We start from the raw sequence: 92,029 nt of genomic DNA on the forward strand, positions 1-92,029 counted from the left end.
ACTAGCTGCCATAACGCGTTGTTATCTTTATTTTTCGGTCCAAACCTATTACAATTTTCATATTGAGGCTTTGAATTCCTTTATTTTTTGCATTAAACCCTAATAAATTTTTCAGAGGTAACTAATTATTATGTCGTTTGTTAACTTCAATCGTAATGAACTCCGGCAAATAGCTGGGAGTACATCCTTTTGCTACTATTTCATCTTTGTAAAGACCCGTTTTCTCACCAAGTTTAATACAACGTGCACGATTCTTTTCATCATAAACGCCTATCCAGCCTGCGGTGAAATTCATAGCCCATTGAACTTCCGGTTCTTCCTGCGTAATATTAGCTTCTAATGCAGATAGCAAGTCTGCGGTGTTATCAGGCGGTGTTTGTCCAGTCCATCTCAATCGCCCTTGATAATACCAGAAAGCTCGCCTTTGAAGAGCAGAAGGACTATTTTCCCATGACTCCATCAATGCAATTTTCTTCTTGTCTTTGGTGAGCTGATTAGCCATTAACCAATCCATTAAGTTATTTCGCTCATCATAAGAGTGAGTCTGCATATCCTTATCAAGCTTATTTAGCACGTCTTGTGAAAGAAGTTTTTTGTCCATAATTAAGATTGCCAATAGTCTGGGCAAAAACTCTTCGGTTGACCAAAGTTCCATAGCTAGTTCGTGATCTTTTTTAATGTCCTTCGCGATTTTTCGTAAGTCGCCTAGCTTTGTTTTACTATTGATCTGAAGTAGAATGTTTTCTGCTTTTGACGAGCGTTTTATTTCAGTATCTTTTTTTTCATCCATTTTATACAACTCCTTTATTAAAGCGCTGTTTCATACTATGTCCTTGACGGGTATATCAGCCATCCACCGAGGATAAGTAATAGGGATGGTTGTTAATACAAATTGAGAAATGTTAAAAATTGTTATTCCCCGAAAAAAGAATGCAAATCCCGAGGAGGCACCACAATAACCATAATACTGAAGAAAATCCCAATTAGTATCGACATAAATGGCCCTCCCGCCAAAGCTATTGCCTTCTGGCGTTTATCTAAATTTCCATTCTACATATCCGGCGTAGGACCAATATGTACCTGTAAATGAAGCCTTCCAACTTCAAGTTTTCTTTATTTCCTTCATTTCTGCTTCCTAGAACATGTGACTTTGAAATGAAATACACCAATACCGTGTCCAATTTCATGCATTAATACACTTATCGGGATAGTTATGACTAAAACAGTCAAAATATTAACATGATTAACTCTTTCACTACCAATATCTTCCATAAGTTAAAGTATACACCAAATTTGAATTATTTGTTTTGTCCTTCATACCTCAATTGACATATTGACCCGACTATCAGTTACTTTTTCTTTACATTGTATAAGTTATCCTTTCCTCACCTTCTCAATAAGAAGAGAGAAGATGATTTTTAAACATTTGACTCTGGATAACTTCAATATGGAGACTAAACAGTCCATAGTTCAAGTGGGAATTTTCACAATCTATAATAGGTTATTGTTCCACAATCTGGCCCGTTTGTGGAATACTGTTTTTCGATAAATAAAACCTTTTTACACAACATCCAAAGGATTAAAACGGTGCAACTTTTATAAAATGTACGACTTTGTTTCAATACCACACCTAACGGTCCTTTTTGAATATATTGTTAAATCTTTTTTCCATGTTTGAAAGGTTAGAATTTTTTTCTCAGAATTAGGTTCCTCGGTTTCAAATAAGGCTTCCAAGTTTTGAAGAGTGGTATGTTTGCTGTTTTTATTATACACTTTATCAAATTATCTTTATGCTGGTTTTTGAGATTGCAGGTGAGGGAATGCACTTGAAACCATTTGCTGATTTTATAATTGTTCATAATGTTTTACCTGTTCCCGCAATAGCCGTAACTCATCATGTTTCATTTTAAACTCGGCACTGTCATCTTTTCTTCGGTTGAGTTCCTCATTCAAATTTTTAGCCTCATTATAAAGCTCTAAGTAAACTGTTTCAATGAAGTAAAGCTCGTTGATTATATTGTTCTTACCATTTTATTTCAAAGATTTGTTCAATATTTGGAAAGTAAACATCATCACTTTCAGATATTCCGATAGACCTTGAAACAGGTTTGTTTAATTCTATCGTTTCAGGAATGCGTCTGCTCCACGTATTTCTGCCGATTCCGGTTTCCTTTTCTAAGAAAAGATAAGTTAGTTTTTGTCCTTTGAATTTGTTTTTTATCTCTAGCGCCATTTCTTTGAGCTGCTCGTCACTATAGTTGGAAGGTCTGCCCTTACCACCCCGTCCATTTTGTGATTTAGTCATATCTGTCCTCCTCCATCAATTATGAATCAACCATTGCTTTTTGATTCTTGTATTTGATCAGCTTCATTATTAATTTTGTCAGCCAGTTGGCTAAGCTTACAAAGTGTTCAGGAATCATAAAGTTTTTAGTTTGGTATAGAAGATTGCAGCTGGCCTAAAGTGCCATTTTTTTATTTGCAGATGATTTTATATCAGTACAGGACAATATACATATTTTTCATGTTAAAATGGTATGCGAATTCATTAATCGGTCCGGATGGACATGAAAAGGAGCAAAATCATTGTGAAGATATTATTTCCGTTGCTTGCGGTCCTGGGCGGAATCACCATTGCCATACAAGGACAAATCAATGGTGGGTTAGGAAAAAAAGTGGGGGTCATTGAAGCTTCCTTCATTTCGTTTGGAATCGGGACACTCGCTTTGTTATTTATTGTTTTGTTTGCGGGAAATGGAAATATTTCCGCAATCGGTTCCGTACCCAGATGGCAATTAATAGGAGGGATTTTAGGGGCTATTTATGTCATAGTGATCGTACTGGTCGTCCCTCAGATTGGAGTGGCACCGGCAATGGTCGGGGTTATAGCAGGCCAGATAATTATTGGGGCAGTCATTGATCATTTCGGTCTATTTGGAGGCGTACGCATCCCATTGGATGGGAAAAAAGTGGCAGGAATTTGTTTGCTTTTCGTGTCATTATATTTGTTTAATCATAAATGAAGAAGTTGCACTTTTGTTTGAAACGACGGGTACATATGGGGGAATATTTCTATTCCCCTATAGTTAATGCCTATTATTTGGAGATTGATTATAGCGAACTATATATTTTAACGAAGTAATGCATTATCCTGCTAAAATATATTATTTGAAAGGGGATAGTTTGCTAGGGAAGTTGTCTCAGTAATCAACTTGATATGAATTATTAGAATATTTAGAAATGAATAGTTGAGGGAACCTAAATGAATACTGATTTGAGGTGTTTGTAAAAACTCCTGGAAGTCGGAAGTCCTTTTAGGTGATCATTTCTATTTACCTAGTATCTAGATCGAATTGATTAGCAATTAATTACTATATTGTGAAAAAGTACTCACCGGTTTATTGATTTTTTGATTTATTCGTAATATACTTAAAATTCAACATCTTTAATTCGAGGTATAGTATCCTTGGCGAGGTAAAAAAAGGTGATTTTTTACCTAGTAAACTGCATTAATTGCTTTTTTTAGGTAGAAATTAAGATTTATGCAAACGGTTCGCTAATTGTTTTAGGTGAATTTCTGCAATGAATGCTTCTACTTTTCCTCGCAATCATTATATGTACTATACGGAAGATTAATAGGTGTTAGAAGGATAATCTCTTAAATGGGAATATTCTAAGAAAGATTAAAGATGAGGGGGAATATTTTTTGAAAAAGTCTAAATTTTCAGTGCTAGCTCTTCTTATGGCCATCATGCTTATGCTTGCGGCATGCAACGGCGGTTCGAAGGAAACTTCGAATGAAAAAGAAGGCGGCTCGGGTGACTCATCCGGATCAAAAGTATTAAACGTAAACAATTCGAGTGAACCTGGTTCGCTTCACCCTGCAAATGCACAAGGTACTCATGAATCATGGATCCTTGAACATACGTTTGAGGGATTAACAAAGAAAACGGAAGAAGGCAAAATCGTCCCTGGTTCTGCAGAATCATGGGAAATCAGTGAAGATGGATTAACTTGGACTTTCAAATTGAAAGATGGTTTGAAATGGTCAAATGGAGATCCACTTACAGCCAATGATTTCGAATACGCTTGGAAATATGCTTTGAAACCGGAAACGGCTGCAGATTATGCTTACCAACTTTATTATCTTAAAGGCGGGGAAGCATACAACAGTAAGAAAGGGAAAGAAGAGGATGTAGGGGTTAAAGCGACAGACGAACATACATTAGTCGTTACTTTGGAACAGCCTACACCATATTTCCTTGACTTGACTTCTTTCTATACTTTCTATCCAATCGATAAAAAGGTACAGGAAGAAAATCCAAAATGGGCTTTGGATGCAAAAACTCACGTTTCAAACGGGCCGTTCAAATTAACGGAATGGAAACATAAAGAAAGCCTGAAAATCGAAAAGAATGAAAATTACTACGATAAAGATAAAATCAAATTGGATGCAGTTAACTTTGCTCTAATTGAAGATGAGAATACAGCATGGCAAATGTATCAGAGTGGCGAATTGGATCTCGCTTATCCACTGCCAGTAGATATTCAAGGTCAAATGGTCAATTCTGATGATAAAGAATTCAAAATGGGCAAAGAACTTGCCGTTTACTATTACAACTTTAATACAGAAGTGAAACCTTTCAATAATGCCAAAGTGAGGAAAGCGCTTTCAATGGCTATCGAGCGTCAAAAAATCACCGAAAATGTTGCTCAAGGCGGACAAAAGCCTGCTTTCGGCGTAGTCCCTCCGGGTATTCCTGATGCATCTGGAGATTTCCAGGAAAATACAGGTAACCTATTTAAGGAAGACGTTGCTGAAGCTAAGAAATTGTTAAAAGAAGGACTTGCTGAAGAAGGCATGAAAGAATTACCTGAGTTTTCAATTTTGTATAACACTTTAGATTCACACAAGAAAATTGCTGAAGCGGTTCAAGGAATGTGGCGTGATAACCTGGGTGTTGAAGTGACACTTGAAAATGCAGAATTCCAAGTTAAGCTTGACCGTGAAAAAGCTGGTGACTTTGAAATTTCCCGTGCAGGATGGGTTGGTGACTATGTCGACCCGATGACATTCATGCTTTGGGAAACGGACGGCGCCTATAATGATGCAGGTTGGTCAAACAAAGAATATGATAATTTATTAAAAGAAGCAAAATCTACAATGGATCCAAAAGAACGCATGGATGCTTTGCATAAAGCAGAGAAAGTCATGATTGACGAAATGCCTATCCTTCCGGTTTACTTCTATACAAAACCATATATGGTTAAATCGAATGTTACTGGAGTTTTTGCTCCAATTAACGCTTATCCGAACTTTATTTACGCGGATAAAAAATAATAGAAGGATAATAGAGAAATGGGAGGTATGTCCGATTAAGGACATACCCCATTTTTCAATTGCGAATTTGAATATTTCATGAATTCATTTCCGTTTTCAACTTCTTAGAAAATCGATGATTGGGGTGATTACCATGTTGAGATATACATTAAACCGTTTTAAATGGGCGATTATTACTTTATGGGCTGTTATTACATTAACGTTCATCATAATGCATACGATTCCGGGAAATCCATTTGCAAAAGAAGGGGCCATGCCTCCTGCTGTTTATGAAAACCTTCAAGTCCACTATGGATTGGACAAGCCGTTGTTGACCCAATATGGGAATTATTTATTGGAAGTCGTTCAATTTGATTTTGGTCCTTCTTTGAAATCTTCATCCATTTCCGTGAATGATTACATTATGAAGGGGTTTCCGGTGTCATTGCACTTAGGGGCACAAGCTTTGGTGATTGCCATCTTCTTTGGCCTCATTTTGGGTGTCGTGGCATCACTGAAAAGAAATAAATGGCCCGACTATTTATCAATGATCATTGCCATCGTAGGGATTTCCGTTCCTAACTTTATCCTGGCGACTATTTTAATCAATTATTTTGCAATTAAATGGAATATATTCCCTGTTGCTACATGGGCGACATGGCAGCATACCATTTTACCATCCATTGCCCTTTCCATGATGCCGCTTGCATTCATCGCTAGACTGATGCGGACAAGCATGCTTGAAGTAATGGGGCAGGATTACATTTTGACAGCAAAAGCCAAAGGATTGAAACGGAGCGGTGTCATAATCAAACATGCGATTCGGAATGCGTTATTGCCGATTATCACGGTTCTGGGCATCCTTACGGCTAATATCGTGACAGGAAGCTTCATCATTGAACGTATTTTTGGTATTCCGGGCATGGGAGATATGTTCGTAAAGGGAATATCCAACAGGGACTACCCGGTGATTCTTGGTTCCACAATTGTGTATAGTGCGGTGCTTATTCTATTGATATTCATCGTTGATATAGCCTATACGTTGATTGATCCTAGAATTAAAGTGACGGGGGAGAAGAAATAATGGCAGATAAAGTGCATTTAACCGAAGATATGTTCCAACCCGCCGAAGGCAACTTTAAGGAAGCTGAGAAAATAGCAAGACCTACAGTTTCATATTGGTCTGACGTCTGGCGTCGATTTAAAGAAAATAAGCTGGCCATGACTGGATTTGTTCTTATAATCCTCTTGGTCTTGATGGCGATTTTTGGTCCGTACATTAACGGATATACTTATTATGGACAAGATTTCGAGAAAAAAAATCTTAGCCCAAATAGCGAGCATTGGTTTGGAACGGATTCATCAGGAAGGGATCTATTTACGCGAGCTTGGTACGGTGCAAGGATATCCTTGTTCATTGGATTGATGGCAGCGCTGATCGACTTTTTAATTGGTGTCCTTTATGGCGGGATTTCTGCCATTCGCGGTGGACGCACGGATAATATCATGATGCGTTTCGCTGAGGTGATCTATGCGATTCCATACCTATTGATGGTTATCTTAATGATGGTCGTATTAAAACCTGGTATTCTGCCGATCATCATTGCGATGTCGATTACGGGGTGGATTCCGATGGCGCGACTGGTACGGGGCCAGGTTTTACAACTGAAAGAGAATGAATATATCCATGCTGCAACAATCTCTGGAGCCAATACAAGCTGGACTTTAAGAAAACACATGATTCCAAATACAATGGGACCAATCCTTGTCAATTTAACGTTGACTGTACCTACAGCCATTTTTGCCGAAGCGACACTTAGCTTTTTGGGACTGGGAGTGCCGGCACCTCAGGCAAGCTGGGGAACTCTGACAAGTGATGCACTGGGAAGTATTCTGGTAGGGAATTTCTATCAACTTTTAATCCCGGCAATATTGATTTCATTAACGATGTTCGCTTTCAATGTGGCTGGTGACGGATTGCAGGATGCCTTAGATCCAAAACTACGGAAATAAATGAGCCCTAACATAACGATTTGATATTACTAGAATAGGAGGGACGATGATGGAGAACCTATTAGAAGTCAACGATTTACAAATCACCTTCCATACTTATGCAGGAAAAGTGCAAGCGGTTCGCGGTGTGAATTTTGACGTGAAAAAGGGGGAAGCCGTTGCCATTGTTGGGGAGTCCGGATGCGGCAAAAGTGTTACAGCGAAATCTATCATGAGATTACTGGAAACACCCCCGGCAGAGTATGGAAAAGGGTCGATAAAATTTGGCGGTAAAGACCTTCTTAAAATGAGTGAAAAGGAAATGCAGAGGATTCGCGGGAATGAAATCAGCATGATTTTCCAGGATCCGATGACTTCGCTCAATCCAACGACAAAAATCGGCAGCCAGATCATGGAAGGCATTTTAAAGCATAATAAAAATATGTCCCGAAATGATGCATACGAACGGGCGTTGGAAACACTGAAACTAGTAGGTATTCCACAGCCGGAAAAAAGGATGCAGCAATATCCGCATGAGTTTTCAGGTGGTATGCGCCAAAGGGCAATGATAGCGATGGCCCTTGCTTGTGAACCGAAATTACTGATTGCCGATGAACCTACAACTGCATTGGATGTAACGATACAAGCGCAAATTTTGGAACTGATGAAAGATATCCAACGAAGAATGGATACTTCCATCATTTTAATCACTCATGATTTAGGTGTGGTTGCGGAAACTTGTGAACGGGTTGTCGTCATGTATGCAGGCAAGGTTGTGGAGACGGGTACGGTAGAGGCTATATTTTCAAACCCGCAGCATCCTTATACAAGAGGTTTGCTTAAAACGGTGCCAAGGCTGGATATGGAAAAAACGGCTCCGTTGGTTCCGATTATCGGATCACCACCTGATTTATTGGATCCGCCAAAAGGGTGCCCATTTTACCCAAGATGTGAATCAGCAATGAAAGTGTGCAAAGACCATGATCCGGAGCTTGAAGTAGTGGAAGAAGGTCAGACAGCCGCATGCTGGCTGCACCACCCGATGGCCAAGGCAGCACAGGTACAAGCACCGACTAACGTATAAAGGAGGAGAACCAATGGTTTCACTGAAAAATAAGGCCGTAAAAGAAAAGACAGACAACGAAAATTCTCCTCTTGTTGAAATAAAGAATCTGAAGAAGCATTTTCCCATCGGTTCTCAATCGCTGAAAGCGGTAGATGGTTTGGATCTCAAAATCTATCCAGGGGAAACTGTCGGTCTTGTTGGGGAAAGCGGTTGCGGTAAGTCGACTGCAGGTCGTACAATCACTCGATTATATGAACCGACAGATGGGGAAGTTCTTTTTCAGGGGAAAAATATTTTCGATTACAAACCTGGGGAAATGTCTCATATCCGCCGTGAAATACAAATGATTTTCCAAGATCCTTACGCATCCTTGAACCCAAGGATGAAGGTAGAGGAATTGATTGGGGAACCACTTGCCATTCATGGGATATCAAAAGGTAAAGAGCGAAGAAAACGGGTGGAAGACCTATTAAAGCTGGTTGGTTTAAGTCCGGAACATATCACTCGTTTTCCGCATGAATTCAGTGGCGGACAGCGCCAGCGTATTGGAATTGCAAGGGCATTGGCTTTAAATCCAAAATTCATCGTTTGTGATGAACCGATCTCTGCCTTGGATGTTTCGATACAGGCCCAAGTGGTCAACTTATTAAAAGAACTGCAAAAAGAAATGGGATTGACTTATTTATTCATCGCGCATGATTTATCGATGGTCAAGTATATTTCAGATCGCATTTTAGTCATGTACCTTGGAAGAATGATGGAACTTTCGGACAGTGATTCTTTAACGAAAGATCCGCTACACCCATACACACAGGCCTTGCTATCCGCAGTGCCGATACCAGACCCGACTATCAAACGGGAAAGGATCGTCCTTAAAGGCGATGTGCCAAGCCCGATCAATCCGCCGAGCGGCTGTGTATTTCGGACGCGCTGCCCTAAGGCGATGGAGATATGCTCCAGTGCTGTACCTGAATGGAAAGAACAAAAACCAGGGCATTTCGTTGCTTGTCATTTATATTGGTAAACAAAAAAACCAGTTGCTTTTGCGGCTGGTCTTTTTTTACACATTTATGTAAAATATTTTTAGAATAGAAACGATCATCAAATTATTTATCAGCATGTCAAAATAAAAAACTAGGAATCTGAAAATAAAACATATAAAATGTAATTATATGTAAATATGAAATTCTGTTGAATGTTTCAATTTGTGAGAGAAGGAGGGACTGTTATTGTATTCCACGATAACTAGTGAGATCGTCGATCGTGTCATGATTGTTACTCTTAATCGTCCAGAGAGAATGAATGCTTTCAATGAAAAGATGTGTGAGGAGATGATTCGCGCTTTTAATGAAGCGGATGAAAATGATGACGTAAGAGCCGTCATATTAACTGGCGCTGGGGATGCTTTTTGTGCTGGGATGGATTTGGAAAAAGGTGCAGAAACGTTTATGGATCACACTCCTTTGGTTGAATATCGCGATGCAGGAGGAATGTTGTCATTACGGATTTTTGAGATGAAGAAACCAATGATAGCAGCCATTAATGGAGCGGCAGTCGGGATTGGGATAACAATGACTTTGCCCATGGACATTAGAATTGCTTCAACAGATGCAAAGATGGGTTTTGTATTTGCAAGGCGGGGGATAACGATGGAGGCATGCAGCGGATGGTTCTTGCCTAGACTAGTCGGAATGGGCAAAGCTTCCGAATGGATTTTTACCGGCAGGATGATTACGCCCAGTGAAGCATATGAGGGAAGGCTGGTAAACAAGATCGTCGAGCCAGACGAATTGATGTCTGCAGCAATGGAGATTGCGACAGACATTGCGGAAAATACGTCTTCCGTCTCTGTGACGCTATCCCGGCAGTTAATGTGGTCCATGCTCGGTGCGAACCATCCTGTTGAATCACACAAAATAGAATCGAAAATGATTCATTGGACCGGAAAACAAGCTGATGCACTAGAAGGAATCGAAGCTTTTCTCGAAAAAAGGAAAGCCGATTTCAAAATGAAAAGCAGCACGGATATGCCTCCGTTTTATCCGTGGGGAACGGATCGAACATATGAAGCGGATAAGAAATGAATGAATGGTAAGATCGATATCGAGGGCTTCGGAAGTGCTTGATAATTTTTACTTTTCGGATAAATTAGGGTTTCTTTTCTTAGTGTGTTATACTAGGTTTACCATTTACTAAACTTGTTTCATGTTCCCTATTCCCTGTGAATAGGGTTTTTTTATGATTGTTTTTTTGATCAAAAAAACAGACCCTACAAGTAGGGTCCGTTATATATTGTATTTAAAATTATGCTTTTTGAACGTTAGTAGCTTGGGGTCCACGTTGACCTTGCTCAACTTCAAAAGTAACTTCTTGACCTTCGTCTAATGATTTGAATCCTTCGCTTTGGATAGCTGAGAAATGTACGAATACATCGTCTCCGTTTTCGCGTTCGATGAAGCCAAATCCTTTTTCTGCGTTAAACCATTTTACTTTACCTTGTTCCATTGTTGTTGCCTCCTAGTGTGAATCCACACATTGTGTTACTACCCTTGCTCAATCATTAGACGAAAAGTTTTTCACTTATCAATCTTCCCGAACAAAAATAATTCTTTTTAAATATAACAGATAATGTCGGAATCTGCAAGCTAACAAGGAAAGATTATTAATGTAAACAGAAAATGAACAATTCTTAATACCCTTTTTTGTAATCAAGTAAATTTGTTGAAGGTGTTTTACCATTTAGATAGTCCTTTAAATTCGGGATGAAAATATCCTGAATTAGCCTTTGGTCGTAAAATTCCGTATTTCCGGATGTGTGCGGCGTGATGATTGCATTGTTCAACTCCCATAAAGGGCTATTCTCAGGAAGTGGCTCCGTTTCAAACACATCAAGACCAGCACCTGCAATATCTTTGTCCTTAAGCGCTTGAATCAAATCGTTTTGAATGACGAGGTTTCCCCTCCCTATATTAATGAAAAATGCGGAGCGCTTCATTAACTTGAATTCGTTTTTACCGAACATATTCCTTGTTTCTGGGGTCAATGGTAATGTCACGACAATATAATCACACCTAGGAAGAAGATCAATCAATTGTTTTTGTGTGTACATCTCATCGACGAATTCTTCTGATTTACCGGAATGGCGCATCCCTAATACGGTCATGCCAAAAGCCTTGGCAATTTTTGCGGTTTCCTTTCCGATTTTACCGACACCGATGATTCCGATGGTCTTTTCATGAATTTCCTGCTTCATATGTGCGTGATGCCAGGTCTTTGTCTGCTGTTGCTTAATATATGTATCTACTTTTCTTGTTAAGGCAAGCATGAACGCGAAAATTGTCTCTGAAATGGGATACGCATGAACGCCGTTTGCAGTTGTAATCTGAACATTCTTTTGTTCTAAATTGTCCAGGGGTAAAGCATTCACTCCTGCACTCCATGTCTGGATCCATTTAACATCGCTTGCAGCAATCGATACAGACATTTCCGCTTTCCAGCCTGCGATGACTTCTGCATCGGCAATATGATCCCTCCATTTTTCCGGGGATCTCCCGGTGATAACAGTCCACTCGGGAATCAATTCTTGGATCTTCTGTAATAAGATTTCGTTCAAATTTTGGCTTATTATGAGTTTTCTTTTTGGCATAATTATCCTCCTGGATATTTTTTCTGAATTATACGTAAGTTGCGATAATATTTCAATTGGGAAGGCGATTGCTTACCAATCTTGCTATAATACTAATAATCAATGGAATGGGGTGTAATCATGAACGTGAAAGAGATATATGGACAGCTGCCTGCCCTGGAATCAAAACGATTGATCATGAGGAAAGTCACTATGAATGATGCCGAAGACATGTTCGCTTATGCATCCAACAATGAAGTTTCACGTTACGTCACATGGGAAGCCCATCGTTCCCTAAGTGATACAAAAGATTTTATCCGATTTATCCTTCAAAATTATGAGGATAAGAAAATCGCTCCATGGGGCATAGAACACAAGGAAAGCGGAAAGATGATTGGTACCATTGATTTTGTTTCATGGCAGGTTGACCATCATAGTGCAGAAATCGGATATGTGCTTGCACCAGAATATTGGGGGAGTGGTTTGATGACGGAGGCAGCCCAAAAGATCATCGCCTTTGGCTTCGAAAATATGAACCTAGTTCGAATACAAGCTAGGTGCTTCGTTGAAAATTCAGGTTCAGAGCGAGTCATGCAAAAGGCAGGTATGTCTTTTGAAGGAATCATTAGAAAAGGAATGTTCGTCAAGGGGAAGCATCAGGATCTAAAGCTATATTCCATTATAAAATGATGGCTGCGCAGTCAGCTTATTAAAGGAAAAGTAAAAGGAACAATATACATCGTTTGCAAAAGCGTGAATTTCTGTTGTTGATTATGGTGGAGATTGGGAAGCCGGAAACAAACAATATGTGCAAATATTGAATCAAAAACTATACAAAACGTCTAATGTAAAAATTCGTTTTGAAAAATATAATGAAACTATGAAATCGTGTTGAAATGGAGGGTTTATTTAATGACAGTTATCAATGATGTAGAAACGTTGAAAAATTATATCGGTGGCAAATGGGTGGATTCCACAACTTCAAAACATGAACAAGTGCCTAACCCGGCAACAGGAGAAGCATTGGCAATCGTACCCCTTTCAACAAAGGAAGATGTAAACCAAGCGGTGCAGGTAGCTAAAAAGGCGTATAAAGAATGGAAAAAGGTCGCCGTCCCAAAAAGAGCTCGCTTCTTATTCCGTTACCAGCAATTATTGATAGAACACTGGGATGAGCTTGCAAAGCTTGTCACTTTGGAAAATGGAAAAAGCTATACAGAAGCATATGGTGAGGTTCAACGCGGGATTGAATGCGTGGAGTTCGCAGCAGGTGCGCCTACCTTGATGATGGGAAGTCAGCTTCCTGATATTTCCCCAGGCATTGAATCTGGCATGTATCGTTATCCAATGGGTGTCGTTGCCGGAATTACGCCGTTTAATTTCCCGATGATGGTGCCATGTTGGATGTTCCCTCTGGCAATAGCTTGTGGAAATACGTTCATCTTAAAACCTTCAGAACGAACACCGCTTTTGGCCAACCGTCTCGTGGAATTATTGACAGAAGCCGGTGTTCCGGATGGTGTTGTCAATATTGTCCATGGTGCCCACGATGTCGTGAATGGGATTTTGGAACATGAAGACATTAAAGCGGTATCATTTGTGGGATCCCAGCCTGTCGCAGAGTATGTATACAAAACGGCAGCTGCCAATAAAAAACGTGTCCAGGCTTTATCGGGAGCGAAAAATCATTCGATCGTCATGCCCGATGCAGATTTGGATAATGCGGTAACGAACATAACGAATGCAGCTTTCGGATCTGCAGGCGAGCGCTGCATGGCTGCGTCAGTGGTTGTTGCGGTGGGAGAAGTGGGAGATACGCTCGTTGAGAAATTAAAGGCTGCAGCGGATAACATCAAGATTGGAAATGGAATGGATAAAGACGTTTTCCTGGGGCCCGTAATCCGTGATACTCATAAAAAGAGAACAGAACAATATATTGAAATCGGGGAAAAAGAAGGGGCTGTCCTCCTTCGTGATGGCAGGAATGAAGGCGATCAGGAAAAAGGCTATTACGTTGGACCGACATTATTTGATCATGTAAAAACAAACATGAAAATCTGGAGTGATGAAATTTTTGCTCCTGTCTTATCCATAGTACGAGTTAATACCCTCGAAGAAGCAATTGAATTGACCAATCAATCCGAATTTGCCAATGGTGCCTGCCTCTATACGGATAGTGCAAAAGCCATCCGGGAATTTCGCGAAGAAATTGATGCAGGGATGCTTGGTATTAACCTTGGCGTACCCGCGCCAATGGCATTCTTTCCATTTTCCGGATATAAAAGTTCGTTTTATGGAGACCTTCATGCCAATGGGAAAGACGGCGTGGAATTTTACACGAGAAAGAAAATGTTAACGGCAAGATACTGATAGGAAAAAGGGGGTCGGCGCATATTGTGGTCGGCCTTCCTTTATACATTATTTTAGGAGGAGTGTAGCATATGCAGGTTGAAAAACAGGGTCAGGATCTTAAAGCGATGGATGGTAAATATGTGTGGCATCATATGAAAGGGGCAGAACCCACTCCTGGTGCAATGGTAATTAAAAACGGGCAAGGAGCATGGATTACGGATGTTGATGGGAATCGTTTCCTTGACGGGATGTCGGGTTTATGGTGCGTCAACGTCGGTTATGGCCGCACGGAACTGGCTGAAGCAGCATACGAGCAGCTTAAGGAACTTCCTTATGCCCCTTTAACGAATAGCCACATTCCGGCTATTAAGTTAGCGGAGAAATTAAATGAATGGCTTGGTGGGGATTATGTGATTTTCTTCTCTAACAGCGGTTCAGAAGCTAATGAGGCGGCCTTTAAAATTGCGCGGCAGTATCATCAGCAAAAGGGTGAACATGGACGCTATAAATTCATTTCGCGCTATCGCGGCTATCATGGCAATTCAATGGGAGCCCTGTCAGCTACCGGGCAGGCGCAGCGAAAATATAAATATGAACCTCTCGCCCCAGGGTTTCTTCATGTATCACCGCCAGATACTTACCGAAATCCAGAGGATGAAAGCGGTGAAAAAAGTGCAGCGGAAATTGAACGTGCCATTACATGGGAACTGAGCGAAACGGTGGCTGCAGTCATCATGGAACCAATCATCACCGGGGGCGGAATTTTGATGCCGCCCGATGGATATATGAAACGTGTCAAAGAAATTTGTGAGAAAAATGGTGTCCTTCTCATTTCGGACGAGGTAATTTGCGGGTTTGGCCGTACTGGTAAAAAATTCGGATTTATGAACTATGACGTAAAACCAGACATCGTAACAATGGCTAAAGGAATCACGAGCGCTTATTTGCCATTATCCGCTACAGCCGTCAAACGTGAAATTTATGAAGCGTATATTGGCTCAGATGTTTATGACCGCTTTCGGCATGTAAATACATTTGGCGGCAATCCTGCTGCCTGTGCCGTCGCTTTGAAGAATATTGAAATATATGAAAATGAAAAACTAATTGAACGGTCCAAGGAGTTAGGGCTACACTTTCTGCAAGAGTTTGAAGAAATCAAAGCTCATCCCAATGTTGGGGATGTACGCGGGAAAGGTTTGTTGGTAGGCATTGAACTAGTGGAGGATAAACTGACAAAACAGCCGATCGAACTATCCAAAATCAATAAAGTGATTGCTTCGTGTAAAGAAAAGGGGCTGATCATAGGTAAAAATGGCGATACAGTAGCAGGTTTCAATAATATCCTGACTCTTGCTCCCCCACTTAGTATAACTGAAGAGGATTTTGCATTCATCATAGCGACGGTAAAGCGAACGCTAGCTGAACTATGAAAATGAAAAGAAGAAACTGAATATTCATCAATTTCAGGTATGTGCCTATTGATACACATACCTTGCTTTTTAAATGAAGCTGATTTTAGCGCCGTTCGGAACTTAGAACGGTGCTTTTGTCTATGATCAAGGAGGAATAAGAGGTAAAGGAATCTAGTAGAAATTAAAGGCGATATTTTGGAATCGTTTTCCTTGCTTAGTTATAGCGGATGTTCGAAAATGGAATGATAAGGAGTAGTGATAGAATTTCAATATTATCCGGCAGAAGAGGTGAGGGACATGAATAATGAAGATATAACAAAAAAATTAACATTACATATCCCTGAAATTTTAGGGAGTGGGAATTTTTCAAAGTATGCTGTATTGGTACCGCTTATAGAGAAAGAAGATGGAATTCATGTTCTTTTCGAAGAGCGATCACACAAACTCAGGAGGCAGCCGGGGGATATATGTTTTCCGGGCGGAAAAATAGACAAGCTGGATCAAGATGAACAGGCTGCTGCCCTAAGGGAAACATATGAGGAACTAAATTTGCGAAAAGAAGATATCGAAAACGTCTTTCCAATCGATTATTTGGTATCTCCATTCGGGATGATTGTCTATCCTTATGCAGGATTTGTTCGTAACCATCAACGGATAATACCTAATCCAGCTGAGGTAGAAACCATTTTTACGGTCCCGCTATCCTTTTTCATGGAAAAACCGCCAGAAATTTATCATGTGGAATATAAAGTGGAACCGCATGCAAACTTCCCCCATGATTTAGTCGTTGGAGGGGAGAATTATAAATGGCAGCCAAAACAGATGGAAGAGTATTTTTACTTATATAATGATCGGGTAATCTGGGGGATGACTGCAAAAATCCTTACCCATTTTATTGAAATTCTTCGTTAGACCCTTCTAAAGCACCTTTTTTTTTCGGTCTATTTCTATTAAGCTTTAATTATGGTAAAAGTTAGGTCTTTAATAGAAGCGGGGGGATGAGTGGATGAAGTATAGTTTTGAAGTACTTGAAAAAGAACGGGAAATGGCAATGGCTGCACTAGTCAACTTCAATGAGAACCGCGAATACTATGATGAAACCAAAGATCATGAACTTAAGCTAGCATACTACAAAGATGGTTCCATGGACCGGGAAGGATTGAAGGAGCTTCTCGTGGCAACCCATAAAAACCAGCTGAACTACTCACCGCATCGTCATGTTTACCCATGGGTGGACCTACAGGAAAATGGACAGCTGAAAAGTCTGTATTCCGGTAAAGGGATGGATCCTGTACAAGTAATTGAGGAAGATATCCGTATACTGGAAGTGTTGTCAAGAGGTATTGAATCAACAAATTCTGAGAACATTCTCGTTAATTGTGAACATGTAGTACCTCAATCATGGTTCGATAAAAAAGAACCGATGAGGGGGGATTTGCATCATCTGTTCGCCTGTGAACCAACGTGTAATAGCAGCCGGAGTAACTATCCATACCATGATTTTGAGGATTATATCCCTGAAAGATCGGCTGCCGGTATAAAAGCGGGGTGCGGGAAATCAGACGAAAGTAAATTCGAGCCTGAATACGGAAAAGGGATCGTGGCTAGGGCAACTTTGTATTTTTTACTCAGATATGAGGGAATAATCGATAGCGGCAAAATCGACCTGGCACTGCTTTTGGAATGGCATCGGCTTTTTCCCGTCAGCACTTATGAAAAACATAGAAACGTCGCTATACATGAAATGCAGGGTAATCGTAACCCATATATAGATTTTCCGGAAATGGCAGAGAAATGGAATTAAAGAAGGGCATAAAAAGAGGATTGAAGCTGCAGTACAAGCTTCAATCCTCTTTTAGTATGGATTATAAGAATTTTACGCAAACAGGGAAGGGAACTTGAACATCCTTTTGCAATAATGTTAATTTTCCATCATTTTCATTCCGGGCATATAGTGTCAAGTTTCCTGATTGTTCATTAGAAGCGATAAGAAATTTTCCGCTAGGGTCCAATGAAAAATCACGCGGCCAATTTCCTTCGGTGGAAACAAGCTGCACGAATGCCAGTTTGCCTGTTTCTTGATTGATTTCGTAAACGGCAATACTATCATGTCCGCGGTTTGCGGCATATATGAATCGCCCATCATCAGAAATATGAATGGCGCTTCCTTGGTTATTTTCCTTGAAATCTTCAGGGACGGTCCGTACCGTTTGCAATTCAGAAAAACTACCGGTTTGACTATCGAAGCTCAAAACAAACACTTCTGGTACAAGTTCTGCCATGACATACGCAAATTTACCGTTTGGGTGGAAAGTCAGATGCCGTGGTCCGCTGCCGGGAGCAACAGATAGGCTGCTTACTTCTTCCAAAACCCCATTATGTATTTTATAGGTTATTACTTTATCTATTCCGAGGTCGACAACAGCAATGAACCTTTCATCCGGCGTGAAACCAGCGAAGTGAGTGTGTGCTTTTTCCTGACGTTCTTCATTCGGTCCTTGCCCTTCATGTTGAACAGTTGATGATACAGGCAAAGGTGTCGCATCGTCATGAAGCGGATATGATTCAATCACGCCTTCCCCATAACTGGAAGTGACCAAAACCTGTTTCTTACTGTCGACACTTATATGGCAGGAAGAGCCATTTGGTGTAAGTTGTTTGCCTAAGAAGGTAAGCTCACCTGAATCTTCATGAATCGAATAGGCTGAAACTCCACCCCTGCCCGCTTCTTTTAAAATGGCATAGAGATTCTTTTTGTCCTGGCTGATGGCGACATAAGTCGGATCGGTCAATTCTGCTGCAAGAACCGGTGTGCTGAGCTTTCCTTCTGCTGTATCTAAAGTAAATCGGTAAATACCTTCGCTGTTTCCTTTTGTGTAAGTGCCTATGTATCCAATTATGTTTTGTTGATCATGTTTTGCCATATTTATCTCCTCCAAGAAAGAATTGTGTTTATTTTTTATTTTAACATAGATGATGCGCATATATCCTTTTCCCATTTTATGTTGAGTCGGAACCTTTTTCTTTTAAAATTTTTGGGGTGATAAGAAAAAAATCCCGCCTAGCGGGTTAATTTAAATCGACTGGCTTTGAAGCTTCGATGGGTATATGCCTAAACTCAGAAACGGAAAATAAACCCTGATCCGTCAGTTTGATTTCAGGGATGACTGGTAGCGCCAAGAAGGCAAGTGTAAGAAAAGGGTTGAAATGCCTGTTAGCACCGAGTTTCAATAAGGCTTCATCGATGTGTTTCAATGATTGGACCACATCCATATAATTGCATTCACTCATCAATCCAGCTATTGGAAGGGGAAGGGAAGCTAGTATTTCCCCATTTTGGATTACAGTCAATCCACCCTGCATTTTTTTGATTTCCTTAGCTGCTAGAAGCATATCCTGGTCATTCGTTCCGGCAATGATCAAATTATGTGAATCATGGGCTACTGTCGTGGCAATGGCTCCTGATTTCAACCCGAGCCCTTTGACGATTCCCAGGCCCACTTGTTTGGTCATATGATGCCGTTCAATTACAGCAAGTTTTAGATGATCAACATGTTCGGAGAACTGAAATAGACCATCATGATCAAGTGTGACCGGTTCAATCGAATGCTTTGTAATTAGGCTGTTTGGAGTTATCTCAATAATATTAGCGAACTCATTTTTAAAAGGTATCGCGAAATCATCTCCGGTTATTTCATGAAATTGAACAGAGTGCTTCAACCCGTCGATAATAACCTGTTTCTCATCAGCTGGATAGTTAAGCAATCGATTATTTTGTACCATAAGCTTTCCATCTTTGAAGACCGAATGGAGGATGACTGAATCAAGATCTTCCAGTAGAAGGAAGTCTGCTTTGTATCCAGGTGCAATTGCACCATGTTCCTTTAATCCAAAGCATTCTGCTGCATTAATGGTCGCCATTTGAATGGCGGTAATTGGCGGGATACCTGTTTCAATGGAAAGTCGAACGTTGTGATCGATACTTCCTTCAGAAACTATATCATCTAGGTGCCGGTCATCGGTGACGAATAAACAACGGCGGGAGTTCTTCTCATTAATAACTGGAATCAGGTTAATTAAGTCTTTGGCGACGGTGCCTTCCCTGATCATAAGATACATTCCTTTACGCAGTCTTTCTTTTGCCTCTTCCGCTGTAGTGCATTCATGATCTGTTTTAATGCCTGCACATAGATAAACATCGAGCTGTTGTTCGGATAATCCAGCTGCATGGCCATCGATGCTTTTGCCCAGTCTATTTGCATCGTATATTTTTTGCAGCATATCTTCATCTGTATGTGAAACGGCGGGGAAATTCATGACTTCGGCTAAACCAAGCACTCTCGGGTTTTGATAAAAGGAAATTAAATCTTCACTTCTTAAGACAGCACCAGAATGTTCAAACTCCGTAGCGGGCACACAAGAGGGCATCATGAAGTAAAAGTCAAAAGGAAGTTGATCGGATTGTTCAATCATATATTCCATGCCCTTTTTGCCAGATACATTGGCAATTTCATGAGGATCTGCAACGATGCAGGTCACACCATGCAAAAGGAGGATTTTTGCAAGTTCATAAGGCCTGACCATCGATGATTCTATATGAACATGGCCATCAATGAAGGAAGGGCATACGAATTTTCCAGAAGCATCGATTTCCGAAGTACCCTCATAATGCCCAATTCCAGCAAAGTAACCATCGGCGATCGCAATGTCGCCAGTATAGATATCACCATTGAAAACATCTATGATTTGCCCGTTCTTAATGACACAATCTGCAGGTATTCTTCCTGTTGCAACGTCAATTCTCCTTTTAAGCAATTTTTTTTTCATATTCATAACCCCTTTGGCCATATATAACCGGTTAATATTTCACTTTTTCCGTATTGGTTTCCCATGTTCGGAATGGTAAATCGTGGTCATTAAAAGACAATTGTTTCATTTCAATTGTACGATTTTCCATTGGCAGGGCAAGTTCTCGGTAGATAAAGTGATCATCAAAGCCAATAACTGCAGCGTCTTCTTTAGTGCATGCGTAATAAATGGCTTTTGGACGTGCCCAATAAATAGCACCGATGCACATGGGGCATGGTTCGCAGCTAGTGTAAATTTCACAATCTGTAAGCTGGAAGCTGTCAAGATTCCTGCATGCATCACGAATCGCCTGTACTTCGGCGTGCGCTGTGGGATCGTTGGCCGTTGTCACATTATTACATCCTCTGCCTACGACTTTGCCATCTTTTACGATTATAGCACCAAAAGGACCTCCGTTCTTAGCCAGCACATTTTCATTTGCAAGCCGAACGGCCATTTCCATGAATTTTACATCCACTAAAAAACACCCCTTCATATATTAATAACCGAAAAGTGTTAATGTTACGTTTTTTAACGTAAATATAATAAACAATATACCATATACCTGGGGAAACAGAATATAATTTTCTGAAAATAAAGAAAAATCAATTTATGTTAGAGTATATGACGTGCAATCAAAAGGATTTAAAAGAATTTTTACAAATAATTATAAAACTGATATTGTTAGAAGAAAATCATTAGAATTATGAAGGTGATATGCATGGGGTTTTTGGGAGTTCTATTACCGATATTCGGTATATTTGTTTTAGGTTTCATCGGTCAGAAAAAGTTTAATCTTGATACAAAGTCGATTTCCACGATGGCATTATACTTAATGTCACCTTTTCTCGTGTTCCGGACTTTTTATTCCGCAGAATTTACGATTAATTATTTTTACCTGTTCTTATTCACGATAGTACTTTGCCTTTCTCTCATACTGGTAGTCTACATTATATCTTTTTTTCGCAATTATACAGTCACTGAAACAAGCGGCATGATATTGGCATCGGCATTCATGAATAACGGGAATTACGGTACACCCGTCATTTTCCTGTTATTCGGAGCCGCAGGACTCGATTATGCAATCATCCTTATGGTGGGACAGCAGTTAGTGATGTGCACGATCGGCATTTATTTCGCAGCAAAGGGCAGTCCTGAAGGAAACGGAGTTCAAACAGCAATTAAAGCGGTATGTCGAATGCCAATTGTTTATGGAGCTATCGCAGGAACAGTATTTCAGTTCGTGAACATACCATTAAGCAATTCGGTTATGGAAGCTATTAATCTTGTTGCAAACGCAGCGATCCCAACAATCATGATTACACTGGGAATGCAGCTGGCCAACATTTCCCTGAAAAAAATTGCCTATCGGAAGCTATCAGTTTCGCTACTCCTTAAACTTGCCGTTTCACCGGCAATTGCCTTCCTGTTATCACTTGCCTTGCCAGTGGGTGAAATGGTCAGGCATATCATGATCATCGTAGCTGCCATGCCAACGGCGGCCAACACTACGATGTATGCGCTCCAATTCAACACGGAGCCTGAATTCGTTTCAAGTGCTACGTTCATCAGTACATCATTAAGCCTGATTACGCTTCCCATCATCTTTTTCTTTGTATTATAGAAGATTATGATTCTAATTATGTGGGCAAACTTATTATAAACACGAATCGGACGTTTCCTATCCAATAAACGAGATCCGGCTGGATTATAGGCATTGCCCTTGATGACCAAATCTTGGGATAGGTTCCGTCGCGGTACATGAACTTACGGAAAAAATGATTTCAACAATTTCATTTTAATATTTAAGAGTAGCTTATTAAACTGGCGTTTGGTATTTTAATGCCTGTATTTGATTGGAGGGGTTTTGTGTTCCAGACTAAAATTAAACTGATTAATCCTGGAAAGATTGATGCCATACTAAAGGAAATCGTCCTGAAAACCTATGAAGAAGCACTGGAAGAAAAACTCTTGCTATGCATGGAGTGCGGAGATGTCGATTTTTATATCGCGTATTCAAATAATGAGGAACTTCAAGATGCGATTAATGAAAACTTTGAAATTGATGAATTTGGTGAAATCATGAATATAGATGAACATCAGGAACTTATGGATGATTTATGCGATTATTTCTTGGTCATACATAAGGAAAGTGATTTGTTTGATTTTTTCCCAGCAGGTCCATATACCCACAATGGGGAAATTCATGAATCTGATACGGATATGCTGGCGCCAAGGGGTTTGTATTCAGCACCATTTGAAGATGCGGTAAAGGAATAATGCAAAAAGACAGCAAAAGCTGTCTTTTTTGCATTAATAAAAGTATTCAGCTTTCGGGAAATAAATGTTTTTTTACAAAAAGAGGGAATTTTTTAAGGAGTTATTAGCCAAAATTTAACATTTATATGAGATATAGCAATAATATCATGAAATATGATATCGTTTTTAACAATTTAAAGTTTATATGGTAATTTTAAGAAATATTATATATAATAAAAAATGTGAATATTGAATATATTATTTAAATTACTAGTTTAAAATAACAATAAAAATGGTCGCTTCCCTTACACTATCGAAATATTGGGAAATAATCTTGGAAGAAAGGGTTTATACATAAATATGATCCGAGTTAAGAGAATGCGATAGTATGCTTTTAGAATTCTGATTATTATAAATTTTCAGTTACATAGATTGAATATGGGCGGGGTGCTAATTATGATAGTTTTTGACCGGGTGAATAAGTATTACGGCGATTTCCATGTATTGAAAGAAATTAATCTAACAATCAAGAAAGGGGAAGTGGTAGTGGTCATCGGACCTTCCGGATCAGGAAAAAGTACACTGCTTCGATGCATTAATCGTCTAGAGACCATTTCACAAGGATCCCTTTCAATAAATGGTTTAAATGTAGCGGATAAAAAGACGGACATAAACAAACTCCGTCGGAATATCGGTATGGTTTTCCAGCATTTTCACTTGTATCCCCATAAAACCGTGCTCGAGAATATCATGCTTGCTCCCAGGAAGGTTCTGGGACAATCCGAAGAGGAAGCGAAAAAGATTGCTCAGAAGTATTTGGACAAAGTGGGGATTGGAGATAAAGCAAATTCATTTCCTTCCCAGCTATCAGGTGGACAGCAGCAGCGGGTTGCGATCGCCAGAGGTTTGGCGATGGGCCCCGAAATCATGCTTTTTGATGAACCTACCTCAGCCTTGGATCCGGAAATGATTGGCGAGGTCCTGGATGTAATGAAAGCTCTTGCCCATGAAGGAATGACGATGGTGGTGGTTACGCACGAAATGGGATTTGCCCGTGAAGTGGCGGATCGAATCGTATTCATGGACGAAGGCAGGGTTTTAGAAGAGGCAACACCGGCTGAGTTTTACGCCAATCCTCGTGAAGAGAGGGCTCGTTTATTCCTTAGCCGTATATTAAATCATTAAATAAAAAACAGGGGTGAATTACATGTTGAAGAAAAAGAAATGGTTAAAATTATCTTTGCTATCATTACTGGCCGTCATTTTATTAGCTGGTTGCGGCGGGGGGAATGATTCCGACAAAGCTGAAGAGGGTGGAGGTAAAGGCAAAGAAGAAGATGTTCTCGCACAAGTGAAGGAAAAGGATAAGATCGTTTTTGGGGTGAAAAATGATACAAGGCTATTCGGTTTGAAGAATCCTAGTACTGGAGAGGTAGAAGGATTTGATATTGATATTGCCAAAGCTCTTGCAGCAGAAATCCTTGGTGATGAGAATAAAGTTGAATTTAAAGAAGTGACTTCTAAAACTAGGATGGCCTTATTGAATAATGGTGATATCGACGCAATTGTAGCAACTATGACAATCACGGAAGATCGTAAAAAAGAAGTGGACTTCACTGATGTTTACTTCGACGCCGGACAATCTTTGTTAGTCAAAAAGGGCAGCGATATCAAGGATATTGATAGTTTGAAAGGGAAAAAGGTATTGGCTGTCAAGGGATCTACTTCTTCCATAAATATCCGTGAAAAAGCGCCTGAAGCACAAGTGCTGGAATTTGAAAACTATTCCGAAGCGTTCGCTGCACTTAAATCCGGACAAGGGGATGCATTGACAACGGATGATTCCATCCTTTATGGAATGGCTGATGAAGACCCAAGTTATGAGCTTGTTGGTGGTACATTTACTGAAGAGCCATATGGAATTGCCGTAAAAAAAGGCAATTCTGAATTTGTGGAAGAGTTGAATAAAGCCCTTAAGTCACTAAAAGATTCAGGCAAGTACGATGAAATCCATGATAAATGGATTAAACATTAAACATTTTAGCAAATGTATTTTGGCAGCTGACCTTGAATAACATTTGAATATTTGTCTGTGAGGATGAGCGTTTTGCTCATCCTTACTAGTTAAAGGAGTTGTATGCCGTGCTTGATTTCTCCATTTTAACAGAGAATCTGGATATGTATTTATTAGGCTTTAAAAATACGATCATGTCGAGTTTGGTCGCATTGGTATCGAGTTTGATTCTTGGTGTGCTAATTGCCATCATGCGGATAGCGCCAATAAAGCCACTAAACTGGCTGGGTACCGCCTATGTTGAATTCATTCGGAACATACCGTTATTGATCATTACCTTTTTCTTCTTTCTTGGTCTTAAACTAAGCGGTCTATATGCAGGGACATTAGCCTTGACCATTTACACTTCATCTTTCATAGCTGAGGCAATTCGGGCAGGTATACTCTCCGTGCCTAAGGGTCAAATGGAAGCTGCCCGTTCATCAGGCCTGACATATGGGCAGGCCATGAGGCTCGTCATACTGCCGCAGGCCGTTAAAATAGTCATTCCTCCATTAGGGAACCAATTTATCAATTTAGTAAAGAATTCTTCCATTTTGGCCGTCGTTGCAGGACTCGATCTTATGTACCACGGGGATTTGATTTCTTCAAGGACATTTGTCGTGTTTGATGTGTACATTTTCGTTGCAGCTTTTTACTTAATTCTTACCATTCCTTTAAGCTTTGGCGTTGGTTATTTGGAAAAACGTCTGGCTAAGAGTAATTGAGGGAGGTATAAGATATGGATTTTGCAGGTGCCTATACACCAGATAATCTTAAGTTTTTATTAGAAGGATTTTGGGTAACGCTCCAGGTAGCTTTTATATCCATTATTCTAAGTTTCATTATTGGCGGGCTTGTAGGTATAATCCGATACGCAAAAGTGCCGGTGTTATCACAAATACTAGCTTTGATTGTAGAAACGGTACGTAATTTACCTCTGTTATTAATCATATTTTTTACGTATTTTGCTTTGCCGGAGATTCGGATTAAACTGGAAATCATTCCAGCAGCCATAGTTGCCTTGACAATTTTTGAGTCAGCCATGCTTTCTGAAGTCATTCGAAGTGGACTGAAATCCATTGATAAAGGTCAAATGGAAGCTGCACGTTCATCAGGCTTGAGCTATACACAGGCATTGATACATATTATTCTGCCCCAAGCGCTGCGCCGCATGGTTCCTCCTATTGTCAGTCAATTCATTTCTTTATTAAAGGACACCTCTTTAGCTGTTGTCATCTCTTTACCGGAGCTGACTCATCATGGTCAAATCATATATGGACAAAGTCAAAAGTATTTAATACCGATTTTGATTCTGGTAGCTCTCATGTATTTCATAGTTAATTATAGTCTTTCTTTGGTAGCCCAGAGACTTGAATTAAAACGCACCTAAAAAAACGACTCAGAAATGAGTCGTTTCAGAATGTAGACAAACTCGATGAAAATCGAGTTTGTCTACATTTTTTTTGCTTGTACAAATTTGAACGTTGATTTTCACTTCAGGCACTCGCTTTCCGCGGGCGGTCCGGGAGGGGGGTCTCCCTTGGACTCGCTATTCCCGCAGGAGTCTCGCACACCCGCTCCAATCAACTGGATTGTTTTTTAAAGAATAAACTATAGTTTGGTTTCATTCCTAACTTTGATTAAGAAAATGTTACACTTTGAGTTTTTCATTGTTTAATGAAACCTCATTTAATAGAAGAAATTTGCGACACTCCTGCTGGCTAGCCAAGACCCAACAGACGCTTGCGTCAAGGAGGCTTGGCAGACAGCCGTCGGAAAGGGATCGGACCTCTGGAATCAACTGGAATGTTACTTTAAGAAAAAAACGTAGGCTGGACTCATCCCAAACAAGTTGAAAACTTAGTTATCCTTCATGGATTTATACTGTAACCCTTAATGGATGGAAGAAGATTGCGACACACCTGCCGAATAACTGGATAGCCGATACCCCGGAGATGTTTACTTTAATGCGGCTTTGCAGATAGCCATCGGTAAGGGAGCGAACCTCTGGATTCAACTCGAATATTAATGATGAATAGTACACAAAAAATGAATCTTTTGGTTTTAATAACCGTATATATAAAGGAAGAAAGAAGGTGGAATACATGTCGGAAATTAAAAGAAGTAATAGCAAAGCGATTGTATCATTGATCATGGGGGTATTATCCCTGTTTATTCCAATCATCGGCATCATATTAGGTATTTTAGGGTTAATATTTGCATCGAAAAGTAAACAAGAAATGAACCTTACTGGTGAATCTGGAAATGGTTTAGTGACAGCGGGAAAAGTGTGCAGCATTATAGGAATAATCTTGAATGTTCTCATGATTTTGATTTTCATGGTGTTTTTTTATTTCGTAGTCAATACGGACATATCAACCTATTGAATGTAAGTATTAACTTGACAAACAAAGAAAAGTAATATAAACCTATAAAAAATGGAAATTCATGTTATAATTATTATAAATATCTAAATATTGTATGAAGGGATGATATTTTGACCATTCAAATCTTTGAGTACCCAGCCGTATTCTATTATGAAAAGCACCCGTTGATTATCGACTCTTTTTCCGTTCAAGTTTGTTTCCCGGATTTTAGGCGAAAAGGAATTATTTCTTCCGTTAGCGGTAGGAATCGGTTAGAAGCCTTAGCTTGTGCTCAAGAACTGTTGGAGTCCATGGTCGAACATTTTATACACGATAAAAAAACAATCCCGGATGCAAGCGAAATGGAAAAGGTGAATCTAGATCGGGGAATCAATATATGCGAGGCTGCACCCTTCAGAATTGAAATAGAAAATATCACATATGAAAAATAAAAAAACCTTGCCGGTTAAAGGACAAGGTTTTTTTATTTTGGATTTATTGAATTAACCCGGAATGTCAGACCAGTATATACAAAATATTATTTTTTTGTAAGCTGAAATCGATGGTGATAATAGTGCCACTCATAAAATATAAAAAACCATCATTACCTGTAAAAGGAATGATGGTTTTTAGTTTCGCTTTAAATTTCCCCTTTAATTATTTTTTATTTTTGGATAAAGGATATTGCGTTCTTTATAACGAATATGTATAGTATAGGTAACATAGGTAAAAAGTATCAATAGTTATATATTTTGGAGGTGTACATGTGAAATATTATATAGCATCAGACGAAAAAAATTTGAAGCAAGTAAAATCATTGATCAAGAAATTGGCTTCAAAGGGATTTACTTGTGTGAATGACATGAATTTAATTACGAATGATGAGAAAAACCAAATAACGGACGACATTGGAGAATATGAAAAAAAGGGGATAGAGGAAGCTGATTTCATGCTGATCTTCCTAACGGCAGGAAAAGGTAATCTATATGAGCTTGGCTATGCTTTATCTTTAAATAAGAAAATAATTGTGTATTCCCCTGAGAAAGAAAATTATCATATTAATAAAAAATCAATATTTCATAATCTGCCCGAGGTAACAATCTGCAGCGGGACCTTTTATAAACTGGTTAAATTGATACATACGCTTTCTCCGGAAGGAACTGAAAAAGATTCACTGCCTCTTAACTAAATGTCAAATGTAAAATTTTAAGGATACCCTCTAATAAAATTTCTTTTGAACGAATTGTTTAAAGTATTAAAAATGAGGATAAAGACCATTAAAAAAGGGGGAGGACTGTTTTGGCCATTATTGATATCGACCAATTATTGTTAGCCACTGAAGCGATAGCAGAAGAGTCAGTTCCATTCCATCTTGATACATTTGACATCGATCAACTTTTAGATAATACGGATAATTGGAGTTGGTAAAGAAAAGCATGCCCATAGAGGATATGCTTTTTTTAAAGTGAAAATAGCCTGATTACCTGTATGAAAATAATACAAGAAACCAGGCAGGTTGGGATATTTTAACGATTGAATTAAAGTTAAAACTTGCGTCCTTTTACGAATCCTAAAATCACAAACATTGAAATGGTACCGATAACAAAAATTGCTTTAATGGAATTCACTAGAATTTCATCGTACATTTGTATTACCTCCTTGTATGTAATGACAGTGCGATTATGATTAGCTGTTGATGTATAAATTATAACATAAAGTCAATATCCGATGGTGGAAAATTAAAGACGATATGGGTAATAATGTATAGGTTGTACTGTTAAAATATAAAAAAGATATCCTCTAATCAGTGGATATCAGTGAGAAAATTATTTAAGTCCTAGTGCTTTTTTTGTTTTTGGTCCGACGATTCCATCAGAAGTAAGTTTTTTGGACTTTTGGAATTTCTTTACGGCTGTTTCGGTGTTTTTTCCAAATGACCCATCTACTCCTTTAGTGCTGTATCCAAGTTTAGTTAATCTTTTTTGCAGTTCGATAACTTGGGGGCCGCTGCTTCCTTTCTTCAAGGTAGCGTTTGTATTTACCGGCAGGCTCACAGATCCGCTCACTTTAAATCCATTCGTGGCAGCTATGTTGGCAAATGATTTATTCGAACTGGCAATCAATACTACAGTGTTCATTCTCACCTTTTCGTAAAGCCATTGTACATCATTGTTATACATACGAATACAACCGGCACTTATATATTTCCCGATGGTTGTAGAATCATTATTGCCGTGTATTGCGTACGTATTTCCTGGTGTATTCCTTGCATTGATCCCCAGCCATCTTTTACCTAGAGGATTTTTTGGGTCTCCGCCTCTAATGTTGCCTTTATAATAGGGACGATTCACAATCTTTGTCACCACTTTAAACTTTCCTTCAGGAGTGTAAGAGGCTTTCTTACCTGTCGCCACGATGAATACCCTCACCAATTTATCATTTTCGTAATAGGCAAGCTGATTATTGGCTTTATTGATGATAATCAGTTGTCTTGCTGCCGCACCTGAAGTATTACTGAACCCCAAAAAACTAAAGGCGAAAATCAATACAAATACAATTAATTTTTTCATGTTTTTCCCCGTCCCTCATATAAGCAACCTACATTTACACATATACTATCCTATGCATGAAGTAAGGCTAAAGTGACATTTTTTTAAAAAAAGGGTAGACTAATTAACTATGGGAAAAGTCAAACTTAGATCCAATTTCACTTTTATGCATATCGAAAGAAGATGGGCACTATTTTTGGCCATATTACATACATTATTGAAGTGAAAGCGGAGGTGGGTAAGAATTGTCACGCCTAAAGGTGGAGGACTATCTAGAACAAGGCATTCATGGACCAAAAGAAATCAAGGCTGGTGAACGAAGGGAATTTCTGGGCACATTACGGGAACGCGTAGTCATCGTCCTAAAAAGAAGCCAAGTCTTTGAAACGAATGTATACCCGGAGATAGAGCAAATGATGAAGCAGTATCCCCATTCAAATTTGTTTTTAAATGGTCAGATGGACTATCAATATCTAGGAAAATATATTAAATTGGCAATGAGTCATGATATTCCATACAAAATCGTCCTAAACAAAGATCATAACTCCGATTTGGGTCTGGTGTTAGCGGAAAGTAACGCCATAAACAAAGAAGAAATTTATATAGAGAAGCAAATTCATGCCCAGCAAGTCATCAAAAAGAAAAGCTTCACAGCGTTTTTTAAACGCTGTGTTAAAAAATTATTAAAAAAACGTTGATGCAACTATCAACGTTTTTAGTTTGTCTGAAGAAGAGTTCGGAATGGGCTACCTAACCATGATAGTAAGAATTGGGTTACCTTAATAATTTTTACGGATTTATGAAATTAACTGGAACTTTTTTTGAAAGAAAAAACTGTAGGTGAATTCTCTTTCTTAAGAGTTTGTCTACAATCTGGAACGAGTGATATTTGTTTTTATTTTTAAGCGCTCTTTTAATTAAGTGTTTATACAACCTATCCTGTTTATGTAACTCTTTTCCGTAACTTATAAAACTTCCTGAAATTTCCTATAATTGTTTTTACTACGGAATAGGTAGGGATAGCGATTAAAATACCGATGAATCCGTATATTGATCCAGCAGCAAGCAGCAATAGAATAATGGTAAGCGGGTGAATGTTAAGCCGTTTCCCCATAATATTCGGTGTAACCAAGTGCCCTTCGACCTGTTGAACAACAGTAAGGACAATGAGTACCTTCACTGCCAGCCCAATGTCTTGTTGTAAGGCAATGAAAAGGGCGGGGATGATGCTTATTAATGGACCAAGGAATGGTACAACGGTAAAAATCATGGCGAATAAGGCCAATACGAGTGCATAATCGAGACCGATAATAAGGTAACCAACATACATCAAAGTCCCTATGACGATTGATATGATGAATTGACCGATAATATAAGTTGAGAGGGCTTTATCGACGTCTTTTAAAATCGTGTTCCCCTCTGATTCTACATCGTTCGGTATGTATTTTAATAGAAATGGTCGTAATTTATCTCCATCCTTCAAGAAATAGAATAAAATGAATGGTGTAATGACCAATACTGTTAATACACTAGTTATAGTTGATAAAATGGTATTGACATTCCCGATGAGCTTTTCCGAATAATCTTTCAAATGCGTGACCGCTTTTTCTTTCAACTCTTCCATATTTACCATGCCAAAATCATTTTTTTCTATCATGACTTCAGATTCTTTAGAGAATTCCTTGACTTTGCCGGGGAGGTTTTCAGATAATTTTTGAAATTGGTCAACGATTACAGGACTTCCAAAGTAACTTACCATCCCAATCATGCTAAATATAATCAAAAACACGGTGAAGATGCTAGCTGACCTCGGGATAAATTCAGTTAACAAGTTAACGACCGGCCGTAATATATAATATAAAAGCCCAGCCACAATAATAGGAAAAAACATGGCAGCAATGATTTTTTGCAGCGGCAGCAGAACATAATCAATCTTACCCAGTAAAAAAATAATTAAAATGATCAAAATGATTGCGCAAGCATATTTGAAAAACGGTTTATTGATCCACAAGAAAATCCCCCCTAATTCCATCTCTTACTTGATTCCCTGATTTAGCTTAATGTTAAACTAAATAACTTGATTAAATGTTCGGTGCAAAACTTTTAGATGGATGAAAGTTTGTCATTCAGCTTTTATTCGATTGTGTTTCAATTTTAAAACTTAAAAGCAATATTAACTGACCAACTGTTTATTAAATGGAAGTTCGTACTTTTTAAATTTTTTTTGGAATTCAAATAGCTATATCCGGAAAAAAAGAAGTTGATATATGGAAACAAAAACAAGACTTTCACTGTAAAAAGAAGGACATATTAATATATATCGGCAATTTTGACTTTTACCTGTCTTTACGTGCATAAGTCGATAATCTGAATTTATGCTCACAACTGCCCCCAGGTGAGATGACCTAATCCATATGATATTCCAATGTACATACTAAAAAGGCATCATCAAAGGTAAATTCCGGTTATGGAACTTTACTTGATCATGCCTTTTTATAATGGTTCTTAAATTAGGATATTTTACTGAATGTGTTCGTTACTCCTTGTTTCTGTTCTGTTTGCATTTTTTTTATGTCGAGACGTAACCAGATGGAAATGGCGAATGCTATCGCAATCAATGCTGCGAAAACGTAGAATACCGGAATGTAACTGTTCGTACTTTCCCTGATTGCAGTAACCAACATTGGGCCGCAAACCCCGCCTAGAGACCATGTAGTTAAAAGATAACCGTGGATGGCACCGATTTCCTTAGTGCCAAATAAATCCCCGGCAAATGCAGGGAGATTAGAAAATCCTCCTCCATAACAACTAACGACCAATAAGATGAGTCCTTGGAACAATAGTGTATTTGTAGTCGTTGGAAGTAAAAGGAACGCACCGATCTGTATGATGAAGAAAATGACGAAAACATTTGGACGGCCAATATAATCAGATGCCGCTGCCCAGCCAAGTCTTCCTCCGCCATTAAAGATTCCCATTATTCCGACTAATGTTGCTGCACCTGCCACTGACAGCCCGACAACGTCTTGAGCCATAGGTGAAGCAACCGAAATCATCATGATCCCTGCACTTGTATTGATCAATTTCATGGACCATAACATCCAGAAGTGTTTAGTTTTAACCGCTTCTTTTGCAGTTAATTGCCTTAAGTCTTTTTTCAGTTCTTTCTTACCGGACTCAATATCTTTCTTCATTCCTTCAGGCAGCCAGTTGGCTTTTGGAGGTGCAATATAGGAGGCCCCTAAGAACATCAGTATGAAATAGCCTGCGCCTAAAATATAATATGTAGTATATATGCCGACGGATTCCATAAGGCTTGCAGCGACTGGGGCTGTAATGAGAGCTCCGGCACCGAAACCTAATACTGCCATTCCTGTTGCCAATCCCCTGCGATCTGGGAACCATTTGACTAAAGTGGATACTGGTGAAATGTACCCGATTCCCATACCAAGACCACTTAACACCCCATAAGTCAATAGGTAGAGCGGAAGTGAATCGACCATTACCGCTAAACCGGAACCGGCTTGTCCTAATCCGAATAATACAGCCGCGACCATAGCTGACTTTCGTGGTCCATTTTTTTCTACGAACTTGCCAAAGAAGGCAGCAGAAGTTCCTGCAAGCGCCATCATTATTGTGAATGCTAACGTTACTTCAGTTTCTGACCACCCCATGGTTTCGACTAATGGTTTTTTGTAAACGCTATATGCGTATGCACCGCCAATGGATAGGTGAATGGCGATAGCGGATAAAGCGATTAACCATCTGTTTTTTGTCATCTTGTTACCCCTTTTCTTCAAAATTAAGAAAGTAGCATGCGTTTTATCTATAATATAAGGTTTTGCATGCGTTTCATCTATCTTGTTGAATAAGTATATAAGAATATTATTTAGTAGTAAACTACTAAATTGAAATTCATGTAAAATTTTCCTCGTGCTTAGAGTTGGAAAAAACACTTTATGGATTCGGATTAAAATGTTATATATTCTAAGGATTTTAATATACATATAAGGTTTGCAGGTATTGCTGAGGTGTATTATTCACGAATCTGCCCAAAAGTCTTTTCATTTAGCGATTTTCCTGATTACAAAAAGGGAAACGATTGAATTTACTCTAAAGGTGCGATGAACCAGAATTATTCTCATTGGCTTTAAAGTGATTATTTTGATAAAATTAATATAATATTCAAGACATATAAGCGTACCACTCGGAATTGATATTTTTAGTGGTTTCAGGAATAATTGATTCTTTTTTCAGGAATCATAGTCTGGAAATCAAAGAAAAACCAATTTATTTTAAAAAATTCCGAAAATTTCGTCTTAAAGGCTTGAACTATGATTCCTTATAGGAGTAAACTAATGAAAGATAGATTTTATGGAAGTGAAATCTTGTAAATTTAATCAACAAGGGGTTTTGGTAATGAAGGAACATGACATGCAAATCACGCTTAGTACAACAAAGAAAGAAAAACCACAAGCGGACCAGCTTGAGTTCGGTAAGCAGTTTACCGATCATATGTTTATTATGGATTACACACAAGGGCAAGGGTGGCATGATCCAAGAATTGTTCCTTATCAACCGCTCTCATTGGAGCCGTCAGCTATGATTTTTCACTATGGTCAATCCGTTTTTGAAGGATTGAAGGCATATGCTACACCAGAGGATGAAATTATCTTATTCCGTCCGGAAAAGAATTTCCAACGCTTAAATAGTTCGAATAGCCGATTATGCATACCGGATGTCGACGTTGATTTCGCGTTGAAGGCCTTAAAGACTTTAATTAGCGTTGATAAGGATTGGGTTCCCCAGGCAGAAGGGACATCTTTATATATCAGGCCATTCATTATAGCTACTGAGCCTTATCTTGGAGTATCTCCATCGAATAAGTATCAGTTCATCATCATCATGTCACCAGTGGGATCGTATTATAAAGAAGGCATCCATCCAGTTAAAATTGCAGTGGAGTCAGCTTTTACACGTGCAGTTAATGGAGGTACAGGTGAAGCCAAAACGGGCGGTAATTATGCATCGAGCCTAAAAGCCCAGGAAGTATCCGAAAAGATGGGTTATGCTCAAGTTCTTTGGTTAGACGGAGTGGAGAAAAAATATATCGAAGAAGTTGGAAGTATGAATGTTTTCTTCAAAATTAATGGTGAAATCATCACCCCTGCTTTAAATGGAAGCATCCTTCCGGGTATTACTCGTGATTCCATTATAGAATTGCTGAAACATTGGGGTCTTCCCGTGTCGGAAAGACGCATCTCGATGGAGGAAGTCCATGAAGCCTATAAATTGGGTCACTTGGAAGAGGCCTTTGGAACGGGAACAGCCGCGGTCATATCACCAATTGGTGAATTTTTGTGGAATGGTGAAGAAATGCTTGTTCAAAGCGGAGAAACGGGCGAACTTTCCAGAAAGCTTTATGATACACTGACAGGTGTCCAAACAGGTAAAGTCGCAGACGAGTTGAACTGGACTACTAAAGTTGAAGAAAAAGTGACTCAATGATACTTAAAAAAACCTTCTTTGAAGGTTTTTTTTTTGCTTTCAAATAATCATTTTGTGCCTTATGGCAACTGCGACGGCCTCGGTCCGGTGATTCACTCCCAATTTCCTGATGGCAGAAGAAATATGATCTCTGACAGTAAATTCACTAACGCTCATTTTAGATGCCATTTGCTTTAATCCCATCCCATTCGCTAAATATTGAAGGACCTCCACTTCACGTTTGCTTAGAAGGTAAGTGGGAGGGGCGGAATCGAATGTTGAACTGACAGCCAGTTTCAAATAATGGGAAAGCTTCATTAAATCATTCTTGGTAACGGGCTTGTTGGCGTGGATGGGGTCAACCAACACTAAACCGATGGCCAAGTCATTCACAATTATCGGAATGATTGCCAATGAAGTGATGGAAAATCTTTTGACGTATTTTGCAGGGATGGAGGATTTCGCATGCTGGATGGTTAAGTATATGGGCTTGTTATGGATGACTGCTTGGTGGATCGGGTATATATCATGAATATTTTCCCTGACATTATGTAGTGAAAAGGTACCTTCAACTGTACATGCACAAATTCCTTCACCCATTCCTGTTAAACATGAGTAACTGAATAAAGATGCTCGTTGAAATGAAAAAAAATCCACACAGCCCTTTACGATCATTTGTGATTTATTTGCCATATCTTTTTGTTGGGAAATCTTTTTTACATGTTTCATCAGAGTTTCCTCAAGCATTCGACTTAATTCCTCCCTACATTTTCAGTACTAGGATAAATGCTACTAATATCTTACAATATAATGAAAACTCTTACAAATTTAAAAATCCTTAGAGATTCAAAAGTTTAAAGTTCATAATTTCAAGGAGGCATTACCATGAAAAGAAAGAGTTTAACGACAACAAGCAGGAGTTTTAGAGAAGATACCCTACCATTTAAACTTTACCAAAAGGCAAAGAAATTCGGTATATGGAATCCTCGAGACATTGATTTCAGCCAGGATAAAGAAGATTGGAAGTCATTTACTGACATTGAAAGGGAAGTGTTATTACGGATCATTTCCCTTTTTCAGGGCGGGGAAGAAGCCGTGACTTTGGATTTGCTGCCGCTCATAATGACAATAGCCAAAGAAGGCCGGATCGAAGAAGAAATGTACTTAACGACATTTTTGTTCGAGGAAGCGAAGCATATGGAGTTCTTTCGCTACACATTAGATCAAATTGGTGAAACGGGTGATTTGACGGTTTATCACTCAGACACTTATAAATCGATTTTTTATGAAATTTTGCCTGAAACGATGGAGAAACTTTTAACCGATCAATCACCAGAAGCCTTGGCAGAAGCAGCCACTGTTTATAATATGTTTACCGAAGGCGTTCTTGCAGAAACTGGATATTTCGGGTTCTATCAGACTCTCGAAGCTAATAAAATGATGCCTGGTTTATTAAAAGGTGTGGGTTTTTTGAAGAAGGATGAATCACGCCATATTGCATATGGGACTTTCCTGCTGCAGCGAATCATCAGTGAACATCCACATATCTTTAAACAGGTTGAAAAGAGGATGGAGGAGCTTTCACCACTGGCCATCACGTTAAATACGGAGGGATATGATCGGTTAGGAAATCCCTTTGGTAATGACCAACAAGCTGTATTGAATTTTACCCTGAAACAATTATCAGTGCGGATGGAGATATTAGCCAGGGCAAAAGGGAAAGGGATTGAAGAAATCTATCAAAGCAATGAAAAGGAATATGGGGTTTTGTAATGCAGAAATAAGATACAAGCATACTGTGAGTTTACATTTGTTAAAGGGATGGCCATTAGGAACTTGAATGCAGCGTATGGACGATCCTTAACTGCGAATATACTATTTAATCCGAGGTGAAAAAACGATATGAAGGTAAATGCTCATTCGAATTTTTGGTTAAGGTCTTCTGTTTACAGTGGCACTAACACTCGTTCACTCATTCCGGGCCTATTCAATGGTCTTGGGGCAACAAGGATTCTGCTCGTGAGCGATGCTGGCTTGGAAAATGCCGGCGTCGTTAAAAAAGTTACCGAAACTTTTGAGCAGCAGAAATTAGGTGCCAAAGCTGAAATAGTTGGACAGTTTATTGATGTTACACAAGACGCAGCGAGTAAATGTGTAAACGAAGCATTGAATTATGCACGCGAAGTTCATGCCGATGCCATCCTTGCCATTGGCGGAGGGAGCGTCATCGATACCGCAAAAGCATTGAAATACGGATTATATAAAAACATTACGGATATAAATGATTCAATACCAAGCGGTTTTCTATATGAGGGTTTTCCAAAAGCACAATCCATGAATATCCCGCATATTTCCGTAGCCACAACAGCAGGGACGGGTTCTGAAGTGTCCCCGATCGCAGTCATATATAATGAACATAAAAAAGTAAAAATGAATATATACAATGTATTTTTAAGTTCGGATGTAGCGATTCTAGATCCCGAGTTAACAGTCGGACTGCCGTCTGACATTACGGCGTTTACTGGTGCAGATGCATTGACACATGCAATTGAAGCGATCATTTCACCTGCTGCGACATCAATAACCGATGCATATGCATTTCAGGCCATTAGAGTTATTGAAAGAAATTTACCGAGGGCCGTAAAGGATGGAACGAATATTGAAGCTAGAATGGAAATGCTTCATGGAAGCATGATGGGAATCACTGCATTTTGCAGTGCATTGAATGCGATTCCGGTTCATAACTTTGCCCATGCATATGGGGCGTTATTCCGTATTCCGCATGGACTGGCCAATGCAGTATTATTACCGGTCGTCATGGAATCAATCCCGGATTTATACCTTGAAAAGGCCCATTTGATAGCTGAAGCCTTTAGTGTGAAAATACAGGATGAAGATTCAAAAGGAATCTTAGCGAAAGTGGTAGAAAAGCTACGTGCCTTCCTATTTGATCTTGGGCTGCCCTGCGACTTCAGCGCCTATGGAATTAACCAGTCGGATATGGAAAGGATTCTGAAAGCAGTAATGACCGATCCAGCTGCCGCTAATTACCCGATGTCGGAGGAATTAATAATGTCGGTTGTTTCAAGAGTTTCACCGGTAAGAATTAACTGATACTAAAAAAGCCAGCCCGTAAAGGTTGGCTTTTATTACGTTGTAACGATTAAGCACCAAAATTTCACATCCAAACAGTTCATTCCGTTATTTGATGTCTAAGAACTACAGTGATAGACTCTGGTTAATGTTTTTTTCCTAAGTTTTCCTGTGCCATCTTTATAAGTTCCTTGACCATGCCCCCGCCTAATTTTCCACCTATTTTTCCATTCTGCTTGGATGTCAGTTCACCGTTATAGTCTTTTTTCAACGGTACGCCAATTTCTTTTGCTACTTCAAACTTTGCCTCTTCGGGATTCTTTGTACCAGCGATTTTGGCTTTTAAATCATCAAGGCCTTGTCGCGCTTCAGATACTAGTATTTTCCTTCTCCTTGCCATGTAACAACCAACCTCCTATTTTTTCTTAGGTTATCCTAATGAAGTGAAAATGATAAACCTGATTTGCAATCCGAAGAAGTTTTAGTTTATTTAAAGCGGGTAACATATAATAAAACGACGATTTAAGGAGAAAAATGATGCTGACTGCGAATTCAAGTTTATTAACAAAAGAAGATATGACAAATCCCGATCGAGTGCCGCAATGGCTAATCAAGGAATATCAAACATTCCATGAAACAGTGACCGATAAAACCTTTCCTTGTTATTTTGGTATGAAAGCTGAAAATAAAGGGGAACTTCGTTATGCTTATATCACACAGGAAGATTGGTCCAATCTCCCAAAAGCAGTGGAAAGCTTTCTTGATTTATTTCAGGAACCACCATATATAAGGCATGGACTTTTCGTTTTTATGGAGCCTGAATCGATAGAGGGTGATATAGAATTTTACCGTAAAAGGTTTTGGGAGATCCTGCAATACCTGCATGAAGCGGATGTAAAACCTTGGCCAATTGAAAAGCCTAAAGATCCGGATCATTATTTATGGGACTATCATTTTGCCGGGGAACCAATCTTTGTCTTTGGTAATGCACCCGCTTATAAACAGCGTAAAACTCGCGATTTAGGAAATAGCCTCGTCCTTGGATTCCAGCCCCGGATGATCTTTGAAGGCTTGGAAGGAACGGAAAAAGGCGGAATCATGTCGCGTGAAAAGGTCCGGGAACGAGTTGAGAAATGGGATAATCTCCCAAAGCATCCTGATATCAGTCACTTTGGCGATGTAAATCATAATGAATGGAAACAATTTTTCATAGGGGATGATATAGAACCGATAAAAGGTAAGTGTCCCTTCCATCATAAACAATTACCGTAACCGTGAGCAAATTGCTCTCGGTTTTTTTGCGTTTGAAAATAAAAAACATAATCCTTGCCTTATTGGATTTTCAGTTTTATAATGTGAAAGTAGCAATTGCAGTTAATTCGAGATATATGGATTAAATGCTATTTTTTATAAAATATACAAAATTAACAATTGGGGGAACGAAAATGTCTAAAGTATTGTTTGTTAAATCAAATGACCGCCCAGCGGATCAAGCTATCAGTGTCAAAATGTATGAAACGTTTTTGAACGCATATAAGGAAGCAAATAGTAGCGATGAAATAACTGAATTGGATTTATTTGAATTGAATTTGCCTTATTACGGAAATACTGCAATCACTGCCTTATATAAACGCAACCAAGGCATGGAATTGACTGAAGAAGAAGTGGAAATTGCTGATATTGTGCAACAATACTTGAATCAATTCCTTGCTGCCGATAAAGTGGTATTTGCCTTCCCGCTATGGAACGCAACGGTTCCGGCACCATTGGTAACTTATATTTCTTATCTTGCCCAAGCGGGAACAACATTCAAATATACAGCTGAAGGCCCAGTTGGCTTAGCCGGAGATAAAAAAGTGGCCTTACTTAATGCACGCGGATCCGATTATGCATTGCCTGGAATGGAAGCCGGCGAAATGGCAGAGAAATACGTAACGATGAATCTAAACTTATGGGGTATTAAAAATCCAGAAACGGTCGTAATCGAGGGACATAATCAATACCCAGATCGCTCACAGGATATCGTTGCAGAAGGATTGGCGAAAGTTGCTGAAACTGCAGCAACTTTCTAATTTTTTTAAAGAAAACCAGTATGTATTTTTAGCATACTGGTTTTTCTATGCAGATTTTTCTGAAAGTCGATTATAATAAAGGGTAAGCTATAAGCATGAAAGGAAGTGCAGACGATATGCAAACGTTTAAATCACGTGACGAATTAAAGATAGAAGAAACTTGGAATTTAAAGGATATTTACGAAGATCAGGCTAATTGGGAAAAAGATTATCAAGAAGTCCTGAAGATGACAGAAAAATTAAAAACTTACGATGGCCATATTCAGTCAGCTCAAGATTTATTCGAGTATTTACGGTTAAGTGAGGAAGTTGGCTACATTTATAACAAGCTATATGTATTTGCCATGCTTCAAGCCGATTTGGATACACGGGTCACCTCATCACAAGCATTGCTGGATCGAGCTGGTAAGTTAGGGCAGAAAATAAGTAATGCTTCTGCATTCTTCATGCCGTTTCTACTAAGCCTGGAAGAACAAACATTAAAAGGGTACATAAATGAAGTCGAGGGTTTGAAATATTTTGAAGAGGATTTACTGGATTCTTTCCGCTATAAAGCCCATGTATTAACGAAAGAACAAGAAGAGGTGCTTTCCCAAATAGGCGAAGCCTTTTCAGCTCCACAAAAAACGTTCGGAATGATCAACAATGCGGATATAAAATTTGGGGAAGTTACGAATGAAGACGGCGAGAAGGTAGAGCTGACGCGAGGAATGTATTCCAAATTGATTGAAGATGATGATCGGAATAAAAGAAAAGAGGCTTATTTCGCATATTATCAGCCATATGTACAATTGAAGAATACAATCGCTTCCACACTTGCAACGGCAATCAAAAATAATGTGAATCTTTCAAAGCTAAGAAATTATCCATCTGCCTTGGAAAAATCCTTATTTGGAGATCAAGTTCCAAAAGAGGTTTATGATAATCTGATTATGTCTACTAAGCAAAATATCGGACCCATGCATAAATACATTCATTTAAGAAAAAAATTGCTGGGTGTAGAAGAATTGCGTGCTTATGATTTAAGTGTACCATTAGTCGAAGGGGCTAAAGAGGAGATTTCTTACGATGATGGTTTTGCTTTGATGGTGGAGGCACTAAAGCCACTTGGCGAAGAGTATATCACAATCCTTAAAACCTTTAAGGAAAACAGGTATATCGACGTCAGGGAAACACCTGGAAAACGTTCAGGTGCTTACAATTTAGGACTTTATGGTGTTCACCCTTTCATCCTATTAAATCATCGTGATGATTTAGACAGTGTATTTACACTTGCACATGAATCTGGACATGGCATGCATTCATACTATAGCTCAAAATACCAACCGCAAATAAGTGCTGGGTATTCCATTTTTGTCGCTGAAGTTGCTTCCACTGTGAATGAAATCCTTTTGATTCGCCATTTAATTAAGACAACAAAAGACGTACAAAAGAAAAAACATTTACTTAACCATTTCATAGATAGTTTTAAAGGGACATTCTTCACACAAGTGATGTTTGCGGAGTTCGAAAAGATTGTACATGAAAAAGCTGAAAATGAAGAACCTCTAAATGCCGAGGTTTTTAATACAGCCTATGAATCGATATTTCGTGCATATAATGGAGACGAAATAAGTTTCGATGAAGAAGTGAAGTATGGCTGGTCACGCATCCCACACTTTTATCGTCCATTTTATGTCTACAAATATGCTACTGGTTACGTTTCAGCCATTACGATCGCTGATAAGATCCTTGCTGGGGACAAAAAAACACTTGAAAGTTATTTGACTTTCTTGAAAAGCGGGAGTTCCGATTTCCCATTGGAGCTGCTTAAGAAAACAGGAGTGGATTTAACGAAACCTGAGCCAATCGAAAATGCAATGAAGATTTTCAGTGATCTCGTCGACCAATTCAGTGAGTTGACAGAAGGCTAATCTAAACCATTTCTTCCAAAAGAGCCCATGGTATGTGTGTATAAAAAATGCTATAGTTAAAACATTGGCGTATGAAAGGCCCAATCAATAGATTGGGCCTTATTTTATATGCAAAAGAAACAGGTAATTCGCGAAAAAAGTCATGATGACAGCGTTATTTTCAACATCGGAGCCTAGCCAATGGGCCAGTTTCTTCGTACTACAATGGCATATTTTGTGAGGAAAGTGAAAAATGAATACGACAGTTAATTATATAAAAGAATGGCAGCAGGCACTTCAACTTGAAATCCTGCATTTGAAAAAATATGGCAGCACAAAATACTTGGTTTCGAACGGCCATCAGCTTACAAGTGACGGTTCCTTCAACTATTATTTTGAAACAGGTTCATCGGTAAAAATCCCTGTCGGTTCACTCGTTCGACTTGAATGGGGAGGGATTAAACAGGATGGAAGGATCCTCTCATCGGAAGGGAAAAGTATAATCATTGTTTTTGATCGCTCGTTAGGCGATATCATCGGAGAAGCCTTTTTATACCATGACCCCTGGGAATTGCTGGAGCAATTGATCATCCGCTTGGATGAAATCAAGAGAAGTAAAAGGAAAAGGCTTCGAATCAAGCGCCTGATGGATCCGTCCATGCCGCAAAAACATCCTTTAACTGAAAAACAAAGCAGCGTGAAAGAATTGTATGCCCGCTCGAAGCTCAATCCAGTCACTTTTGTTTGGGGACCGCCTGGAACAGGAAAAACCTATACTTTGGCCCGTACAGTAGCCAATCATTATTTACAAGCTAAAAAAGTTCTGGTTTTGTCCCATAGCAACCAGGCTGTGGATGTTTTGATGGCTGAAATTTCATCATTCATTAAAAAGAAAGATCGTTTCATAGAAGGTGATGTGCTTCGCTATGGATCTCAAATCGGTGAATCACTAGCTATCCATGATGATATTGTTACGGGGCAATTATTAGGTAAACATGAACCGACATTAATTAAAGAAAAAGAAGAACTTGGCGAAGAGAAACGCCTTTTAAAATATGACTTGGCAGGATCCTTCAGTAAAAGGGATACAGATCAGTTAATTGAGATAGAGAAAAAGCTGGCCAAAGTCTTGGAGAAAATCCGCCAAAAAGAGGTTCAATTCGTAAAAGAAGCAAAAGTAATCGGGACGACCTTAGCTAAAGCCGCAAATGACGAAACGGTTTATCAAAAGGAGTATGATCTGGTCATCTTGGATGAAGCGAGTATGGCTTACGTTCCTCAGGTGGCTTTTGCTGCAGCGTTAGCCAAGCATATTATCGTTTGTGGTGATTTCAAACAATTGCCGCCCATTGCTTCGGCTCGTGATTCCCTCGTGAAACTTTGGCTGAAGGAAGACATATTTCATCGGGCCGGTGTCGCCCAGTCTGTTGAAGAAGGAGAACTCCATCCCCATTTATTCCTATTAAAGGAACAGCGCCGCATGCATCCGGATATTTCGGCTTTCACTAATCGTGTCGTCTATAATGATTTTGTTGGCGATCATAAAAGTGTTGCGACTAGCAGGGAGGGCATAATGCTGGCGGAACCGTTTGCCAATAGGGCAGCGGTGCTTCTGGATACTAGCTTAGCAGGGGAATATTGCATCACTGAACGGACATCCCACTCGCGAATGAATTTATGGCAATTGCTTTTATCTTTTCAGCTGATTCATGAAGCTTATGTGGGCGGTTCAAGGTCAATTGGTTATGTTGCACCATATCGGGCTCAGGCAGAATTAATGGAAAAACTATTGGATGACTTATATGAAAAAGAACGGCAAACTGCGGATATCATCGCTGCAACTGTACATCGTTTCCAGGGAAGTGAACGTGAGATGATGATTTTTGACACAGTAGATAGTTATCCGCAAAACAGGGCTGGAATGTTATTGACAGGAAGAGAAAGTGAAAGGCTGATTAACGTGGCCATAACAAGGACTAAGGGTAAGTTTGTACATGTATGTGACACTTCGTTTGTTAACAAACACGTTTATCGCAGTAAAACACTTCGTCAGCTTGTCGATCATCAAATTCAAAATGATCAGATTGTATCAAAGAAAGACATTGGAAAATGGGTTAACCACCAGCACCCGAAATTACGATGGATGCATGCCCGTAAATTGGGGGACTTTCAGGAAGATATTGAATCAACCAAACATGACATGGTTATCGCTATACCGGATTTGAACAGTTTGTCGGAAGAATGGCAGCAATATTTAATGAAACGGAACCCTGCAGTGAAATTGACAATCATATCAGCAAAAAGAAATCCTGATATCAACTCGGATCATTTTATTTGTTCACCTATTTCCTTTTCCTTTATCATCTTTGATCATCGAGTTATCTGGCTAGGTTTGCCCGTAGAGTCCAATAATCGGGTTCATCCCCCATTTATAGCGGCTCGTCTGGATTCGGAAATAATGGCGGATGAATTACTATCTCAATTCAAAAAAAGTGAATAGCTTTGGAAAGCCCTATAAAAGGGCTTTTCTTTTTTACATATATTCCTTAAATGAACTCGGTAGAATAAATAAAGACCATTTTGAGCCACTTTCGTCCTTTATGTATTAAACCAAACACCTCGCTAGAATATACTATTTACTTTTACTCCCCAATTTGGATTCAACTCCTTATATTTTCTGTTAAAGGCTGCAAACTAAACTAACAAAGCGAGCGTTTAAGGCGACTTTCGACTGGTTATGATTTACGATTAAGTTATGAAAGCCAAGAAAGGAGGTAACAAAATGAAATTGAGCATATTGGATCAATCCCCGATTGCATCCGGACAATCAGCACAAGAAGCTTTGCAGGCTTCACTTCAACTCGCTCAAGAAGGAGATAGGCTGGGTTATTACAGAATCTGGTTAACTGAACATCATGATCTGCCTGGCCTGGCCTGTTCCGTTCCAGAGGTTTTGATAAGCTATGTTGGTGCACAAACAAAAAATATCCGGATTGGATCAGGGGCAGTGCTGCTTCCACATTATAAGCCATACCGAATAGCAGAGACATATAATATGCTAGCCACACTTTTTCCAGGCCGGATTGATATAGGAATGGGACGTGCTCCTGGTGGATCTGCCGAAGCAACTATGGCCTTATCCGATAATTTCCTTCAGAATGTATACAAAATGCCCGAACTTGTTCAAGAACTGTTGAATTTTCTAAGAGATGAATTTCCGAAAGAACATCCGTTTTCAAATGTCTCTGCTGCTCCTATTCCAATGGTATCCCCTGAACCATGGATATTGGGAACAAGCGGGAAAAGTGCAAAACTTGCCGCTGAGAATGGAACTGGATACGCGTTTGGGGAATTCATGAGCGAAAATGATGGTGTGCATAGTTTTAAACAGTACCGTGAGCACTTTCAAAAAAAAGGGTTACTCAAAGCACCTAAAACGATTATTACGGTATCGGCCATTTGTGCTGAAACGGAAGAATATGCGAAAGAAATCGCCCTCAGCAACACCCTATGGAAAATTCAAAGTGGACATGGGGAAAGAAAGCAAGTTCCAAGTATAGAAGAGGTAAGGAATCATGAATGGACTGAAAAAGAAAAAACACAGATGGAAACCATGCATAAAAAACTGATTTATGGTACCCCTTCACAAGTTAAGGATCGACTATTGACGATTCAGGAGAAATATCAAGCAGATGAAATCATGCTGATAACCATCACTCATAAGTTGGAGGATCGGCTTAATTCGTTTCGATTGATTGCCAGGGAAATCCTTAACAGTTAATCCCCTTAAGCATTTTATGTGCATTTTTTGTGTATTTTCTATATGATGGCTTTGCGTCCGATTTATCATAATTGAAAGAAAGAAGATGAAGATATGAATGCTGATCAACATGCAAAGAAACTTGGCGACATTTCTTTTTCCGTTCTGGACTTGGCTTCTATAGTTGAGGGTGGCACAGTTTCGGGAGCTTTTAAAAATACAGTAGAATTAGCTAAACATGCGGAGCAATGGAATTACAACCGTTTCTGGGTTGCGGAACATCATAGCATGCCTGGGATTGCAAGCTCTGCAACGTCAGTGCTTATAGGCTATGTTGCAGGCAGGACTGAAAGAATTCGGGTGGGTTCTGGAGGCATAATGCTACCGAATCATGCACCGCTGGTTATCGCAGAACAATTTGGAACATTGGAAGCAATGTATCCTGGCAGAATAGATTTAGGACTGGGGCGTGCTCCGGGAAGCGACCAATATACAGCCATGGCACTTCGGGGTGATGTACGTAATAACGGTCAGGATTTTCCTGAACAATTGGCGCAGCTCCGTAGCTATTTAGATGCGGATTCTAAACATAATCGTGTTCGCGCCATTCCTGGAGAAGGGCAGGACATCCCGATTTGGCTGCTTGGTTCAAGTGGGTTCAGTGCAGCATTATCAGCACAGCTGGGATTGCCATTTTCATTTGCAAGCCATTTTTCCCCTGAAAATACTCAACCAGCTTTAGCCCGCTACCGCAATAATTTCCAACCATCCGACGTTCTAGATAAACCTTATGTTATGGTTGGTATCAATGTTTTTGCAGCCGATACTACGGAAGAAGCGCAAAGGATTGCTACATCTTATCAACAGCAGTTCTTGAATTTGATACGGAACACGCCAGGTCAACTTGCTCCTCCAGTTGATACGATGGAAGGCCTTTGGACAGAATATGAAAAGGCCATTGTCATGAAGCAACTGAATGCTTCCATTATAGGAAATCCTAAAGAGGTAAAAGAGCAGTTGCAGTCATTTTTAAATGAAACACAGGCGGATGAAATGATTATAAACTCTGCCATTTATGATCAGGAAGCACGCCTTCGTTCTTATGAAATCATTGCAGAGGTTACTGGAATGAAATAATTATTAAAGAATGAGCTTGCAGATCCCATGTCTGCAAGCTTTTTTATAAAAATACATACCGATTGGCTTCATAAACAAAGTTAGGAGAGAGTAATGAAACGAGAAGATCCTTTATCCTTAATATTTCACTTCACAGATAAACAAGGTGACAGCAGGCCACTATATTTTGCGAATCCGAAAAAAGTGATCACCGCCCATTCAATTGAAGATGTCCTTCCCCAATTCCAAAAAGTCCAGGAAGCGATCGAACAGGGGAATTATGCAGCGGGATATGTTTCCTATGAAGCGGCCCCTGCTTTTGAACAATCCTTTAAAGTAAAAGATGGAGCCAAAATGCCATTATTATGGTTTGGGATTTTTGATAAACCGGAAGAGGAAATACCTGAAAAAATGACCGGGGCATTTAATTTAGCTGAATGGCAATCAGAAACGGATTCAAATGCCTATCGTTCTGGATTTCAAAGAATAAAATCAGAAATCAAGAAAGGCAACACATACCAAGTCAATTATACGATGCGTTTGCAATCCCAGTTCGAGGGAGATGACTTCGCGTTTTTTGAACGTTTGAAGAGAGCCCAACGCTCGAACTATAGTGCATATTTGAACGTGGGTTCACATCGAATCCTATCGGCTTCACCCGAGTTGTTTTTTCGTTGGGAAGATGGTCAGTTGATTACTCGGCCCATGAAGGGAACGGTAAAGCGGGGAACGACACTGAAAGGGGATCAGCTCAATGCTGAATGGTTGGCAGCCTCGGAAAAGAATCAAGCTGAAAACTACATGATTGTGGACCTGCTAAGAAATGATTTGGGAATGATTGCAGAACCAGGAAGCGTCGAAGTTCCACAACTTAAGGCAATTGAAAAATATCCGACCGTTTGGCAAATGACATCCACGATTACAGCCGATACGAATCCAGGAACAACAATCATTGATATATTCAAGGCCCTTTTTCCTTGTGGATCGATAACAGGGGCACCTAAAATTAAAACGATGGAAATCATCGCTGATATCGAGAATTCACCACGTGAAGTTTATTGCGGTGCAATCGGGTTCATCACGCCTGAATCCGAAGCTGTTTTTAATGTGCCGATTCGTACGGTCGTGATCGATAAGGAAACAGGGAAAGCCGAGTATGGGGTAGGCGGGGGGATCACTTGGGATTCCGAGTTATCGGAAGAATATGACGAAGCCTTTTTAAAAGCCAAATTATTGACGGTGGAAAGGCCTGCTTACAAACTATTGGAATCGATAAAGCTCAGCGATGGCGAATATTATTTGTTGAATGATCATATCGACCGGATGAAACAATCCGCTGAGTACTTCGATTATCGATTCTCTGAATCGTATCTTAGAGATCGACTCCAAAAGTATGCGGAAATAAACCATGGGACGTTGCAAAAAGTAAGGGTACTACTACATGAAAATGGCGAGTTAGAAGTCTCGGGACAAGCAATCAAGCCCCTTGATCCAGAATTCAAGGCCATACTGGCCGAAGTTCAAATATCAACGGCAAATCCATTTCTATTTCATAAGACCACCAATCGTGATGTCTATGAAAGCTTTCAAACGAATAATCCCGACTTCCAGGATGTTCTGCTTTGGAATGAAGAAGGATTCATCACGGAATTCACGAACGGAAATGTAGTGGTGAAGATAAATGGTGACCTCTATACCCCTCCGGTGGAATCAGGTCTGCTTGCTGGAACGTTTCGTCAAGAATTGATCAGGAAGAAGGAAATCAAGGTAAAAAACATTTCTAAGGCTGACCTCAATAACGCAGAGGAAATTTGGTTCATTAATAGTGTGCGAGGGAAATTAAAAGTGAATTTAACTTTCTAAGCTGATAATTCGTAAAAAAGTGAAAATTGTAATCTTTATTGCAGTTTGTTGAGTTATAGTAGATGATGAATACTACATATACGGAGGGGACTGCTGTGGAGATGCCTAAAATCGCAGGTTTATCAATTATGGATTGGAAAGCGAAAGATCCTATACTTAATAATGTGGTGGAGATGAATGAAGTCTTCTGGACGAATCCGCATTACGGTAACGAACAAGAAAATTCTATCGTCCAAGCTGAACAAGTTAAATCGGCTGAAGAAAGATTAAATAGATTTGCCAATTATATAATTAAAGCATTTCCAGAAACCGAACCAATGGAGGGGATCATTGAATCACCCCTAGTCGAGATTCCTTTCATGCAAAAAAACTTGGAAACATCCTATGGAACTAAAATTGCGGGAAAACTTTTGCTGAAATGTGACAGCCATTTACCTATATCAGGTTCAATCAAGGCACGCGGAGGTATTTATGAGGTCTTAAAACGTGCTGAGGAAATAGCAATGAAGCATGGCGGTTTAAAGCGGACTGATAATTATGGAGTACTTGCGAGTGATGAATATAAGGAGCTTTTTTCAAAATATTCGATTGCTGTCGGTTCAACCGGTAATTTAGGAATGAGTATTGGAATAATAAGCGCGAAGCTGGGATTTAAAGTAACGGTTCATATGTCTGCAGATGCTAAACAGTGGAAAAAGGATAAATTAACAAGTCTGGGTGTCATTGTAAAGGAATATGATGATGATTACAGTAAAGCTGTAGAAGAAGGACGTAAAGAAGCATCACTTGATCCCGATTGCCACTTTATTGATGATGAAAATTCCATGGATCTGCTGCTAGGTTATGCGACGGCTGCAACGCGCCTGAAGAAACAATTGAAAGAAATGTCCATTACAGTAGATGAAGATCATCCTTTGTTAGTGTACTTACCATGCGGAGTGGGCGGCGGCCCCGGCGGCATAACATATGGGCTCAAGTTAGCCTTTGAAGATGATGTACATTGTTTTTTTGCAGAGCCGACACATTCACCCTGCATGACGCTTGGATTGATGACAGGCCTTCATGACAAAGTTTCCGTTCAGGACTTTGGTATCGATAATAAGACGGAAGCGGATGGTCTTGCAGTAGGAAGGCCTTCAGCATTGGTTTCCAGTATGATGACGACCATGTTAAGCGGCAGCTATACCATAGAGGATAAAAGGTTATTCGAACTGCTCAAGGAAATGGCAGAGACGGAAGGCCATTATTTAGAGCCATCTGCCCTAGCAGGAGCATTTGGTCCGATACAACTTTTGTCAGCTCCAGAAGGAAGGGAATATCTTATGGATCAAAAACTGCTGGATAAAATGAACCAGTCGACGCATGTCATCTGGGCGACCGGCGGGAGCATGGTACCAAAAGATATGATGGAACTGTATTTATCTAAAAGTTAAAAAATTCCACAAGAGTGAAATTTTCAGAATCCAGGCAAACTCTTAGAAAAGTGAGTTTGCCTGGATTCTTTTTATTCGAAAAACCTCTCAGTTGTTTTCAGACGAAGCAGTTTTTCGTCCAAACCGCACTCTATTTGACCGACAACGAATTATTCGAACCCCGGAGCATACATTTTGCGGTCTATGATTCCATTCCCTTGTAATCGCTGGTCAAGCTGCATCTGCGGGAATAGCGAGTCCAAAGGAGACCCCACAGGCGCAATTGCGACAAGGAGGCTCCCGGACACCGCCCGCGGAAAGCGAGTGCCCTACGTTCCAATCAACGTTCAATATGTCCAAGCTAAAAAAACTGTAGACAAACTCGATTTTAATCGAAGTTTGTCTACAGTCTGTGAAGTTCACGTCAGTGAACTTCTTTTTATTTATATCCCCCATGAGTTCAATAAAAGGTGAATGGCGTTTTTTAATTCGGATTCAGGAATCCCTGCAAAGCCCAATATGATTTTTGGAGGGTGTTCGTCAATTTTTTCGATCGAATATGTCGATAGTCCATAAATTTTGATATGATCTTCGTTTGCCTTTTGAATAAGTGTCTGTTCATCCATGCCGTTCTTGACGATGAGGACGATATGCAATCCTGACCGCTCTCCAATGATTTTTATTTGTTCATGGGGTTTAAATAGATCAATCACTTTATCCAACTTCCGACGGTACACTTTCCTCATCCGATTTAAATGCTTTTCGAAATCACCCTCCTTCATGAACTGTGTCAACACATGCTGATCAATCCGAGAAACGGTTGAATGGTAAAAAGACAATTCCTGTTGGTGCATTTGTAACAATGGAGCGGGAAGGACCATATAACTGATCCGAATTGATGGCATCAATGATTTGGAAAATGACCCTAAATAAATCACCTTATCACCAGCATCCATACTTTGTAAGGAAGGAATTGTTTTTCCACTATAACGAAATTCACTATCATAATCGTCTTCGATAATATATCGGTTTGATGCCCCTTGAGCCCAGTTCAACAATCTCGTCCGTCTGTTAACGGATAGGATCGTCCCATTTGGGAAGTGATGTGAGGGAGTGACATACACAACGTCGATGTTTGAATCTTCAATTTGGTTCACCTTTACGCCTTCCTCATCAATTCGCAGTGGATGGACTTCATTTGGGTAGCTGCGTAAAATCCGATGAATCAAGTGATACCCAGGATCTTCAACACCATAGATGGCATTTTTATCGAATAGAAGGACAAGCTGCTGCAATAAAATTTCCATTCCTGCACCAATGATGATCTGTTCGGGAACACATTGTACACCACGTGCATGATACAAATAATGGGCAATTTCACATCTTAATTCATATTCCCCTTGGGAATCCCCAAGTAAAAGAAGATCTTGATGTGATTCATCGATTTTGCTTTTCATGTATTTTCTCCATTTTTCAAATGGGAAATGTTCCGTGTCAATTTGGCTGGGATGAAAATGATATAGCAATTCCCTTTCTTTATGATTGCTTTGTTCCAATGATACTTGGTTAGTTTGTGTATACTCTAAATCCTCGAATGTTTGAATATAGTACCCTTTTCTTGGTATGACTTCAACGTATCCCTCAGCAGTCAGTTGTTCATATGCAGTCTCGACAGTATTTTGACTTATTTGAAGGAATTCTGCCAATTTCCGTTTGGAAGGCAGTTTTGTGCCGTAAAGAAGACGGCCATCAATGATTTCTTTTTTAATATATGAATATAATTGTTCGTACAAAGCTACTTCACTTAATCGATTTAAATCACATGAAAGCATATTCATTTTTTTTGCCACCTTTTTGAAAAATATTACTGACCCTATTAAATTTATTAAAACTGACACTTTCAATGCGGTCAACTCTTTTTTATACTAAGCCTAACAAATCTAAAAAATGAAAATATTAGGGGGAAGAAAAAAATGGAAAAATTATTAGGAACTGACACAGTAAAAAGAGGAATGGCACAAATGCAAAAGGGTGGCGTAATTATGGACGTCATTAACGCAGAACAAGCAAAAATCGCAGAAGCATCCGGTGCGGTCGCTGTCATGGCATTGGAAAGGGTTCCTTCTGACATCCGTGCGGCTGGCGGCGTAGCAAGAATGGCAGATCCGCGAATTGTCGAGGAAGTAATGAATGCTGTCTCAATCCCGGTCATGGCTAAAGCAAGGATTGGCCATATCGTTGAATCAAGGGTCCTGGAATCCATGGGAGTGGATTATATCGATGAAAGTGAAGTGCTGACACCCGCGGATGAAGAATACCATATCCTAAAAAGTGATTTCACAGTACCTTTCGTTTGTGGCTGCCGTGATTTAGGCGAAGCTGCGCGCCGTATTGGTGAAGGAGCATCCATGCTTCGTACAAAAGGAGAACCAGGAACAGGTAATATTGTGGAAGCTGTGCGTCATATGAGAAAGGTACAGTCACAAATTCGCAAAGTGAGCATCATGAGTGATGATGAATTAATGACTGAGGCAAAAAATCTTGGAGCCCCATTTGAAATTTTAAGAGAAATCAAACGCACAGGTAAATTGCCTGTAGTTAACTTTGCAGCTGGCGGAATTGCCACTCCAGCAGATGCAGCATTGATGATGGAATTGGGAGCAGATGGCGTTTTCGTAGGGTCTGGTATTTTTAAATCTGAAAATCCGGAAAAATTCGCATCAGCAATCGTTCAAGCGACTACATATTTCACCGATTATGAATTGATTGGCAAGTTGTCCAAAGAATTGGGCAGTGCAATGAAAGGCATTGATATTTCCAAACTGGCTCCGGCAGAACGGATGCAGGAACGTGGATGGTAATATGATAACGATCGGTGTTTTGGGGTTACAGGGAGCGGTTGAAGAACACTTGAACCAAATCAAAGCTGCCGGCGAACAAGCGATTATAGTAAAAAAACCGGAACAGTTGCGGGAAATCGATGGCTTGATCATTCCAGGCGGAGAAAGCACGACGATGAGGAAGCTAATGGATCGTTATGGATTTATGGAACCGATCAAAACTTTCTTCGAAGGTAAAAAACCTATTTTCGGTACATGTGCGGGAATGGTATTGGCAGCCAATGAATTGACTGGCGATGAGGAGGCATATCTCGGACTAATGGACATTTCCGTGATAAGGAACGGATTTGGACGTCAACGGGAAAGTTTCGAGGCTGACCTATCCATCAAAGGAATGGAATACCCTTATAAGGCAGTATTCATCCGGGCGCCATTTGCTGATGAAGTTGGAGAAGGTGTAGAAGTATTGGCCGTTTATGAAGAGAATGTAGTGGCTGCGAGACAAGACCATGTCCTCGTAAGTGCATTTCATCCAGAATTAACAGGTGATGATCGCTTCCTTCAACTTTTCATTGAAATGGTGAAGACATCCGTAAGTAAGGCCGAATTGAAAACCTGCTAAACAAATGGAGCTGTCCTATTAATAGGACAGCTTTACTTTTGAAAGCTCAAAACTCTATAAAAATACATATTGCTTGAATTTACTATTCTTTACTTTTATAATAAAAAGTAAGTAATCACTTACTTATTTGAAAGGGGAATGTATATGACAGCAAGAGTTGCAGTTATTACAGGGGGAGCAAGCGGTATAGGCCGAGCCACATGCCTGAAATTCGCAGCAAAAGGGGACAAGGTCGTTGTTTCGGATTTTAATGAAGAAATGGGCCGGGAAACCGTTGATCAGATAACAGCTAATGGTGGAGATGCCATTTTTGTTAAAACGGATGTTTCTAAGCAGGAAGAGGTTGAATCGTTAATCAATAAAGCAGTGGAAACATACGGAAGGCTCGATATCATGTTCAATAATGCCGGCATTGGTGCGGGCGGTATGATCCTAGACCAAGATATGGAAGGTTACTACAAAACGATTGGAGTGAACCAGCACGGAGTTGCATTTGGAATCATGGCAGCAGGACGGAAAATGAAGGAACTGGGTAACAAGGGAGTCATTATAAATACCGCTTCTGTGTTTGGCTACTTAGCTTCCCATGGGACTTTTGCCTATCAGGCGACTAAAGGCGCTGTAAGAATGATGACACAGACAGCAGCTTTGGAATTGGGCGCTTATGGCATACGCGTTGTGGGCATTGCGCCGGGCGGCGTTGACACTCCTATCATACAAGGTTATAAAGACATGGGAATCATCGATAAATTGAACGCAAGTCAAATGCGCGGTGAATTGATTAAGCCAGAAGCCATTGCAAATGCCGTCTATCTATTATCGTTAGAGGAAGCGGATGCAATCAATGGAAGTGTAGTCATGGTCGATGATGGCTATGCATCTTTTAAGTGATTTTCATAAATGGAAAGCATCGTTCCAACCAGACGATGTTTTCCATTTATGATATATGGGAATATTGAATTCTAATAGATCAAAGGTAATATTGACCGATTGATACCAGCGATATATCATGGGAAATAGATTGGTGAAACCGGTCTTATCTTTATAAAAGAAGGTTGATATTTTTGAAAAAAGGGCAGCAAACCAAAGAACGAATCATAAATGTAGCCCGGACTCTTTTTGCCACTAAAGGTTTTGACATGACAAGAACGAATGAAATTGCCTCTGCATGCAATGTTTCCGAAGCTACTATATACAAATATTTTGACAGCAAAAAAGATTTACTTTTGGCTACAATTACCCCTAATGAAAAAGAGGAAACCGAAGATGGGACTAGCCATCTCTCCACAGATGACCTAGTGGAGAATCATGTTACTACCATGATAGAAAAAATTCTTAAAAATAAAGAACAGTTTTCGATATTATTTAGGGAAACACAATTCGATCAAGATATTTCAAAGCAATATGTAGATCAGATTTTCAAGCCAAATGCCAGGCATATTGAAATACAGAAGAGAATAGATAACGGAGAGATACAATATATCTCTGATATTATTTTATTTAATGTAGGGATCATTTCTTTCACATTGGCTTTATCTACACATTATGAGATCCATCAACAAAAAAAGGAGCCATATTTTACTTCTGAACGAATTAAGAGCATTGCTCAACTTTTGGTATATGGTATTCATGGGAAACAAAATCATACATAATGAAACGGTCATATTTAATGGCATGAGCATCAAGCCGTAAATATGACCGTTTCTTTTTTTCATTCAGAGAAGATGTCCAGAGTTTAAGATTTGACTTATATTTTTCAGACAATTACGATAAATTCATACTTCACGAAATGCTTTAAGAAAATTATATCTGGAAATCTTGTAACATTGGAGGGTATCAAATGAGCGATATCGTAATTTTATCAGGAAGTCCGGCTATTCCATCAAGAACGGACATTTCACTAAAACATATTCAATCATTAGTCGAAAATGCAGGATTTACTACAGCTTATTTCTCGATTACGGATTTCTCAGCAGATGATTTATTACAAGGGAAATATAATAGCGAAGAAATCTCAAAGCTTTCAGAGAGAATTCAAGCAGCCAGAGGAGTCATTATAGGTTCACCGGTTTATAAGGCTTCTTATACAGGTGTATTGAAAGCCTTGATTGATTTGCTGCCAGAAGGTGCTTTTAAGGGTAAGCCGGTGCTGCCAATCATGATTGGTGGAAGTAACAGGCATCTATTGGCGATTGACTATGCGCTTAAACCATTAATTTCAATATTAAAAGGAGAGCCGCTGCAGGGGATTTATTTCGTTGATAAGGAAATAGATAAACAGAATCCAGAAAACCCGATCAATGATTTGCATTTAATTGATCGCGTCCAAAGTCAGGTTCAAGAATTTGTAGAAGCGATACAGTTAAGAAATTAATGACTTCAATAAATTAATTCCTTGTATAGAAAGACTGGAACCCTAGAAATTTTTTAGAATAACACGCGTCAAAAATAGGCCCATTAATGAAAATAGACTCATTTTTTTGGAGATTTTATCTAAAAAGACGAGTCTATTTTCGCATTTATATGAACATAAAATCATAAATTGAATAGTGTGTATAAAAATAACAGTTCATCCATAATATTAAACCAAGTTATTTTATAAGAAAACTCCATTGACAAGGATTAAATATATGTTAATATTTAAAATAATAAAACTTATCCAGAGCGACGGAGGGAATTGGCCCTTTGAAGTCCAGCAACCTGCATGATGGATGCAAGGTGCTACCTCCAACAAAATGTTGATCATTTTGGAAGATAAGGTAAAGATATTTACCTTGCGATCTTTCCATCATGGAAAGATTTTTGTTTTTTTTGAAAATTCAGGAAGACCATAACATTGTAAGATTGTATGGAATTATATAAATCTAAGAAATTTAAAATAAAATATTCGCGGATTTTCTTAAAGGAGGAACTGGTTTGAATAAAGAGAATCAGCTTGAAGAAATTTTTGAACGACTTCAAGAAATGCTTAATTCAATGAAATATGGATCCATTACACTTATTGTTCAGGATGGTAAAATCATTCAAATGGAAAGAAATGAAAAACTAAGAATTAAATAAGGTATCTGCTGACTAGAAAAACTAGAGGCGGGTTTAACTGATATAAAGAGAGTATTGGTTAGATTCGTCTCTTTTTCCTAGATTCAATTAACCCGGGGAATATTACAACGGGAATTGATCAACAGTTAACCAAACCTGATACAGCAAGTTTTTAGAGGGGGCTACAAAGTTGGCTGCATTAATAAACTATGAAAATTTCAATACAGGGGACTTCCCCGTATTTCCTGAAGACAGTGAGACAAAAGGTGCTTTGGAAGTTCTGCAATGGGCGAATGACCATTATGGAGACAAACTGATTTATGCTTGCAGTTTTGGTATTGAAGGCATCGTGCTTACGGATTTATTGGCGAAGGTCAATCCTTCGGCAAAAATAGTTTTCCTTGATACAGATGTTCATTTTGAGGAAACTTACCAATTGATCGAGGAAGTGAAGAAGCGATATCCGAAGCTTTTGATCGAAATGAAGAAACCTGACTTGACGCTTGAGGAACAAGCGGCGGAATATGGCGATGAATTATGGCTTAGTGATTCCAATAAGTGCTGTAACATCCGTAAAATCATTCCGCTTACAGATGTGCTTTCATCGGCAACAGCCTGGCTTTCGGGACTGCGGAGGGAGCAATCCGAAACAAGGGCAAAGACCGAGTATATCAATAAGGATAATAAGTTCAAATCAGTTAAAATATGCCCACTCATACATTGGACCTGGAAAGATGTTTGGCGCTATGCCCACAAAAATGGACTTCCATATAATGTCCTGCATGATAATGGATATCCGAGCATTGGTTGTAAAACGTGTACTGCACCTGCCTTCAATGCAGATGATTTACGCTCAGGCCGTTGGCAGGGAGCTCAAAAAACGGAATGCGGATTGCATTTATCTTAAATAAATAAAAACAATAGGCTTAACTAAATAGAAACCAAACCATAGGGGGAAATTAGCATGACAATCAGTATACCGCACGGAGGAACATTAATCGATCTTTGGGAACCAAAATATGATTATAGTAAAATAACGAAGTCAATCGAAATCGATGAAATTGCTTTAAGCGATCTTGAATTGATAGGCACTGGTGCCTACAGCCCGATTAAAGGATTCTTTACAAAAAGTGACTATGAGACAGTGGTAAAGGATATGAGGCTTAGCAGCGGACATGTATGGAGCATCCCGATTACGCTGCCTTTGACCGAAGAAACTGCAGAAAGCCTTACTATAGGTGAAGAAGTAACATTAACCCATGAAGGTGAAACATACGGGGTTCTCGCCGTTTCTGATATTTACACTCCAGATAAGCAATTGGAAGCGACATTGGTATATCAAACAGATGATGAGAAGCATCCTGGAGTGAAAAATTTATATAACCGTGGGGATGTATATGTCGGTGGGGAAATAAAGTTAATCAAGAGAATAGAGCGTCCGCTATTTCAAGCTCATTATTTGGATCCAATCGAGACAAGGAAGGCTTTCGCTGAAAAAGGATGGGAAACGGTTGTCGGTTTCCAAACGAGGAACCCTGTTCACCGTGCACATGAATATATTCAAAAGACAGCATTGGAAATCGTCGACGGCTTATTCTTAAATCCTCTAGTCGGTGCCACTAAATCAGATGACATTCCGGCAGATGTAAGAATGGAAAGCTATAAAGTGCTGCTTGACAAATATTATCCTAAGGATCGCGTCTCCCTTGCAGTTTTCCCTGCTGCCATGCGTTATGCAGGACCTAGGGAAGCCATTTTCCATGCGATGGTCCGTAAAAATTATGGTTGCACCCATTTTATCGTCGGACGTGATCATGCGGGGGTGGGCGATTATTATGGCACATACGATGCTCAAAAAATCTTCGGGAACTTTAACGCAGATGAGTTAGGGATCACGCTATTATTCTTTGAACATAGTTTTTACTGTAAAGCATGTGGCAATATGGCTTCCGCTAAAACTTGTCCGCATGGCAAGGAAGACCATGTCATCCTGTCTGGAACGAAGGTTAGGGAAATGTTGCGTAATGGAGAAATTCCTCCAGCTACCTTTAGCCGTAAGGAAGTCATCGAGGTGTTGATAGAAGGTCTAAAAAAAAATGAAGTTTATAACTGATTGGACATAAATGGAAGGGTCACATAAAGAGGGGGATAATCAAATGAGTAAAAGTACGAATGTCACATGGCATGAGACGTCATTGACCAAGGAGCACCGACGGAAGCAGAACGGGCATGAAAGCACGGTTCTATGGTTTACAGGTCTATCTGGTTCCGGAAAATCAACGATTGCAAACGCGGTCGCTAAAGAGTTATACAATCGGAATATTCGAAGTTATGTTTTGGATGGTGATAATATCCGCCACGGTTTAAATAAAGATTTAGGTTTTTCTGAAGAGGATAGAACGGAGAATATTAGGCGCATCGGTGAGGTTTCCAAGTTATTCGTGGATAGTGGGCAGTTCGTATTGACCGCTTTCATATCACCTTTCAAGGCAGATCGGCAGATTGTACGTGATTTACTCGAAGATGGGGAGTTTATTGAAGTATACATAAAGTGTCCGATCGAAGAGTGCGAAGTGCGTGATCCAAAAGGGCTTTATGACAAGGCCCGTAAAGGCATCATTAAAGATTTTACCGGAATCGACTCTCCATACGAAGAACCTGAACAACCGGAAATCATTTTAGAATCCGACCAATACAGCATTGAAGAGTGCGTTGAACAGGTAATCGGTTATTTAACAGCAAAGAAAGCGATTTAATCAAGGAGGAAATGAAATGGTTTACGAGAAATTTTGGTCGGAAAATCCACTAATCGCTAAAAATAAAACGGAAATCTGGAAATTGGAAAAAGACGGATTGAAGATATTTGATGATATTCCACATTACGCAGCAAATGGGTTTGATTCCATCCCTAAAGAGAAATGGGATATGTTCAAGTGGGCAGGGTTATACCTGCAACGGCCAAAAGAAGCTGGTTATTGGATGATGCGAGTCGTTATTCCCGGAGGTATCCTGACTTATGATCAACAAATAACTCTAGCTAACATCGCTAAAGATTACGGGAGGGATGTATATGACATTACAACCCGTCAAGCCATTCAATTCCATTGGCTGACCATCGAACAGGTCCCGGATATATTGAACCGTTTGGAAAAGGTTGGATTGACTACGGCTGGTGCTTGTGGTGATATAACCCGTAATATCATCGGTAATGCATTGGCAGGCATCGATCCTGATGAACTTTTTGATACACGCGAGGTACTTTATGATGTATTTGAGTATTTCCGCCTTAACGAAGACTATTCGAACCTTCCGAGGAAATATAAAATGTCCATAAGTGCCAATATCCATAATGCTTCAAATGCTGAAATCAACTGTGTTTCATTCAATCCAGCTACTAAAGTAATTGATGGGGTAACGGAAGTCGGTTTTCACGTAAAAGTAGGCGGTGGGCTTTCCTCCGTTCCGATGCTGGCAGAAGAACTTGACTTATTCATTTTACCCGAAAAAACTGTGGAAGTGGCTGCCGCCATCACGACGATATTCCGTGACTTTGGGTACCGTGAAAAGCGTCATCGCTCACGTTTGAAATTCCTTGTCGCCGACTGGGGTCCTGAACAATTCAAGGAAAAATTGCTGGAATACACCGGTCCGCTTCCTGATAAGGGAGAAAGTGCGGTGAAGGGATGGAATGCAGGGTATTTCTACGGCATCCATAAACAAAAGCAATATGGTCTGAACTATGTTGGCGTCAATATACCAGTTGGTCGTCTAAACCCAGACGAAGTGATCGAGTTTGCCGAACTTGCAAAAAAATATGGAAATGGTGAAATCCGCAACTGTAATTCTCAAAATCTAATCATTCCTAATGTGCCGGATGCAAAACTTGAGGAATTAAAGCAGGAATCCATCTTTGAAAGATTTCCATATCAACCAAAGAAATTCATTGGATATTCCGTTTCTTGTACAGGCATCGAGTATTGCAACCTTGCTCTCGTTGAAACGAAAAATCGAATGAGGACCATTTCTGAATCACTGGACAAGGAAATAGATCTCGATGTGCCTGTAAGGATGCATATGGTCGGCTGTCCGAATAATTGCGGTCAAAGAGCCATCGCCGAAATAGGGCTGCAAGGCATAAAAATGAAAAACCAGGATAAAAAGATGGTCGAAGCTTTTGAGATATACGTTGGAGGAACGCTGAATGAGGGCGGGAAGTTCAATGAAAAGCTTAAAGGAAAAGTGGAAGCTGAAAAGCTCCATCATGTTCTGAAAGAAATAATCCTATTTTTCAAAGAAACAAAACTACTATCCGAAACCTTTCTCGATTTTGTGGAAAGGGTAGGGATAGCCGAATTACAAAGTAAACTGGATGATATATTAGCGGAAGTGGCCGTTTAATAGGGGAAGGTAAGCATTCCATGAATCTATACCGTTTTGAAGTCACTATCAAGGAAAAACCAATTCATGTCATCATTGTTGCCGATTCAGATGAAAAGGCGTTTGAACTGGTTGATATCGAGCTGGAAAAGCATTATTTGAAAATGCCTGAAGTGGATGACATCTCATTATATGAAAAAAGGAAAATTAAAAATGGAGCAGGTTTCGTTTTATCGGAATTCGAAACAATTCTCTAAGGGAAGGCAGGATGCAAAAATGGGGAAAGTATATCTAGTAGGAGCCGGTCCCGGAGATCCAGATTTAATTACATTAAAAGGATTAAAATGCATCCAAGAAGCTGATGTCATTTTATATGATCGACTTGTCAATAAAGAACTTTTGAATCATGCAAAAGACGGTGTCGAGCTGATTAATTGCGGTAAACTGCCGGATTATCATTTGTTGCAGCAGGATACCATCAATCGGTTCCTCGTGAAATATGCAAAAAAGGGAAAAATAGTCACCCGTTTGAAAGGCGGCGATCCATTCGTCTTTGGGAGAGGCGGTGAGGAAGCGGAAGCCCTTGCCAAAAGTGGCGTAAGCTTTGAAATCGTACCAGGAATTACGGCTGGAATCGCCGCTACAGCCTATGCGGGAATTCCAGTTACACATAGGGACCATGCTTCATCATTTGCAATTGTTACCGGTCATCGGAAAAAAGATGAAGAGGATAATATCAAGTGGGAATCCCTTGCAAAAGGAATCGATACATTAGCCATTTATATGGGTGTTAAAAACCTGCCATATATTCAAGGAAAACTTCTGGAACATGGAAAAAGTCCGGAAACTCCGGTAGCCCTTATTCATTGGGGTACATTAACAACGCAAAAAACAGCTGTCAGTACGTTGGCTAAAGTAGTGGAAACCGCCAATAACGAACAAATTTCGAATCCTTGCATGATAGTCGTGGGAGATGTCGTTAATTTACGGGAAAAGATCAAATGGTTTGAAGGAAAACAAACCGAAAATTTGTTGGCGAATGAGGCTTTTTAATGGAAGCCATTTTATATATTTGCCATGGCAGCCGTGTTAAAGAAGCTTCAGCCCAAGCCATTGATTTTATTAAAGTTTGTATGCAGGCACAGCCCTATTCCATTCAAGAGTATTGCTTCTTGGAATTGGAAACCCCTACGATTGAAGAGGCCTACGAAAGATGCATCCAAAAAGGTGCGACGAGAATATTGGCCATTCCAGTTCTATTGCTGACAGCTGTACATGCAAAACATGATATTCCAGTCATATTGAATAAAATGAAAGAACGCTACCCTGCTGTTGACTTGAAATACGGAAGGCCGATTGGTGTCAGTGAGAAAATGGTTGACATTTTAGTTGAACGGTTGGAGGAAACAAATGTAAGTGTTACGGAGGATTCCTTGGTTTTATTGGTTGGAAGGGGCAGCAGTGATCCCGACGTGAAAAGGGATTTGTCACGACTGGCCGATTTGCTAAGGAACAGGTTTTCAAAAATCCGGGTGCAAGAGTGTTATTTGACAGCTGCCACACCAAGCTTTGCAGAAGCATTGGAATTTGCAGAGGAATCTCGATCAAACCAAGTATTTATCATTCCTTACCTATTGTTTACAGGGCTCTTAATGCAATCGATTGAAAATAGTATAAAAAAGATCCAAAAAAAGGGGAAGCAAAAAATCATACTTTGCCGATATTTAGGTTATCACCCAAAGATTGAACTAGCAATATCGGAACGAATTCATGAAGTGAGTGGGGAGGGAGCCTATGTATCCAATTACGCTTAATATCGAGAACAGAAAGTGTGTCATCATCGGCGGTGGTAAAATAGCTTACTTTAAAGCGGGCCCCTTATTGGAAGCTGGTGCTGAAGTTACCGTCGTAAGCCCCGAAATATGCACAGGTTTTCAAGTGTTGGAGAAGGAAGGTAAGATTCGGGTCTTACTTAAGGAAGTGGAAGAAACTGACTATAAAGATGCATTTTTAATCATTGTTGCTACCAATTCTACTGAAGTAAATGAACGAGTTTACGAGAACGCATCCGAAAGTCAGTTGGTTAACGTAATCAGCAATCATGAGTTGGGTAATTTTCATATACCGGCCACATTGAATAGAGGCATGCTTTCCATAAGCGTTTCTACCAATGGAGCAAGTCCAACGCTCGCAAAAAAAATACGGAATGACCTAGGTAAAGTATATGAAGAATCATATGAAGAATATCTTGAATTCCTTTTTGAAGCAAGAATGATTATAAAGAATGGGTCATTTTCAAAAGAAGAAAAATCTAAATTATTGAAAGACTCAATAGAGGATATTTATAAATATTCCTTAAAAGAAAGATATCGTTTTTTAGCTAGGCTTTTACCAGTAGAAGCTGAAGAAAATATATCATTGGGCTGATCAGAAAAACTGAAGGCACTTAACCAACATGTCATTTCATTTTGGTTAGGTGCCTCTTTGTGTCTTAAAGGAAATCTAAATGATTTATGCAGGCAAACGGTACCATCGGGTCGATGATATAGGTTCTATTTTAGTGAAAAAAGGGGAATGTCATGAAAAAGTTAATCGTTTTGGCCTTTATCGGGTTTTTAGCCCAATTAATCGATGGTTCGCTTGGAATGGGCTATGGAGTGAGTTCCACGTCCTTATTGTTGACATTCGGGATTGCCCCTGCAGTAGCATCAGCATCCGTTCATTTATCGGAAGTAGTGACAACGGCAGTATCCGGAGCTTCACATATAAAGTTTGGGAACGTGGATAAAAATATGGTCTATCGCTTGATCATTCCAGGTTCTGTTGGTGCATTTATAGGTGCATGTTTCCTGAGTAACCTGCCAGCCGAATTAGCAAAACCGTATATTGCCATATTTTTATTTGGTCTTGGTGTTTACGTTTTATTCCGCTTTTTATTTATTTTTAAACCGTCAAAGGAAAATGAAACCGTAAGGCCATTGACCGCAAAACAATCCATTCCGTTAGGCCTTTTTGCAGGCTTTTGTGATGCAACAGGCGGAGGCGGTTGGGGACCGATTGCCACACCTGTTTTATTGTCAAAAAAAGGAATGACGGCAAGAAAAGCTGTAGGAACTGTAGATACGAGTGAATTTGCCATTGCTTTCTTTGGAAGTCTTGGTTTTATCATTTCTCTTGGATGGGAAGCTGTCAATTGGCTTTGGGTGGTAGCGTTGATAATTGGTGGAGTGGTTGCCGCACCAATTGCAGCCTGGCTCGTCAGGATGCTTCCTGCCCAATTAATGGGTGTTTTAGTGGGCGGTTTCATTATCTTAATTAATGTAAAAACATTATTAGCTACATGGGTTCCAATTGAAGCCCATATATACATCTATACTGGCATCGTGATAATATGGTTTTCTGGAATTCTTCTTACCATCAAAAAGATGGCCAATGCGAGAAAATATGATCATATCGAACGCCACCAGAATGTTTCGTGATTCCCGAGTTTGAAAGAAGCGAATGTACACAAGAAGCATATTCCGATGCGTAAATAAACTCGTAGGTATGTATGTACCTACGAGTAAAGTCGTTTCCAAATGGAATTCCGACAATAAAGTTGCTGCGGTTTTAATAAAGGATCTTAATCTTATTTAATAGATTCATTACCATTTTTTAAGGTTTCCTAAAAATTGAGAGACTTATCACTCCAATGTTTAATAATTCATAGTACCCCTTACTAAAGTAAGCCATCGGAGAGATTTGAATGATTTTAGAAAAGAAGCAGAATCAATAATTTATAGCTCCTACTGTTAAAATGGTGATTTACACTTTCACAAAATATAATAGGAGGAACTATTTCTTTTACTCTATCGAATTTAAATCCCTGCAAGCTTTGAAAAGCATGCAGGTTTTTGCTTTATGTCGGAACATCGGAAAAATCGGTTATCAATTTATTCCTAGGAAAAAAATCTTTACCAACCCACTGTGGTATCCTTTTCATATCTAGTAGTGTGTCCAGTGAAGGCGAACGTAATGTTTTAGGAGCAAAAGGTCTTCCCTATACAATTTGTCAGGTCTGCACCCATACTATGGAGCCGTCACCATTCAAAAGGTAGTTAAATATTTTTCAGTTTTGTACAATGATTAAATAGCAAATTTGAAAAGGAGTTTTAATATGGAAGGCATCTCTGATCATTTGAAGGAAAATTTGAATATTTTGTTCGTAGGTTTCAATCCAAGCATTCGTTCAGGTGAGACTGGTCATCATTATGCGAATCCAAATAATCGCTTTTGGAAAATCCTCTTCGAGTCCGGGCTGACACCAAGGAAATATGAACCGACTGAAGACTCGTCATTGCTGGATTTAGGTTATGGTTTTACCAATATCGTTTCCAGGCCTACAAAAGGAGCGGACGATATCACTAAAGAAGAGTACATTAAAGGAAGGAAACAATTAAAAAGGAAAATAAAAAAGTATAAACCTAAACTTGTCTGTTTTGTAGGAAAGGGTGTCTATCAGGAATATCGTCAATTACGAAAAATCTCATGGGGGCTGCAAGAAGAAACCACATCCAATGAGACCATGGAATTCGTTGCCCCTTCTTCCAGTGGTTTAGTTAGAATGCCGATAAATGAGATCATCGAAATATATAGTGAGTTGCCCATTCTGCTTGGCCAGCTGAAAAGCAATTGAAGGAACTTCTTAAAACAACGGTGAAATTATACGAGTCAGGATAATGCTGAATGGAAAAGCGGTGGTTTTTCCGAGGTAAGAATTAAGGATTGTTTACCTATTTTATGGGATACCTAAGTATCGGTTTTGCTAACAGGGTCTTCGATAGGAACTTTCATACCATCGGTCCTTTTGCACTGCTTAGTAATATGCAGATTCCTGAATGGGGGGCATCGATTGGCTAAAGCTTGAGCAAGTAGCCTTAATGGCGGCGCTTTTGCACATAGAACAGGTCTTTACACTTTAGGATAATGGGGTGAATTTGGCCGCATCTTTACCAGCTTGCCTGGTTGCCGTTTTCACGAAAAGACTATTGGGTACGGTTATGATTGGCTTGCTTGCCTTGATGAAATTACGAAATTTCTTTTAATAATTACTAAACATTTTAATGATAGGCCGATATAACCAGTAATGGATTTGCCATTACTGGGTTTTTATTTCTCAAGAACCTATTTCATAAACCGCAAACTTTTTGAGTTCGTTCATTACGGTTAGGCAAATGCCGCTTTTTAATGAACATTGGAAGCTTGATTATCAAAAAGGCCAATGATTACATAAACTAGGGTGAATGTACTTCTGAATGGTCGTTTTGGTTAGCAGAAATGAAAGCGCTTCTAATTGAAAAAGCAACAACCAACGTTTAGAAAACGGGAGTCTGTCTACAATGGGAATAAGCAAATAACTATGGAGGTGTTCAATTAATGAATGTTAATGGTGCCCTAGAGGTTCTTGATCGCATGCGGCTTCCTAATGGTGCATATACTGCAAGCATTTCCGATGATTATAATTATGTCTGGATAAGGGATGTCGTTTATACAGTAATACCTTTTATAAATGATCCGTCCAATCGTTACGAAAAAGCATATCATGCTTTATTCGACTTATTTCAAACCTATGAGTGGAAGATAGATATTCATACGGTTCAGAAACCCCAGTTTCTATTTGAACATATCCATGCAAGGTATTCCACTGAGCTTAAAGAACTGCCCGATGAGTGGGGGCATGCCCAAAATGATGCGGTAGGTGCCTTTTTATGGGGTGTCGGTGAAGGATATAGGCATGGTAAAAAGGTGATAAGGAACCAACGTGATTTAGAAATTGTCCAAAAGCTGGTCAATTATTTGGAATGCCTGCAATATTGGCAGTCGGAAGATAACGGGATGTGGGAAGAAAATATAGAAATCCACGCTTCAAGCATAGGTGCATGCGTAGCTGGTTTGAATTCAGTCAAGATGCTGGTAAACGTCAAGGAAGAACTGATTAAAAAGGGAGAAGAAACACTTCGTTTCCTGCTTCCAAGGGAAAGTTATTCAAAAGAGACGGATTTAGCCCTTTTATCGCTGATTTATCCGTATCGGCTGGTAGACCGTGAAATAGCACTTGAAATATTGAAGAACGTCACAGAGAGACTAGAAAGAACAAATGGTTGCATTAGATATGAGAAGGACCTTTATTATAATGACGGCCAAGAAGCGGAATGGTGCTTCGGACTTCCATGGTTGGGCTTATGCTACCTTGAACTTGGCATGATGAACAAAGTTAATGAATATATAGATAAAACAAAAATGATCATTCCGGAAAATTGGGAAGTTCCTGAGTTATATATTGGAGGCAGAAATATACCAAACGGGAATACTCCTTTGGCATGGTCAGTATCATTATCCTATCTATTCTTGACGAAGACTTCCATGATTCGAACTGAACAAATAACATGAAGCATTCATACTGGATACCTTAAAGCTCTTCCCAAAAAAGGGGAGAGCTTTTATTGGTATAATATTTTTTTTACATTAAATGACTATTTTTCGCGAATAAATGTTTTATTTTTTAAAAAAACGGGCATTTATTACAATAACTTCACCTCCATTTGAAGGATTAATATCATTTTCACCGAATATATATAATAACTGGGGAAGGATGGGTAAAATACTATCGAGTTAATACTGATGGAGGGGTTTTATTGAGTACAATTATTGACCAGCTACAAGAGATTTATCCAAGCGATTTCGATTTGTATTTGTTTCATGAAGGCACCCTTTATGAAAGCTATAAAATGCTTGGGGCACACATTGTGACAACATTAGGTAATGAAGGAGTACGCTTCACCGTTTGGGCCCCCCATGCCAAGCAAGTTTCAGTAGTCGGTAATTTTAATAATTGGGACGGAAAAGATCATGTGATGAAACGGATCGAGCGTTCAGGTATCTGGGTGTTGTTCGTACCAGGATTACAAGAAGGGGAACTCTATAAATATGAAATACATACACCCGGAAATAAACGCATCCTAAAAGCCGATCCATATGCCTTTTATTCGGAGGTCAGACCAAATACTGCTTCGGTCATTAAAAGGCTGGATAATTTCGAATGGCAAGATTCGAAGTGGATAGCCGATAGGAAAAAGGAAAATATTTATCAAAAACCCATGTCCATTTATGAAGTGCACCCCGGAACCTGGAAACAGAAAGAAGATGGTGAATTTTATTCGTACCGTGAATTGGCTGATAGATTAGTTGAATATGTGATTGATAATAGTTTTACACATATTGAAATCATGGCCATAATGGAACACCCTTTTGATAAATCGTGGGGATACCAGGTCACGGGTTATTATTCCGTAAACAGTAGGTACGGCTCACCGGAAGATTTTAAATATTTAGTTAACCTTTGCCACCAAAAGGGGATAGGTGTAATCCTTGATTGGGTTCCCGCCCATTTTTGTAAAGATGCGCATGGACTTTCCCGTTTTGATGGTACGCCTCTCTATGAACCAATTGATTACACGAGAGCAGATCGCCCGTTATGGGGGACATACAACTTTGATTTTACTAAACCAGAAGTAATCAGTTTCCTTATATCAAATGTAATGTTTTGGATGGATGAATACCATATTGATGGGGTCCGTGTCGATGCGGTATCGTCAATGGTTTACTTGAATCATGATAATCCATTGCCTGTCAAGCTGAAAAACCAGTTTGGCGGTGAGGAAAACCTGGAAGCCATACAATTTTTACAAAAACTTAACGAAGTGGTTTTCAAGAAATATCCCAATGCATTAATGATGGCTGAAGAAGCGACAGACCGGCCACTTATAACTTCGCCTACCGATATAGGCGGCCTGGGTTTTAATTACAAATGGAATATGGGATGGACTAACGATATCCTTCGTTATATGAAACTTGAAACAAATGAAAGGCCATATCATCATAACCTCTTAACATTTTCATTTTTCTATGCTTTTTCAGAAAATTTCGTCTTGCCCTTTTCCCATGATGAAGTGGTTCATGGCAAGAAGTCATTATTGAATAAAATGCCAGGTGACTATTGGCAGAAGTTCGCAAATTTACGGCTGCTTTTTGGGTATTTCATGACGCATCCTGGAAAGAAGCTTCTATTTATGGGAGGTGAATTTGGTCAATTCATAGAATGGAAAGATGAGGAACAATTGGATTGGCTGCTTTTGGAATATGAATCCCACGAAAAGATGGCATATTACTTCCGTACTCTTCAGGACTTTTATAGCCAAACTTCCTCCCTTTGGAGACTGGATCATGTCCAGGAAGGTTTTGAATGGATCGATCCGAACAATAGTGAACAAAGTATCATCACCTTTATGAGAAAAGGTAAACGCAAAGGCGATTATTGCATTGTTGTCTGTAATTTTTCTGCACAGGCTCATGCTCACTATCAAATAGGTGTACCATCCCAAGGCAAATATATAGAAGTTTTCAGCAGTGATTCAGCAGCTTTCGGAGGATCGGGTCAGATCAATGAAGAACCCATTAATGTCAAAAAGATACCATACCATAATCAACCATACAGCATGGAAATAACTGTACCTCCTTTAGGCATTTCAATTTTCATGAAGCAAACAAAAAAAAGACGGGGGAGAGTGACCGAATAATGGGAGCGAAAAAATGGATAGCAATGTTATTGGCAGGAGGCCAGGGTTCAAGGTTAGGTGAATTGACGATTGGTTTGGCAAAACCAGCTGTTCCCTTTGGCGGTAAATATAGAATCATCGATTTTCCATTAAGTAACTGCACTCATTCTGGTATAGATACTGTTGGGGTACTGACCCAATACCAGCCTTTGATTCTAAATGATTATGTTGGTAATGGCAAAGCTTGGGACCTTGATTTGGATGTTGGCGGAGTTTCCGTACTTCCCCCTTATCAAGGGAAAGAAGGCGGTGAATGGTATAAAGGGACGGCAAATGCAGTTTATCAAAATATCCAATACATTGATAACTATGATCCGGAACATGTACTGATTCTCTCTGGTGACCATATTTATAAGATGGACTACAGTAAGATGCTTGATTATCACATCGAAAAAAATGCAGAGGCAACAATAGCGGTCATTCAAGTGCCGTGGCAGGAAGCAAGTCGTTTCGGAATCATTAATACCAATGATGATGATAAAGTCACACAATTTGACGAAAAACCAAAATATCCTAAAAGTAATCTCGCTTCCATGGGAGTTTACCTTTTCAATTGGAAAACGCTAAGACGGTATTTAATCAATGATGAAAAAGACGAAAATTCTTCCAATGATTTTGGCAGCAACATCATCCCAAAAATGCTTGAAGATCGAAAAAAGCTATATGCCTACCGTTTTAATGATTATTGGAAAGATGTTGGAACGGTCGAAAGCCTTTGGCAGGCACATATGGACTTATTGGAGGATACGCCAAATTTCCAGCTGGATGATCAGCAATGGAAAATTTTCGCCCGCAATGCAAATCATCCGCCGCAATATATATCACCGGATGCCGAGGTCAGTCAGTCACTTATCAATGAAGGATGCATGATACATGGGAACATTGAACATTCGGTTTTATCCTATAATGTACAGGTGGGCTATGGGTCAACCATAAAAGATTCAGTCATCATGCCTAATGTCACGATTGGTGAAAACGTTCATATAGAAAGAAGCATCATAGCCAGTAATTGTGTTATAGAAGATGGGGCCGTAGTTGGCAATTCAGCGGTGACATCCGATATTACCTTAATTGGTGAAAATCAGACCATTATCAATCCAAACAAAAAAAAGATCACTCTTAACTAGAAAAAGGGGAAGATGCTATGGAAAATGTGTTGGGTATTATTAATTTAATCAATGAAAGACAACATTTAAAAGATCTGACTGCTCACCGTAATGTAGCATCTGTGCCATTTGGTGGACGCTACCGTTTGATTGACTTTACTATGTCGAATCTCATTAATGCAGATGTATCAAAAGTAGCCGTTTTTCCAAAAGAAAAGTATCTTTCAGTTATGGATCACCTTGGCTCAGGTAAAGAATGGAACTTGGATCGGCGTTCAGGAGGCTTATACATCTTGCCCCCTATCCATCCGGATGAAACGGTAACAGGCGATATGAAGCAATTCTATGATCATCTCAGCTTTTTCGAACGTGCAGAGGCAGATACTGTCATCATTTCCCCAGGAAGCCATGTATGCAAATTGGATTTTAATGAAGTGCTTGATTATCACAAAAAACATAAAGCGGATATCACGATGGTATATAAGGATTATGTAGGGGAATTGATTGAAAAACCAATCTATCACACCTGCTCGGTAGATTCGGATGAAGACATAACTGACATTAGCTTTTATACCATCCCTAGACCTGGTGACCATGTTTGTCTAGAAACTTTCATCATAAGTAAAACGCTATTGGTGAACTTGATCAAAAGCTGTGTTGCCAGTGGGGAATATGACTTTTTGAAAGACGCTGTGAAAGCAAATCTTCATCGTTTTACCGTAAAAGGCTATAACTTTACTGGTGATATGCCATTCATCCATTCCATTGAAAGCTTTCATGCCAGTAATATGAATTTCCTGAACCCTTCGGTAATCCGTTCTTTCTTCGGGGATACATGGGATGTTTATACGAAAATCAAACATGAGGCACCGACCAAATATTCGAGTTCTTCGAAGGTTACCAATTCATTGATAGCCAACGGTTGTGATATTGAAGGGATTGTCGAAAACAGTATACTCTTCCGTGGTGTAAAGGTGAAAAAGGGTGCGATAGTAAGAAATAGCATCATCATGCAAAAAGGCGTGATTGAAGAAGGAGCCATCGTTGAAAATATCATAACTGATAAAGAAGTGAGAGTTACTAGTGAAAAATCAGTAATTGGTTTAAAACAGCCTACTGTAATAAAAAAAGCGGAAGTAATTTAATAGAGGACAGAGGAGGTGCGGCAATGAATGTTGTATTTGCTGCTTCAGAATGCGCCCCTTTTATAAAAACGGGAGGGCTCGGAGACGTAATAGGCGCGCTCCCGAAAGCGCTGAAAAAACAGGGAGTCCATGTAAGTGTCATCCTACCTAAATACGGGGATCTCCCTAACCAATACAAACAGGAATTGGAACATATGACGAGCATTGAAGTTCCTGTTGGTTGGCGCCAGCAATTTTGTGGCATCGAAAAACTTGTTGCTAACGGAATTACATATTATTTTCTGGATAATGAATATTATTTCAAAAGACATGGTAGTTATGGTTTCTTCGATGATGGCGAAAGGTTCGCCTTCTTTTCCCGTGCCATTTTAGAGGCATTACCCTATTTAGAAGAAAAACCGGATGTTATACACTGCCATGATTGGCAAACGGGCCTTGTCAGCGTTTTGAGGAAAGCCCATTATCATAACCATCCATTCTATCAGGATATTAAAACGATATTTACGATACATAATTTACGCTATCAAGGAGTTTATCCAAAAGCTGTTTTAGCTGAATTACTCGATTTGAGTGAGTTATATTTTAATATCGATGGTCTTGAATTTCATGGGAATGTAAGTTATTTGAAGGCCGGTCTAGCTTTTTCTGACATAGTTACAACTGTCAGCCCAAGTTATGCGGAAGAAATTCAGATTCCTTATTTCGGGGAAAATCTGGATGGATTTTTACGTAAGAGAAATGGTGAACTTAAAGGTATTATCAACGGAATCGATTATGAGGAATATAATCCTGCAGCAGATGAACATCTTGCTGTTCCATTCGATTCTTATGAGGGTAAGATGGAGAATAAACGTCAGCTACAGGAATCGCTGGGTCTTCCTGTCAATGATGACGTCCCGGTTTTATCAATGGTAACGAGGCTTGTTGATCAAAAAGGAATAGATCTTGTACTCCATGTTTTTCATGAAATGATGAACCAAGGAGTTCAATTCATTCTTTTAGGTACGGGTGAAGAGCAATATGAATCGGCATTTCGTCATTTAGCTGACCAATATCCAAATCAGGTTTCAGTCCACACATATTTTGATGAGGGGTTGGCTAGAAGGATATATGCAGGTTCTGATTTATTCCTGATGCCGTCACAATTCGAACCATGTGGTATTGGCCAACTCTTGGCACTGCGGTATGGTACACTGCCTTTAGTGAGGGAAACTGGCGGACTTCGTGATACGGTCATACCGTATAATCAATTTACTGGTGAAGGCAATGGCTTCAGCTTTACGAATTATAATGCACACGATATGCTCCATACAATTGAGCAATCCGTTGGTCTGTACAAATTCCAGCCGAAAAGATGGAGGAAAATGGCCGAAAATGCAATGAAGTTAGACTTCAGTTGGACATCATCCTCATCAAAGTATATGGAGCTGTATGAAAGTTTGATTCCTATCATGAAGGGATAATTGGATAGGTAATACACAAAGCACTTGCGAACATTGTTTTCGTAAGTGTTTTGTTTCTTTTACCATCAAATATGGGTATATGTTATTTATATATAAAATATTGCTGTGTAGGAGAATGAAAAGATGAAAAGAAGAAGGATGGAAATTGTATTTTTATTTATTTTAATTGCTTCCGTTTATATGATCCTGTTCACTCAAGTTAGCTTCGATGTGAAGCTATTTTTTATTGGATTATATATTTTGGTCATGTTTATTACCCTATTTTCACTCATGCTCGAAAATAGATTTGCCCACGAGACACTTTTATGGATGTATGTGCTTTTGTTTTTCCCGGTATTTGGATATGTGTTTTATCTATTTTCAGGTCAGCTCTATTTAAAGGGGTATTTATTCCGAAGTAAAAGGAAAAAAGATCGAGAAGAATGGAAGAGTCTTGTTACACAGGTATCCTCTCCAGATTTATCGTTCCTGAATGATCATCAGCAATCTTTCGCAGCTTTTGCCAAAAATGCATCTGAGACCACCATTAGTACATCATCGAAAACGGAAGTATTGAAAAATGGCAACGAAACGTTTACAGAAATCATAAGACAGTTAAAAAAAGCTGAGAAATTCATCCATATCGAATACTATATTTTTCGTTCCGACAGGCTTGGTACTGAAATTATAGATATCCTTATTGAAAAAGCAAAAAATGGTGTGGAGGTTTTATTCATTTTTGATGCGGCAGGAAGCTTAAGCCTATCAAATAATGAAGTTAAACGGATGAAAAATGCAGGAATTAAAGCCTATCCCTTTTCGCCATTGAAACACGGTTTTTTCAATCAAAAATTTAATTTTAGGAATCACCGCAAAATCATCATCATAGATGGGGAAGTTGGCTTTGTGGGAGGTTTAAACGTAGGAGAGGAATATTTAGGCCGAAATAAAAGCATTGGTTTTTGGAGAGATACACATATGGTCCTTAAGGGTGAAGCGGTATATATGCTTCATACCGTTTTCCTTTTGGATTGGGAATATGTCAGCGGTGAAGATGTATTGCAAGGACGTCCAGAATTCACGAATAAAGTGGTACAAGGGGATGGAGCTGTCCAGGTGGTAGCAAGCGGACCTGATACACAACAGGGGATCATGAGTGATTTTTACTATTCACTTATCACGAACGCCACAAAATCAATCTGGATTGCAAGTCCATACTTTGTACCAAATCAAGCGATTAAAGCAGCAATTAAACATGCCGCAATTAAGGGGATACAAGTTAGGGTTATGGTTCCGGCAGTAAATGATGGGTTTTTAACCCAATACGGCAGTCGCTCCTATTTCGGTGAGCTGCTTCAATTCGGCGTAGAGGTTTACTCGTACAAAAAAGGTTTTCTACATCAGAAACTTATTATCGTAGATGGTGATATGGCTTCCATAGGAACCGCAAATATGGATATGAGGAGTCTCCATCTGAATTTTGAAGTGAATGTCTTTCTTATGGGCAGCAGCACCATTGAAGATCTCATCACTCATTACAAAGAGGATATGATGGATAGTGAAAAACTAGATCCTATCGGGTATAACAATCGTGGTTTTCTGGAACGTTCAAAAGAATCATTTGCCAGATTGTTTTCGAATGTACTCTAATGGGAAAAAAAGCAGATAAATAGTATAGTAGAAATGTAAAGAAATTAATTGGCCATAAGGAGAATATTAGAGAATATGAAATTGGTTTCCTGGAATGTAAATGGAATTAGGGCTTGTGTTAAAAAAGGATTTTTAGATTACTTTAAAGATGTGGATGCAGATATTTTCTGCCTTCAAGAAACAAAGCTTCAAGAAGGTCAGATTTCACTTGAGTTGGAAGGGTACCATCAATATTGGAATTATGCACTGAAAAAAGGATATTCAGGTACAGCCATTTTCACGAAAGAAAAACCGCTTTCTGTGAAATATGGTGTAGGAGAGCTGGATGAGGAGCCGGAAGGCAGGATCATAACACTGGAATTCGAGAGTTTTTATATGGTGAATGTTTATACCCCAAATGCAAAAAGGGATTTATCCAGACTGGATTACCGTCTCGAATGGGAAGATGAGATGATAAAATATCTTAAGGAATTGGACTTGGTGAAGCCGGTTATCTTTTGTGGCGACCTGAATGTCGCACATCAGGAAATCGACTTAAAAAACCCAAAAACCAATGTAGGGAATTCTGGTTTTACAAATGAAGAACGTGGAAAGATGACTGAATTACTTGATTCAGGGTTTATCGATACATTTCGCCATTTTTATCCAGACCAGGAAGGCTCCTATACTTGGTGGTCATATATGGCAAAAGTCAGGGAGCGGAATATTGGGTGGAGAATCGACTATTTCATTGTTTCAAAACGTCTGGAGGAATCTTTAATAGAGGCAAACATTCACTGCGATGTCATGGGCAGCGATCATTGCCCGGTCGTTTTGGAAACAAACCTCTAAATGGAATAAATTCGGTTAAATGGGGATACTAATGGTTATCCATATTCAACAGGAGGTTTGATTATGAACACATTTATCGTGGGCTTTCATCAAGAAGATAATGTAGACAGCATGCAAGTGCAAAAATTGACGTCGGCTGAGTTTGAAAAAGCAACATCACGCGGATTTCGCAGATTATTTGAACTGGATACAAATATCGGTTATTTCGTATTTTTTGATGCTGAAGATGATGAGGGTGATTTATCCCATCTAGTTTTACAGTATGAAGAAGATAATCAAGATCCAAGTGATTGTTACTCCTTTACTAAAAATGATTTTTATGAATTCATGGCACTTTATTTACAAGGGATGGATGAAGTGGAAGTGGAAGATGATGAAGATGATGACAATGAAGAGTACGGACCAATCCATCATCTTGCCCATTTGATGTTTCATATTGTTGAAGAAGGAAAATCCGTAAAGCCATAATGGCCGAGTAATGAAATGATAGGTACTTGTGAGCTTTGTGACAGGGATGGGATAGAACTGACCATCCATCATTTAACACCTAGAGAATTAGGCGGAAGCCATTTACCGATAGCCTATCTCTGTAAATCTTGCCACAAACAGATCCACGCACTGTATTCAAACCGAGAACTGGCCATCCGACTAAATACCGTGCTTTTGTTAAAAGATGATGAAGCATTAAAAAAATATTTAAAGTGGATTAAAAAACAACCGGTAACGAGGGCAGTGAGAATTAGAAAATCAAAAACGAAATAAAGCAAAAGCCCATCTTAATAAGATGGGCTTTTGCTTTTCATTTTCAGCTTGCTTTATTTTTCAACCGATCCAATAAAAATCCACCTTTAAAATAACGTGGTTCATATGAAATGATGAAAGCCTTAGGTTCAAACTTTTCAACGGTTGCTATCAATTCTTGTTCCCGATTGCGTTTGGTCAAGATTTCCATACGATAACGGTTGCTGTCCCTGCCCTCGCCCGTATAAAGAGTTACACCAAAACCGTTGTTCCTCAATGTATCTACTAAATGTTCATTTTTGGTTTGAGTATTAACGGTTACATTAATAAAACCGATGGCAAGTTTTTGCTCAATTTTCGTACCAAAAATTATTCCGATTCCAAAACCGACTGCATATACAACCATGGCGAGTATGCTTTGGTCACCGCCAAATACGAGGGATAATCCAAAAACGTATATTAACATTTCTGCGATACCCAGAATCGAGGCAAGTATGGTAATATTTTTTACTAAGAAAATGGTTCGCAATGTGTAAATCGGAACATAAATAAGTTGTAATAGTAGAATCAGAAGTATTTCTTTCACTTGAGCACCTCACCAAAATCTTCCAGTTTAATTAGACGTTTCAAATTGGGGATTGTTCATTCCATAAGTAACATCTTCCCTAATATAACCACATCATAATAGGGGAATTCAATGGGGAATATTATGTATTTTTTGTGTCATTTCCATGGACACAGAATTAAAAATCCTATAAGATTTTTCAATATTCTTTTTTTAATTAATTTGGTATCATTATCCTTATAAATTCATATGGGGGAATGATGATGTTTAATTATGATGGACGGATATTCAAAGCTAAAATCAATTCTGAAAATGGAGAAGTATCAGGAAATACTACCTTCCACTATTCACAAGACGGCTCAATTCTTTCAGCAAGTTATCAGGGGGGAGAGATTGTTAAAGGGACTTTAATAGGGCTGGTCAATCTGGATGGAACTCTGGAATTCAGGTATAATCATATCAATGAAAAAGGGGAAATTAGAGGAGGCAGCTGTTTTTCCACCCCTGAAATGCTGCCTGATGGAAGGTTGCGCTTGCATGAAAAGTGGAAATGGTCAGATCTTGAACGGACTGAAGGACATTCCATCATTGAAGAAGTGAGAAAATAACAAACTACTTAGAGGGGTTTGAGGACAATTACTACTATTTGTTTAGTGCGGCATGGTCAAACAGATTGGAATGCACTAGGAAAGCTGCAAGGGCAGACTGATATTCCTTTAAATGAACTTGGAAAGATACAGGCACGGCAATGTGGTGAATTTTTGTCAAAAGATGATTGGGATGTAATTATTACAAGCCCCCTGAAGAGGGCAAGGGAGACGGCGGATATCATTTCGCACTATATTGAAGTACCGGTTATTGAAAAAATGGAATTCATTGAAAAGAATTTTGGCGTCGCTGAAGGAATGACCGCAGCGGAAAGGAAGTCTGCATTCAGGGATAAAGATTATCCTGGTCAGGAAAATCATGAATCTCTACGAAACAGGCTGATGAATGGGCTCCAGGAAATTCAGAAGGAGTATCCTGAGAAGAAAGTTATCCTTGTTGCACATGGAGCCGTCATTCATTTTATTTTACGCTTGATGTCAAATGAGTCAATCGTATCCAACGAAATGCGCTTGTTCAATGCATGTTTGAGTACGATTAGATTCGAAGTTGATTCCTGGATAATTGATGATTTCAATCAAGTGAATCATTTATCTTAGTCCTATTAAGATAGGTTGGATAAAAAGGAAATGGTTGATTGAAAAGCTAATTATAGAAAGAAGGAAATCATGACTAATAAGAAGGCATTGATTTTAGGCGCTACAGGTATGGTAGGCACCCAGTTGGTTAAAGAGCTAGGCAAAAGCAAAATCTATAGTGAAATCCATTTGCTGACAAGAAGGGCACTGAAACTCGCCAATCCCAAATGCATAGGACATGTTGTGGATTTCGATAATTTATCCAAGTATGCCGATTTGTTCAAAGTCACCGATGTGTTCATTTGTTTGGGTACAACTATTAAAAAGGCTAAATCGAAAGAGGCATTTCGTAAAGTGGATTATGACTATGTAATTGAAGCAGCTAGATTGGCAAAGACATCCAATGTTGAAAAAATACTCGTCATTACGGCCATGGGTGCCAATTCCAAATCAAAGTTCTTCTACAGCCGTGTTAAAGGTGAGGTGGAAGATACACTACAACATCTGGCATTGAATACTGTACATATTTTCCGTCCTTCCTTACTTCTTGGAGAACGAAAGGAATTCAGGGCAGGTGAAAAGATTTCTGGGCTGCTAAGTACTTTTGCAAAATTTGTCTTTGTAGGCCTTTTACGTCCATATCGTGCAATAGAAGCAAACAAAGTAGCTGCTGCAATGTACGTTGCAGCCCAAACGACGGCAAAAGGATATCATTTTTATGATTCTGCTGAAATAGAGGAACTTGCACAAAGAGTTACGATTAATAGTGATCATCCGGATAAAATAATAAAAAAATAGATGCAAGTTTCCTATAAAAATGAAGGTTTGGGAAGACCATGCCGACGATATACTGAAAACGAGCCCAAATAGGCTCGTTTTTAAATTCCTAGACAAATTTTAATCCCCCTTAAAAGTAAAAAAAGGAAGTGGAGTGTAAGAAAGGTGGAGAACCAGAAGGTCTTGGTAATAAACAATGCCAAAAGGTTTTTAGTTGTTTCTATAGCTGAGTTAGCTTTTTTGTACTTAACTTTAAAAAATCTTCTGAAATTGCTTCTTGTTTAGTGCTATTCGACTGCTACCGGTTTTGCTACTAATCGTCATAATAATGTCCAATGCACTTTTCTCATCTGTTAGTACGATTGAATCTGTATTAGCTGTTGCAATGATATGCAATTCGCTTCCGTCGTTTTTATAATCATCTTCACTCCTCCATTCAAATTTATGTATATATTTCTTATCATTTAAATAAAGGCTGCTTCAGCAACCTTTATTCATGCTCCATCACCGGGCACTATAATTGAAGCAATAGTACAGTGTGTTCCTTTCAGCTGGTTATCTAAGTAATGAAGCCCTAGACAAAATTGACTTCCTTTTACATTTATAAATTTGAGGAAATGGAGGACAAAGGATTACTATTAATTATTGAAACGTGCCTGTAAAAGGCTCGTTTTAGAGTGTATCAAACTCGAATAAAAGCCAGTTTATCTACATTTTTTTATTTATAAACGTTTCAGTTGATTGGAACGGAAGGTAGGAGACTCCTGAGGTGAAAATAAGTACCTGGAGTGGAAATCAACGTTCAAATCTTCCGGATGAAACTTGATTGTAACAGTGATTTCCACTACAATTTGTAGTGAGAGGTGGAAAAGGATGAATATTAAAAATTTTAAATATGATGAAGTTGGACTGAATCGTTTCTTTGGTCCATTGGAAGCAAATATCATGGAATATTTATGGGATAAAGATGAACAAAGCATTAAAGCGGTTCAACAATCATTGGAACTTGACAAACCTATCAATTTCAACACAGTAATGACCGTCATGAATCGTTTAGTCGAAAAAGGCATTCTTGAAAAGAGGTCTGAAGGAAGGCTTTCATTATTTCGCCCGGTGCAGTCCAAAGAGGAGTTTTTTGAAGAGCAGTCAAAGAAACTGACTGAGAACTTGCTGGATGAATTTGGTGGAGCGGTCATAAGCCATATGCTGGATGCCATGAAAGACGCTGACCAAGGTTTAATTGAAAAATTGGAACAAAAAATTCAATCGTTAAAAAAGGATAAATTATAATGTGGAAGAAAAAGTCTTATTTTGTAATAAGCCTGAGTCTTTTAATTGCCTGTGTAGTATGGTGCCAAATGGGAGCTTTTTTAGTACACATCTTTTTTGGTGTGAATATTAAAGCTAATTTCTTTAAATTTTGTTTTAGTTTATTCAAGGAAGATTCAGTATACTACTTTGTGGTCATCACACTGCTCAGTATAATAATATCCTATAGTATATTAAGCAGCTTATTCAAAATTGCTGAGCAATTTTTCTTATCCAGAAGGTTTAAACAAAAGCTTTTTCTTTCAAAAAACGTTGATATGACAAGGAATGTAAATGAAACATTCAATCGGGACAACAATGATATCTTGGTTGTGAACGCTGAACAGCCTCTTGCGTTTACGCTTGGTTTCAGGCGGCCTTTCATTGTGTTCAGCACGGCTTTAATTCAATTACTGGACTTTGATGAACTAGAAGCGGTAGTGGAGCATGAAGCTTTTCACCAAAAGAAATATGATCCACTGGTCATCTTTATTTTACAGTTGATTTCAAATGCGTTATGGTTTGTCCCACTGACAAAATGGTGTCATAAAAATTACAAAATAATAAGTGAATTATCAGCCGACGAAAATGCGATTCATAAAATGGGGACTGAATTAGGAATAAGTGCCGCTTTATTGAAGTTAATTAAACATGGGTGCACTGATAAATCCTCTCCTGTCCTTGTTTATTTCTCGAATGAATCAGTTAACTATAGACTACAGCAATTAATTGATCCCCATAAAACGATTCCTTTAAGGGCTGAAACTACCACGATTTTTGTTTCCATTTATGTTTTGGTTATCCTTATAGGAATGACGATAGTGATTGTCTGATGACTTTCACTTGATTTTTTTACCACTTTACACTACACTTTGTAGTGTTAAATAAAAAAAGGAGATGTGTCATGAATAAACAAGAAATCGGTACCTTTTTATTAAGAGTTATGTTGGGAATTTCTTTTTTCTTGCATGGTTTGTCAAAATTCAAAGGTGGATTGGAAAACACTTCAGGGTGGTTTCAAAGTATAGGCATTCCGGGATTCATGGCCTATGTAGTCGGTATGATTGAATTGGTTGGAGGAATTGCTTTAATAATAGGCCTTGGAACAAGAATAATTTCTGCGCTACTTGTATTCATCATGGCTGGTGCAATTGTTTATGTGAAATTCCCAGCAGGTTTTATGGGGAATGGAGAAGGCTCAGGGTATGAACTGGATCTAGTTCTTATGATTATTGCCCTTCACTTGGTATTGAATGGAAGCCGCTTCCTGTCTATAGACTCTAAGTTACCAAAACTTAAAAAAACACAGGATTCCGAAATGATAGCAGGTTAATAACATTAAGCGACATTACAAAAATTCAAACACTTTTTAAGCAGTCTTGAGGCATGATCCCGTTAATCTACTAGGGTCATGCCTTTTACATTTCACCTATTCTTATTTGAAATGCTTCATGATTTGAAAGCCACTAATAAAAGAAGTTTTCCATGACTGCTATAACGTGACATACTTTGACAATACATCAAGAACCTTGGAATTTTCAATTCAACATTTAAAAAAATTTGATAGTTTTCAGTAAATTTCTGTTGACGAACGCATGTTCTGTGTTATAAAATTCAATCATGGGTAATAATGGTATAGTGATTATTGCCATTGACAGTTCAAAAGCAAGCTTGGAAATTTCCCAAGCTTAGTAAAAAATCAGAGCAAAAGGAGTTATTAAATTATGACCATGCGATTATCTCCATATTTAATGATGAACGGAAATGCGAAGGAGGCGATCCAATTTTATGAAAAAGCATTGGATGCAAAAGTCCTCTTTAATCAAACTTTTGGAGAAATGCCAGAAAATCCTGAATTTCCTCTGCCAGAAGAAGCAAAGGATCTTGTTGCACACGCAATGTTAAAGGTTGGGGAAACGGACTTCATGTTTTCGGATACGTTTCCAGGTCAAACCAGTCAATCTGGAGATCAAGTCACGATCTGCATTTCAATTAACGAAATTGAAAAATCAAAACGGATCTTTGAAACTTTGTCGCAAGGTGGAGAAGTGAAAATGCCTCTACAGGAAGCTTTTTTCAGCCCTGCTTATGGGATTGTAACAGACAAATTCGGTGTAACCTTTCAAATTTATACAGAGGGTGAAAAATAAATTTTTCTAGTTAAAAATAGAAGCTGTGTTGGTGAATAGTTGCAGCTGTAATTTGTGAATAAAAAAATCTCGATTTCTCGCTAATATCACTGAGAGATAGGGATTTTTTTACTATGACCCTTATCTCATTTCATAGGGCATCAAAAGACCCCCATGGTAGCTTATAAGATAACATCACGTTTATATCTTATGTAGTCGCCCATTCTCACTGTCCCTGGTTTCTGGATCCTATCTGAATGTATATATTCCAATTAACTCCACTATTGATATCATGATTACGTAGTTACTGAAAACTTTTTCTTCCACACTTTTAAATTTGATACATTATCGTTATCTCCCTGTGATATTCGTCATATATTCTTCATCAATTTGTTCTTTGTTTAGAAAATGGCTATGCTATTATTTAAAACATTGACATACAAATCAGGCTCCTTATTTGTAAAATTCTCCATTTTTAAAGGTACTATCATATCATTCAAGTAACATTTCATTACGTAATAAGGGGAAAGGGGGAACAATGTGAACACAGATCAAGCTTTCGACCTGTTAAAGGATGCAGGAGTAACAGAAAGCAGTAGTATACAAACTGTTAGACGCTGGCTTCGTGAAGGTAAGATTAAATATGAGGGAGGTAACGGGAATAGGAAAACTGGATACTTAATGGATGACGCAGATCAAGCATTTGAAATGTTAAAAGATGCAGGAGTAACAGAAAGTAATAGTGTACAGACTGTCAGGCGCTGGCTTGGCGAAGGTAAGATTAAATACGCGGGGAACGGAAAGAGGAGCACCGGATACATAAGCGATGACACAGCTTCAAAGCTGGCTATAAATGATATGATAAAGCAAAATAAGGACGAAATCATACACCGATTAAAATTAAAAATACAAGCTCAAGAAAAGCATATAGAAGGTATCGAAGAGCTTCATGAGACTGCAAAAAGAATATTGATTCAGCAAAGGGATATGTTCAAAAAGGAAGTTGCGATTCTAAAGAATGAGAAAAAAGAATTGCAGAATGAGTCAAAGGATCTATTAAAAGAAAATATTGAATTAGGTAATGAATTGATAAAATTAAAAGAAAAAATCAGAAACAATTACATGATTGACTCCACTACCTTATCAAATGATTATAGTGAAAAATTAGGGCTCTCTAAAATGGCGAGCGATAAAGAAGTATTGGCAGAATATAAAGGGTTACTAAAAATAACTCATCCAGACCATAATGGCAATGCGAAGGTATTTCATTACATTAAGACTGATTACGATAATTTTAGAAAGAGCAGCAAAGGTAAATGAATAGTGAATGCTTGCAATGATGTTTTTACATCAAACCTAAAGACAAACCTAGGGTAAAGCGTAATTTGAAACATTGATGATTATTTTTTGTTTGGCGATTTTATTTTTAAATGAACGAATAGGTGCCTTTGTTCATAAGGCACCTAAAATTGAGGCTATTAAAGTCTATCGTTTACACATCATGAGCGGCTACTTTGTCTCCTCATCCATTGTGTTGCAACCCATTTTTCCCCAGTGATAACGGGCGCCCCACCGTGTAAGGTTAGTTCGTTTAGGTTTTTATCGTTGTAGAAATATTCGAAATACACAGCCATTCCCTTTCGCGGGAATACTGAAAAATTCAATTTAGGAAAAAAAGTTTCCCCTCCATGCTCCACATCATTTAAGTACAAGATGATTGTGCTAATTCTATTATTTTTTGCTGCATTACTTGAAGATGTAAAAAAATCAAAATGAGCTTTATACTCTTGTCCAGGATTGTATTTAAGAATTTGAATACCCTCTCCATGTTCAACGGGTATATTCATGATTGTTGATATCCTTTTTTCAATTTTGGTAATGATGTCATTTTCATTTTCTTGAAAAAACATACTGCTGCTTGTTCTTATCTCATTTACTTCGTGCGTAACTCCAATTTTGGAACGATTCATTTTGTCTTTTGACAATTCAATAAGTTTGTCACATTCATCGTCACTCAAAACATTTTCTAAAACAGCAATTAGAGGTTCTTCTAATCTAGCAACTACATTGATTTCTCTGTCTTCCGTTTTGATTTTATTTCCAATATGATTAAAAATCGTTTGTTCTTTACTTGTTTTATTATCCACTGTCAACTTTCATCGACTCCCAAAAGAATGAATTTTCAGAACAAAAAGTTTGGATTATTCTGTAAGCGTTTTCCTATGTTAATTATACCATGACATTGTTATGTATCTGTTACTTATTTCCGTCGACAAGTAAAAATTACTGTATGAACTGGCGCTTGACTATAGCAAACTTTAATCTTTTACATAAAATATAGGAAGCTCACAATATGAACAAGTCTTTTTGCATAGATTTTTCATGTGTGTATTTTCACTAAAACCCTTACGCGAATTTTTCTTTCTGATCAAATAAGAGTAAAAATGATGCTTACTAGTTCTCATTTTTGTGAAAGGTATATCATTCCACCTTTATTATAGAAGGGTTTATATAATCTATTCTCTTAACCTTATAATCAAAGACGTTTCCTTTCGGAATGTGCACAATGATAAGGGGACGGAGGTTTATCACTAAAAAGCTTAGAGAAAAAGAAACAAAGAATAAAAAGCAATAGTACGATAGCGAATGTGAAGGAGTGATCGAAAGTGGAGGACTTTAAATCTATCTTTGTAACTGAAGGAATTAAAAAAGTGGATGTCATAAAAAATCCAACTTTGTTTCCATTGATTGGAAATGGAGCGCAAGGGGCCGTTTTTAAAATTACTTCAATCAAATGTGTGAAAATTTGTGCAAAACCAGAATATGCGGCTATAGAGGGGAATGTATTAAAAATGGCACAGGAGTCACCCACTATTCCACGGCTTTATGAAGTGGGGCATAACTATATTATTATGGAATATCTCGAAGGGCCAACTTTATTTCAGTATTTAGAATCTGGGGGGATCCTATCCGAAAATTTGATGGGGCAAATTCTTTTTGTGCTCAATGAAATGAAGCGTTTAAAGTTTACCAGAATGGATGCCGATTTACGCCACATTATTGTCACTAAGGAAGAGGAATTAAAAGTAATAGATCATTATAGCTCCTATACAAGGATTCGAAACAAGCCAGAGTTGATATTCAAAGGTTTAAAGAAGTTGGGACTATTACCATTGTTCTTGGAAAAGTTAAAAGAAATGGATCCCGAATCCTATATGGAATGGAAAGATTTATAAATAAAAAAAGTACCTCCTTTAAAGCAAAAGGTACTTTTTTCTATGGAAAAAACCAGCGTTATTATTTGGGATTGTTATGATGCTGGATGATACGTTCTACGATATCAGGCAATTTATTTTTCTGTTCTAAAAGAAACTTGTAGAGAGCATCTCTGTCCTTCGTTTTGACATTCCACTCTTTAGGGATGGATTCTATTACTTGATAGATCGATTTGTTCGGCAATTTCTCTATTTTTTCAATAAACGATGTAAGCTCTTTGTTATCATCGAGAAGAGAGAAGGCCCATTTATAAAAAGGCCAATGGTAGTTATAAACCGGTGTTTCACTTAGCGTTTGAGCAGACCATTGGTAGCGTCCTGGAAAAACCCTGCCATGATCAATCATATGGACATAATAGCCCCCATCACTGAGATTTTCCAAAATGACATTCATCGTACCTCGGTCAGAGTTATTCACCCATTGGTCGAATACCGTTATACCGGCAAGCATATCTCGGTTTTTAACATCCGTCTTTGTGGGAGGATTTTCTCTAACATTCTCGAAAACGGTACTGTTTTTAATAAAAACACAGCCATATTGGTATCCAGATCTATAATTGTGTTCAGTGGATTGTAATTCAGGCGTTTTCTTGATGAATTCTTCCGGTATATATACAAGGTCAAATGGGATAACGGGAAGTGAAAGGAGCTCGGCCAACTTTCCAATCAGGTATTCATTGACCACTTCTTTTTCCCTGCCTTTCTTAGTATCAAACCACTTCACGACATATTCTTTACCATCGCTGAAAAGAATGACATGTGCGGTTCCGCCCCTTAATGTTTGTACATATCGAACTGGATATTTTGTCATATCACTTTGTCTCCTTTAAAAATATTTGTCTAGCTTTTTTTCATTTTCACCTTATCTTTTTTATTAACATTATTGAATTCTGGATTGATTGATGAAATTGGTTATAAGGTTCGGTAAATGACTTTTCTTTACTAAAAAAAATTTGTACAGCGCTTCACTTTCTCCTTTTGGACTCCCCACTCTACAGGGAAGGATTAGGTAAAGTTAATTCTTATGGGAAGGAATACAAATGATGTTAAATCCCTTCATTTATCATAGAGAAGGCCATTGGGTAAGTTTCTTTGGAAGTGATACAGTACCTGGGAACGCATTTTGCATACTCAATATCACCCGAGTCCTGGGCCAAACATATGGACAAAATGGGCGCCTTCACTAAGTTCTAGTAGAGTTTTCAATAATAAACACGAATATTGGCATCTGAACTAAATTTGTATTTTTGGAATGTAACTTGGGAGTATTTTTATGATTTCGTCTTGGGTATTACTAGTCCGAAGAGGACAAAAGGAAGGGAAGGAACATGTTTATACGAGCTCAACGACCCATAGTTCCCATGTCAATTAACCCCGTTATTTTTTTCTATTAAGCTGTATAGCCGTTGTTGTTCGATAATTTGTTTATTCAAATCGAAATTTTCATCAATTACCTGTCTTGCACTTCTGGTATATCTCTTCCATACTCTTGGATGACTCAGGAAATATTTTAGACCTTGAGACAATTTTAAATCATCTTTCTCAGGAACAAGGTAACCTGTTTTTTTATGCTCAATCAATTCCGGAATCCCACCGTGAAAGGTGGAGATGACTGGTAAACCGCTTGCCATGGCTTCTTTTAATGCATTTGGAATCCCTTCTACATCGCCATCTTCGCCTGTTTCACTGGCGAGGCAAAAGAGATGCGAGTCACTTAATTCCTTAGAAATTTGGTTAGAATCCATTGGCCCCCTAAGAAAAACGCGTTCGTTTAATTGATTTTCATCAATGAAAACTCTTATCTTCTCTTCATCTTTACCTGTCCCAATGATGTGCAGTGTCGTTCTTGGGTATTCCTGATGAATCCGTTGAAAGGCCTTCAAAAGCGTAAGGAATCCTTTTTTCTCGACAAGTCTGGCAACAGACAATATTCGAATTTCTCCTTCCTTAGGCAGGGAACGTTGGACATATGGGTATAGATCTAAATTTAGACCGCCATATAATACATGTATCTTATCTTCTTTAAACCCTAATTTTTTTAATTCATCTGCCAAGAAATGGCAAACTGTAAAACAAGCAGCTCCATGTTTTACTAAATTTTGATATCGGAGGACATTTTTGCGAAACCGCTTATATGTTTGAGTGGAGGAATCACGCCCTCGAAAATGAACAACCAAAGGTATATCATACTCAATAGCTGCTGGTAATATATCGATGGAATGTTTCCCCTGATGAGCGTGAATCGCGACGACATTCTGCTCCTTAAAGAAGGCTCCAAGGTCTTGAATTTCGTTCAAATTATAATAGTGTTCAAACTGATATTGAACATTGTCGCAATTTGGGTAAGGTCCTATAACAATAGGACGATATTGATCCAGCATAATGATTTGATTGTACATAAATCCTTGATTGATTTTTATAGGTTCTCTAATGTAAAAAGCGATTGTCTTCACTATTTCAATCCCTTTCTTCTATCTAAAATCAAATTTTCGATAAAACTTTGAAATATTTGGCGATCTCGTTCAGAAAGATCATTCGGAAAAGCGGACCATTTAAAAAATTGTACTTTTTGTATTTCTATATCATCAGGTTTTAAATCTCCGCTGAGTATTTCTTCGGTAACGTAAGCAATGTTGACTGAAAAGTATTGATCACCATTAGGCAGCTTCGTAAAATAGTCCTTCCCTGAAAAAACGCCAATTAATTGAAGGTTTCCGATGTTAATTCCTGTTTCCTCCAAAATTTCACGTCTGCATGCCTCTTCCGCAGATTCTCCTAATTCGATGAAGCCGCCCGGCAATTTCCACATTTTTTCGGATTGTACCATTAGAAAACGGCTGTTCTGATCGATAACCAAAACGGTGACCCCAGTAAGTATCAAAGCTCTAGTTCCAACGAGAGCACGTAAATCTTCAATGTACCCCATCTCAAGTCCCCTTTCTGATATTTTCTGGTTAATCCACTTTTATAGTAAATGCAAAATGGAAAAGATTTGAAACGGACAAGTACATATATTTGTTTGTTTTTTGTAAAATTCTTATTTGTATGTGTATGAGCATAAGAATCTGAAGAAATGCTAGGAAAGGCTTTCCTTAAGAACTCAATAAAAGAAGGTATGACTTAATTTTATGAAAAAGTGTTATTATCCTAAAGCAACTATTCGATGATTTCATAGTATAGATATTATGGTTATTAATAAGTAGCAAAGAGGTGGTAGATCAGATGAATGATTTTAAATTAATTAGGGTTGAAAGAATTGAAAAGAACGGTAAAAAGGAACTTCTTATTCATAATCCAACCACATTAAAACTAATTGGGGCAGGAAGTCAAGGTGCAGTTTTTCAGCTTGATGAAGATATTTGCGTAAAACTCTATGTCAATCCAAATGCAGCAACTAAAGAGGGGAAAGCACTTGAAGCAGCTAAGGATACTCATATTGTTCCGAGGTTATATGAAGTCGGACCAAACTATGTAATTATGGAATATTTAAAAGGTCCTAATCTAAAAGATTTTTTGAAAGGGAAGCAAGATATTCCCGAATCGATTACAGAACAAATCATAATGATTCGAAAGGAACTGAAGAGAGTTGGATTTATTAGAATCAAGACCTCAATCGGACATTTTGTTGTAACAAAGGGAAATGTGCTGAAAGCAATCGATCATTCAGATGGCCTCACAATGAATGATCCATATAATCCAAAGATGTTTCGTGATTTAAAGAAATTGGGGTTATTGGATACTTTCCTGAAACAAGCAAAGAAAATCGATCCTGAATCGTATGAAGAATGGCAAAAAAATATCGACTTCAATGCGGTATAGGAAACCAAACCGGTATAAATGAGAATATGCGAAATTTTGGGCTGGCCAGTATCGCTAAAAGTGCATGATAATTGCCTACAAAACCAATTATGTTGTACAAGCAGGGAAATTCAACAGAGGAAAGTCGAACCCTAAACATAAAGGAGTTCGACTTTTTAGTTTGGAATTCTCCAGACTCTAAAATTCGCAATATGGGCGGAAATGCATTATTTCTCCCGTTCCTAAAAGTGCACGTTCGGCATTTATTAGGACAAATTACAATATTCGTAAAACCATTTTTACAACCAGATAACGATTTTTCCTTATTAAAGTGGTTTTTTTATTTTTTTTTGATGATGGTATAAGTTTAACGTCTATACATGACAAACGCTCAGTCATTCAAAGGCGTGTTGAATAACTATAGAAAGAAAGTGATGGTTATTTATCTATGAAAGATCTGTCTATGCAAATAAAAAAATCGGAAACCACATGTATGGTTTCCTAAACTAAAATGAGGTGAATCATTTTCAAACATCCCTAAATTTGATACCAAACATTTAGATTAAGACTGCTTAAACTGTACCATTTTTTGGGCTTCCATTACTCTTGAAGTATAGACCAGAATGATTACGATGGATCAGTTGTTGTCCCGACACAATAAATTACAGTACATTGCTATCATTATGATCGGCAACGGCAACACAATCATGTCGACAATACTAAGAAATAGTGAAATAGCCTATCTCCGATTGTCCATATACTGATTCTGCAACAAAAGTTATTTGAAACATAAAAAGGTGAAAGTAATTTCAATTGGGAAGACGATTTTTCCAACTACACAATATGTAATACAATGTGCCTCCATAACCAATAAATAGTGAAAAGGGTGGGAACCTAATGGGTAAAAATGATCAAACAGATAATCACAAGGAAGACAACAGGAAAAAATATAACCATATATTAGAAAATATTCAAGGCCAACTCCAACTCCAAGAACAAAAACAGAAGGATCTTCAGGTTCAACTTCAGAATCAATTAATTAAACAACAAAATGATACTTTAAATAAAATCTTACAAGAAATAACGAAGATTTCACAACCACTGGAAAAAATTCAAGACCAACTCCAACTCCAAGAACAAAAACAGAAGGATCTTCAGGTTCAACTCCAGAATAAATTATCTAAACAACAAGATGAGCATTTAGATAAAGTCTTACACGAAATATCGAAGCGTTCACTGCCACTAGAGAAAATTCAAGACCAACTCCAACACCAAGAAGAACAACAGAAGGAACTTCAGATTCAACTTCAGAATCAGTTAATTAAACAACAAGATCAAACTTCAGATAAAATCTTGCAAGAAATAACGAAGATTTCACAACCACACCCCCCCTTATTAAAATCACCTTTTAGCATAATCGATACCCTTGATTTAGATGTAGAAAAAAAGGCGCAAATTGCGATGTTTATAGCAAATAGCAGTAAAAGTAATAATAAAGAAGATGAAACTCAATAAAGAAGAGGCTGTTAAAGCCTCTTCTTCTTTATTTGAAAACAAGTTCATTTTCATCGGATTTCGGTGCACAGTAGTTGCCATACGTCGAAACTAGACGAAGGTTGCAAATGGAGCGAAATGATTCATTAGAATTGTATCCAATATGCTAAGTTTTGCTCTTCACGTACAAAGAAAGTAAAAGTGTTGCAATAGCCTCTAAAAGGATGATTAGTGTTGTTGCTTTAGGAGTGAAATTCCTTAACTATATCCATTCAACATAGATCGAATTCTTATTAAAAATGGATGGGGTTAAAAAAACCTCCCCTTTCATTTGAAAATTCCCACCTCAAAATCATGAATACAGTCCGTCATATATTTTAAAATGGCTGTTTTCACATACTTTGTTGCTATTTACCAAGTAGTGAGGTGTGGTTGATTTCCCCTCCAGATGCTCGCTTTCCGCGGGGCGGGCGGTGAGCCCCCTCGGCGTAAACGCCTGTGGGGTCTTCACC

The 92,029-nt window shown here is 38.7% G+C and carries 88 protein-coding genes and 1 riboswitch; of the genes, 70 read left to right on the forward strand and 18 right to left on the reverse strand.

Going from position 1 to position 92,029, the window contains the following annotated elements; translation table 11 throughout:
* Positions 1–121 precede the first annotated feature (121 nt).
* Positions 122–790, reverse strand: a complete 669-nt coding sequence (locus J7I90_RS15785; protein ID WP_214772796.1) for a DNA alkylation repair protein — start codon at positions 788–790, stop codon at positions 122–124.
* Positions 791–2,023: 1,233 nt separating this feature from the next.
* Positions 2,024–2,305 (reverse strand): hypothetical protein, encoded by a 282-nt coding sequence (locus tag J7I90_RS15790; RefSeq protein ID WP_214772797.1) that lies wholly within the window; start codon positions 2,303–2,305, stop codon positions 2,024–2,026.
* A gap of 283 nt (positions 2,306–2,588) precedes the next feature.
* Here J7I90_RS15790 and J7I90_RS15795 point away from each other — a divergent pair, with 283 nt between their 5' ends.
* The 7 genes from J7I90_RS15795 to J7I90_RS15825 all read left to right on the forward strand — a co-directional run bounded on the left by J7I90_RS15795 (position 2,589) and on the right by J7I90_RS15825 (position 10,462).
* On the forward strand, positions 2,589–3,023 hold the full coding sequence (locus J7I90_RS15795) for a DMT family transporter (RefSeq protein WP_214772798.1): 435 nt from the start codon (positions 2,589–2,591) through the stop codon (positions 3,021–3,023).
* Positions 3,024–3,706: 683 nt separating this feature from the next.
* On the forward strand, positions 3,707–5,341 hold the full coding sequence (locus J7I90_RS15800) for a peptide ABC transporter substrate-binding protein (RefSeq protein ID WP_251025310.1): 1,635 nt from the start codon (positions 3,707–3,709) through the stop codon (positions 5,339–5,341).
* A gap of 133 nt (positions 5,342–5,474) precedes the next feature.
* Complete coding sequence (locus J7I90_RS15805) at positions 5,475–6,404, forward strand: ABC transporter permease (RefSeq protein WP_214772871.1); 930 nt, start codon at positions 5,475–5,477, stop codon at positions 6,402–6,404.
* A complete protein-coding gene (locus tag J7I90_RS15810; protein WP_053535169.1) occupies positions 6,404–7,333 on the forward strand; it encodes an ABC transporter permease in 930 nt (309 codons plus the stop codon). The genes J7I90_RS15805 and J7I90_RS15810 overlap by 1 nt, the downstream gene beginning before the upstream one ends.
* A 49-nt stretch (positions 7,334–7,382) precedes the next feature.
* The gene (locus tag J7I90_RS15815) at positions 7,383–8,396 is read left to right on the forward strand and encodes an ABC transporter ATP-binding protein (protein WP_214772799.1); all 1,014 of its coding nucleotides are present in this window, start codon (positions 7,383–7,385) and stop codon (positions 8,394–8,396) included.
* Positions 8,397–8,409: 13 nt separating this feature from the next.
* On the forward strand, positions 8,410–9,402 hold the full coding sequence (locus J7I90_RS15820) for an ABC transporter ATP-binding protein (RefSeq protein ID WP_076369598.1): 993 nt from the start codon (positions 8,410–8,412) through the stop codon (positions 9,400–9,402).
* A gap of 205 nt (positions 9,403–9,607) precedes the next feature.
* Positions 9,608–10,462 (forward strand): crotonase/enoyl-CoA hydratase family protein, encoded by an 855-nt coding sequence (locus tag J7I90_RS15825; RefSeq protein WP_214772800.1) that lies wholly within the window; start codon positions 9,608–9,610, stop codon positions 10,460–10,462.
* Between the two features lie 220 nt (positions 10,463–10,682).
* On the opposite strand, the gene J7I90_RS15830 is transcribed toward J7I90_RS15825, so the two are convergent.
* Positions 10,683–10,883 carry a cold-shock protein gene (locus J7I90_RS15830; RefSeq protein ID WP_029714163.1) on the reverse strand — a complete coding sequence of 67 codons (201 nt, stop codon included), beginning with the start codon at positions 10,881–10,883 and terminating at the stop codon, positions 10,683–10,685.
* Positions 10,884–11,067: 184 nt separating this feature from the next.
* On the reverse strand, positions 11,068–12,024 hold the full coding sequence (locus J7I90_RS15835) for a D-2-hydroxyacid dehydrogenase (RefSeq protein WP_214772801.1): 957 nt from the start codon (positions 12,022–12,024) through the stop codon (positions 11,068–11,070).
* Between the two features lie 120 nt (positions 12,025–12,144).
* Here J7I90_RS15835 and J7I90_RS15840 point away from each other — a divergent pair, with 120 nt between their 5' ends.
* The 5 genes from J7I90_RS15840 to J7I90_RS15860 all read left to right on the forward strand — a co-directional run bounded on the left by J7I90_RS15840 (position 12,145) and on the right by J7I90_RS15860 (position 17,571).
* The gene (locus J7I90_RS15840) at positions 12,145–12,693 is read left to right on the forward strand and encodes a GNAT family N-acetyltransferase (RefSeq protein WP_214772802.1); all 549 of its coding nucleotides are present in this window, start codon (positions 12,145–12,147) and stop codon (positions 12,691–12,693) included.
* Between the two features lie 222 nt (positions 12,694–12,915).
* Entirely contained in the window at positions 12,916–14,373 is a 1,458-nt protein-coding gene (locus J7I90_RS15845; protein WP_251025311.1) for a CoA-acylating methylmalonate-semialdehyde dehydrogenase, read from the forward strand.
* 71 nt (positions 14,374–14,444) lie between these two features.
* Entirely contained in the window at positions 14,445–15,785 is a 1,341-nt protein-coding gene (locus J7I90_RS15850; protein ID WP_214772803.1) for an aspartate aminotransferase family protein, read from the forward strand.
* 279 nt (positions 15,786–16,064) lie between these two features.
* On the forward strand, positions 16,065–16,679 hold the full coding sequence (locus J7I90_RS15855) for an NUDIX hydrolase (RefSeq protein WP_214772804.1): 615 nt from the start codon (positions 16,065–16,067) through the stop codon (positions 16,677–16,679).
* Positions 16,680–16,773: 94 nt separating this feature from the next.
* Positions 16,774–17,571 (forward strand): endonuclease I family protein, encoded by a 798-nt coding sequence (locus tag J7I90_RS15860; protein WP_214772805.1) that lies wholly within the window; start codon positions 16,774–16,776, stop codon positions 17,569–17,571.
* A 61-nt stretch (positions 17,572–17,632) separates the two neighbouring features.
* Here J7I90_RS15860 and J7I90_RS15865 read toward each other — a convergent pair whose 3' ends face one another.
* From J7I90_RS15865 to J7I90_RS15875, 3 genes are all read right to left on the reverse strand, one after another.
* Complete coding sequence (locus J7I90_RS15865; protein WP_214772806.1) at positions 17,633–18,691, reverse strand: lactonase family protein; 1,059 nt, start codon at positions 18,689–18,691, stop codon at positions 17,633–17,635.
* A gap of 145 nt (positions 18,692–18,836) precedes the next feature.
* Positions 18,837–20,600 (reverse strand): adenine deaminase, encoded by a 1,764-nt coding sequence (ade, locus tag J7I90_RS15870; protein WP_214772807.1) that lies wholly within the window; start codon positions 20,598–20,600, stop codon positions 18,837–18,839.
* Between the two features lie 25 nt (positions 20,601–20,625).
* Positions 20,626–21,111, reverse strand: a complete 486-nt coding sequence (locus J7I90_RS15875) for a nucleoside deaminase (protein WP_214772808.1) — start codon at positions 21,109–21,111, stop codon at positions 20,626–20,628.
* A 225-nt stretch (positions 21,112–21,336) separates the two neighbouring features.
* Here J7I90_RS15875 and J7I90_RS15880 point away from each other — a divergent pair, with 225 nt between their 5' ends.
* The 10 genes from J7I90_RS15880 to J7I90_RS27805 all read left to right on the forward strand — a co-directional run bounded on the left by J7I90_RS15880 (position 21,337) and on the right by J7I90_RS27805 (position 28,724).
* Positions 21,337–22,239 (forward strand): AEC family transporter, encoded by a 903-nt coding sequence (locus J7I90_RS15880; RefSeq protein WP_034307016.1) that lies wholly within the window; start codon positions 21,337–21,339, stop codon positions 22,237–22,239.
* Positions 22,240–22,484: 245 nt separating this feature from the next.
* On the forward strand, positions 22,485–22,895 hold the full coding sequence (locus J7I90_RS15885) for a hypothetical protein (protein WP_214772809.1): 411 nt from the start codon (positions 22,485–22,487) through the stop codon (positions 22,893–22,895).
* Positions 22,896–23,330: 435 nt separating this feature from the next.
* A complete protein-coding gene (locus J7I90_RS15890) occupies positions 23,331–24,059 on the forward strand; it encodes an amino acid ABC transporter ATP-binding protein (protein ID WP_214772810.1) in 729 nt (242 codons plus the stop codon).
* 22 nt (positions 24,060–24,081) lie between these two features.
* Positions 24,082–24,909: a transporter substrate-binding domain-containing protein gene (locus J7I90_RS15895; protein WP_214772811.1), complete on the forward strand. Its 828-nt coding sequence runs from the start codon at positions 24,082–24,084 to the stop codon at positions 24,907–24,909.
* 107 nt (positions 24,910–25,016) lie between these two features.
* Positions 25,017–25,655 (forward strand): amino acid ABC transporter permease, encoded by a 639-nt coding sequence (locus J7I90_RS15900; protein ID WP_057277535.1) that lies wholly within the window; start codon positions 25,017–25,019, stop codon positions 25,653–25,655.
* A gap of 14 nt (positions 25,656–25,669) precedes the next feature.
* Positions 25,670–26,320, forward strand: a complete 651-nt coding sequence (locus tag J7I90_RS15905) for an amino acid ABC transporter permease (protein ID WP_034307000.1) — start codon at positions 25,670–25,672, stop codon at positions 26,318–26,320.
* 715 nt (positions 26,321–27,035) lie between these two features.
* The gene (locus J7I90_RS15910; protein WP_063577730.1) at positions 27,036–27,317 is read left to right on the forward strand and encodes a DUF4190 domain-containing protein; all 282 of its coding nucleotides are present in this window, start codon (positions 27,036–27,038) and stop codon (positions 27,315–27,317) included.
* 110 nt (positions 27,318–27,427) lie between these two features.
* Complete coding sequence (locus J7I90_RS15915; RefSeq protein ID WP_214772812.1) at positions 27,428–27,748, forward strand: type II toxin-antitoxin system HicB family antitoxin; 321 nt, start codon at positions 27,428–27,430, stop codon at positions 27,746–27,748.
* 293 nt (positions 27,749–28,041) lie between these two features.
* The gene (locus tag J7I90_RS15920; RefSeq protein WP_396020440.1) at positions 28,042–28,485 is read left to right on the forward strand and encodes a nucleoside 2-deoxyribosyltransferase; all 444 of its coding nucleotides are present in this window, start codon (positions 28,042–28,044) and stop codon (positions 28,483–28,485) included.
* A 110-nt stretch (positions 28,486–28,595) separates the two neighbouring features.
* Positions 28,596–28,724 (forward strand): hypothetical protein, encoded by a 129-nt coding sequence (locus J7I90_RS27805; protein WP_285289436.1) that lies wholly within the window; start codon positions 28,596–28,598, stop codon positions 28,722–28,724.
* 398 nt (positions 28,725–29,122) lie between these two features.
* Here the strand turns inward: J7I90_RS27805 and J7I90_RS15925 are convergent, their stop codons facing one another.
* A complete protein-coding gene (locus J7I90_RS15925; protein WP_214772814.1) occupies positions 29,123–29,866 on the reverse strand; it encodes a L,D-transpeptidase family protein in 744 nt (247 codons plus the stop codon).
* Between the two features lie 224 nt (positions 29,867–30,090).
* Here J7I90_RS15925 and J7I90_RS15930 point away from each other — a divergent pair, with 224 nt between their 5' ends.
* Positions 30,091–30,543, forward strand: coding sequence for a YueI family protein (locus J7I90_RS15930; protein WP_214772815.1), 453 nt, complete (start codon positions 30,091–30,093; stop codon positions 30,541–30,543).
* 245 nt (positions 30,544–30,788) lie between these two features.
* On the opposite strand, the gene J7I90_RS15935 is transcribed toward J7I90_RS15930, so the two are convergent.
* Together J7I90_RS15935 and J7I90_RS15940 are read right to left on the reverse strand one after the other, a co-directional pair.
* A complete protein-coding gene (locus J7I90_RS15935) occupies positions 30,789–31,856 on the reverse strand; it encodes an AI-2E family transporter (protein WP_214772816.1) in 1,068 nt (355 codons plus the stop codon).
* Between the two features lie 499 nt (positions 31,857–32,355).
* Positions 32,356–33,624, reverse strand: a complete 1,269-nt coding sequence (locus tag J7I90_RS15940; RefSeq protein WP_101225408.1) for an L-lactate MFS transporter — start codon at positions 33,622–33,624, stop codon at positions 32,356–32,358.
* A 640-nt stretch (positions 33,625–34,264) separates the two neighbouring features.
* Here J7I90_RS15940 and J7I90_RS15945 point away from each other — a divergent pair.
* Complete coding sequence (locus J7I90_RS15945) at positions 34,265–35,353, forward strand: branched-chain amino acid aminotransferase (RefSeq protein ID WP_214772817.1); 1,089 nt, start codon at positions 34,265–34,267, stop codon at positions 35,351–35,353.
* Between the two features lie 39 nt (positions 35,354–35,392).
* Here J7I90_RS15945 and J7I90_RS27430 read toward each other — a convergent pair whose 3' ends face one another.
* Positions 35,393–36,079: a response regulator transcription factor gene (locus J7I90_RS27430; RefSeq protein WP_251025312.1), complete on the reverse strand. Its 687-nt coding sequence runs from the start codon at positions 36,077–36,079 to the stop codon at positions 35,393–35,395.
* A gap of 138 nt (positions 36,080–36,217) precedes the next feature.
* Here J7I90_RS27430 and J7I90_RS15955 point away from each other — a divergent pair, with 138 nt between their 5' ends.
* Together J7I90_RS15955 and J7I90_RS15960 are read left to right on the forward strand one after the other, a co-directional pair.
* Positions 36,218–37,105 (forward strand): R2-like ligand-binding oxidase, encoded by an 888-nt coding sequence (locus tag J7I90_RS15955; protein ID WP_048680743.1) that lies wholly within the window; start codon positions 36,218–36,220, stop codon positions 37,103–37,105.
* Positions 37,106–37,234: 129 nt separating this feature from the next.
* Positions 37,235–38,446: an iron-containing alcohol dehydrogenase gene (locus tag J7I90_RS15960; protein ID WP_214772818.1), complete on the forward strand. Its 1,212-nt coding sequence runs from the start codon at positions 37,235–37,237 to the stop codon at positions 38,444–38,446.
* Between the two features lie 124 nt (positions 38,447–38,570).
* Here J7I90_RS15960 and J7I90_RS15965 read toward each other — a convergent pair whose 3' ends face one another.
* A complete protein-coding gene (locus J7I90_RS15965) occupies positions 38,571–38,825 on the reverse strand; it encodes an alpha/beta-type small acid-soluble spore protein (protein ID WP_054395714.1) in 255 nt (84 codons plus the stop codon).
* Positions 38,826–38,962: 137 nt separating this feature from the next.
* Between J7I90_RS15965 and J7I90_RS15970 the strand changes: the two genes are divergently transcribed.
* From J7I90_RS15970 to J7I90_RS16005, 8 genes are all read left to right on the forward strand, one after another.
* Complete coding sequence (locus J7I90_RS15970) at positions 38,963–39,697, forward strand: YqcI/YcgG family protein (protein ID WP_214772819.1); 735 nt, start codon at positions 38,963–38,965, stop codon at positions 39,695–39,697.
* A gap of 125 nt (positions 39,698–39,822) precedes the next feature.
* Positions 39,823–40,497 (forward strand): FMN-dependent NADH-azoreductase, encoded by a 675-nt coding sequence (locus tag J7I90_RS15975; RefSeq protein WP_285289437.1) that lies wholly within the window; start codon positions 39,823–39,825, stop codon positions 40,495–40,497.
* 116 nt (positions 40,498–40,613) lie between these two features.
* Positions 40,614–42,410: an oligoendopeptidase F gene (gene pepF, locus J7I90_RS15980; protein WP_214772821.1), complete on the forward strand. Its 1,797-nt coding sequence runs from the start codon at positions 40,614–40,616 to the stop codon at positions 42,408–42,410.
* Between the two features lie 232 nt (positions 42,411–42,642).
* Positions 42,643–44,889: an AAA domain-containing protein gene (locus tag J7I90_RS15985; protein ID WP_214772822.1), complete on the forward strand. Its 2,247-nt coding sequence runs from the start codon at positions 42,643–42,645 to the stop codon at positions 44,887–44,889.
* 282 nt (positions 44,890–45,171) lie between these two features.
* Positions 45,172–46,170, forward strand: coding sequence for an LLM class flavin-dependent oxidoreductase (locus J7I90_RS15990; protein ID WP_214772823.1), 999 nt, complete (start codon positions 45,172–45,174; stop codon positions 46,168–46,170).
* 93 nt (positions 46,171–46,263) lie between these two features.
* A complete protein-coding gene (locus J7I90_RS15995; protein ID WP_214772824.1) occupies positions 46,264–47,286 on the forward strand; it encodes an LLM class flavin-dependent oxidoreductase in 1,023 nt (340 codons plus the stop codon).
* A gap of 93 nt (positions 47,287–47,379) precedes the next feature.
* Complete coding sequence (pabB, locus tag J7I90_RS16000; protein WP_214772825.1) at positions 47,380–49,128, forward strand: aminodeoxychorismate synthase component I; 1,749 nt, start codon at positions 47,380–47,382, stop codon at positions 49,126–49,128.
* A gap of 101 nt (positions 49,129–49,229) precedes the next feature.
* Entirely contained in the window at positions 49,230–50,561 is a 1,332-nt protein-coding gene (locus J7I90_RS16005) for a D-serine ammonia-lyase (RefSeq protein ID WP_285289438.1), read from the forward strand.
* Positions 50,562–50,983: 422 nt separating this feature from the next.
* On the opposite strand, the gene pdxR is transcribed toward J7I90_RS16005, so the two are convergent.
* Positions 50,984–52,378: a MocR-like pyridoxine biosynthesis transcription factor PdxR gene (gene pdxR, locus J7I90_RS16010; protein WP_214772826.1), complete on the reverse strand. Its 1,395-nt coding sequence runs from the start codon at positions 52,376–52,378 to the stop codon at positions 50,984–50,986.
* 135 nt (positions 52,379–52,513) lie between these two features.
* Here pdxR and pdxS point away from each other — a divergent pair, with 135 nt between their 5' ends.
* The 25 genes from pdxS to J7I90_RS16135 all read left to right on the forward strand — a co-directional run bounded on the left by pdxS (position 52,514) and on the right by J7I90_RS16135 (position 77,008).
* On the forward strand, positions 52,514–53,401 hold the full coding sequence (pdxS, locus tag J7I90_RS16015) for a pyridoxal 5'-phosphate synthase lyase subunit PdxS (protein ID WP_214772827.1): 888 nt from the start codon (positions 52,514–52,516) through the stop codon (positions 53,399–53,401).
* Between the two features lies 1 nt (position 53,402).
* Complete coding sequence (gene pdxT, locus J7I90_RS16020) at positions 53,403–54,002, forward strand: pyridoxal 5'-phosphate synthase glutaminase subunit PdxT (RefSeq protein ID WP_214772875.1); 600 nt, start codon at positions 53,403–53,405, stop codon at positions 54,000–54,002.
* A gap of 144 nt (positions 54,003–54,146) precedes the next feature.
* Entirely contained in the window at positions 54,147–54,893 is a 747-nt protein-coding gene (locus J7I90_RS16025) for an SDR family NAD(P)-dependent oxidoreductase (protein ID WP_214772828.1), read from the forward strand.
* A gap of 173 nt (positions 54,894–55,066) precedes the next feature.
* Entirely contained in the window at positions 55,067–55,654 is a 588-nt protein-coding gene (locus J7I90_RS16030) for a TetR/AcrR family transcriptional regulator (protein ID WP_214772829.1), read from the forward strand.
* Between the two features lie 188 nt (positions 55,655–55,842).
* Positions 55,843–56,376 (forward strand): NADPH-dependent FMN reductase, encoded by a 534-nt coding sequence (gene ssuE / locus J7I90_RS16035; protein ID WP_214772830.1) that lies wholly within the window; start codon positions 55,843–55,845, stop codon positions 56,374–56,376.
* A 278-nt stretch (positions 56,377–56,654) separates the two neighbouring features.
* A riboswitch (SAM riboswitch) is annotated at positions 56,655–56,763 on the forward strand.
* Between the two features lie 155 nt (positions 56,764–56,918).
* A complete protein-coding gene (locus J7I90_RS16040) occupies positions 56,919–57,062 on the forward strand; it encodes a YezD family protein (RefSeq protein WP_082609336.1) in 144 nt (47 codons plus the stop codon).
* Positions 57,063–57,231: 169 nt separating this feature from the next.
* Positions 57,232–57,948: a phosphoadenylyl-sulfate reductase gene (locus J7I90_RS16045; RefSeq protein WP_214772831.1), complete on the forward strand. Its 717-nt coding sequence runs from the start codon at positions 57,232–57,234 to the stop codon at positions 57,946–57,948.
* Positions 57,949–58,005: 57 nt separating this feature from the next.
* Positions 58,006–59,154, forward strand: coding sequence for a sulfate adenylyltransferase (gene sat / locus J7I90_RS16050; protein WP_214772832.1), 1,149 nt, complete (start codon positions 58,006–58,008; stop codon positions 59,152–59,154).
* 43 nt (positions 59,155–59,197) lie between these two features.
* Complete coding sequence (cysC, locus tag J7I90_RS16055) at positions 59,198–59,797, forward strand: adenylyl-sulfate kinase (RefSeq protein ID WP_214772833.1); 600 nt, start codon at positions 59,198–59,200, stop codon at positions 59,795–59,797.
* A 16-nt stretch (positions 59,798–59,813) separates the two neighbouring features.
* Positions 59,814–61,439 carry a nitrite/sulfite reductase gene (locus J7I90_RS16060; RefSeq protein WP_214772834.1) on the forward strand — a complete coding sequence of 542 codons (1,626 nt, stop codon included), beginning with the start codon at positions 59,814–59,816 and terminating at the stop codon, positions 61,437–61,439.
* Between the two features lie 20 nt (positions 61,440–61,459).
* Positions 61,460–61,675: a DUF3906 family protein gene (locus J7I90_RS16065; protein ID WP_034306935.1), complete on the forward strand. Its 216-nt coding sequence runs from the start codon at positions 61,460–61,462 to the stop codon at positions 61,673–61,675.
* Between the two features lie 19 nt (positions 61,676–61,694).
* Positions 61,695–62,471: a uroporphyrinogen-III C-methyltransferase gene (gene cobA, locus J7I90_RS16070; RefSeq protein ID WP_057277558.1), complete on the forward strand. Its 777-nt coding sequence runs from the start codon at positions 61,695–61,697 to the stop codon at positions 62,469–62,471.
* The gene (locus J7I90_RS16075; RefSeq protein WP_214772835.1) at positions 62,471–63,232 is read left to right on the forward strand and encodes a sirohydrochlorin chelatase; all 762 of its coding nucleotides are present in this window, start codon (positions 62,471–62,473) and stop codon (positions 63,230–63,232) included. Before cobA ends, J7I90_RS16075 begins: the two co-directional genes overlap by 1 nt.
* Complete coding sequence (locus J7I90_RS16080) at positions 63,213–63,845, forward strand: NAD(P)-binding protein (RefSeq protein WP_214772836.1); 633 nt, start codon at positions 63,213–63,215, stop codon at positions 63,843–63,845. The genes J7I90_RS16075 and J7I90_RS16080 overlap by 20 nt, the downstream gene beginning before the upstream one ends.
* Positions 63,846–63,997: 152 nt before the next feature.
* Positions 63,998–64,897 carry a sulfite exporter TauE/SafE family protein gene (locus J7I90_RS16085; RefSeq protein WP_214772837.1) on the forward strand — a complete coding sequence of 300 codons (900 nt, stop codon included), beginning with the start codon at positions 63,998–64,000 and terminating at the stop codon, positions 64,895–64,897.
* Between the two features lie 677 nt (positions 64,898–65,574).
* The gene (locus J7I90_RS16090) at positions 65,575–66,093 is read left to right on the forward strand and encodes a mismatch-specific DNA-glycosylase (protein ID WP_214772838.1); all 519 of its coding nucleotides are present in this window, start codon (positions 65,575–65,577) and stop codon (positions 66,091–66,093) included.
* A 740-nt stretch (positions 66,094–66,833) separates the two neighbouring features.
* Positions 66,834–67,847: a glycoside hydrolase family 15 protein gene (locus J7I90_RS16095; RefSeq protein ID WP_214772839.1), complete on the forward strand. Its 1,014-nt coding sequence runs from the start codon at positions 66,834–66,836 to the stop codon at positions 67,845–67,847.
* Positions 67,848–68,092: 245 nt separating this feature from the next.
* The gene (gene glgB / locus J7I90_RS16100) at positions 68,093–70,033 is read left to right on the forward strand and encodes a 1,4-alpha-glucan branching protein GlgB (protein ID WP_214772840.1); all 1,941 of its coding nucleotides are present in this window, start codon (positions 68,093–68,095) and stop codon (positions 70,031–70,033) included.
* A complete protein-coding gene (locus J7I90_RS16105) occupies positions 70,033–71,199 on the forward strand; it encodes a glucose-1-phosphate adenylyltransferase (protein ID WP_251025313.1) in 1,167 nt (388 codons plus the stop codon). The genes glgB and J7I90_RS16105 overlap by 1 nt, the downstream gene beginning before the upstream one ends.
* Before the next feature lie 17 nt (positions 71,200–71,216).
* Entirely contained in the window at positions 71,217–72,323 is a 1,107-nt protein-coding gene (glgD, locus tag J7I90_RS16110; RefSeq protein WP_214772841.1) for a glucose-1-phosphate adenylyltransferase subunit GlgD, read from the forward strand.
* A 23-nt stretch (positions 72,324–72,346) separates the two neighbouring features.
* Positions 72,347–73,786, forward strand: a complete 1,440-nt coding sequence (gene glgA / locus J7I90_RS16115) for a glycogen synthase GlgA (RefSeq protein ID WP_214772842.1) — start codon at positions 72,347–72,349, stop codon at positions 73,784–73,786.
* A 123-nt stretch (positions 73,787–73,909) separates the two neighbouring features.
* Positions 73,910–75,415 carry a cardiolipin synthase gene (gene cls / locus J7I90_RS16120; RefSeq protein WP_214772843.1) on the forward strand — a complete coding sequence of 502 codons (1,506 nt, stop codon included), beginning with the start codon at positions 73,910–73,912 and terminating at the stop codon, positions 75,413–75,415.
* A gap of 75 nt (positions 75,416–75,490) precedes the next feature.
* Positions 75,491–76,246, forward strand: coding sequence for an exodeoxyribonuclease III (locus J7I90_RS16125; protein WP_214772844.1), 756 nt, complete (start codon positions 75,491–75,493; stop codon positions 76,244–76,246).
* Positions 76,247–76,309: 63 nt separating this feature from the next.
* Positions 76,310–76,714 carry a cytosolic protein gene (locus tag J7I90_RS16130; protein WP_214772845.1) on the forward strand — a complete coding sequence of 135 codons (405 nt, stop codon included), beginning with the start codon at positions 76,310–76,312 and terminating at the stop codon, positions 76,712–76,714.
* 15 nt (positions 76,715–76,729) lie between these two features.
* A complete protein-coding gene (locus tag J7I90_RS16135; RefSeq protein WP_214772846.1) occupies positions 76,730–77,008 on the forward strand; it encodes an HNH endonuclease in 279 nt (92 codons plus the stop codon).
* Positions 77,009–77,051: 43 nt separating this feature from the next.
* On the opposite strand, the gene J7I90_RS16140 is transcribed toward J7I90_RS16135, so the two are convergent.
* A complete protein-coding gene (locus J7I90_RS16140; RefSeq protein ID WP_034306915.1) occupies positions 77,052–77,573 on the reverse strand; it encodes a DUF2179 domain-containing protein in 522 nt (173 codons plus the stop codon).
* Positions 77,574–77,815: 242 nt separating this feature from the next.
* Here J7I90_RS16140 and J7I90_RS16145 point away from each other — a divergent pair, with 242 nt between their 5' ends.
* The 8 genes from J7I90_RS16145 (at position 77,816) to J7I90_RS16180 (ending at position 84,270) form a co-directional block, all read left to right on the forward strand.
* Complete coding sequence (locus J7I90_RS16145; RefSeq protein ID WP_214772847.1) at positions 77,816–78,160, forward strand: avidin-fold protein; 345 nt, start codon at positions 77,816–77,818, stop codon at positions 78,158–78,160.
* A gap of 27 nt (positions 78,161–78,187) precedes the next feature.
* Complete coding sequence (locus J7I90_RS16150; RefSeq protein ID WP_214772877.1) at positions 78,188–78,757, forward strand: histidine phosphatase family protein; 570 nt, start codon at positions 78,188–78,190, stop codon at positions 78,755–78,757.
* Between the two features lie 69 nt (positions 78,758–78,826).
* Positions 78,827–79,534 carry an oxidoreductase gene (locus tag J7I90_RS16155; RefSeq protein ID WP_214772848.1) on the forward strand — a complete coding sequence of 236 codons (708 nt, stop codon included), beginning with the start codon at positions 78,827–78,829 and terminating at the stop codon, positions 79,532–79,534.
* Between the two features lie 852 nt (positions 79,535–80,386).
* Positions 80,387–80,803 (forward strand): BlaI/MecI/CopY family transcriptional regulator, encoded by a 417-nt coding sequence (locus J7I90_RS16160; protein WP_048680873.1) that lies wholly within the window; start codon positions 80,387–80,389, stop codon positions 80,801–80,803.
* 68 nt (positions 80,804–80,871) lie between these two features.
* A complete protein-coding gene (locus J7I90_RS16165) occupies positions 80,872–81,654 on the forward strand; it encodes a M56 family metallopeptidase (protein WP_251025327.1) in 783 nt (260 codons plus the stop codon).
* 71 nt (positions 81,655–81,725) lie between these two features.
* Positions 81,726–82,154, forward strand: coding sequence for a DoxX family protein (locus tag J7I90_RS16170; RefSeq protein ID WP_214772850.1), 429 nt, complete (start codon positions 81,726–81,728; stop codon positions 82,152–82,154).
* A gap of 391 nt (positions 82,155–82,545) precedes the next feature.
* A complete protein-coding gene (locus J7I90_RS16175; RefSeq protein ID WP_057277574.1) occupies positions 82,546–82,971 on the forward strand; it encodes a VOC family protein in 426 nt (141 codons plus the stop codon).
* A 519-nt stretch (positions 82,972–83,490) separates the two neighbouring features.
* Complete coding sequence (locus tag J7I90_RS16180) at positions 83,491–84,270, forward strand: hypothetical protein (RefSeq protein ID WP_214772851.1); 780 nt, start codon at positions 83,491–83,493, stop codon at positions 84,268–84,270.
* 179 nt (positions 84,271–84,449) lie between these two features.
* Here the strand turns inward: J7I90_RS16180 and J7I90_RS16185 are convergent, their stop codons facing one another.
* Positions 84,450–85,103: a 2OG-Fe(II) oxygenase gene (locus J7I90_RS16185; RefSeq protein WP_214772852.1), complete on the reverse strand. Its 654-nt coding sequence runs from the start codon at positions 85,101–85,103 to the stop codon at positions 84,450–84,452.
* A 513-nt stretch (positions 85,104–85,616) separates the two neighbouring features.
* Between J7I90_RS16185 and J7I90_RS16190 the strand changes: the two genes are divergently transcribed.
* Complete coding sequence (locus tag J7I90_RS16190; protein ID WP_214772853.1) at positions 85,617–86,186, forward strand: protein kinase family protein; 570 nt, start codon at positions 85,617–85,619, stop codon at positions 86,184–86,186.
* A 61-nt stretch (positions 86,187–86,247) separates the two neighbouring features.
* Here J7I90_RS16190 and J7I90_RS16195 read toward each other — a convergent pair whose 3' ends face one another.
* The 3 genes from J7I90_RS16195 to J7I90_RS16205 form a co-directional block, all read right to left on the reverse strand.
* Positions 86,248–87,036 (reverse strand): HipA family kinase, encoded by a 789-nt coding sequence (locus tag J7I90_RS16195; RefSeq protein ID WP_214772854.1) that lies wholly within the window; start codon positions 87,034–87,036, stop codon positions 86,248–86,250.
* A 553-nt stretch (positions 87,037–87,589) separates the two neighbouring features.
* Entirely contained in the window at positions 87,590–88,678 is a 1,089-nt protein-coding gene (locus J7I90_RS16200) for a glycosyltransferase (protein WP_311315189.1), read from the reverse strand.
* Positions 88,678–89,151 (reverse strand): NUDIX hydrolase, encoded by a 474-nt coding sequence (locus J7I90_RS16205; RefSeq protein ID WP_057277580.1) that lies wholly within the window; start codon positions 89,149–89,151, stop codon positions 88,678–88,680. Before J7I90_RS16205 ends, J7I90_RS16200 begins: the two co-directional genes overlap by 1 nt.
* Before the next feature lie 296 nt (positions 89,152–89,447).
* Between J7I90_RS16205 and J7I90_RS16210 the strand changes: the two genes are divergently transcribed.
* The gene (locus tag J7I90_RS16210) at positions 89,448–90,044 is read left to right on the forward strand and encodes a serine/threonine protein kinase (protein ID WP_214772855.1); all 597 of its coding nucleotides are present in this window, start codon (positions 89,448–89,450) and stop codon (positions 90,042–90,044) included.
* A gap of 876 nt (positions 90,045–90,920) precedes the next feature.
* Complete coding sequence (locus J7I90_RS16215) at positions 90,921–91,538, forward strand: hypothetical protein (protein WP_214772856.1); 618 nt, start codon at positions 90,921–90,923, stop codon at positions 91,536–91,538.
* Positions 91,539–92,029 lie beyond the last annotated feature (491 nt).

The organism is Bacillus sp. ISL-57, assembly GCF_018613135.1.
GTDB lineage: Bacteria > Bacillota > Bacilli > Bacillales > DSM-1321 > Peribacillus > Peribacillus frigoritolerans.

What these genes read in the sequence shown, in the direction of transcription:
- J7I90_RS15785 (WP_214772796.1), bottom strand. Translation starts at nt 790, where the DNA reads ATGGATGAAAAAAAAGATACTGAAATAAAACGCTCGTCAAAAGCAGAA.
- J7I90_RS15790 (WP_214772797.1), bottom strand. Translation starts at nt 2,305, where the DNA reads ATGACTAAATCACAAAATGGACGGGGTGGTAAGGGCAGACCTTCCAAC.
- J7I90_RS15805 (WP_214772871.1), top strand. Translation starts at nt 5,475, where the DNA reads ATGTTGAGATATACATTAAACCGTTTTAAATGGGCGATTATTACTTTA.
- J7I90_RS15810 (WP_053535169.1), top strand. Translation starts at nt 6,404, where the DNA reads ATGGCAGATAAAGTGCATTTAACCGAAGATATGTTCCAACCCGCCGAA.
- J7I90_RS15815 (WP_214772799.1), top strand. Translation starts at nt 7,383, where the DNA reads ATGGAGAACCTATTAGAAGTCAACGATTTACAAATCACCTTCCATACT.
- J7I90_RS15820 (WP_076369598.1), top strand. Translation starts at nt 8,410, where the DNA reads ATGGTTTCACTGAAAAATAAGGCCGTAAAAGAAAAGACAGACAACGAA.
- J7I90_RS15830 (WP_029714163.1), bottom strand. Translation starts at nt 10,883, where the DNA reads ATGGAACAAGGTAAAGTAAAATGGTTTAACGCAGAAAAAGGATTTGGC.
- J7I90_RS15835 (WP_214772801.1), bottom strand. Translation starts at nt 12,024, where the DNA reads ATGCCAAAAAGAAAACTCATAATAAGCCAAAATTTGAACGAAATCTTA.
- J7I90_RS15840 (WP_214772802.1), top strand. Translation starts at nt 12,145, where the DNA reads ATGAACGTGAAAGAGATATATGGACAGCTGCCTGCCCTGGAATCAAAA.
- J7I90_RS15845 (WP_251025311.1), top strand. Translation starts at nt 12,916, where the DNA reads ATGACAGTTATCAATGATGTAGAAACGTTGAAAAATTATATCGGTGGC.
- J7I90_RS15850 (WP_214772803.1), top strand. Translation starts at nt 14,445, where the DNA reads ATGCAGGTTGAAAAACAGGGTCAGGATCTTAAAGCGATGGATGGTAAA.
- J7I90_RS15855 (WP_214772804.1), top strand. Translation starts at nt 16,065, where the DNA reads ATGAATAATGAAGATATAACAAAAAAATTAACATTACATATCCCTGAA.
- J7I90_RS15860 (WP_214772805.1), top strand. Translation starts at nt 16,774, where the DNA reads ATGAAGTATAGTTTTGAAGTACTTGAAAAAGAACGGGAAATGGCAATG.
- J7I90_RS15865 (WP_214772806.1), bottom strand. Translation starts at nt 18,691, where the DNA reads ATGGCAAAACATGATCAACAAAACATAATTGGATACATAGGCACTTAC.
- ade (WP_214772807.1), bottom strand. Translation starts at nt 20,600, where the DNA reads ATGAATATGAAAAAAAAATTGCTTAAAAGGAGAATTGACGTTGCAACA.
- J7I90_RS15875 (WP_214772808.1), bottom strand. Translation starts at nt 21,111, where the DNA reads ATGAAGGGGTGTTTTTTAGTGGATGTAAAATTCATGGAAATGGCCGTT.
- J7I90_RS15880 (WP_034307016.1), top strand. Translation starts at nt 21,337, where the DNA reads ATGGGGTTTTTGGGAGTTCTATTACCGATATTCGGTATATTTGTTTTA.
- J7I90_RS15890 (WP_214772810.1), top strand. Translation starts at nt 23,331, where the DNA reads ATGATAGTTTTTGACCGGGTGAATAAGTATTACGGCGATTTCCATGTA.
- J7I90_RS15895 (WP_214772811.1), top strand. Translation starts at nt 24,082, where the DNA reads ATGTTGAAGAAAAAGAAATGGTTAAAATTATCTTTGCTATCATTACTG.
- J7I90_RS15905 (WP_034307000.1), top strand. Translation starts at nt 25,670, where the DNA reads ATGGATTTTGCAGGTGCCTATACACCAGATAATCTTAAGTTTTTATTA.
- J7I90_RS15910 (WP_063577730.1), top strand. Translation starts at nt 27,036, where the DNA reads ATGTCGGAAATTAAAAGAAGTAATAGCAAAGCGATTGTATCATTGATC.
- J7I90_RS15925 (WP_214772814.1), bottom strand. Translation starts at nt 29,866, where the DNA reads ATGAAAAAATTAATTGTATTTGTATTGATTTTCGCCTTTAGTTTTTTG.
- J7I90_RS15940 (WP_101225408.1), bottom strand. Translation starts at nt 33,624, where the DNA reads ATGACAAAAAACAGATGGTTAATCGCTTTATCCGCTATCGCCATTCAC.
- J7I90_RS15945 (WP_214772817.1), top strand. Translation starts at nt 34,265, where the DNA reads ATGAAGGAACATGACATGCAAATCACGCTTAGTACAACAAAGAAAGAA.
- J7I90_RS27430 (WP_251025312.1), bottom strand. Translation starts at nt 36,079, where the DNA reads ATGCTTGAGGAAACTCTGATGAAACATGTAAAAAAGATTTCCCAACAA.
- J7I90_RS15955 (WP_048680743.1), top strand. Translation starts at nt 36,218, where the DNA reads ATGAAAAGAAAGAGTTTAACGACAACAAGCAGGAGTTTTAGAGAAGAT.
- J7I90_RS15960 (WP_214772818.1), top strand. Translation starts at nt 37,235, where the DNA reads ATGAAGGTAAATGCTCATTCGAATTTTTGGTTAAGGTCTTCTGTTTAC.
- J7I90_RS15965 (WP_054395714.1), bottom strand. Translation starts at nt 38,825, where the DNA reads ATGGCAAGGAGAAGGAAAATACTAGTATCTGAAGCGCGACAAGGCCTT.
- J7I90_RS15970 (WP_214772819.1), top strand. Translation starts at nt 38,963, where the DNA reads ATGCTGACTGCGAATTCAAGTTTATTAACAAAAGAAGATATGACAAAT.
- J7I90_RS15975 (WP_285289437.1), top strand. Translation starts at nt 39,823, where the DNA reads ATGCTATTTTTTATAAAATATACAAAATTAACAATTGGGGGAACGAAA.
- pepF (WP_214772821.1), top strand. Translation starts at nt 40,614, where the DNA reads ATGCAAACGTTTAAATCACGTGACGAATTAAAGATAGAAGAAACTTGG.
- J7I90_RS15985 (WP_214772822.1), top strand. Translation starts at nt 42,643, where the DNA reads ATGAATACGACAGTTAATTATATAAAAGAATGGCAGCAGGCACTTCAA.
- J7I90_RS15990 (WP_214772823.1), top strand. Translation starts at nt 45,172, where the DNA reads ATGAAATTGAGCATATTGGATCAATCCCCGATTGCATCCGGACAATCA.
- J7I90_RS15995 (WP_214772824.1), top strand. Translation starts at nt 46,264, where the DNA reads ATGAATGCTGATCAACATGCAAAGAAACTTGGCGACATTTCTTTTTCC.
- pabB (WP_214772825.1), top strand. Translation starts at nt 47,380, where the DNA reads ATGAAACGAGAAGATCCTTTATCCTTAATATTTCACTTCACAGATAAA.
- J7I90_RS16005 (WP_285289438.1), top strand. Translation starts at nt 49,230, where the DNA reads ATGCCTAAAATCGCAGGTTTATCAATTATGGATTGGAAAGCGAAAGAT.
- pdxR (WP_214772826.1), bottom strand. Translation starts at nt 52,378, where the DNA reads ATGAATATGCTTTCATGTGATTTAAATCGATTAAGTGAAGTAGCTTTG.
- pdxS (WP_214772827.1), top strand. Translation starts at nt 52,514, where the DNA reads ATGGAAAAATTATTAGGAACTGACACAGTAAAAAGAGGAATGGCACAA.
- pdxT (WP_214772875.1), top strand. Translation starts at nt 53,403, where the DNA reads ATGATAACGATCGGTGTTTTGGGGTTACAGGGAGCGGTTGAAGAACAC.
- J7I90_RS16025 (WP_214772828.1), top strand. Translation starts at nt 54,147, where the DNA reads ATGACAGCAAGAGTTGCAGTTATTACAGGGGGAGCAAGCGGTATAGGC.
- ssuE (WP_214772830.1), top strand. Translation starts at nt 55,843, where the DNA reads ATGAGCGATATCGTAATTTTATCAGGAAGTCCGGCTATTCCATCAAGA.
- sat (WP_214772832.1), top strand. Translation starts at nt 58,006, where the DNA reads ATGACAATCAGTATACCGCACGGAGGAACATTAATCGATCTTTGGGAA.
- cysC (WP_214772833.1), top strand. Translation starts at nt 59,198, where the DNA reads ATGAGTAAAAGTACGAATGTCACATGGCATGAGACGTCATTGACCAAG.
- J7I90_RS16060 (WP_214772834.1), top strand. Translation starts at nt 59,814, where the DNA reads ATGGTTTACGAGAAATTTTGGTCGGAAAATCCACTAATCGCTAAAAAT.
- J7I90_RS16065 (WP_034306935.1), top strand. Translation starts at nt 61,460, where the DNA reads ATGAATCTATACCGTTTTGAAGTCACTATCAAGGAAAAACCAATTCAT.
- cobA (WP_057277558.1), top strand. Translation starts at nt 61,695, where the DNA reads ATGGGGAAAGTATATCTAGTAGGAGCCGGTCCCGGAGATCCAGATTTA.
- J7I90_RS16075 (WP_214772835.1), top strand. Translation starts at nt 62,471, where the DNA reads ATGGAAGCCATTTTATATATTTGCCATGGCAGCCGTGTTAAAGAAGCT.
- J7I90_RS16080 (WP_214772836.1), top strand. Translation starts at nt 63,213, where the DNA reads ATGTATCCAATTACGCTTAATATCGAGAACAGAAAGTGTGTCATCATC.
- J7I90_RS16085 (WP_214772837.1), top strand. Translation starts at nt 63,998, where the DNA reads ATGAAAAAGTTAATCGTTTTGGCCTTTATCGGGTTTTTAGCCCAATTA.
- J7I90_RS16090 (WP_214772838.1), top strand. Translation starts at nt 65,575, where the DNA reads ATGGAAGGCATCTCTGATCATTTGAAGGAAAATTTGAATATTTTGTTC.
- J7I90_RS16095 (WP_214772839.1), top strand. Translation starts at nt 66,834, where the DNA reads ATGAATGTTAATGGTGCCCTAGAGGTTCTTGATCGCATGCGGCTTCCT.
- J7I90_RS16105 (WP_251025313.1), top strand. Translation starts at nt 70,033, where the DNA reads ATGGGAGCGAAAAAATGGATAGCAATGTTATTGGCAGGAGGCCAGGGT.
- glgD (WP_214772841.1), top strand. Translation starts at nt 71,217, where the DNA reads ATGGAAAATGTGTTGGGTATTATTAATTTAATCAATGAAAGACAACAT.
- glgA (WP_214772842.1), top strand. Translation starts at nt 72,347, where the DNA reads ATGAATGTTGTATTTGCTGCTTCAGAATGCGCCCCTTTTATAAAAACG.
- cls (WP_214772843.1), top strand. Translation starts at nt 73,910, where the DNA reads ATGAAAAGAAGAAGGATGGAAATTGTATTTTTATTTATTTTAATTGCT.
- J7I90_RS16125 (WP_214772844.1), top strand. Translation starts at nt 75,491, where the DNA reads ATGAAATTGGTTTCCTGGAATGTAAATGGAATTAGGGCTTGTGTTAAA.
- J7I90_RS16130 (WP_214772845.1), top strand. Translation starts at nt 76,310, where the DNA reads ATGAACACATTTATCGTGGGCTTTCATCAAGAAGATAATGTAGACAGC.
- J7I90_RS16135 (WP_214772846.1), top strand. Translation starts at nt 76,730, where the DNA reads ATGATAGGTACTTGTGAGCTTTGTGACAGGGATGGGATAGAACTGACC.
- J7I90_RS16145 (WP_214772847.1), top strand. Translation starts at nt 77,816, where the DNA reads ATGTTTAATTATGATGGACGGATATTCAAAGCTAAAATCAATTCTGAA.
- J7I90_RS16155 (WP_214772848.1), top strand. Translation starts at nt 78,827, where the DNA reads ATGACTAATAAGAAGGCATTGATTTTAGGCGCTACAGGTATGGTAGGC.
- J7I90_RS16160 (WP_048680873.1), top strand. Translation starts at nt 80,387, where the DNA reads ATGAATATTAAAAATTTTAAATATGATGAAGTTGGACTGAATCGTTTC.
- J7I90_RS16165 (WP_251025327.1), top strand. Translation starts at nt 80,872, where the DNA reads ATGGGAGCTTTTTTAGTACACATCTTTTTTGGTGTGAATATTAAAGCT.
- J7I90_RS16170 (WP_214772850.1), top strand. Translation starts at nt 81,726, where the DNA reads ATGAATAAACAAGAAATCGGTACCTTTTTATTAAGAGTTATGTTGGGA.
- J7I90_RS16175 (WP_057277574.1), top strand. Translation starts at nt 82,546, where the DNA reads ATGACCATGCGATTATCTCCATATTTAATGATGAACGGAAATGCGAAG.
- J7I90_RS16195 (WP_214772854.1), bottom strand. Translation starts at nt 87,036, where the DNA reads ATGACAAAATATCCAGTTCGATATGTACAAACATTAAGGGGCGGAACC.
- J7I90_RS16205 (WP_057277580.1), bottom strand. Translation starts at nt 89,151, where the DNA reads ATGGGGTACATTGAAGATTTACGTGCTCTCGTTGGAACTAGAGCTTTG.
- J7I90_RS16210 (WP_214772855.1), top strand. Translation starts at nt 89,448, where the DNA reads ATGAATGATTTTAAATTAATTAGGGTTGAAAGAATTGAAAAGAACGGT.
- J7I90_RS16215 (WP_214772856.1), top strand. Translation starts at nt 90,921, where the DNA reads ATGGGTAAAAATGATCAAACAGATAATCACAAGGAAGACAACAGGAAA.